111 protein-coding genes, 1 tRNA gene and 5 pseudogenes (1 of these 117 running past the window's edge) are annotated in these 115343 nt (G+C 57.8%); 64 read left to right on the top strand and 53 right to left on the bottom strand.

Features of this window, described 5'->3' with window-relative positions:
* Positions 1–689, bottom strand: a pseudogene (locus BN871_RS27375) (hypothetical protein); the annotation flags it as partial.
* Between the two features lie 141 nt (positions 690–830).
* Between BN871_RS27375 and BN871_RS02480 the strand changes: the two are divergent.
* Positions 831–1595, top strand: a complete 765-nt coding sequence (locus BN871_RS02480) for an SDR family NAD(P)-dependent oxidoreductase (RefSeq protein ID WP_048744442.1) — start codon at positions 831–833, stop codon at positions 1593–1595.
* A 245-nt stretch (positions 1596–1840) separates the two neighbouring features.
* Here BN871_RS02480 and BN871_RS02485 read toward each other — a convergent pair whose 3' ends face one another.
* The 7 genes from BN871_RS02485 to BN871_RS02515 form a co-directional block, all read right to left on the bottom strand.
* Positions 1841–2215, bottom strand: coding sequence for a MerR family transcriptional regulator (locus BN871_RS02485; protein WP_048744264.1), 375 nt, complete (start codon positions 2213–2215; stop codon positions 1841–1843).
* 170 nt (positions 2216–2385) lie between these two features.
* The gene (locus BN871_RS02490) at positions 2386–3837 is read right to left on the bottom strand and encodes a hypothetical protein (RefSeq protein ID WP_048744266.1); all 1452 of its coding nucleotides are present in this window, start codon (positions 3835–3837) and stop codon (positions 2386–2388) included.
* Between the two features lie 2 nt (positions 3838–3839).
* The gene (locus BN871_RS02495; RefSeq protein ID WP_048744268.1) at positions 3840–4877 is read right to left on the bottom strand and encodes a glycosyltransferase family 2 protein; all 1038 of its coding nucleotides are present in this window, start codon (positions 4875–4877) and stop codon (positions 3840–3842) included.
* 226 nt (positions 4878–5103) lie between these two features.
* Positions 5104–5733, bottom strand: a complete 630-nt coding sequence (locus BN871_RS02500) for an HAD family hydrolase (RefSeq protein ID WP_021881378.1) — start codon at positions 5731–5733, stop codon at positions 5104–5106.
* 314 nt (positions 5734–6047) lie between these two features.
* Entirely contained in the window at positions 6048–6842 is a 795-nt protein-coding gene (locus tag BN871_RS02505) for an ABC transporter ATP-binding protein (RefSeq protein WP_048744272.1), read from the bottom strand.
* A complete protein-coding gene (locus BN871_RS02510; protein ID WP_048744443.1) occupies positions 6842–7753 on the bottom strand; it encodes an ABC transporter permease in 912 nt (303 codons plus the stop codon). Before BN871_RS02510 ends, BN871_RS02505 begins: the two co-directional genes overlap by 1 nt.
* Before the next feature lie 55 nt (positions 7754–7808).
* Positions 7809–8855: an ABC transporter substrate-binding protein gene (locus BN871_RS02515; RefSeq protein WP_048744276.1), complete on the bottom strand. Its 1047-nt coding sequence runs from the start codon at positions 8853–8855 to the stop codon at positions 7809–7811.
* A 311-nt stretch (positions 8856–9166) separates the two neighbouring features.
* On the opposite strand from BN871_RS02515, the gene BN871_RS02520 reads away from it, so the two are divergent.
* Positions 9167–9628 carry an NUDIX hydrolase gene (locus tag BN871_RS02520; RefSeq protein WP_269745402.1) on the top strand — a complete coding sequence of 154 codons (462 nt, stop codon included), beginning with the start codon at positions 9167–9169 and terminating at the stop codon, positions 9626–9628.
* Positions 9629–9684: 56 nt separating this feature from the next.
* Positions 9685–10017, top strand: coding sequence for a GNAT family N-acetyltransferase (locus BN871_RS02525; protein ID WP_332310198.1), 333 nt, complete (start codon positions 9685–9687; stop codon positions 10015–10017).
* A gap of 50 nt (positions 10018–10067) precedes the next feature.
* On the opposite strand, the gene BN871_RS02530 is transcribed toward BN871_RS02525, so the two are convergent.
* The 12 genes from BN871_RS02530 to BN871_RS02585 all read right to left on the bottom strand — a co-directional run bounded on the left by BN871_RS02530 (position 10068) and on the right by BN871_RS02585 (position 23927).
* Positions 10068–11078, bottom strand: coding sequence for an NADP-dependent oxidoreductase (locus BN871_RS02530; protein ID WP_048744280.1), 1011 nt, complete (start codon positions 11076–11078; stop codon positions 10068–10070).
* 104 nt (positions 11079–11182) lie between these two features.
* Positions 11183–11506 (bottom strand): helix-turn-helix transcriptional regulator, encoded by a 324-nt coding sequence (locus BN871_RS02535; RefSeq protein WP_021879949.1) that lies wholly within the window; start codon positions 11504–11506, stop codon positions 11183–11185.
* A 265-nt stretch (positions 11507–11771) separates the two neighbouring features.
* Entirely contained in the window at positions 11772–12569 is a 798-nt protein-coding gene (locus tag BN871_RS02540; protein WP_053086927.1) for a VOC family protein, read from the bottom strand.
* A gap of 131 nt (positions 12570–12700) precedes the next feature.
* Entirely contained in the window at positions 12701–14518 is a 1818-nt protein-coding gene (locus BN871_RS02545; protein ID WP_048744283.1) for an APC family permease, read from the bottom strand.
* A gap of 176 nt (positions 14519–14694) precedes the next feature.
* The gene (locus BN871_RS02550) at positions 14695–15264 is read right to left on the bottom strand and encodes a hypothetical protein (RefSeq protein WP_048744286.1); all 570 of its coding nucleotides are present in this window, start codon (positions 15262–15264) and stop codon (positions 14695–14697) included.
* 181 nt (positions 15265–15445) lie between these two features.
* Complete coding sequence (locus BN871_RS02555; RefSeq protein WP_048744288.1) at positions 15446–16732, bottom strand: adenylosuccinate synthase; 1287 nt, start codon at positions 16730–16732, stop codon at positions 15446–15448.
* Positions 16733–17371: 639 nt separating this feature from the next.
* Entirely contained in the window at positions 17372–18727 is a 1356-nt protein-coding gene (dnaB, locus tag BN871_RS02560; protein ID WP_048744290.1) for a replicative DNA helicase, read from the bottom strand.
* A 19-nt stretch (positions 18728–18746) separates the two neighbouring features.
* Complete coding sequence (rplI, locus tag BN871_RS02565) at positions 18747–19193, bottom strand: 50S ribosomal protein L9 (protein WP_048744292.1); 447 nt, start codon at positions 19191–19193, stop codon at positions 18747–18749.
* Complete coding sequence (locus tag BN871_RS02570; protein WP_021878889.1) at positions 19190–21151, bottom strand: DHH family phosphoesterase; 1962 nt, start codon at positions 21149–21151, stop codon at positions 19190–19192. Before BN871_RS02570 ends, rplI begins: the two co-directional genes overlap by 4 nt.
* Before the next feature lie 15 nt (positions 21152–21166).
* A complete protein-coding gene (locus tag BN871_RS02575) occupies positions 21167–22075 on the bottom strand; it encodes a DUF2232 domain-containing protein (RefSeq protein WP_021878890.1) in 909 nt (302 codons plus the stop codon).
* A 294-nt stretch (positions 22076–22369) separates the two neighbouring features.
* The gene (locus BN871_RS02580; RefSeq protein ID WP_021878891.1) at positions 22370–22780 is read right to left on the bottom strand and encodes a CBS domain-containing protein; all 411 of its coding nucleotides are present in this window, start codon (positions 22778–22780) and stop codon (positions 22370–22372) included.
* 28 nt (positions 22781–22808) lie between these two features.
* Positions 22809–23927, bottom strand: coding sequence for an LCP family protein (locus BN871_RS02585; protein ID WP_021878892.1), 1119 nt, complete (start codon positions 23925–23927; stop codon positions 22809–22811).
* Between the two features lie 192 nt (positions 23928–24119).
* Between BN871_RS02585 and BN871_RS02590 the strand changes: the two genes are divergently transcribed.
* Complete coding sequence (locus BN871_RS02590; RefSeq protein WP_021878893.1) at positions 24120–24473, top strand: DUF4870 domain-containing protein; 354 nt, start codon at positions 24120–24122, stop codon at positions 24471–24473.
* A gap of 5 nt (positions 24474–24478) precedes the next feature.
* On the opposite strand, the gene BN871_RS02595 is transcribed toward BN871_RS02590, so the two are convergent.
* Positions 24479–25240 carry a DUF1836 domain-containing protein gene (locus tag BN871_RS02595; protein WP_021878894.1) on the bottom strand — a complete coding sequence of 254 codons (762 nt, stop codon included), beginning with the start codon at positions 25238–25240 and terminating at the stop codon, positions 24479–24481.
* A gap of 239 nt (positions 25241–25479) precedes the next feature.
* Here BN871_RS02595 and BN871_RS02600 point away from each other — a divergent pair.
* Positions 25480–26819: pseudogene (locus tag BN871_RS02600) on the top strand (hemolysin family protein).
* A gap of 117 nt (positions 26820–26936) precedes the next feature.
* Here BN871_RS02600 and rpsR read toward each other — a convergent pair.
* Genes rpsR through rpsF form a run of 3 tightly spaced genes read right to left on the bottom strand, consistent with a single transcriptional unit; the run spans position 26937 to position 28129 of the window.
* Positions 26937–27215, bottom strand: a complete 279-nt coding sequence (rpsR, locus tag BN871_RS02605; protein ID WP_021878897.1) for a 30S ribosomal protein S18 — start codon at positions 27213–27215, stop codon at positions 26937–26939.
* 20 nt (positions 27216–27235) lie between these two features.
* Positions 27236–27811 (bottom strand): single-stranded DNA-binding protein, encoded by a 576-nt coding sequence (gene ssb / locus BN871_RS02610; RefSeq protein ID WP_021878898.1) that lies wholly within the window; start codon positions 27809–27811, stop codon positions 27236–27238.
* Positions 27812–27844: 33 nt separating this feature from the next.
* Positions 27845–28129: a 30S ribosomal protein S6 gene (rpsF, locus tag BN871_RS02615; RefSeq protein ID WP_048744296.1), complete on the bottom strand. Its 285-nt coding sequence runs from the start codon at positions 28127–28129 to the stop codon at positions 27845–27847.
* 432 nt (positions 28130–28561) lie between these two features.
* Here rpsF and BN871_RS02625 point away from each other — a divergent pair, with 432 nt between their 5' ends.
* Entirely contained in the window at positions 28562–28747 is a 186-nt protein-coding gene (locus BN871_RS02625) for a YjzC family protein (protein ID WP_021878901.1), read from the top strand.
* Positions 28748–29143: 396 nt separating this feature from the next.
* Here the strand turns inward: BN871_RS02625 and BN871_RS02630 are convergent.
* The 4 genes from BN871_RS02630 to BN871_RS02645 all read right to left on the bottom strand — a co-directional run bounded on the left by BN871_RS02630 (position 29144) and on the right by BN871_RS02645 (position 31056).
* Positions 29144–29234: transfer RNA gene (locus BN871_RS02630), tRNA-Ser, on the bottom strand.
* Between the two features lie 140 nt (positions 29235–29374).
* The gene (locus BN871_RS02635; protein WP_021878902.1) at positions 29375–29605 is read right to left on the bottom strand and encodes a DUF951 domain-containing protein; all 231 of its coding nucleotides are present in this window, start codon (positions 29603–29605) and stop codon (positions 29375–29377) included.
* Positions 29606–29688: 83 nt separating this feature from the next.
* The gene (locus BN871_RS02640) at positions 29689–30600 is read right to left on the bottom strand and encodes a mechanosensitive ion channel family protein (protein ID WP_021878903.1); all 912 of its coding nucleotides are present in this window, start codon (positions 30598–30600) and stop codon (positions 29689–29691) included.
* 216 nt (positions 30601–30816) lie between these two features.
* Positions 30817–31056 carry a DUF3343 domain-containing protein gene (locus tag BN871_RS02645; protein ID WP_048744299.1) on the bottom strand — a complete coding sequence of 80 codons (240 nt, stop codon included), beginning with the start codon at positions 31054–31056 and terminating at the stop codon, positions 30817–30819.
* Between the two features lie 145 nt (positions 31057–31201).
* On the opposite strand from BN871_RS02645, the gene yyaC reads away from it, so the two are divergent.
* A complete protein-coding gene (gene yyaC, locus BN871_RS02650; RefSeq protein WP_021878904.1) occupies positions 31202–31792 on the top strand; it encodes a spore protease YyaC in 591 nt (196 codons plus the stop codon).
* On the opposite strand, the gene BN871_RS02655 is transcribed toward yyaC, so the two are convergent.
* The 11 genes and pseudogenes from BN871_RS02655 to rpmH form a co-directional block, all read right to left on the bottom strand.
* A complete protein-coding gene (locus BN871_RS02655) occupies positions 31767–32273 on the bottom strand; it encodes a DUF4446 family protein (RefSeq protein WP_069202490.1) in 507 nt (168 codons plus the stop codon). The two genes, yyaC and BN871_RS02655, sit on opposite strands and share 26 nt — an antisense overlap.
* A gap of 16 nt (positions 32274–32289) precedes the next feature.
* On the bottom strand, positions 32290–33471 hold the full coding sequence (locus BN871_RS02660; RefSeq protein ID WP_048744301.1) for an aminotransferase class V-fold PLP-dependent enzyme: 1182 nt from the start codon (positions 33469–33471) through the stop codon (positions 32290–32292).
* Between the two features lie 160 nt (positions 33472–33631).
* A complete protein-coding gene (locus tag BN871_RS02665) occupies positions 33632–34474 on the bottom strand; it encodes a ParB/RepB/Spo0J family partition protein (protein WP_021878907.1) in 843 nt (280 codons plus the stop codon).
* On the bottom strand, positions 34455–35228 hold the full coding sequence (locus BN871_RS02670; protein WP_048744303.1) for a ParA family protein: 774 nt from the start codon (positions 35226–35228) through the stop codon (positions 34455–34457). The genes BN871_RS02665 and BN871_RS02670 overlap by 20 nt, the downstream gene beginning before the upstream one ends.
* A gap of 329 nt (positions 35229–35557) precedes the next feature.
* A pseudogene (noc, locus tag BN871_RS02675) lies at positions 35558–36377 on the bottom strand (nucleoid occlusion protein).
* Positions 36378–36807: 430 nt separating this feature from the next.
* The gene (gene rsmG / locus BN871_RS02680; RefSeq protein WP_048744306.1) at positions 36808–37560 is read right to left on the bottom strand and encodes a 16S rRNA (guanine(527)-N(7))-methyltransferase RsmG; all 753 of its coding nucleotides are present in this window, start codon (positions 37558–37560) and stop codon (positions 36808–36810) included.
* Positions 37560–39449: a tRNA uridine-5-carboxymethylaminomethyl(34) synthesis enzyme MnmG gene (mnmG, locus tag BN871_RS02685; RefSeq protein WP_048744308.1), complete on the bottom strand. Its 1890-nt coding sequence runs from the start codon at positions 39447–39449 to the stop codon at positions 37560–37562. The genes rsmG and mnmG overlap by 1 nt, the downstream gene beginning before the upstream one ends.
* A gap of 180 nt (positions 39450–39629) precedes the next feature.
* Complete coding sequence (gene mnmE, locus BN871_RS02690; protein WP_048744310.1) at positions 39630–41009, bottom strand: tRNA uridine-5-carboxymethylaminomethyl(34) synthesis GTPase MnmE; 1380 nt, start codon at positions 41007–41009, stop codon at positions 39630–39632.
* A 132-nt stretch (positions 41010–41141) separates the two neighbouring features.
* Positions 41142–41981 (bottom strand): YidC/Oxa1 family membrane protein insertase, encoded by an 840-nt coding sequence (locus BN871_RS02695; protein ID WP_048744311.1) that lies wholly within the window; start codon positions 41979–41981, stop codon positions 41142–41144.
* Positions 41982–42461: 480 nt separating this feature from the next.
* Positions 42462–42806: a ribonuclease P protein component gene (rnpA, locus tag BN871_RS02700; protein WP_021880308.1), complete on the bottom strand. Its 345-nt coding sequence runs from the start codon at positions 42804–42806 to the stop codon at positions 42462–42464.
* 249 nt (positions 42807–43055) lie between these two features.
* Entirely contained in the window at positions 43056–43190 is a 135-nt protein-coding gene (gene rpmH, locus BN871_RS02705) for a 50S ribosomal protein L34 (protein ID WP_048744313.1), read from the bottom strand.
* A gap of 715 nt (positions 43191–43905) precedes the next feature.
* On the opposite strand from rpmH, the gene dnaA reads away from it, so the two are divergent.
* The 9 genes and pseudogenes from dnaA (at position 43906) to BN871_RS02750 (ending at position 50966) form a co-directional block, all read left to right on the top strand.
* Complete coding sequence (gene dnaA / locus BN871_RS02710; RefSeq protein ID WP_021880310.1) at positions 43906–45258, top strand: chromosomal replication initiator protein DnaA; 1353 nt, start codon at positions 43906–43908, stop codon at positions 45256–45258.
* A 216-nt stretch (positions 45259–45474) separates the two neighbouring features.
* Positions 45475–46617 (top strand): DNA polymerase III subunit beta, encoded by a 1143-nt coding sequence (gene dnaN / locus BN871_RS02715; RefSeq protein WP_048744315.1) that lies wholly within the window; start codon positions 45475–45477, stop codon positions 46615–46617.
* A gap of 109 nt (positions 46618–46726) precedes the next feature.
* The gene (gene yaaA, locus BN871_RS02720; protein WP_048744316.1) at positions 46727–46942 is read left to right on the top strand and encodes a S4 domain-containing protein YaaA; all 216 of its coding nucleotides are present in this window, start codon (positions 46727–46729) and stop codon (positions 46940–46942) included.
* Positions 46943–47005: 63 nt separating this feature from the next.
* Positions 47006–47614, top strand: a pseudogene (recF, locus tag BN871_RS02725) (DNA replication/repair protein RecF); the annotation flags it as partial.
* An 8-nt stretch (positions 47615–47622) separates the two neighbouring features.
* Positions 47623–48288, top strand: a complete 666-nt coding sequence (locus BN871_RS02730; RefSeq protein ID WP_232312769.1) for a Crp/Fnr family transcriptional regulator — start codon at positions 47623–47625, stop codon at positions 48286–48288.
* 6 nt (positions 48289–48294) lie between these two features.
* On the top strand, positions 48295–48786 hold the full coding sequence (locus BN871_RS02735; RefSeq protein ID WP_021881564.1) for a DMT family transporter: 492 nt from the start codon (positions 48295–48297) through the stop codon (positions 48784–48786).
* Positions 48783–49484 (top strand): YjjG family noncanonical pyrimidine nucleotidase, encoded by a 702-nt coding sequence (locus BN871_RS02740; protein ID WP_021881563.1) that lies wholly within the window; start codon positions 48783–48785, stop codon positions 49482–49484. The genes BN871_RS02735 and BN871_RS02740 overlap by 4 nt, the downstream gene beginning before the upstream one ends.
* A 259-nt stretch (positions 49485–49743) precedes the next feature.
* Positions 49744–50403 (top strand): FusB/FusC family EF-G-binding protein, encoded by a 660-nt coding sequence (locus tag BN871_RS02745; protein WP_048744321.1) that lies wholly within the window; start codon positions 49744–49746, stop codon positions 50401–50403.
* 77 nt (positions 50404–50480) lie between these two features.
* Positions 50481–50966 (top strand): GNAT family N-acetyltransferase, encoded by a 486-nt coding sequence (locus BN871_RS02750; protein WP_048744323.1) that lies wholly within the window; start codon positions 50481–50483, stop codon positions 50964–50966.
* Positions 50967–51080: 114 nt separating this feature from the next.
* On the opposite strand, the gene BN871_RS02755 is transcribed toward BN871_RS02750, so the two are convergent.
* A complete protein-coding gene (locus BN871_RS02755; protein WP_048744325.1) occupies positions 51081–52238 on the bottom strand; it encodes an MFS transporter in 1158 nt (385 codons plus the stop codon).
* Position 52239: 1 nt separating this feature from the next.
* The gene (locus tag BN871_RS02760; protein ID WP_048744327.1) at positions 52240–53091 is read right to left on the bottom strand and encodes an NAD(P)-dependent oxidoreductase; all 852 of its coding nucleotides are present in this window, start codon (positions 53089–53091) and stop codon (positions 52240–52242) included.
* 291 nt (positions 53092–53382) lie between these two features.
* Between BN871_RS02760 and BN871_RS02765 the strand changes: the two genes are divergently transcribed.
* Positions 53383–53877, top strand: coding sequence for a VanZ family protein (locus tag BN871_RS02765; protein WP_198157996.1), 495 nt, complete (start codon positions 53383–53385; stop codon positions 53875–53877).
* Positions 53878–54090: 213 nt separating this feature from the next.
* Entirely contained in the window at positions 54091–55161 is a 1071-nt protein-coding gene (locus tag BN871_RS02770) for an SDR family oxidoreductase (RefSeq protein ID WP_021877957.1), read from the top strand.
* A gap of 50 nt (positions 55162–55211) precedes the next feature.
* Here BN871_RS02770 and BN871_RS02775 read toward each other — a convergent pair whose 3' ends face one another.
* Positions 55212–55595 carry a helix-turn-helix domain-containing protein gene (locus tag BN871_RS02775; protein ID WP_048744330.1) on the bottom strand — a complete coding sequence of 128 codons (384 nt, stop codon included), beginning with the start codon at positions 55593–55595 and terminating at the stop codon, positions 55212–55214.
* Between the two features lie 294 nt (positions 55596–55889).
* Between BN871_RS02775 and BN871_RS02780 the strand changes: the two genes are divergently transcribed.
* The 8 genes from BN871_RS02780 (at position 55890) to BN871_RS02815 (ending at position 68856) form a co-directional block, all read left to right on the top strand.
* On the top strand, positions 55890–57170 hold the full coding sequence (locus BN871_RS02780) for an RICIN domain-containing protein (protein WP_021877959.1): 1281 nt from the start codon (positions 55890–55892) through the stop codon (positions 57168–57170).
* 512 nt (positions 57171–57682) lie between these two features.
* Entirely contained in the window at positions 57683–58747 is a 1065-nt protein-coding gene (locus BN871_RS02785) for a serine hydrolase (RefSeq protein ID WP_232312771.1), read from the top strand.
* Positions 58748–59078: 331 nt separating this feature from the next.
* Positions 59079–62519 carry a discoidin domain-containing protein gene (locus BN871_RS02790; RefSeq protein WP_374725871.1) on the top strand — a complete coding sequence of 1147 codons (3441 nt, stop codon included), beginning with the start codon at positions 59079–59081 and terminating at the stop codon, positions 62517–62519.
* Positions 62520–62638: 119 nt separating this feature from the next.
* Complete coding sequence (locus BN871_RS02795) at positions 62639–63223, top strand: class I SAM-dependent methyltransferase (RefSeq protein WP_048744332.1); 585 nt, start codon at positions 62639–62641, stop codon at positions 63221–63223.
* A 382-nt stretch (positions 63224–63605) separates the two neighbouring features.
* Positions 63606–65357, top strand: coding sequence for a methyl-accepting chemotaxis protein (locus BN871_RS02800; protein ID WP_048744334.1), 1752 nt, complete (start codon positions 63606–63608; stop codon positions 65355–65357).
* Positions 65358–65546: 189 nt separating this feature from the next.
* A complete protein-coding gene (locus tag BN871_RS02805) occupies positions 65547–67028 on the top strand; it encodes a YdiU family protein (RefSeq protein ID WP_048744336.1) in 1482 nt (493 codons plus the stop codon).
* 96 nt (positions 67029–67124) lie between these two features.
* Positions 67125–68111, top strand: coding sequence for a cation diffusion facilitator family transporter (locus BN871_RS02810; protein WP_048744337.1), 987 nt, complete (start codon positions 67125–67127; stop codon positions 68109–68111).
* A gap of 265 nt (positions 68112–68376) precedes the next feature.
* Positions 68377–68856: an NUDIX domain-containing protein gene (locus tag BN871_RS02815; RefSeq protein ID WP_021877969.1), complete on the top strand. Its 480-nt coding sequence runs from the start codon at positions 68377–68379 to the stop codon at positions 68854–68856.
* A 108-nt stretch (positions 68857–68964) separates the two neighbouring features.
* On the opposite strand, the gene thpR is transcribed toward BN871_RS02815, so the two are convergent.
* Positions 68965–69615, bottom strand: coding sequence for an RNA 2',3'-cyclic phosphodiesterase (gene thpR / locus BN871_RS02820; RefSeq protein ID WP_048744340.1), 651 nt, complete (start codon positions 69613–69615; stop codon positions 68965–68967).
* Between the two features lie 395 nt (positions 69616–70010).
* Here thpR and BN871_RS02830 point away from each other — a divergent pair, with 395 nt between their 5' ends.
* The 10 genes from BN871_RS02830 to BN871_RS02875 all read left to right on the top strand — a co-directional run bounded on the left by BN871_RS02830 (position 70011) and on the right by BN871_RS02875 (position 78511).
* Positions 70011–70298, top strand: a complete 288-nt coding sequence (locus BN871_RS02830; RefSeq protein WP_048744344.1) for a DUF5658 family protein — start codon at positions 70011–70013, stop codon at positions 70296–70298.
* Between the two features lie 144 nt (positions 70299–70442).
* Entirely contained in the window at positions 70443–71150 is a 708-nt protein-coding gene (locus BN871_RS02835) for a GntR family transcriptional regulator (RefSeq protein WP_048744346.1), read from the top strand.
* A 158-nt stretch (positions 71151–71308) separates the two neighbouring features.
* Positions 71309–71653, top strand: a complete 345-nt coding sequence (locus tag BN871_RS28165; protein ID WP_048744348.1) for a hypothetical protein — start codon at positions 71309–71311, stop codon at positions 71651–71653.
* Positions 71644–72420, top strand: a complete 777-nt coding sequence (locus BN871_RS02845; RefSeq protein WP_048744351.1) for an extracellular solute-binding protein — start codon at positions 71644–71646, stop codon at positions 72418–72420. Before BN871_RS28165 ends, BN871_RS02845 begins: the two co-directional genes overlap by 10 nt.
* A 102-nt stretch (positions 72421–72522) precedes the next feature.
* Positions 72523–74166: an iron ABC transporter permease gene (locus BN871_RS02850; RefSeq protein WP_021877974.1), complete on the top strand. Its 1644-nt coding sequence runs from the start codon at positions 72523–72525 to the stop codon at positions 74164–74166.
* Entirely contained in the window at positions 74163–75263 is a 1101-nt protein-coding gene (locus BN871_RS02855) for an ABC transporter ATP-binding protein (RefSeq protein WP_021877975.1), read from the top strand. The genes BN871_RS02850 and BN871_RS02855 overlap by 4 nt, the downstream gene beginning before the upstream one ends.
* Positions 75264–75278: 15 nt before the next feature.
* Positions 75279–76238, top strand: coding sequence for a ComEC/Rec2 family competence protein (locus BN871_RS02860; RefSeq protein WP_198157997.1), 960 nt, complete (start codon positions 75279–75281; stop codon positions 76236–76238).
* A 2-nt stretch (positions 76239–76240) separates the two neighbouring features.
* Positions 76241–77065: an inositol monophosphatase family protein gene (locus BN871_RS02865; protein WP_048744356.1), complete on the top strand. Its 825-nt coding sequence runs from the start codon at positions 76241–76243 to the stop codon at positions 77063–77065.
* Positions 77066–77168: 103 nt separating this feature from the next.
* Complete coding sequence (locus BN871_RS02870; protein ID WP_048744358.1) at positions 77169–78056, top strand: hypothetical protein; 888 nt, start codon at positions 77169–77171, stop codon at positions 78054–78056.
* A complete protein-coding gene (locus BN871_RS02875; RefSeq protein WP_157060180.1) occupies positions 78053–78511 on the top strand; it encodes a C2 domain-containing protein in 459 nt (152 codons plus the stop codon). The genes BN871_RS02870 and BN871_RS02875 overlap by 4 nt, the downstream gene beginning before the upstream one ends.
* A 113-nt stretch (positions 78512–78624) precedes the next feature.
* On the opposite strand, the gene BN871_RS02880 is transcribed toward BN871_RS02875, so the two are convergent.
* Entirely contained in the window at positions 78625–79065 is a 441-nt protein-coding gene (locus BN871_RS02880; protein ID WP_048744463.1) for a MarR family transcriptional regulator, read from the bottom strand.
* 265 nt (positions 79066–79330) lie between these two features.
* Here BN871_RS02880 and BN871_RS02885 point away from each other — a divergent pair, with 265 nt between their 5' ends.
* From BN871_RS02885 to BN871_RS02895, 3 genes are all read left to right on the top strand, one after another.
* Entirely contained in the window at positions 79331–80851 is a 1521-nt protein-coding gene (locus BN871_RS02885) for an MDR family MFS transporter (RefSeq protein WP_021877980.1), read from the top strand.
* A gap of 92 nt (positions 80852–80943) precedes the next feature.
* Positions 80944–81477: a DinB family protein gene (locus BN871_RS02890; protein ID WP_048744364.1), complete on the top strand. Its 534-nt coding sequence runs from the start codon at positions 80944–80946 to the stop codon at positions 81475–81477.
* 265 nt (positions 81478–81742) lie between these two features.
* A complete protein-coding gene (locus BN871_RS02895) occupies positions 81743–82651 on the top strand; it encodes a cation diffusion facilitator family transporter (protein ID WP_048744367.1) in 909 nt (302 codons plus the stop codon).
* Positions 82652–82755: 104 nt separating this feature from the next.
* On the opposite strand, the gene BN871_RS02900 is transcribed toward BN871_RS02895, so the two are convergent.
* Positions 82756–83634: a radical SAM/SPASM domain-containing protein gene (locus tag BN871_RS02900; RefSeq protein ID WP_021877983.1), complete on the bottom strand. Its 879-nt coding sequence runs from the start codon at positions 83632–83634 to the stop codon at positions 82756–82758.
* 383 nt (positions 83635–84017) lie between these two features.
* On the opposite strand from BN871_RS02900, the gene BN871_RS02905 reads away from it, so the two are divergent.
* Both BN871_RS02905 and BN871_RS02910 read left to right on the top strand, forming a co-directional pair.
* On the top strand, positions 84018–84422 hold the full coding sequence (locus BN871_RS02905; protein ID WP_048744369.1) for a RidA family protein: 405 nt from the start codon (positions 84018–84020) through the stop codon (positions 84420–84422).
* A gap of 70 nt (positions 84423–84492) precedes the next feature.
* Positions 84493–84849, top strand: coding sequence for a nucleotide excision repair endonuclease (locus tag BN871_RS02910; protein WP_048744370.1), 357 nt, complete (start codon positions 84493–84495; stop codon positions 84847–84849).
* A gap of 212 nt (positions 84850–85061) precedes the next feature.
* Here BN871_RS02910 and BN871_RS02915 read toward each other — a convergent pair whose 3' ends face one another.
* Complete coding sequence (locus tag BN871_RS02915; protein WP_021877322.1) at positions 85062–85826, bottom strand: YheC/YheD family protein; 765 nt, start codon at positions 85824–85826, stop codon at positions 85062–85064.
* A 141-nt stretch (positions 85827–85967) separates the two neighbouring features.
* Positions 85968–86816, bottom strand: a complete 849-nt coding sequence (locus BN871_RS02920) for an AraC family transcriptional regulator (protein ID WP_048744372.1) — start codon at positions 86814–86816, stop codon at positions 85968–85970.
* Between the two features lie 183 nt (positions 86817–86999).
* Here BN871_RS02920 and BN871_RS02925 point away from each other — a divergent pair, with 183 nt between their 5' ends.
* Positions 87000–88256, top strand: coding sequence for a glucuronate isomerase (locus BN871_RS02925; protein WP_164762941.1), 1257 nt, complete (start codon positions 87000–87002; stop codon positions 88254–88256).
* A 25-nt stretch (positions 88257–88281) separates the two neighbouring features.
* Here the strand turns inward: BN871_RS02925 and chrA are convergent, their stop codons facing one another.
* The 4 genes from chrA to BN871_RS02945 all read right to left on the bottom strand — a co-directional run bounded on the left by chrA (position 88282) and on the right by BN871_RS02945 (position 92148).
* The gene (gene chrA / locus BN871_RS02930) at positions 88282–89490 is read right to left on the bottom strand and encodes a chromate efflux transporter (protein ID WP_232312775.1); all 1209 of its coding nucleotides are present in this window, start codon (positions 89488–89490) and stop codon (positions 88282–88284) included.
* 226 nt (positions 89491–89716) lie between these two features.
* Entirely contained in the window at positions 89717–90172 is a 456-nt protein-coding gene (locus BN871_RS02935) for a hypothetical protein (protein ID WP_048744374.1), read from the bottom strand.
* 121 nt (positions 90173–90293) lie between these two features.
* A complete protein-coding gene (locus tag BN871_RS02940; RefSeq protein ID WP_048744376.1) occupies positions 90294–91778 on the bottom strand; it encodes an alpha-N-arabinofuranosidase in 1485 nt (494 codons plus the stop codon).
* Between the two features lie 13 nt (positions 91779–91791).
* Positions 91792–92148 carry a DUF6171 family protein gene (locus tag BN871_RS02945; RefSeq protein WP_174806331.1) on the bottom strand — a complete coding sequence of 119 codons (357 nt, stop codon included), beginning with the start codon at positions 92146–92148 and terminating at the stop codon, positions 91792–91794.
* A gap of 133 nt (positions 92149–92281) precedes the next feature.
* On the opposite strand from BN871_RS02945, the gene BN871_RS02950 reads away from it, so the two are divergent.
* Entirely contained in the window at positions 92282–93076 is a 795-nt protein-coding gene (locus tag BN871_RS02950; RefSeq protein WP_232312776.1) for an AraC family transcriptional regulator, read from the top strand.
* Between the two features lie 56 nt (positions 93077–93132).
* Here BN871_RS02950 and BN871_RS02955 read toward each other — a convergent pair whose 3' ends face one another.
* Entirely contained in the window at positions 93133–94008 is an 876-nt protein-coding gene (locus tag BN871_RS02955) for an AraC family transcriptional regulator (protein ID WP_048744378.1), read from the bottom strand.
* Positions 94009–94180: 172 nt separating this feature from the next.
* Between BN871_RS02955 and BN871_RS02960 the strand changes: the two genes are divergently transcribed.
* Entirely contained in the window at positions 94181–94852 is a 672-nt protein-coding gene (locus BN871_RS02960; protein WP_048744380.1) for a hypothetical protein, read from the top strand.
* A gap of 95 nt (positions 94853–94947) precedes the next feature.
* Here the strand turns inward: BN871_RS02960 and BN871_RS27380 are convergent, their stop codons facing one another.
* Complete coding sequence (locus tag BN871_RS27380) at positions 94948–95367, bottom strand: hypothetical protein (protein WP_198157999.1); 420 nt, start codon at positions 95365–95367, stop codon at positions 94948–94950.
* On the opposite strand from BN871_RS27380, the gene BN871_RS02970 reads away from it, so the two are divergent.
* The 20 genes and pseudogenes from BN871_RS02970 to BN871_RS03065 form a co-directional block, all read left to right on the top strand.
* A complete protein-coding gene (locus BN871_RS02970) occupies positions 95357–96640 on the top strand; it encodes a hypothetical protein (RefSeq protein ID WP_232312778.1) in 1284 nt (427 codons plus the stop codon). The genes BN871_RS27380 and BN871_RS02970 overlap by 11 nt on opposite strands.
* Positions 96641–96960: 320 nt before the next feature.
* Positions 96961–97164: a cold-shock protein gene (locus BN871_RS02975; protein WP_048744382.1), complete on the top strand. Its 204-nt coding sequence runs from the start codon at positions 96961–96963 to the stop codon at positions 97162–97164.
* A gap of 68 nt (positions 97165–97232) precedes the next feature.
* Positions 97233–97478: a cold-shock protein gene (locus BN871_RS02980; RefSeq protein WP_048744384.1), complete on the top strand. Its 246-nt coding sequence runs from the start codon at positions 97233–97235 to the stop codon at positions 97476–97478.
* 89 nt (positions 97479–97567) lie between these two features.
* Positions 97568–98053 (top strand): GNAT family N-acetyltransferase, encoded by a 486-nt coding sequence (locus tag BN871_RS02985; RefSeq protein ID WP_048744386.1) that lies wholly within the window; start codon positions 97568–97570, stop codon positions 98051–98053.
* Positions 98054–98259: 206 nt separating this feature from the next.
* The gene (locus tag BN871_RS02990; protein WP_021881449.1) at positions 98260–99138 is read left to right on the top strand and encodes a LysR family transcriptional regulator; all 879 of its coding nucleotides are present in this window, start codon (positions 98260–98262) and stop codon (positions 99136–99138) included.
* Positions 99139–99524: 386 nt separating this feature from the next.
* Entirely contained in the window at positions 99525–100031 is a 507-nt protein-coding gene (locus BN871_RS02995; RefSeq protein ID WP_048744389.1) for a GNAT family N-acetyltransferase, read from the top strand.
* Between the two features lie 126 nt (positions 100032–100157).
* Entirely contained in the window at positions 100158–101009 is an 852-nt protein-coding gene (locus BN871_RS03000) for a transporter substrate-binding domain-containing protein (protein ID WP_021881451.1), read from the top strand.
* 28 nt (positions 101010–101037) lie between these two features.
* Positions 101038–101817 (top strand): amino acid ABC transporter permease, encoded by a 780-nt coding sequence (locus BN871_RS03005; RefSeq protein WP_048744391.1) that lies wholly within the window; start codon positions 101038–101040, stop codon positions 101815–101817.
* Positions 101814–102524: an amino acid ABC transporter permease gene (locus BN871_RS03010; protein ID WP_021881453.1), complete on the top strand. Its 711-nt coding sequence runs from the start codon at positions 101814–101816 to the stop codon at positions 102522–102524. Before BN871_RS03005 ends, BN871_RS03010 begins: the two co-directional genes overlap by 4 nt.
* Positions 102521–103273: an amino acid ABC transporter ATP-binding protein gene (locus BN871_RS03015; RefSeq protein ID WP_048744393.1), complete on the top strand. Its 753-nt coding sequence runs from the start codon at positions 102521–102523 to the stop codon at positions 103271–103273. Before BN871_RS03010 ends, BN871_RS03015 begins: the two co-directional genes overlap by 4 nt.
* Before the next feature lie 354 nt (positions 103274–103627).
* Complete coding sequence (locus BN871_RS03020; RefSeq protein ID WP_048744395.1) at positions 103628–104692, top strand: LLM class flavin-dependent oxidoreductase; 1065 nt, start codon at positions 103628–103630, stop codon at positions 104690–104692.
* Positions 104693–104754: 62 nt separating this feature from the next.
* Positions 104755–105945, top strand: coding sequence for an amidohydrolase (locus BN871_RS03025; protein ID WP_048744474.1), 1191 nt, complete (start codon positions 104755–104757; stop codon positions 105943–105945).
* 176 nt (positions 105946–106121) lie between these two features.
* A complete protein-coding gene (locus BN871_RS03030; protein WP_083436209.1) occupies positions 106122–106592 on the top strand; it encodes a DinB family protein in 471 nt (156 codons plus the stop codon).
* A gap of 17 nt (positions 106593–106609) precedes the next feature.
* The gene (locus BN871_RS03035; RefSeq protein ID WP_048744400.1) at positions 106610–107962 is read left to right on the top strand and encodes an LLM class flavin-dependent oxidoreductase; all 1353 of its coding nucleotides are present in this window, start codon (positions 106610–106612) and stop codon (positions 107960–107962) included.
* Between the two features lie 370 nt (positions 107963–108332).
* Positions 108333–108896, top strand: a complete 564-nt coding sequence (locus tag BN871_RS03040) for an ECF-type riboflavin transporter substrate-binding protein (protein ID WP_021881213.1) — start codon at positions 108333–108335, stop codon at positions 108894–108896.
* Positions 108897–109041: 145 nt separating this feature from the next.
* On the top strand, positions 109042–110760 hold the full coding sequence (locus tag BN871_RS03045) for an ABC transporter ATP-binding protein (RefSeq protein WP_048744476.1): 1719 nt from the start codon (positions 109042–109044) through the stop codon (positions 110758–110760).
* Positions 110757–111588, top strand: a pseudogene (locus BN871_RS03050) (energy-coupling factor transporter transmembrane component T family protein). Before BN871_RS03045 ends, BN871_RS03050 begins: the two are co-directional and overlap by 4 nt.
* A gap of 193 nt (positions 111589–111781) precedes the next feature.
* The gene (locus BN871_RS03055; protein ID WP_048744404.1) at positions 111782–112108 is read left to right on the top strand and encodes a multidrug efflux SMR transporter; all 327 of its coding nucleotides are present in this window, start codon (positions 111782–111784) and stop codon (positions 112106–112108) included.
* Between the two features lie 1090 nt (positions 112109–113198).
* A complete protein-coding gene (locus BN871_RS03060; protein ID WP_048744405.1) occupies positions 113199–114503 on the top strand; it encodes a sugar ABC transporter substrate-binding protein in 1305 nt (434 codons plus the stop codon).
* On the top strand, positions 114460–115343 hold the 5' portion of the coding sequence (locus tag BN871_RS03065) for a sensor histidine kinase (RefSeq protein ID WP_053086928.1). The gene runs 829 nt beyond the window's last position; the window shows 884 of its 1713 coding nt (coding positions 1–884); it begins with the start codon at positions 114460–114462; its stop codon lies beyond the right edge, outside the window. Before BN871_RS03060 ends, BN871_RS03065 begins: the two co-directional genes overlap by 44 nt.

Here is a 115343-nt window from a genome sequence, read left to right on the forward strand (position 1 = left end):
CGCTTTTTCGGCTTATTCCCGCCTGCGGGCCGTTCACTGGCGGAATAAGCCGATTTTTTCGGCTTAATCTCGCCTGCGGGCCGTTCACTGGCGGAATAAGCCGATTTTTTCGGCTTATTTCCGCTTGCGGGCCGTTCGCTCGCGGAATAAGCCGATTTTTTCGGCTTAATCTCGCCTGCGGGCTGTTCACTCGCGGAATAAGCCGATTTTTTCGGCTTATTTCCGCCTGCGGGCCGTTCACTGGCGGTATAAGCCGATTTTTTCGGCTTATTCTCGCCTGCGGGCCGTTCACTGGCGGAATAAGCCGACTTTTTCGGCTTATTTCCGCCTGCGGGCCGTTCACTGGCGGAATAAGCCGATTTTTTCGGCTTATTTCCGCCTGCGGGCCGTTCACTGGCGGAATAAGCCGATTTTTTCGGCTTAATCTCGCCTGCGGGCCGTTCACTCGCAGAATAAGCCGATTTTTTCGGCTTATTCCCGCCTGCGGGCCGTTCACTCGCAGAATAAGCCGATTTTTTCGGCTTATTCCCGCCTGCGGGCCGTTCACTGGCGGAATAAGCCGATTTTTTCGGCTTAATCTCGCCTGCGGGCCGTTCACTGGCGGAATAAGCCGACTTTTTCGGCTTATTCTTCTTCCTGCCTAGGGCAGCGCCTGGCCGCAAGAGCCGCATGGCGCTGTTTTTTGGCATTCAACGGAGCCGGAGGCCTGTCCGAGGCTGGTGTGTTCCAATATTTTTATAGGGAGGGTTGACTTCGATACAACTCGAAGGACTAGGATGAAGGCAAGCCGGATGAGCATGGCCGGCAACTTGATCAGAGGAGAGATGGATATGACGGAAACAGCGAAGATCGCCCTCATCACGGGAGGCAGCCGGGGACTCGGCAGAAACGCGGCCGAGGCGCTCGCCCGGGCCGGAGTGGATGTCATCCTGACCTATAATAGTCATAAAGAGATTGCGGAGCAGACTGCGGCCGGACTGGAGGCCATGGGACGCAAGGCGGCCGCGCTGAGGCTAGATGCGGGCGACGTGTCCTCGTTCCCGGCTTTCGCGGAACAGCTGAAGGCCGTTCTCGCTGCCAAGTGGGAGCGGACGACGATCGACTTCCTCGTCAACAACGCCGGCTTCGGCTTGAAGGCATCCATTGCCGACACGACCGAGGAACAGTTCGACAGCCTCGTGAACGTCCACTTCAAGGGAGTCTTCTTCCTGACCCAGGCGATGCTCCCCCTTCTCGCGGACAACGGGGGCATCATCAACGTCTCCTCGGGACTGGCCCGCTTCACCTTTGAAGGCAGTGCCGCCTATGCGGCGATGAAAGGCGCCGTCGAAGTGCTGACCCGCTACATGGCCAAGGAATTCGGCAAAAGGGGCATTCGCGTCAACACGCTCGCTCCAGGCGCGATCATGACGGACTTCGGAGGCGGCTCGCTGCGGGAGGACAAGGCTGCGCAGAACCTCATCGGCTCTGTGACAGCGCTTGGCCGCCCCGGCGAAGCCGACGATATCGGCGGAGTCGTCGCGGCTCTGTGCTCCCCGGCATTGGGCTGGGTGAACGGACAGCGGATTGAAGCTTCCGGCGGCATGATGCTCTAAGTCGCTGCAGGATCCATACAGCCAAAAAAACCGCTTCGGCGGTTTTTTTGTTGCCCTTGCCGAGGCTCGGCTGTTCGGGCATCGGTCCGGTATCGTCTATCGTCCACGCCATCCGCTTGAATGGATATTCGGTGCTCAGCCGCTGCTTTTCCCTGCCTTCGCGCTTCGGCATCTTTGGCCGCGGCCGTTCTCAATGGCTGGCCGCTGCCTCTCCCCGCCTCCGGCATCTTTCGCCCCGGCCGCTCTCAATGGCTGGCCGGAGAACCGTCCTTGTTGGAATCGTAGAAGGCGACCTTGAGGTTGATGATGTTCAAGTTCTTTTTCAGCTCCGCGATCTGCCTCTGCACTTCCTTGCCGTGGGCGATCATCATTTCTTTTCTCGTCTCCATCGTGCCGGGGCCCTCCATGAACATGTCCATGTACGACTTGATTTCCTTGATCGGCATGCCGGTGTTTTTCAGGCAGCAGATCAGCTTCACCATTTCGAGATTCTGTTCCGTAAATACCCGGTTTCCCGACTTGTTCCTTCCCACGAACGGAAGCAGCCCTTCTTTATCGTAGAAACGAAGCGTGTGCGCGGACAAATCGCAAATTTCGGCCACTTCATGAATCGTATACATCGTTGCCCTCCTATTGATCGGCTCTCCGCCGCAAAATTGACTTCGACTGGACTCTAACTCCTATCTCTTCACTATAACGTCCGATGCCCTTATCGGCAACGCCGCCTTGCACCTGTGTCCCCCTAAGCAAAAAAGCCCTCCGCCAGGTCATCCCTGCGGAAGGCTTGCGGTTACCGGTACGAACGATAGCTGATCCTCCTGCCGTCCCTGCCGAACCCGAGCAGCACCGCGATGCGGTACGCCAGCCAGGCTGCGGAGGCCAGCAGCATGATGTCGTAAGCGGCATTGAACAGGAACAGATGCTTCTCGATGTCGGCCAGGCCGTCGCCCATGATCGGAATCAGGAAAGCGAAGAAGCCGACGAAGCCGACGAGCATGAGCAGCTCGGAGGTCATTTTGGCCGAGCCCTCGCGCGCGCGAAGCCATTCGATCACGCATACGCCGTAGTACACGATGTAGAACAGGACGATGAACAGCAGCGAATTCGGCATATGCCCGGCCTTGAACCGGCTCCAGCCGCTGTAGGTGTCGTTGAATGCGCCCGGCGGCTTGCCCTCGGCCTTCTCGTAGTTGCCGAGGTATCCCGGCTTCAGGTACACGCTCTGATGAGCGGCACGCTCCATGAGGCCGATCAGCCGCTGCGGATGGGTCGCATAGTAGAGCATGACCTTGCCGTGGGACATCCGGTCGTAGAAGTCGACCCTCATTTCCGGCGCGTCCTGCTTGATGGGGACATCCGTCTGGAAATAGTTCGAGCCGGCGTTGCCCGCCAGCTTCTCCGGCAAGCCGAGAGCCTTGAGATCTCCTTTTACATCGGGGGACTTGTTCAGAATGCCGTAGAAAACGGTCTGATACAGGTTGATATGCTTGAGCCCGTCCGGGGCGAACACATACAGCAGTGCCGACAGCAGGAACAGCGCGGAGCAGCAGATCAGCACGAGCTTGCGCCAGGCGCGGTCCCACCGGAGCGGCAGGAAGCGGAGCCCATAGAGGGCGAACACGACGCCTAGCGGCGTATTCTGCAGCTTGCCGCAGGCGAGCATGAACACGCAGAAGAAAAAGAAAATCAGCGTCCAGCGGCCCGGCTCCTCCTGATGGGCCAGCCGGAGACCCGTTCCCAGCGTAAGCAGCAGGAAGATCAGCGACACCGGCTCGGCGAAAAAGGAATTGAAGTAGGCCAGGTAACGAACGTCCAGGAATACGAACAGCAGCCCGGCCGTGAGGACGACGCCAACAGCCATGGAATATCTTCTGCCTGTATGGACCAGCAGATAGACCGCTGCGACCAGCAGCGCTCCGTACACCGCCGCCAGGATGCGGATGTTGAACAGGGAAGGATCATAGAGCCATCCAAGGCCCCTCGCGATGAACACCGGAATCAGCTGGGAGGTGATGTAGGCCCCTCTCAGGCTCCCGTAGGCGAAGTGCTGGTTGGCGTAGCTGAAGAAACGGTCCTCGTATGTAGTGGCGGCAGGATTGTAGTCCAGTCCAGCCGTCATGAGCACGCGCAAAAAGTCCCCCGAATCGGCCATGCCGATGAAGGGACGGGTGAACAGCAGCCAGATGATGATGCCGGCCGCGCCTGCGGCGGCCAGATATTCGATTCGGAATCGGGTTCTCACGGTCACACCCCCTGGTAGCTCAGAGCGTCAGGGCCGCTCTGAGATCTTGTCTCCGCCGGGACGTCGGCGGACGCGGGACGGACCGCGGGCTCCACCTCGCGCTCCACGATATAGAGCGGCCGCCTTTTGACTTCCCGGTAGATTTTCCCGATGTATTCGCCGATCAAGCCGACCGACAGCAGCTGCACGCCGCCGATGAACCAGAGCGAGACGATCAGGGACGCCCAGCCGGAGACGGTGTTGCCGAACATCTTGGAGATCAGCGCGTACAGACCCATCACGATGCTGACGCCGAACACGATGAAGCCCGCGGCCGTCACCATGCGGATCGGCTTGACGGACAGGGAGGTGATTCCCTCCAGGGCGAAGCTGATCATCTTCTTGAGCGGGTATTTGGACTCGCCGGCTGCGCGCTCCAGCCGCTCGTAATACACGACGCCTGTCTGGAAGCCGAGCATCGGCACGATGCCGCGCAGGAACAGGTTCACCTCCGTGAACTTCTCCAGCTCGTCCAGCGCGCGGCGGCTCATCAGCCGGTAGTCGGCGTGGTTGTTCACGATGCGCAGGCCCAGTCCTTCCATGACCTTGTAAAAGCCTTCGGCTGTCGTGCGCTTGAACCAGGTGTCGCGCTGGCGGCTGCTGCGCACGCCGTAGACGATCTCGCAGCCTTCCAGATAGCGCAGCACCATGTCGCGGATCGCCCGGACGTCGTCCTGCAGGTCGGCATCGATTGAGACGAGGCAGTCCGCATGGCGCTTCGCTGTCATCAGCCCCCCGAGCAGGGCGTTCTGGTGGCCGACGTTGGCCGCCAGGTTGAGTCCCGACACTCTCCGGCAGCGCGAAGCCAGATCCGCAATCAGCGGCCATGTGCCGTCCTTGCTGCCGTCGTTGACGAACATGATGAAGCTCCCCGGCGCGATGATGCCTTCCTTCTCCATGCTCTCCAGCATGGCGTCCAGCTCAGGCGCGGTCAGCTCCAGCACTTCCTCTTCGTTATAACAGGGCACGACGACGCCCAGTACAGGCCTATGTTCTCTCATGGCAAAACTCACTCCTAAGCATCCGGCTGCCGCCCGGGCTGCCGCGAAAATTAGCCTAATTATACCGCATGTCCGAGGAAAAGTCCCTGCTGGAGGGAATAACAGGCAAACAGGCTGCGCCAGCCGCCATGGAAGATGGCGGAGTGCAGCCTCTTTCCTTTCCATATAAACCCATCCCGCAGAGATCTAAACGGTAGGCGAAAACCTATGGCGCCGGCTCAAAACCTCAGGCACGCAGACGCTCTGCCGCCGCATCCACCCACAGCCCGTCCTCGTCCGCAAGCAGCGCATGCCAGCCGAACGCCTCGGCAGCCGCGACATTGCGGGGCGAGTCGTCCGCGAACAGGACCGGCGCACCCGGCTCCAGCTTGCCCGCGCAACGCTCCAGCAGCGCCGGATCGGGCTTGCTCAGCCCTTCCTCGCAGGAGATCGTTATGCTGGAGAGCCATTCCGACGCGGGCTCCAGCACCGGCCGCAGCCAGCCCGAGACATGGTTGCTCAGCAAATGCACGTCGGCCAGCCGAGCCAGCTCAGGCAGCCTCTCCAAAGCGGGCAGCGGCTGCAAATGGGAACGCAGCAGCCTTTCCGCATCCGCCTCCGCCCATCCGGGAACGAATCCGGCGATCCAGCGGTAGAATTCCGCTTCCGGATGCTCTCCCGTCCATAACCGTCCGGCAATATCGCGCTTGTACCTGTCTCTCAGCTCTCCGAAGGCGTGGCCGCTTATCTCCGCCAGCTCCTGCCACATGGAAGGCGTAAGATTGGAGACAAGCACGCCTCCCGCATCGAGCACGAGCTGCGGCCGGAGAACAGAACGAGGCTTATCATCAGGCATGAAAGGCATGGCATCCATCATGGTTTATCTCTCCAATCGCAAATGTCCGGCGTGAAACCGGGAGTCCCCCCAACGACTCCACGACTTGGAGTGGGCAAAGTTTTTCCCTGCGCCGCTTTTTAGACATGCAAAATGCTCCCCTCACGGTAGACAAGTTTATTTTTTCACCTGTCTGCCGTATGGGGAGCATCTCGATTCGGCTTTTGGGACAGCCTCTATTGGCGGGACGGTCTCCCTTTGGCTGCCTCAGGCAAGGCAGCATCACGCTCCCTTAGCCGAGCGCAGCATGGACAAGCTCTCCGCCGGCGGTGAATCGGCCCGGCCTCCGGCTGAGGCTAGCCCAATATGAGCCGGTCGTCCGACAGCTTCTGGCCGCTGATGCCCTCGAACTCCCGCAGCAGCTCCTGGACCGTGAGTCCCTGCTTGCGGCTCTCGGGAATATCGAGAATGATGCGGCCCTTGTCCATCATGATGAGCCGGTTGCCGAGCCGGATGGCCTGCTCCATGTTGTGGGTGACCATCAGCGTCGTAAGGCCCATGTCGCGCACGATGCTTTCCGTCAGCCGGGTGATCAGCTCCGCCCGCGCCGGATCGAGCGCCGCCGTATGCTCGTCCAGCAGCAGGATATCCGGCTTGGTGAAGGTCGCCATCAGGAGGCTGAGCGCCTGGCGCTCGCCGCCGGACAGCAGGCCGACCTTGGCGCGCAGCCGATTCTCCAGCCCGATGCCGAGGCGGCTGAGCTCCTGGCGGAATAGCCCGCGCTTCGCTCCCGACACCGACCAGCCCAGGCCGCGCGGCTTGCCGCGCTTGTAGGCCATCGCCAGATTCTCTTCAATCGTCATGTTCGGCGCGGTGCCGGCCATGGGATCCTGGAAGACGCGGCCGATCCAGCGGCTCCGTCTCGATTCGGACGCTCCCGTCACATCCGCATCGGCGATGGAGATGCGTCCGATGTCGGGCTTCATGACGCCGGAGATCATATTCATGAGCGTCGACTTCCCCGCGCCGTTGCTGCCGATGACGGTGACGAAGTCTCCCGCCTTCAGCTGCAGGTCGATATTCATGAGAGCGACCTTCTCGTCCGGCGTGCCGGGGTTGAACAGCTTGGATACCGATTGCACATGCAGCATCAGGCTTCCCTCCTTCCGGCAGTCCCTGCCGCAAGCTCGGCGGTGCGCCTGCGCGCCTGCCGCTTCTGCTTCATCGACCGGTTGACCGTCGGGATGACGAGCGCGATGATGACGATCGCCGCCGTGATCAGCTTGAGATCGGACGCCTCCAGGTGGAGGAAGTCGGAACGCAGCGCCAGCGCGATGACGACCCGGTAGACGACGGCGCCGACCAGCACGGCGAGCGTCGTCATGAAGACGCCGCGCGCGCCGAGCAGAGCTTCGCCGATGATGACGGAAGCGAGGCCGATGACGATCATGCCGATGCCCATATTGATGTCCGCGAAGCTGGCATCCTGCGCGATGAGCGCGCCGGACAGCGCCACGAGACCGTTGGAGAGGCTGACGCCGAGCACGGTGGAACGGTCGGTATTGCCGCCGAAGCTGCGGATCATCCGCTTGTTGTCGCCTGTCGCCCGCAGCGCCAGGCCTAGATCCGTGTGCAGGAACCCGTCCAGAAGGAGCTTGGCGGCAATCGCCACGACGAGCAGCACGAGCGGATAGAACCAGGAGACGCCGCCGAAGGTCAGCCATCCGGAGCTCGCGATGCTGCCGAGCAGCGTGTTCTCGCCCGAGATGGACACGTTCGGCTTGCCCATGATTCTCATATTGATGGAATACAAGGCGATCATCATGAGGATGCCGGCCAGCAGGCCGTTGACCTTGCCCTTCGTATGCAGCAGCCCTGTGCAGGCGCCGGCTGCCATTCCGCCCCCGAAGGCGGCAAGCGTGGCAATCCACGGCGACCAGCCATGCGTCAGGAGCACGGCCGCGATGCCGGCTCCCGTCGTGAAGCTGCCGTCAACCGTCAAATCGGGAAAATCAAGGATGCGATACGTGATGTAGACCCCGAGCGCCATCAGGGCGTACATGAGCCCAAGCGCAACCGCTCCGTTCAGGGATAGGATCAAGGAAGCCACCTCTTAGCTATTGGATGATGTTCGTTTCCTGGTCTTTCACTTTGGCCTTCATATCGTCGGTAACGTCAATGCCCTGGGCCTCTGCGGCCTTGAGATTGAGGATGAGGTCGAGCTTCTCCTGCATGCCCACCTTCATGTCCCCTACCTTCTTGCCGTCCTTCAGCACCTCGGCCGCCATTTGTCCGACCTGATAGCCGTGGTCGTAGTATTTGAAGCCCACTGTGGCGAAAGCGCCCTTCTCGACCGTATCGCGGTCGCTGGAGAAGAACGGAAGCTTCTTGGAATTCGCCACCTGGATGATCGTGTCGACGCCGCTGATGACCGTGTTGTCGAGCGTCGTGAAGAGCGCGTCCGCGCGTCCTACGAGCGACTCGGCCGCCTGCTTCACCTCGGATGTATTGGATACCGGGGCTTTCACCAGCTTGATGTCATGCTTGGCGAGCGCCTGCTCGGCGTTTTTGGCCATGATGACCGCGTTGGACTCGCCTTCGTTGATGACGAGGCCGACGGATTTCACCTTCGGGAAGTCGGAGGCGATGAAGTCCATCAGCTGCACGATCGCATCCGGGTTCGTGTCGGAAGCGCCGGAGATGTTGCCGCCCGGCTTGTCCAGGCTCGTGACGAGCTTCGCGTCGAGCGGATCCGTGACGGCCGCGAACAGGATCGGCGCGTTCTTGACCTTCTCCGCTACAGCCTGCGCGGATGGAGTGGCGATGGCGAGCACGAGATCGTTTTTGCCGGAGGCGATCTTCTGCGCGATCGACAGGTTGTTGCTCTGATCGCTCTGCGCGTTGTTGAAGTCGACCTTGAGGTTGTCGCCCTCTACGATGCCGGCATCCTTCAAGGCGGCGAGGAAGCCTTCGCGCGTCGCATCCAGGGACGGATGCTCCACGATCTGCGAGATCGCGATGGAATACGTTTTGCCTTCCGCTGCGCCTCCTGCGGAAGGAGCCGGGCTTGCCGAGCCGCCCTCATTCGTGTTTTTTGCCCCGCAGCCTGCCGCCGTCATCAATGCCACCGCGAGGAGCGCGGATGCCCATATTCTTTTTCCCATGAATAGACCCCTTTTCCCATATCATGAATTTGTCCAGACCGTTTTTTCATCCACTCTTTTGAGCATTTTGTAAAGCTTTCTGTACCCAGTTTAAGGGGGAACTGAAATTTCGTCAATTAAAGCGCGACCGCATAAAGGCAGGAAACGGACAGTGCTTGAAAGCGGCTTTCCTTTAAATAAAACCATGCCATGCTCTTCCTTTTCGTTTCCAACCGGTTGAAAACCCGCAGCGGCTGAAATTTCCTCCCCGGAACGGGCAGACAATGCGGAAAGGCCGCATCTTTTTTTATTCATACGTGTCTATATAGATAGTGGAAAATCGTAAAGGAGGGGTCCGTTTGCCGAAGTCGATCGGAGCGGCTGCCGTTATTTTAGATTCGGAAGGCAGAGTCTTGTTAGTGAAACATAGCTACGGCAACAACAATTGGGAGCTGCCGGGCGGAAAAGCCGAAGACGAGGAGTCCGCCGAAGATACGGCGGCCAGAGAAGTGCTTGAAGAAGTCGGACTGAAGGTCGGAATCCGGCAGTTGACGGGCATTTATTACGATCCGAACCATGATATGCATCATTTTGTGTTCATGGCGGATACCGGCCCTTCCCATCCGGCTCCTCAGCCAAGCTCGCCTGAAATTCTGGAATGCCGATACTGGGCAAGAGACGAGCTTCCCAGACCGATCAGCGATTTTACCTGCAAGCGCATTGACGATGCCTTGAATCCGAATAGACCGCAGCTTTTCCATACGGTGGGACCGAGGCAGTGGCTGGAAGGATAGAATGAGGATGCCAGACAGAGCACGCATGGGAGCTTCATCGAATCGGAGATCCACTCATCGGATGGGCTGCGGCCAGAACGAACGATGTCGTCTTTGTGTACGAACAAGGCGGCCAGGTGGTCGGGTATATCCACGGCAGTCCGTATGAACTGCTTTTTTCCGGCTCTCTGGTCAACGTCCTGGGCTTCGTCGTCAAAAAAAGCCGACGAAACCAAGGAATAGGCGGCAAGCTGATCGGGCATCTGGAGCAATGGGGACAGGAGCATGGATTTTCGGGCATCAAGCTGCTGTCCCATCCAAGCCGGACAGCAGCTCATCGATTCTATGAGAGACGCGGCTACAGATTCACGAAGGACCAAAAGAATTTCATCAAAAATTGGCAGGAGTGATCGAGACTAAGAAAAGTCGGCAGGCGCTGACGGAGGATCGGCGAAAACAATCATTCCGATGGTCTTATCGTGATGACCACCTTTCCCTTGGCGCTTCCGCCTTCCAAGTACCGAAGAGCTTGCCCGGCATCCTCTAGCCGAAACACTTTGTCCACAACCGGCTTGATGCGGCCGCTCTCGATCCTTTCTTTTAAAAGGCTCAATTGCGCTCCGCTCGGCTTCATGAACAGGTAGCGATAGCTCGTCCGGCTTTTTTTCGCAAGCGCGGTGATTCGGCGGCTGACGAGGGCCAATAGGGCCGTTTTTATCCAGCCTAGCTGCTGTTCTTTTCCGAAGGCGGCGTTCGGCACTCCCGATATGGAGACAACCTGCCCGCCTTCCTTCAAGATCCGGAACGACTTTTCCAGGGCGTCTCCTCCTAAAGTGTCGAACACCGCGTCATACCCGGCAAGCAGATCTTCAACCTTTTCTTTCCTGTAATTGACGATCCGATCGGCGCCAAGCGATTTGACCAGCTCGTAGCCTTTATCGCTTGCCGTCGTGGCGACAAATGCGCCCATTTCCTTGGCCAGCTGGATCGCGAAGGTTCCGACGCCTCCTGCGCCTGCGTGGATCAAGATTTTTTGACCTTTCCGAAGCTTGAGAATATCGGTGAACGCTTGATAAGCCGTAAGTCCGACGAGCGGAATGGAGGCCGCTTCATCAAAGCTTAGATTTTGCGGCATCAGGGACAGATCATCCTCATGAACGGCGATATATTCAGCCAGCGTCCCGATCCTGTTCTTGCGGGGCCTCCCGTAGACCTGGTCTCCGGGTTTGAATGCGCTCACCGACCCGCCTGTCTGGACGACGACTCCGGAGAAATCATTTCCCAAAACAAGTGGAAACTTGTACTTCAGCAGGAACTTCACTTTCCCTTCCTTAATCTTAAAATCGATCGGATTCAAGCTGGCTGCATGAATTTCCACCAGCACGTCATGCTCGCCAATCGAAGGCATGGGCCGTTCCGCCATCACTAACGGACTGTTCTTTCCATACTTTTCAATGATCATAGCCTTCATTTCCATCCTCCTCAAATGTTTATACGTTTAAACAAATCAACCAATTGGTCGGAGCAGCAGCAAGAGCATCGTCTCTGCTGCTGTATTTCCTATGCCGGCGCTCGTTACCGAGACCCGCTGCACTCGGCTTCAACGGCCGCAATCAACGACTTGAGCCGTTCAAGCGGCTTCCGCACCGTCAGCACATAAACATTTTCAACGCCTTTCTTTTCGGCTTCAATATAGCCGGACTGCTTCAACACCTTCAGATGATGGGAGACAGCCGGTCTGGACAGATTCATATGGCTGGATATCGTATTCACGTTAAGTCCCGATTTGTGCTGCGCCAGCAGCAAGATAATGGCTTGGCGGCCGGCATCGGTCAACACATCCAGCAAAGGAATGCATTCTTGGAACTGCTGCAGGACATGCCCGGTTTGCTCGCTCATCGTTCTCCCTCAATCCGTTCATTGGTTTAATCGTTTAAACTGAATTATAACCGTCCGGCAAATAAAATCAAGACCGGGCTCGAAGCTTCACTCTATGCTTGCGGTTCCATTCACGGCGACCGCCGGTCCGCCCGTTCAAATCATGTGATTATTTGCCTATACCTATCCTATCCCTCGAACGCGCAGATCGAACCGTCTATAGTAAAGCTGAAAGGCGGATCTGTCTTGAGCCAAAACGCAGCGGGAGAGTGCGAACCATGACGGCTTATAACACGCCGTCGCGGAGCCTGTCCATGGCGGCCGCAAGCGATTCGGCATCCGGATAGAGAATCGTGGCGTAGGCAAGCCCGACTCCCCGCTCGGGCGCAGGCGGCGCTCCTTTGCCCGCCCAGATGTTCAGCCCGATATGATGATGATAACCGCCCGCCGAGACGAAAAGCGCCCCCATCGACTGCCAGCCGTCCGCGATCAGGTCGAAGCCGAGCAGGCCGCAATAGAAGTCGTAGGCGGCTTGCAGGTCGGATACATGGAAGTGGACGTGGCCGATGACCGTGCCGGCCGGCAGTCCTTGCCACTCCTGTCCTTCCGCCAGCTGCAGCAGGCCCTCGACGTCGACAGGATCGGTGCCCATAAGGACATGGCCTTCGGCGTCATGCTTCCACTCGCTGCGCGGCCGGTCGCGGTAGATCTCGATGCCGTTGCCGTCGGGATCGTCAAGGTACAACGCTTCGCTCACCCAGTGGTCGCCTTGTCCGACAGGCAGCCTGGCTTCCGCCAGACGGCGCAGGACAAGGCCGAGCGACAAGCGGTCCGGAACGAGAATAGCGAAATGGTACAGGCCGGCGGTGCGTCCCGCCGCCGGGACGGCATCCGGGCGTTCCTCGAGCAGCAGCAAAGGCTCCGGGCCGCCGGCTGTCAGCCAGACGCCCTCCTCGTCCCTGCGCAAAACTTGAAAGCCGATGATATCGGTATAAAACCGGACGGAACGATCGATTTCTTTGACTTTCAGCTTCACAAGACCGATCGACACGCCGGGATGGATGGACAGATGCGGTTGAGTCATCCTGTATTCCCCCTTGAATAAGTAACTTATTAAAAGTAAGTATAATGCCGGGAACAAAAAAATTCAAGCGGGCGGTCCAAGTAGGATCCGCCCGCTTTCGTCTTGCTATTCATGCAGCCTGTTCACCCATCCTAATGCCGCAGATGGTATGGCACCGTGGCGATGACGATATCCTTGTTGCTGAACAGGTAGGCCCGCAGCAGAAGCCCCGTCTGGTTGTGCAGGATATGCTGCCACCAGTGCTTCGTGATGAACTGCGGAATGAGAATCGTAATATGATCCTGCTCGCCCGTTTTCCATTCCACCGTGTCGATGAACTTCAGGATCGGCCTCGTGATGCTCCGGTAGCTCGAGCGCAGCGTGATGAGACGGACGCCGGGGTTCCAGTCCTCCCATTTCTTCTCCATGCGCGCGATGTCTTCTTCGTTGAAGCCGACATAAACGGCGACGACGTTGTCGGTGAGCGACTTGGCGTAACCGAGCGAGTTGGCGACGACTCGCGTAATGCCCGCCACCGGCACGACGACCGTGCTGCCCTTGATGACCGGCTTGTCGACTTCCGGGTTGATCCGCAGCTCGGCGGCCACCTTGGTGTAGTGCCTATGGATGCGATGGAAGAGGAACATGACGATCGGGAGGAACACGAATACCATCCAGACATGCGCGAACTTCGTGAAGATGAAGATCAGCGTAATGCCGAGCGTCGTCAGCATGCCGATCGTATTGATGGTCAATTTGCCGATCCAGCCTTTCGGCTTCAGCTTGATCCAGCGGATCATCATCCCGAGCTGCGACAGCGTGAACGGGATGAACACGCCGACCGCATAGAGCGGAATCAGATTCTCGGTGTCGCCCCCGAACACCACGACGAGGATGATGGAGAATACGGCCAGGAAGATGATGCCGTTGGAGAAGCCGAGCCGGTCGCCGCGCACCATGAAGGCATGCGGCATGTATTTGTCCTTGGCCAGCATGAACGCGAGCAGCGGGAAGGCCGAGTAGGCTGTGTTGGCGGCCAGGAACAGGATCAGCGCCGTAACGCCCTGGATGAAGTAATACAGGATGCCCCGCCCGAACGTGCCGGCGGCAATCTGCGATACGACCGTCTCGCTCGCTTTCGGCGTGATTCCGTACCAATAGGCCAGCAGGCTGATGCCGAGAAACATCGAGCCGAGAATGACGCCCATCATGACCAGGGTGGACGCGGCATTTTTTTCGGCCGGCTGCTTGAAATTCGGGATCGCGTTGGATACGGCTTCCACGCCCGTCAGCGCGGAGCAGCCCGAGCTGAACGCCTTCAGCAGCAGGAACAGGCTGATGTTGCTGACCGTCGCGCCGATTTCCGGAATATCCGGGTGGGCGCCGCCGAAAGCGTATTTGACAACGCCTGAAAGGATGAGCACGAAGATGGAGACGACGAACAGGTAGATCGGCACGGCAAGCACCGAAGCGGATTCCGTCACGCCCCTCAGGTTCATGATCGTCAGCAGGACGATGACGATGATGGAGATCAGGATCCGGCTGTCATGCAGGGAAGGAAAGGCCGACGTGATGGCGTCGGTTCCCGCGGAAGCGCTGACCGCTACTGTCAGGATATAGTCGATGAGAAGCGAGCCGCCGGCCAGCAGGCCGGTCGTCGTGCCGATATTGTCCTTGGCGACGACATAAGCCCCGCCCCCCATAGGGTAGGAATAGATCGTTTGGCGGTAAGACAGGATGAGGATGAGAAGAAGTCCGAGCACGGCAAGGGAAATGGGAATGGAGTACCATACGGCGGCGAAGCCGGCCGCCATAAGGGCGATGAGAATCTGTTCCGTCCCGTAGGCGACGGAAGACAAGGCGTCCGAGGAAAGGACGGCCAGCGCCTTCAATTTGGTTAGCTTCTCGCCCTCAAGCTCTCTGCTCTTCATAGGGCGCCCGATCAGAAGGCGTTTCATGCGGTTGACCATGATTCTTTTTGCTCCTTTGCGCATCGTGCGCAGCGTGAATAATTACTTTGCCCCAGCTGGAGAAACATGATGTATCGTACACCCGAAGCCAACTTCTGTAAACGGGATTCTTCCCGGAGCGTATGCTGCTTGAAGGACGAAAAATCTTGCCTCCGCCCTCGGCTTCCAAAGCAAATTTACCCCGGCTGCTTTAATGCCGAACCATTTAGACCAAARMCGTCGTTCGCGGCATCGCTTCCGCCCGAAGCCGGGGCCGTTCCGCCCCCGGCTTCGCCTCCCATGCTGCCGTTGCCGGCCCCGGCTGCCGGTATCCAGTCGCCGGAACCGCCGGCCTCGTCCGCGCTCCCGCTGCCTGCTGCCGGCCCGTTCCCGCTGCCATCCGCTCCAGAGCCGATACCGGACGAATCACGATCGGCATGTCCGCTGTCCGGCCTATCTCCGCCGCCTTCATTCGATGTTCCGGACGGAACGGCCCCCTGGTCTTCGCCGGAGTTGTCCGCAGGCGGCGAATCCAGCGGCGCTGTCACAGGAGCCGATGCCCCTGCGGGCTTGTCCGCTCCCCAGAGCATGCCCCAGACGCCGGACATGGACAGAGGCTGCACCTGGACGGGGACATGGAATTGCTTGAGCAGCGTCTCGACATAGCTCGTCACGATGTATCCCGTCGTCCACAGCGTCAAAAAGCTGGCCAGCAGCGCGGTCGCTGCCGTCTTGCCCAGCCAGACCGCAATCTTTTTATAGTTCATTTATGATTCCTCCCTCGACAGAACGGCTATGTTCTACCAGTATGGGCATATTCGGGAGAGGGCATTCACTAGAGTGGAAGAGAACCGACCCGGTTTCACAACGGTCGGAGGTCCTTCCGTTGAGCAGTCAACAAAAAAACACGCAGCTCCGGCTTAGCCGGACAGCTGCGTGCTCGTCTTCCTATTCGTAAATCGGACGAACCGGATTCGTCTGCTCGCGGTTGCGGCCGACGGAGAAGATCGCGATCGGGATGCCGGTCAGCTCGGATACCCGCTCCACATAGCGGCGGGTGTTCTCCGGCAGGTCGGCCAGCGTCTTGGCCCCGCTGATATCCTCGGACCATCCCGGCAGCTCCTCGTAGACGGCTTCGCATTCCGCCAGCATCTTCAGGCTGGCCGGATAGTGCTCGATGACCTCGCCGCGGAACTTGTAGCCCGTGCAGATTTTCACCGTTTCCAGGCCCGTCATGACGTCGAGGGAGTTGAGGGACAGGCCCGTGATGCCGCTGACGCGGCGGGCATGGCGCACGACGACCGTATCGAACCAGCCGACACGGCGAGGGCGGCCCGTTACCGTGCCGTATTCATGGCCGGTCTCGCGGATCTGGTCGCCGATGGCGTCATGCAGCTCCGTCGGGAACGGACCGTCGCCGACGCGGGTCGTGTAGGCTTTGGCTACGCCGATGACCTGCTGGATTTTGGAAGGGCCGACGCCGGAGCCGATGCAGACGCCGCCGGCGGTCGGATTGGACGACGTGACGTACGGGTAGGTTCCTTGGTCGATATCGAGCATGACGCCTTGAGCGCCTTCGAACAGCACGCGCTTGCCGGAATCGATGGCATCGTTCAGAACGACCGACGTGTCCGTCACGTAAGGGCGAAGACGCTCCGCATGAGCGAGGTATTCCGGCAGGATGGCGTCTGCGTCGAGCGGCTCGCCGCCATACACCTGCTGGATGACCTGGTTCTTCTCTTCTACCATCCGGCGCAGCTTGCCTTCGAACTCCTCCGCATCCATCAGATCGGCGATGCGGATGCCGGCGCGGGCCGCCTTGTCCATGTAGCAGGGGCCGATGCCCTTGCGAGTCGTGCCGATTTTATTGTCGCCTTTGCGCTCTTCCTCAAGACCGTCCAGCACGAGATGGTACGGCATGATGACATGGGCGCGGTCGCTTATTTTCAGGTTGTCCGTCGAGAACCCGTTTTCATGGATATAGTCGATTTCGTCAAGCAGCGCGGCTGGATTGATGACCATCCCGTTGCCGATGACGCAGGTCTTATTATGATTGAAGATGCCGGATGGAATCATCGTCAGCTTATACTTCTTGTTGTCGATCAGAATCGTGTGGCCGGCATTGTTTCCGCCTTGGTAACGGGCGACCACTTCCGCTCCGTCCGCCAGATAATCGGTAATTTTGCCTTTCCCTTCGTCTCCCCACTGCGTGCCGACAACAACAACTGTAGACATGATCATACCTCCGCTTTACTGCCTGAATTTACTGTCTTATGCTTCGCCGCGGAACATGCTCTCATGCAGGCGCTTTCGCACGTTACTACGTGCAAGCAGCTGGGCGGCGAAAAAAGCAGCAAACCCAGTGTACCAGCCCTGCCATGGGATGTCAACAAATAAGGCGAACGATACCATTGCAGTTTCGTTTAATGTTCGGATTTAGAGGGCATTCCTGCTTTGCCTCAAAGCATTTTGCATCACAGAGATGCCGGGGTCGGATCGACCCCGGCACAATTCCGAAGATCAGGTCAGATGCAGGCAGCGGGCTGAGCCATTTTCCGTATTGGACCATCTAGAATCTTTAATACGGCACAAAAACTCTACGGCTTCTTGCCCGATATGAAAAAAAATCCGGACCCCCATGCGTCCTGTGCAAGCAACGCCGGTTATCCGGAAGGTTTAATCGCCTGATCGAACCCGCAAGCCTATGACGCCGGCTCGTGGGTTCGCCTGATCGAACCCGCAAGCCTATGACGCCGGCTCGTGGGTTCGCCTGATCGAACCCGCAAGCCTATGACGCTGGCTCGTGGGTTCGCCTGATCGAACCCGTAAGCCTATGACGCCGGCTCGTGGGTTCGCCTGATCGAACCCGCAAGCCTATGACGCTGGCTCGTGGGTTCGATCCAAGCTGACAAATTTATTAAAATTTTTCAAGAAAGCGAGCTCCACCGTTCCGACCGGACCGTTACGCTGCTTGGCGATGATGATCTCGATGATGTTCTTTTTCTCGGTTTCCTTATCGTAGTAATCATCCCGGTACAGGAACGCGACGATGTCGGCATCCTGCTCGATCGATCCGGATTCCCGCAAGTCGCTCATCATCGGACGCTTGTCCTGCCGCTGCTCGACGCCCCGGCTGAGCTGGGACAGGGCGATGACGGGAACCTCGAGCTCCCTCGCGATCTGCTTGAGCGTACGCGAGATTTCGGAGACCTCCTGCTGGCGGTTCTCGCCCGACTTCCCGCGTCCCTGGATCAGCTGCAGGTAGTCGATCAGAATCATCCCGAGGTTGCGCTCCTTCTTCAGGCGGCGGCATTTGGCCCGGATATCGCTGACGGTGATGCCCGGCGTATCGTCGATATAGATCTCCGCTTCGGACAGCGCGCCGATCGCCATCGTGAGCTTCTCCCAGTCGTCGCCTTCGAGGAAGCCCGTCCGCATGCGGCCGGCGTCGACGTTGGATTCTGCGCATACCATACGCTGGACGAGCTGGGCCGCGCTCATCTCGAGACTGAAGATGGCGACCGTCTCGCGCGAGCGCACGCCTACGTTCTGGGCAATGTTCAGAGCGAATGCCGTCTTGCCGACCGAAGGGCGCGCCGCAACGATAATAAGGTCGTTGCGCTGGAAGCCGCTCGTCATCTTGTCGAGATCGACAAAGCCCGATGGAATGCCGGTGGAACCGCCTTTGTTCGTATACAGAAACTCTACGCGTTCAAAAACTTCCATCAATACGTCGCGGATGGAGACGAAGCCGCTGCTGGAGCGCCGGTTGGCGATCTCCATGATGCGCGATTCCGCCTCGCTCAGCATGAGCCCGATATCGTCGGAAGCTCCATAGCCGTCGGAGACGATCGTCGTCGCCGTGCGGATCAGACGCCGCAGCATCGATTTCTCTTCGACGATCTGGGCGTAGTACTCCACGTTGGCTGCAGTCGGAACGACCGTGGCCAGCTTGGCCAAATAGCTGACGCCTCCGACCTCGTCGAGCTGCTGCCGGTCGCTGAGATACGCCGTCAGCGTGACGAGGTCGATTGGCTGGTTGTTCTCGCCCAGCTCGATCATCGCTTCGAACACGATCTGATGCTGGTTCAAGTAGAAGTCTTCGGGACGGATTTTCTCCATCGCCGTGATCAGAGCTTCCGCCTGCAGCAGGACGGCGCCAAGCACCGCCTGCTCGGCTTCCGTATTCTGCGGGGGAACCCGGTCAAACATCAATCCTTCCTGGCTCATCCCCGTAGTCCCTCCGTTCTCATTCTTCCGCCGCCTGCACCTTCAGCTTGCCCTTCACCTGAGGGTGCAGCTTGACGTCCAGATTGCTGAATCCGAGCGCCCGAATTGGCTCCTGGAGCTCGATTTTGCGCTTGTCGATCTTGATGCCTTCCTGCTTCTCCAGCGCTTCGGCAATCTGCTTCGTCGTGATGGCTCCGAACAGGCGGCCGCCTTCCCCGGCTTTGGTCCGCACGACGATCGTCAGCGTTTCCAGCTTCGCGGCCAGCGCCTCGGCATCCGCTTTCTCCTGAGCCTTGCGCTTGTCTTCCGACGCCTTCTGCATTTCCAGATTCTTGATGTTGCCTGCTTCAGCCGGCTTTACGAGCCCTTTCGGGAGCAGGAAATTGCGTACGTAGCCTTCCGACACTTCCTTGATTTCGCCGCGCTTGCCCTGGCCTTTTACGTCCTGCAGGAATATGACTTTCATTCGAACAACTCCTCTTCCTCATTCATTTGGCTCAGCACAGCCCTGAGCTTGGCTTCCACCTCGCGCACGGAACCGTCCATCTGGCAGGCGGCATTCGTGAGATGCCCGCCGCCGCCCATCCGCTCCATGACGACCTGTACGTTCATCTGGCCGAGCGACCTCGCGCTGATGCCGACAAGTCCGTCCTGGCGCTCCGCAATGACGAAGGACGCATAAACGCCCGTCATGTTCAGCAGCGTATCGGCCGACTGCGCGATCAGCAGCTGGGAGTAGCGCTGGCCCGGCTCCGTTACCGCGAGGGCGATGTGTTCATGCACGATCTCGGCATGCTTGATGATATCGGCTTTCTTCAAATACTCTTCCAAATCTTCCTTCAGCATCCGCTGCACCATCGAGGTATCGGCGCCGTTGCGGCGCAGGAACGAGGCCGCCTCGAACGTGCGGGCTCCCGTGCGCAGCGCGAAGCTCTTCGTATCGACCGTGATGCCGGCGAGCAGAGACGTCGCTTCGCGGATGTCGAGCACGAGCCGGTCGTGAATATACTGAAGCAGCTCCGTCACGAGCTCGCAAGCCGATGAAGCATACGGCTCCATGTAGATCAGCACCGCGTTCGGGATGAACTCCTCTCCGCGGCGGTGATGGTCGACGACGACGATCCGGCCGGTCTGGCTGAGGATGCGCGGCTCCTTGATCATCGACGCCTTGTGCGTGTCCACGACGACGACCAGCGTCCGGGCATCGACGAGCCCGAGGCTCTGCTCCGGCGAGATGAAGCGGCGGTACAGACGCTCGTCTTCCTTGAGCAGCTCCATCATCTTCTGGATGGACGGGTTGATGCCCTCCAGGACGATGAACGCTTCCTTGCCGAGATGCTGCGCTGCCTTGGCAACGCCGATCGCAGCGCCGATGGCATCCATATCCGGCATCTTGTGGCCGACAATGACGACCTTCTCGCTCTCGCGGATCATATCGCGCAGCGCATGGGCGATGACCCTTGCCCGCACGCGGGTCCGCTTCTCGACCGCGTTGGATTTGCCGCCGTAGAAGCTCTGCCGCTCTCCCACCTTCACGGCCGCCTGGTCGCCTCCGCGTCCTAGCGCCATGTCCAGGCTGATCTGAGCCCATTGGCCAAGCTCCGATATGCTCGAAGCCCCCGCCGCGAAGCCGATGCTGAGCGTCATCGGAATCTTGAGATCTCCGGTCATCTCCCGAACTTCGTCCAGGATGATGAATTTGGACAGCTCCAGCTGCCGCAGCGCCTTCTGGTCGGTAATGAGCAGGAACCGGTCGGAGTTGAGCCGCTTGATATACAGGTTCTCCTGCTGCGACCATTCCGTGATTTCCGTCGTGACACGGGACAGCAGCGTCGTCCGCTGCTGATCGTCCATCGACTGCGACACCTCGTCGAGGTTGTCGATGAACACGATTCCGAGCGCGAGCTTCTCTTCTTCATAAGCCTTGGACAGCTGCCACATCTCTGTGATTTCGCGGATGTACAGAAGCTTGTCGCCCGGCTTGAACAGCAGCTCGTAAATATCGGCGCCGACGGCGACCTCCATCTTGCCCGGCCTATCCTTCGCCTGGGCGAGCGCGGGGAACAGATCGAGCAGCGGAACGCCGACAACCGAATCCCGGTCCATCATGTCCGCGACAAAAGGATTATGCCACTCTACGATACGATCGTCATTGAATAGAATGATGCCGAAAGGCAGCTCGTTGATGACTTCGCTGCCGACTTTTTTGACACGGTAGGACAAGGTGCCCAAATATTTCTTGAGATCCTTGCGGAAAGCCTTCTCCGCCAGGAAGATATAGACGCCGCAGAGGATCGTGAGGACGAACGCGGCCGCGCCAAGCGGCCACTCGAACCAGAACAAGGCCGCCGACAACGCAATCATGAGGACGAGAGCCAGCACCATATGGGTCCCGTGCCAGCGCTTAAGAAGCAACTTCGGCATAGTACACGCCCCTGTTCAATGTTTCTGGAACGACTTGCGGATCGGGAACGCCGCATCCAGCACTCCGATCAGGCTGAGCGGAGGGAAGATAAGCAGGATAATGCTGATGAGGACCGGAACGGGCTTCGCCCAGCCCTTCTGATGCGCCAGGAAGAAGAAAAAGCCCATCGCCTGGACCGTGAAGGCCATGCGAAGCAGCGGAACCAGATTCAGCAGCGCCACCGATAGGAACGAGTTGTCTCCCGCGGGGATGAACATCTGCACGACCAGCGCAATCAAATAATACGTGACGAGCACGCGCGGCAGACGCCATTCATGGGCGGGCGGCATTCCGGGAACAGCCATGCCGAAGCCGGCCAGCGCCCTCCGGGACAAATACTGCGCGACAGCCGTTGCCGCGAATGCCATCAAGAGCAGCGCCTGAGGAATCGCCTGTACGGTCATCTTCACGACCATATCGGTATTCTCCGCCGTCCAAATATCCGACATCACGCCCTGGCTCGCCACGTTGCCGAGCATATCCTGCATCCGATCCTGCATCTCGCGGATCAGGGAGACGCCGAATACCGACTCGAACACGAGCAGCTCGACCAGCGCCAGCCCGAGGATCGTAAGCAGCACCGCCGTCATGGTCCTGCGGACGGGCTTGCCTTGCCGGTAATGATGGCCCATCACGATAGCGGGCACGAGAAAGAAGAGTCCGATAATGACAGAGGCCGGTCCGCTACCCGGCACGAAAAAGGCGATCAGAAATACCGGCACGATATGAGCGGCGAACATTCCTCTGGACAAAGTGGCGTATAGAACCACGAACGGCACCATGATCAAGGCGACGGTCAGCCAGTTCAGCAGCGGCACTCCCATAGAGAGCAGCAGCAAGAGAGCAATAGCGCTCCACAGGATGGATTTCCCACCGAATTTCAAACCCGTTCACCTCTTGGATTAATAAAGGTCTATCTAAGCGCCTCCCGGCAGAAAACGCAGGAAGCTGTACCTCTCATTATAACACAAATCCCGGCGGTGCAAGCTACGCCCGTACCGCCGGGATTGCCTGCCTCTCCCCTCCCGCGGGACGCGCCGCCTCACCAGCCGTCGTCCGATAGGCTCTCTGGGCGGCTGGCAGGACAGTTTGCGGCCCGCTCGCGCTGCTGCGGCAGCTTGGATCCGCGGCAAAAAATGCCCTGCCGCAAATGCGGCAGGGCATGCAGGAAGCTCGCTTCAGGATTTCTCCTGGAAGATGGACTTGGCGCAATAGTCGATGATGTCGCTGCGCCGGACGATGCCGATATAACGCTGCATGTCGTCGACGACAGGCACAAAATTCTGCGCCTTGGCAAGCGAGATGAGATCCTCCATGTTGGCATCGATCCGGACCGGCTTGTTCCTCACCCGCATCGGCACCTCCGACAAGGTGACGCGGCTGGTCTGCTCGAAGCTGAGATTCTCGTTCTTCATGAACCAGAGAAGGTCGCCCTCCGTGACCGTGGCCGCGTACGCGCCGTTTTTATCCAAAATCGGCACCGCCGTATAGCGATGGTATTCCATCTTCTCCAGCGTCTGCCGCAGCGTCGCTTCAAGCGTCAGTGTAATCGTCTCTGCCTTGGGCAGAAGAAAAAAAGCAATATTCATTTCTCAGCTTCTCCTATCTTGGAGAAGGTCACTGGTTCTCATCGGAAGAAGCCGTCGTGACCTCCGGTCCTTTGCCGGATTCGCTCCTGGCATCGTTGGTCGACCCCGAGGCGGCATCCAGCGTTTCGCTGTCCTTCGATGCGGCGCCCGTCAGCTGCTCCATCGTCAAGGATTTGTTCATCCAGTCGGCGATCAGCTTCCTGCTCGCCTCAACGTCTTTCTCGTCGGCAAAGTAATACCAGGCCCCATTTTCGCTGAGCTTATGTCCTTCGCCTTTGAGCGTGTGGGTGTAGATGGCCCGGTTGCCGCTTTGCAGCATCGCCTTGGCTTTGTCGATCATCTCGGATGGCGGAATGTCGGTCGCGAAGTTTTTGCCCATGATGCCGACGAATTCCGGAATGCGCGTCCAGGAGGATACGCTGGAGGCCTCGTCCATGATGGATTCCACGAACGCCTGCTGGCGCTCGGTGCGGCTGATGTCGCCGCCGGCATCCTCGCGGTAGCGGACGAAGTTGAGCGCGTCGGTGCCGTTGTACTTGCTCTGCCCGGCCTTGACGACGAACTTCTCATGATCGGCTTCCTTGTTGACGAGATCCTTTTCGACCGGCAGCGGAATGCCGCCCATCGCGTCGATCAGGTTGCGGAAGCCCTCGAAGTTGACCGCGGCATAATAATCGACCTGGTTGCCGAGCAGATTCTCCACCGTGTCGACAGCCATTTTGGCTCCGCCGAACGCATAGGCATGCGTGATTTTGTCTTTCTTGTCCTTGCCGACGATCTCCGTATAGGTGTCTCGAGGCATCGATACCATCAGAATCGCTCCATCCGATGGACGGACGACCGTAAACATCATCGTATCCGAGCGTCCCTGCTCGGCGCCGCGCGCATCCACTCCAAGGAGGAGGACGGAGTACGGGTCGGCTTTTTGATATTTCACGGGATTGGCTGCAGGCGGCTTGCTGTCGACGGTCGGCTGGTACGAGCCCTCCAGCTGCTTCTCCACTTTTTTGGAAAGAAACATATCAAAGCCCCATAGGGCGAGAGTAGTCCGGTTGAAATAGCCTACGGTTCCCAGGACGAGAAGGACGGCCAGGACGGAAGCCGTCCATGTCCACGCCTTGCGGGCGCGAGATTTTTTGGGTTTCATGGGTGAATTCCTTTCTGCTGAGGGTGCACGGCTCCATTCATTTTAGCCTAACTGTAGACGAGTAACCTTAAAGAATAGTTACAAATTGCTTAAAACTTGCCTGCAATACCCCTGTATCCATCGCATACCCGCGCTCCAATGCACATAAACATGGCCTAATGACTGTATTTTATGGAAAAGGAGCCTGGACACATGCACCCTTCTCCAAGAAGAGCCGATCCGTCTTCCACCGGCCTCGATCCGCGGCTGGCCGCTTTCCTCGGTTATCTCGGCAGCTTCGTCGGGGCCTTCCTGCTCCTTCTATTGGAAAAGAAGAGCCGGTATGTCCGCTTCCATGCCGTGCAATCCATTCTTTTCTCCGCAGCTTACCTGTGCCTGAGCATGGTTTTCGCCCTCGTCCCCGTCATCGGCTGGCTGCTGGGAGGATTGCTCGCTCCGCTCGCCCTGCTGGTCTGGATCGGCCTTATGATCGTTTCCTTGCAGGGCAAGCAGGCCCGGCTGCCCGTGCTCGGGGACTGGGCCGAGATGATCAGCGGCGAGTTCTAGCCGGGTCAGTTCAGGAACAGCGTGGCGTTGCTGTACCTTCTCGACAAGGAATGGAAATAAGCGGCCTGGACGGAGAACACGGCGATCAGCAGCAGATTGCCGAGCGCTTCGGCTTCCGTTTCATCCAGGCCGGACAAGCCGCTTATATAACGGCTTGCCCCTTCTCTGGCCTTGGTTTCCAGGCTGCTCTCCATGCCGTTGCCGGACACGCTCTCCGAGGGAGCCGCGTCAAGAATTTGATCTCCGTCAGCATCCAATTCTTCAAATAGAGCAGAATAAGCCTGGTAAAAGTCCACGGGGCTGAGGAGGCTTTTCTCTCCTCCGCAGCCGAACAGCCGGCCGAGAAGCTTGCGGATGGATTCAAAGTCCAGACTGGCCTTAAGATCATCGATAATAAATAGAAGCGCCGCCTGTTCGAGCGAGTACTTCTTGCCGGCTTTGGGCGATTCAAAGTACCTCTTGAAGTCCCGCTTGACCCAGTTCTGCATGGCCGTGATGGAGAGGCCCGCGTACGGAATCAGCTGGCCCAGAGCAGCAGCCTCCTGGAGGGACATTCCCTTCAGCCCCTGCCCCTTCATCAGCTTTTCCAGAACCGCCGGCCAATCCGTGGACAGGAACGCCGGCAGTGCCCTGCCCGAGCTTACTTGCTTGCGATGGCCTTTTTTCCAGGCCTGCTGGACGATCTGAATCGGGGTATGGTCGCCCTTCCCGTCCAGAGACATGAGCAGCGCCGCCATCTCGCTGCGCTTAAGCAGAAATGATTCCACTGCCGCTTTCCTCCCTTCGGATTCCTTATCCGATCATATGAACCTATCATAAAGCCCGCAAATAGGCCTGTAAAGGCAAGTGCGGGCATGAAAAGGGCTTATTTCGGCGTGACAAAGACCGCTAATGAGCTTATACCGTCCGGCAAGGCCTTTTCAAACAGTTGAAGTGAGATCCTCAAGTTCGTTATACTGGTTCATAAGAACTTATTCTAAGATGAAAAGGATGTCGATGTACACGAATGGACAGTATAGGCTTAAATTTGGCTTTGGTGGCTTTGCTTATCTTTTTGACCGCCTTCTTTGTAGCAACGGAATTCGCCATTATCCGAATCCGCCCCAGCCGCGTCAACCAGCTGGTGCTTGAAGGCCGCAAAGGCGCCTTAGCCGTGCAGCGCGTTACCAGCAACTTGGACGGTTACCTGTCCGCCTGTCAGCTCGGTATCACCATTACCGCCCTCGGTCTTGGCTGGCTCGGCGAACCTACTGTAGAGAAGCTGCTGCATCCGCTATTCACTCAGTTCGATTTGAATGAGAGAGTGAGTAGTCTACTGTCCTTCCTGATCGCTTTTGTCATCGTGACCTACCTTCACGTAGTCGTCGGCGAGCTGGCCCCTAAATCCTGGGCGATCCAAAAAGCGGAATTCATCAGCTTTCTCGTTGCCAAGCCGATCATCCTGTTCCATAAAGTACTCTACCCGTTCATCTGGGTGCTGAACGCTCCGCCAACGGCCTGATCCGCCTGTTCGGCCTGCATCCCGCCAAGGAGCATGAGGACGCCCACTCGGAGGAGGAAATTCAGATCATCCTGAGTGAAAGCCTCCAGAGCGGCAAGATCAATACGACCGAATACGGCTATGTCAGCCGGATCTTCGCTTTCGATGAGATGGTCGCCAGAGAGATTATGGTGCCCCGCACCGATATGGTCTGCCTGTTCACGAACCATACCCGCGAAGAGAACCTGGCTGTCATCCAGCGTGAACAATATACTCGTTTCCCTGTAGCTACTGAAAGCAAGGACAACATCGTCGGCATGATCAATACGAAGCAGCTCTTCCTGACCTATCAGGAAGACAAGGAATTCAAGATGAAGGATCTCATTCATCCCGTCCTGTCGGTGCCGGAGAGCATCCCGGTCAAGCAGCTTCTGCAGCGCATGCAGCGCGACCGCGTCCATATCGCCATCCTTGTCGATGAGTACGGCGGCACATCCGGCCTGATTACGATCGAGGATATTCTGGAGGAGATCGTCGGCGAGATCCGCGACGAGTTCGATGAAGACGAGCGCCGCGAGATCGAGAAGCTCGAGGAGAACTGCTACCTGCTGGACGGCAAAGTTTCCCTTGATGAGCTTGGACACATGGTCGGACATGACTTTCACGACGAAGACACCGATACGATCGGAGGCTGGCTCTACGCCCGCATCCCGTCGCCGAAGCCCGGATTCCGGTACGAGTTTGACAACATGACCTTCATCATTCGCGAAGCAACCAAGAACCGGATCCGCAAGGTCGAGATGATCATCCGCGATTCGGCCGATGAATTCGAAGATACTCCTGAGCTTCATGATCAAGAAGACTGATCGGACTGCAGCCCTGCGCTCTTATGCGCGGGGCTTTTTTTGCATGCGGATGCGGTTATCCTGGCAAACTAAAAAACAGCCCCTCCGGAAATCCGGAAGAGCTGTTGTCGCAACGGCTTAGTTGTCCGTCGTATATGGCAGCAGTGCAACTTGACGCGAACGCTTGATAGCGGTCGTCAGGGCGCGCTGGTATTTCGCGCTGGTGCCCGTTACACGGCGTGGCAGAATTTTGCCGCGCTCGCTGATGAATTTCCGGAGCAGATCCGTGTCCTTGTAATCAATATGCTTGATTTTGTTCACGGTGAAGTAGCAGACTTTACGGCGCTTGTTACGGCCGCCTTTGCGGAATTTGCGTTCTGGACGCTCGCCGCCGTCTTCTCTTTGCTTGAATCCCATGGTTTATCCGTCCTTTCTAGTTAGAATGGCAAATCATCTTCGGAGATGTCGATGGGGCGTCCGTCATCCGAGAATGGATCCCGGTTTCCCTGAGAACCTCCGCCGCCGCCGCGATTGCCCCCGTAGGAACCTCCGCCTTGGTTGCCGCCGCTCGACTGGCCGCCGCCGTATCCGCCACCGCTGCTGCCGCTTCCGCCGCCATTGCCGCTTCCGCCGCTGTAGCCGCCGCTTCCTCCTGCATTGTACGAGCCTTCTTCACGCGAACCGCCATCGCGGTTACCGGATTCGAGGAAACGGACATTGTCGGCAATAATCTCCGTCACGTAGACGCGCTTGCCTTCATTGTTCTCGTAGTTCCTTACCTGCATCCGGCCTTCAACCGCCGTCAGACGGCCTTTGCGCAGATAGTTGGCGCACGTCTCGGCAAGCTGCCTCCACGTGACAATCGGAATGAAATCGGCTTCGCGTTCCCCGGACTGGCTGTTGAAGGGCCGGTCCACCGCCAGCGTGAATTGCGTTACCGCAACTCCGGACGGGGTATAGCGAAGTTCTGGATCTTTGGTCAATCTGCCAATCAGAATGACACGGTTCAACATCGTACCCGCCTCCCAAGTTCAAACAATCTTGGCTTACGCTACGTCTTTGACGATCAGGTAACGGATAACATCATCCGTGATTTTGATGACGCGATCCAGCTCGTTGATCACTTCGTTGGTTCCGTTGAAGTGGACGAGAACGTAGATGCCGTCACGAATCTTGTTGATCTCATACGCAAGACGGCGCTTGCCGAGAACATCGGACTTGGTAACTTCTCCGCCATTGTTGATGATGCCATTGAACTTTTCGACGAGAGCTTGAACGGTTTCTTGCTCCGTCTCTGGACGAATGATGTACATCACTTCGTATTTGCGCACTTTGATTCACCTCCTCTTGGACTAAGCGGCCCTTTCTGCCTGAGCATAAGAGCAAGGAGCGAGAGACTTAACTCTAACTCGCATACCCACCTACTATATCAGAACAGCTTGTACGATGCAAGCTGAGCGGAGGCCGCTTCCAGATTTTGAACGGCGCTTGAGCAGTCTCCCTCCTGCACCCTCCGAATGACGGTTTCAGTTATGTTCTCGGCTCCGAGGCAGCCGCAGCCGCCGGCTCGGACGGACCGGACCCCGACTTCGAGCCCCCTTGCCGCAGTCAAGAAAAGCGACGGAACAAGCCTTCCTCTCCCCCTATCCATGCGAATAATTGCCGCTGATGATTCGCTCCCGGGAAGCCGAAACTATAGGTCCGGCGCGTCATGTCCGCAGCGGGCACGGCGGTCGGAAAATCCGCGGACGAGGTGAATCGTAATGGGCGAACGCACCAAGTTTGAACAAGGCTTCAAGGCTCCTAACGACGGATGGTACATGGAGGCCGGCGAGGACTCCTTCCACATGGGGATCTCACATCCCAAGAAGATCTCGCTCAAGAAGGGTCAGCATTTCCCGAAAACCTCGAACCACAACCGGGTCTGGGTGAAAATGCCGAAGGTCTGATTTTATTTCTTTCCGGGCGAATAAGGCGGCCATCCTCCGCTCATACTATCCTTGACGGCGCGACAAGATGAGGGTGTGGTTCCGTTGGCCGTAAAAAGCGCAAGGACACTGCAGGGAAAGCACGTACATGAACGCAGAGAAGCGAGGGGTTGTGCCAAAGACATTAGTCTGCAGGGACATCGCCGCAGCAGGCAGGGAAGTCGCTAGACATCCACAGCCGGGCGGCATACCGGATTTCGATGAGGGAAGTGCAGCTTGAATTGCGAACTCCATTAAGCGCCGTCGGAAGAGGACCCGCAAGGGTCCTCTTTTCCGTATGTATAGATGCAGTCCGGCAAGTAAACATTGACGCAAAAAAGCGGCTCTTGGAAAGAGCCGCGTTAGATGCAAATGTTATGGCGGAGAGGGTGGGATTCGAACCCACGCACGCCTTGCGACGCCTAACTGATTTCGAGTCAGCCCCCTTGGGCCACTTGGGTACCTCTCCGCAAGCAAAAATTATCATACCATAGCTGGACTAGTGTACGCAAGAGCATATGAAAAGTCTGACAATTCGCATGGCTGAGCCCATGCTGCCTCTACGGGCGGTCAATACCGCTCCCCGCTCCCGTTCCCTTCGCCCAGCGTTCAGGAAGCCGATCCGCTCTCCCCTTGCCTGTCCTCCGGCGCAGCGGAACGAAGCACCTTCTTCATGTTCTTCTCGAACTTCGCCCGGGGGATCAGGACGCTGTGCTTGCATCCGGTGCACTTGATGCGGATATCCATTCCCATCCGAATGATTTCCATTTCATTCGTTCCGCATGGATGCGGCTTCTTCATCAGCACGACATCGCCAAGCTCGAATTGCTTGCGTTCCATCGCTTCATTCCCCCTTCAGCGCTTGATCACAGCCGGGTTGGCCCCTGCGGTAAGTTCCCTTCATCTTACCATGGGCTGTGAGATCAGGCCAGCGCATCTTGCTGCCCGTCCTCACGCTCCCGCAGCAAGCGCTGCAAGTCCATATTGATCTGCCTGGTGACGGAAGCCTCCGTATTCGGCATGCATTCCGCCACGATGCGCAGCTTGTACTCCGCAGTCGTCATGGAGGATATGCCGAGCAGCTCCGGCGGCTTGACGAGGTTGGCGTTCTCCATGGCGGCAAGCATGTCCTTGACCAAGGCTGCCGTCTCATCCAGCCTGTCGCCGTTGGGCATGTCCACATCGATGACCGCGAGCGAGTTGTTCCGCGAATAGTTGGTCACCTGCGCGATCGTTCCATTCGGGATGATATGGACTTCGCCGGTCCAGCTCTTCAGCCTCGTCGTACGCAGACCGATCAGCTCCACGGTGCCTTTATAGGTTCCCGTCTGGATGATGTCTCCGACAGCGAACTGGTCCTCCAGGATGATGAAGAATCCGGTGATGACGTCCTTCACCAGACTCTGGGCGCCGAAGCCGATGGCCAGGCCAAGCACGCCTGCGCCGGCGAGCAGCGGGCCGATCTGGATGCCCACCAAGGGCAGCACAAGCATCGCCGTAATGAAATACACCACATACGAAGCGACATTCTTCATCAGCCGGCCGACCGTGACGACACGGCGCGTCTGCAGCGGCACTTTGGACTCCCGCTCCAGGATCCGATCGATCGACTTGTTGACAATCAGGATGATAAGCCGGCCGATCAGCAGGATCAAGGCGATCTTGATCAGGATAATCCCCGAATTGACCCAGAATGTCGAGGAGAACTGCTCCTTCATCGCCGAGAGGAACTCATTCGTTTTTTCTGCCGCTTGATCGGCCGCAGAGGCGAGAGTTCCTTCATTATCGGGGCTTGCCGCATTTTCCACCGCAGCGTTCGTCAAATAGGGGTTCATCTATACCTCTCCTTTCATCCGGCGGAGCGGCGGCAACCGCCATTGCCGGGCATGTCTGTGCAAAGGGATAAGGCGCCCCTGGAAGGGCGCCTCGCCAAGATTCCATCGATCCTTGCATCGCATCCCATCCACGCCTGCCGCCCTGTGCAGGCCATACCGCCGCCAGGATCAGGCATAGCCTGGTCCGCTGAGATCGCCGGGCTGATGACAGCCCGCTTACTCCCGCACCTCGTCGTAGCCGTCCTCCGTCTCGCGGAAGATGCCCCGGATGTCGACGGACTCCTCGGAGATGATCTTTCGCACCTGCGCCAGCTCCCCATCGGGAAAGTCGATGGACAGCGCGCAGCCGGCGGTAATCTGCTTGGGCGTCGGGCGAATATCGATTTCGATGTCTGCGTACTCCAGCAGCATTTCAGTCCGCAGCGCCTGCTGCGTGGAATCGAAGGCGATCAGCATGATTTTGCTAGGCTCCTTACCTATCCTCTCCGGTGGCAGGCCCCGCTCGCGGAGCTTGTCCAAATTGGATGGATGGTACAAGTATAATTCCGTTCTCTCTACCATATACTAGCTAGTACCAACTCATTATTGCGGAGGGGATTCTATGAAACGACCTGTGTTGAGAGAGCTGCAACTGAAAGTGCCCCACACCGAGTCCGATGCTGCCGAGCAGCTTGCCAGCCGTCTTCATCTGCATCTCCAGCCTGTTCCGCTTGACCGCCGCATCGTCGTCGTATGCATCGGGACAGACCGTTCCACTGGAGATGCCCTCGGACCGCTCATCGGCACCCAGCTGGCCAAGAGCAGCAGTCCTCATTTCGAGCTGTTCGGCACGTTGGACGAGCCCGTTCACGCGATGAATCTCGAGGAGACGATGCTTGAAATCAACCGCAAGGTGTCCAAGCCCTTCATCATCGGCATTGATGCCTGTCTGGGCCAGCTATCCAGCGTAGGCTGCATCCAGCTCGGACCCGGCCCTGTCCGTCCCGGCGCCGGGGTGAACAAGGATCTGCCGCCTGTAGGCGATATTCATATGACCGGAATCGTCAACGTAGGCGGATTCATGGAATATTTCGTCCTGCAAAATACGCGCCTGAATCTCGTCATGAGGATGGCCGACATGATGTCACACGTCCTTCATCATACGATCGGCAGCGTCCGAGCCTATTCTATTCACGCTGCAACGCAAGACTGATCGCCTTTTGCTCCTCTTCTGTAAGCGCATAGGCCGAGCTGCCCTGCTGCAGGGGCTTGGCGTACATATACGTCTCGTCCCGGCCATGCAGTCCGGTCAGCACGACACCGCTGCTGTCCTCGTTGACAATAGCCACCGAGAAGCTCATGTCGCTTCCCTGGTTGGAGAACGCGTTGTAGCGGAACACGCCGATCTTTCCCTTCGTATCCTTGAGCAGATGCCCGAATTCCGCCAGCTGCCGGCCGTAGCCCTGCAGCATATCCTGCTGCTCGTCGAGCGACAGCCGGAGGCCGACGATGACATCTTCCAGACTCGTGACGCCCGTTTGGCCCATGACTTGAACATACTGACGCCTCAGCTTCGACAGCCGTCTGCCCACAACCGCGATCCAGATGAAAAGCAGCACGACGACAACAGCAAGCAGTCCGATAGCAACTCCGTAATACGGCGCCTCCATCCATGCATCCATCCATTCATTCATCTTTCCCTTAGCTCTCCTAACCCTGTCCCTGCATGGGGTAATGTGACCTGATTTCCCGTATCGCTGTTAGGAACGATTCAGCGTCCTCTTTGGTTGTAGAATAACCGACGCTTGCCCTGACGGCTCCCGTCTCGGCCGTTCCCGCGCTGTAATGCGCGAGCGGCGTGCAATGATAGCCGGACCTTACGGCGATGCCGTAATGCTGGTCCAGGATGAACGACAGCTCCGACGCCTCGACGCCGGCCATCGTAAGAGAGACGATTCCTGTCCTCGGCTTGCCTGCAGCCGGCCCCAGCAGCCTCAGTCCCGGAACGGATGCAAGCTCCTCCATCAGGTAGGAGACCAGCTCCGTTTCTTTTGCATGGATTGCGGCCGTCGTCTGATCCATGACATATTGGACGCCCGCAGCAAGCCCGGCGATTCCCGGCGTATTCGGAGTGCCCGCCTCATAACGATCGGGCCTCACCGTCGGCTGCTCAGCCGATTCGGACTGGCTTCCGGTCCCTCCGTGCAGCAGCGGGACGGGGTCAAGCCTGGGGTGGATATACAGGCCGCCGGTCCCCTGAGGACCGAGGAGCGCTTTATGGCCCGGAAACGCAAGGAGGTCGATTCCCATCGCCTCGACATCGATGTCCAGCACGCCGGCAGACTGGGCAGCGTCGACCAGCAGCGGAATCCCTCTTTTGCGGGTTATCGAGCCGATCTCTCCGACCGGCAGTATGCTCCCGAGCAGATTGGAGCTGTGGGCAGCGGCTACGAGGGCGGTACGAGAAGTGAGCGCCTGCTCCACCTGCTCCGGCCTGACCTCCCCTTCCGGCGTAGCCTCTATGTATGTAACCCCGATTCCAATGCTTGCCTTCAAATACTCCAGCGGCCTGCGGATGGAATTATGCTCGACTGCCGTCGCAATGACATGATCTCCCGGCTTCAGCATGCCTTTGATCGCAAGGTTCAAGGCTGCCGTCGTATTGGCGGCAAAGGAGATATCATTGGGATTCGCAATCCGGAACAGCTTCGCCAGCCTCTTGCGCGCCCCGAATAGAACCCGCCCGGATTGAACGGCCATCTGGTGGCTGCCCCTGCCGGGATTCGCCGTTCCATGCAGCAGGATTTCCATCATCGCCTCGGCAACAGCCGGCGGCTTCGGCCAGGATGTGGCCGCATGATCCAAATAAATGACCGGCTTATTCGATGTCATGGCTATCCTCCGAATTCAGGTAGTCTTCAATAAGGACAGAGGTCAGAAAAAAACAACAGCATACCTAAGTTTAATCTCTGGAACCAGAGAATACAACTTGGGCATGCCGCATATGGATCCTTTTTCCCTTCACCAGCCCCCATGATTTGGAGCGCAATCGTTAGGATTGGAGAAGGTCCAGCAATCTTTCCAGATCCTGCTTATTGTAGTAGGACAGCTCTATCTTTCCCTTGTCCTTCGACGCCTTGATCTTTACGGTTGTTTTGAACCGCTCGCGCAGCGTCTCCTCCAGCGATTCGACGTAAGGATCGCGCTTTTTCAGCTTGGCGACGGCTTTCTCAGGCTTTTTATGCTCCAGATCCTGAATCGCCTTCTCCAGCTCGCGAACGCTCCACTCATTGCTGACGATCTGTTTGGCCAGCTCTTTGCGGACCTTGTCTTCCTTGACGCCTACGAGAGCTCTGGCATGTCCCATGGAAATTGTTCCACGTGAAACACTGTCCTTGATATCGCCCGGCAGACTGAGAAGGCGCAGGAAATTGGCGATATGCGACCGGGATTTGCCGACCTTGAGAGAGAGCTCTTCCTGCGTCAGGTCGAACTTGTCCATGATCGCCTGATAAGCGACAGCGAGCTCGATGGCATTGAGATCTTCCCGCTGCAAATTCTCGATCAGCGCGATCTCCATGACCTGCTGATCCGTGAAATTCCGCACCACAGCCGGAATAGTCGTATTGCCGCATAATTGGGAAGCCCGGCAACGCCGCTCTCCTGCAATGATCTCATAGCCCTTCAGCACCGTTCTGACGATGATCGGCTGAATGACGCCGTGCTGGCGGATGGATTCCGCAAGCTCGCGAATGGATTCATCCTGGAACGTCGTCCGCGGCTGATAAGGGTTGGCTCGCAGCTGCTTCAGATCGATTTCGATGACCTTGTCATCGTCGTTTACCGAAAGAGACGGAATGAGGGCATCCAGTCCTCTACCTAGCCGCTTGCTCATACTGGATCACTTCCTTCGCCAATTCAAGATAAACTTCGGCTCCTTTGGACTTCGGATCGTAGGTGATGATGGCTTGTCCGTGCGAAGGAGCCTCGCTGAGACGCACATTGCGCGGAATAATCGTCTGGTACACCTTCTGCTGGAAGTACTTCTTCACTTCTTCGATAACTTGGATGCCGAGGTTCGTACGGGCATCGAACATCGTCAGCAGCACGCCTTCGATCGCGAGCGATGTATTGAGATGTTTTTGGACCAGGCGGACGGTATTCAGCAGCTGGCTAAGGCCTTCAAGCGCGTAATATTCACATTGTATCGGAATGATGACGGAATCGGCAGCCGTCAGCGAATTGATGGTCAAAATGCCGAGCGACGGCGGACAGTCGATCAGAACGTAATCGTATTCATTTTTCAGCTGCGATAGTGACTTCTTCAGCCTTACTTCCCGGGATATTGTCGGAACCAGCTCGATCTCCGCCCCCGCAAGCTGAATCGTCGCGGGAATAATGGAGAGATTAGGGACCGCGGTCGGCGTCACCGCTTCATGCGGATCGACCTCATTGATAAGAACATCATAAATGCTGTTTTCCACGTCGGCCTTGTTGATTCCGACGCCGCTGGTCGTATTGCCCTGCGGATCGATATCGACAAGCAGCACCTTTTTGCCGAGGGAAGCCAGGCAAGCGCCCAGATTCACGGATGTCGTCGTTTTGCCGACGCCGCCCTTCTGGTTCGTAATGGCAATGATTTTGGACAACCTTGTCACCTCAATGTTCCATTCTAGTCAAACGTGAACTTCCCTGCGGCTAAGAACAGCCCTGCCTTCATTCCAAGCTGGAGAAGGAATTCATTCCTCGTCGGCGCGAGACCGCCATCCTCTGAGCACGCTGCGCACCGAGCAGGACCAGCACAATGTCATTCCTTCCGACAGGACGAAAAAAAGCGGCTGCTGCCGCTTTCCGTGGATAAGTCTGCGGGCTATATCATGCTGTTCGCTCATGCTGATCATTCGGTATGAATGCCCTTATGTTAATCATTCCTGATTGCTGTAATTAAGTATAACGGAATCGGCGCCGGAATACGACATTATCGTTTTGGAATCCGGATGACAATCTCATAATGATCGTCATGGTCTTTCTCATCGGTTTTGATTTGCAAGCCCGAGCCTGAAACCATATCGATGGATTGCCGGATCGTGTTGAGGGCAAGCCGGACATCTTTCGTGAAGCTGATCCGCTTCGCTTTTTTTCGTTTTGGATGCTTCCTTGTAGAAGGCGACTCTCGCCTCGGTCTGCTTGACGTTGAGCTCTTTCGACAGCACGTCTTCCAGCACCTTCTGCTGCAGCTCATCGGTGTCGAGGGCCAGCAAGGAGCGGGCATGGCGTTCCGTGATTTTCCGTTCGACTAGGGCGCTTTTGACCGGCTCGCTGAGCCCGAGCAACCGGATCTTGTTGGCGATTGTCGATTGGCTTTTGCCGAGCCGCTGCGCGAGGCTTTCCTGGGTGAGGCTATGCAGGTCGATCAGCTTCTGGTAAGCGACCGCTTCCTCGATGGCGGACAGTCCTTCGCGCTGCAGGTTCTCAATCAAGGCAATCGAAGCCGCTTGAGAATCGTTGAAGTCGCGAACAATGGCCGGCACCGTATCCAGACCCAGCTTGCTGACGGCACGCCAACGGCGCTCGCCCGCTATGATCTCGTAGCGGTCGCCGCGAGCCCGGACGACGATCGGCTGAATGACGCCATGGGTTCGGATCGTCTGGCTGAGCTCCTCGATCCTGTCATCGTCAAAGACGGTTCTGGGCTGATAGGGGCTCGTATCAATGCTTCCAACCGGAATCTGCTTGACTTCATCAAGAGCGGCCTTCTGGTCATTCAACCCGAACAGCCGTGAAAATTGTTCCTTCATCATTCTTCAACCACCCGAAATTCAATGTGCCCATGACCTCGATGTTTCTTCCGTGTTGCAGCCGCGGCGGGTCGTGCTTGGCCCCCAAGTCATGGTTGCGGCACCAGGCAGTTCGCTCAGCTCCAAGCTGAGGAGGCCGGTCGGCATTGATCATGCAGCACGGGCAGATCGGAGTGTGTCTCTTGCGGAGAACGGCCGATATAGGCGGACAGCCTTCGCAGGTCTGTCTAGCAACGGGGACATCCTGGTGCGGATGCCGTCAACAAGCGGCATCCCCAGTGCTATCTTTACTCCACCAATTCGCTTTTGGAAGCAGGTTTTCCTGCTTGATTTTGGATTTCCAAGAAGTTTTCATGCCTTCCCATTCCCTCGTTCAGGTGAGGATGGCATCCGAAACCTCTTCTCGATCTCATTGTTCCACGTGAAACAATCAGCGAGGCTTCTTCACCAAGGAGATGCCGCGCACCAGAGGCTGCTTCAAAGGAATTCCGGCTTTGCGCGGATATGCCGCCGGCGTCCGATCCGTCTTGCGGATAAATACGATGGCGCGCTCGGATTGCTCAAACGGCAGCTTCAACGTTTCGACCCGCTCTGCCTTGGCGCGGAGCTCTTTCAAGGCATACGCAGCCTCATCAAGCTCCTCTTGCGGATTGGCGCCTTTCATGGCTGCGAATACGCCGTCCTTTGCGGCGAACGGCAGACACAGCTCGCCTAGACCCGCTAGCCTCGCTACCGCTCTCGCCGTCACAACCTCATATTGATCCCGATGCGCGGGGATGCGGCCGACATCTTCGGCTCTGCCATGCACGCATTGCACGTTCTCCAATCCCAACGCGTCGCATACATGCTGCAGGAAGGAAATCCGCTTGTTCAAACTGTCGACAATCGTAATCTGAAGATGAGGAAAGGCGATTTTCAAGGGAATACTTGGAAAACCCGCCCCCGATCCTATATCGGCCAGATTCCTCGCCTTCGACAGATCCATATAGAAAGCAAGCGAGAGGGAGTCGTAGAAATGCTTTTCGAAAACCGCATCCCTCTCCGTGATTCCGGTCAGATTCATCCGCTCGTTCCATTCCACTAGCAGCTCGAAATAACGCTCGAACTGGTTCAGCTGATGAGGCGCAAGCTCGATTCCTTGGGCGGCGAGAAGCTCGTGAAATGACTTCTGAACCGCATCCATCAGGACTTCCCCGCTGCCGTTACTCGATTGTAGTGCTCCAGATGAACGAGCAGGATGGAAATATCCGCCGGGGTCACGCCGGAAATGCGGCTCGCTTGTCCGATATTGAGCGGACGAATGGACGAGAGCTTCTGCTTCGCTTCCATGGCAAGTCCATGGACGATGCTGTAGTCGATTCCTTCCGGAATCTTCTTCTTCTCCATTTTCCCGAGGCGTTCGACCTGAAGCAGCTGTTTTTCGATATAACCCGCGTATTTGATCTGGATTTCGACCTGTTCCTTCATATCCGCCGTCAGCTCGTACGGCGCCGCAGCCAGCGGTTCGAGGATGGCATAGGACAGTTCTGGACGCCTGAGCAGGGTGAGGGCATCGGTCGTCGCCTGCAGCGGAGCCGATCCGGCCTGCTTCAGCAGCTCTTGAGCTTCTTCGGGACGGATCTTCACCGTCTTCAAGCGGGCCAGCTCCTCCTCGACACGTCCTTTCTTCACCTGGAATTTGGCATGCCGCTCTTCCGTAATCAATCCGATTTCATAACCGGTCGGAGTCAGACGCAGGTCGGCATTGTCATGCCGAAGCAGCAGGCGGTACTCCGCACGTGATGTAAGCAGGCGGTAAGGCTCGTTCGTACCCTTCGTCACGAGATCGTCGATCAGAACGCCGATATAGCCTTGGGAACGGTCAATGACGACCGGATCCTTGCCCTGCACCTTGCGGGCCGCATTGATGCCGGCCATGATGCCTTGGCCCGCCGCTTCCTCGTAGCCCGATGTTCCGTTGATCTGGCCGGCAGTGAACAGGCCCGGCAGCACTTTCGTCTCCAGGGAAGGCCACAGCTGGGTCGGCACGACGGCATCGTATTCAATGGCATAGCCGGTCCGCATCATCTCGACGTTCTCCAGGCCGGGAATCGAGCGCAGGATGCTCAGCTGCACATCCTCCGGCATGCTCGTGGACAGCCCTTGAACGTAGTACTCCGATGTGTCCTTTCCTTCAGGCTCAAGGAAAATCTGATGCTTCGGCTTGTCCGCGAAGCGAACGATCTTATCCTCGATGGAAGGACAGTAGCGCGGTCCCGTGCCCTCGATGACTCCGGAGAACATTGGCGCTCTGTGCAGGTTGTCGTTGATGATCTTATGGGTATCCTCGGAGGTGTAAGTCAGCCAGCAAGGCAGCTGCTCGTTGTCCGCATATTCGGTTTCAAAGGAAAAGAACTGAGGGATATCATCCCCGGGCTGAATCTCCATCTTGGAAAAGTCGATGCTGTCCTTGTGGACGCGCGGGGGCGTACCCGTCTTGAAGCGAACGAGCTCGAAGCCGTTCTCCTTGAGCGATTGGGACAGCTTGATCGACGGCTGCTGGTTGTTCGGGCCGCTTTCATAGATCAGCTCGCCCATGATCACCTTGCCGCGCAAATATGTCCCGGTCGTAACAACGACCGACTTGGCGCGGTACTCGGCTCCGGTCTTCGTCACGACGCCGACGCAGGCTCCATCCTCGACGATCAGCTCCTCCGCCATCCCCTGGCGAAGCGTCAGATGCGGCGTTTCCTCGATCGTCTTCTTCATCATATGCTGGTACGAGAACTTGTCCGCCTGAGCGCGCAGCGCATGCACGGCCGGACCTTTCCCCGTGTTCAGCATCCTCATTTGAATATAGGTCTTGTCGATATTGCGGCCCATCTCGCCGCCGAGAGCATCGATTTCGCGCACGACATGACCTTTGGCCGGTCCGCCGATGGACGGGTTGCACGGCATGAATGCGACCATATCCAGATTGATCGTAAGCAGCAGCGTCTCGCAGCCCATTCTCGCCGCAGCCAGAGCCGCTTCGCAACCCGCATGTCCCGCTCCGATTACAAGAACATCATATTGTCCTGCAGGGTAAGTCATGATTTTTTCCTCCCGAGCCGGAAAGGCGTTATTTACCGCCTGCCTCTCCCTCTTTTATGAAAAGTGGTTTTCATTTACCAAGTTTCGACTTGCTTCCGCCGTATCCGACCTCTTCCGCCGCCATCTGCTGTCGCCTGCCGCATTCTCGAGTCGGTTATCCACATGTGGATTGCTCGCCGATCATTTCCCCAGACAAAACTGCGAGAAAATCTGATCGATCAACGACTCTCCCGCCGTATCTCCGATAATCTCGCCGAGCAGCTCCCAGGCGGAGCGCACATCCAGCTGGACCATATCGATCGGAATGCCGTCCTCGGTCGCCGCAACAGCTTCGCTAAGCGCTTGGCTGGCTTTGTTGAGCAGCGAGATGTGCCGGACATTGCTCACATAAGTCAGGTCCGCGCTCTCAAGCTGCCCTTCAAAGAACAGCTCCCGGATCGCTTCTTCGAGCGCTTCCAGTCCTTCTTCCTGAAGCACCGACATCATGACGATCCGGCTCTCAGGCAGCGCAGCCGATACCTCATCCAGCTTCAGCTGCGCCGGCAGATCGCTTTTATTCACGATGACAACAACCTGGCGCCCGGTCAGCTTTGCGAGCAGCTCCCGTTCATCCTCATGAAGCGCCTCATTATGGTTCAATACAAGCAGCAGAAGATCGGCATCCGCAGCAGCAGAACGGGAACGCTCCACGCCGATCCGCTCGACGACATCGGTCGTCTCGCGAATGCCCGCCGTATCGAGCAGCCGCAAAGGAATACCGGATAATGTAATGTATTCCTCAATAACATCCCGCGTCGTGCCGGGTATATCCGTCACGATCGCCTTGCTTTCCTGGACAAGCGCGTTCAGAAGAGAAGACTTGCCCACATTGGGACGGCCGACGATGGCTGTCGTAATGCCTTCACGAAGAATCTTCCCTTCGGCAGCCGTCTTCAGCAGCCGGCGGATTTCTTCCATGGCGGAACCGCAGCTGTCCTTTATATAAGAAGAAGTCATTTCCGTTACGTCATGCTCCGGGTAATCAATGTTGACCTCGATATGAGCGAGGAGCTCGATCAACGTATGCCGAAGCGCCTTGATCTTCCGAGACAAAGTTCCTTCGGCCTGCTTAAGGGCAACGGAATAAGAACGATCGGACTTTGAGCGGATCAGGTCGATGACCGCCTCCGCTTGAGCCAAGTCGATCCGGCCGTTGAGGAATGCCCGCTTGGTGAATTCGCCGGGCTCCGCCACTCGGACTCCAGGCTGCTCCAGAACGAGCTCGAGAACTTTGCGTACCGCCACAAGCCCTCCATGCGCCCCAATCTCGACGACATCCTCCGCCGTAAAGGAACGGGGTCCCTTCATGACGGTCACCAGGACTTCCTCGATGATTTCGCCGCTCGCGGGAGCCGCGATATGGCCGTAAGTCACCGTATGGGTCGGGGCGTCCGCAAGAGGAGTCCGCGACTTCAATATATTCGAAACGCTCTCTACCGCTGCAGGTCCGCTGACGCGGATGACGGCAATGCCGCCTTCTCCCAGCGCGGTCGAGATCGCGGCAATTGTATCCTGTATCATGCTTTTCGATTCCTTCCGAGAGCCCCCAGATCTGATTTTTGAGCAAGGGTGCCCGTAATTATGGCAAAAAAGCAATGACTATAGAAGCCATTGCTGCCTGAAAATGGATTTGTGGTAAGCCTGAACCGCGTACTATTTGTTTTTTCCTTTGGCCGTTTTGACCGTTTTGGCCGGTGGCGCGGCAGCGGTTGCGACTTCCGCCTTCTTGTCGGCATTGCGCACGTAAAGGAAGTAGTTCTGGATGATCGTGTAGATGTTCGTGTAGATCCAGTACAGCGGAAGCGCCGAAGGGAAGCTCCAAGCCATGACCAGAATGAGAATCGGGAAGATCATCATAATGGAATTCATCATCGCCATCTGCGGGTTGTTCGGCTGCGTTTTCTGCATCATTTTGGTCTGGACGTAAGTCGTCAGAGCCGCAATGAACGGCAGGATATGCAGATGGTCGGGCTCGCCGAGCTTGAGCCACAGGAATTCATGGACACGGATGTCGGCGTTATAGTAGATGGAGTTGTACAGAGCAATGAAAATAGGCATCTGGACGATCAGCGGCAAACAGCCCGCCATCGGATTGACCTTGTTTTCCTGGAAGAGCTTCATCGTCTCTTCTTGCTGCTTCTGCGGGTTGTCCTTGTGTTTCTTTTTGATGTTGGCAAGCTCAGGCTGCAGGGCCTGCATCGCCTTGGAGCTGCGGTACTGCTTAATGGTAAGCGGCAGGATCAGCGTACGGACGATGATAACCATCACGAGAATGGCGAGGCCGTATTGACCGTTGAACCAGGTCGCGAAATGGTCGAGCAAATACGAGAAATAGTAAACGACGTATCTTTCCCACCAGTTGCCCTTCAGCAAATCTTCGGTCGTGGTGGTGTGGCTGTTATTCGGCATGCATCCCGAGAGGACGGCCACCATCAGCACCAGGCTGAGCGTGACAAGCCACTTGCGTTTTGAAGCCAAACGGGAAAACAACATGTAAATCTCCTCTCTGAGAGCCTGTCGCAATTCAACCTAAACTATACCATATAATAGGGTCCAAGCAAAACGGCTTCATCATCAAATTATGGTGAAGACGCTTGCGCCGAGAAGAATAGATAAGCCCTGTGATAGCGGGCTTTCTATTCTGACAAGCAAAACGGCTTCATCATCAAATTATGGTGAAGACGTTTGCGCCGAGAAGAATGGATAAGCCCTGTGGTAGCGGGCTTTCTATTCTGACAAGCAAAACGGCTTCATCATCAAATTATGGTGAAGACGCTTGCGCCGAGAAGAATGGATAAGCCCTGTGGTAGCGGGCTTTCTATTCTGACAAGCAAAACGGCTTCATCATCAAATTATGGTGAAGACGCCTGCGCCGAGAAGAATGGATAAGCCCTGTGGTAGCGCACGTTCTTCTTCACCCATTTGTAATTTAGAAACGGCTGCTTGTCCGGCGCTTGCCGAGCAGCCTCGCCGTCAGCGAGGCTTCAACAGACCCGCCTTGCGCAAAACATGCAGCACGCTGCGCTCCAGCTCCTTCGACGACTTGCCGACGGCTCCCGCCCGGACGATCAGAATCAGATCGGTCTTCTCTTTGATCTCATCCGCATGAGCGCGGACAATTTCTTTCAGCAACCGTCTCATGCGGTTGCGCACGACGGCATTGCCGATCTTTTTGCTGGCGGAGATGCCGAGACGGAACGGTTCCGCCTTCGGCTGCCTGGACCAGTATACGACCAGCTGCCCATTGGCGAACGATTTGCCTCCCCGATAGGTGCGGGAGAAATCCTCGCGTTTTCTGAGCCGTAGTTTTCTCTGCATTTCTCACCGACTCCGTGCGTTGTTAGTTTCAGTATATCCAACTTAGGGCGTGCGCAGGCATGCCGGACGCACCCTCCGCAAGAAGAACAGCATGACAATCTATCCGCCGGATCCGCCCCGCTTCAAGCTGCGGATATCCGGGCAGAAAAAAAGACCACTTGCGTGGTCTCCTCTCTCCAGCCATTGCCCCAGAAGGCGGTCGGCGTGGCAGGCGAAAATCCCCGGAAAGAAGGGGAATGCCCTTTTGTATTATGCGCTCAGAACGCTGCGGCCCTTCTTGCGACGGGCTGCCAGCACTTTGCGGCCGTTTTTCGAGCTCATGCGCTTGCGGAATCCGTGTACCTTTTTGCGCTTGCTTACGTTCGGTCTGAAAGTCGGTCTCATAATCTATTGCACCTCCCCGATCGGTATATCTTCGTCCTCACTCGGGCATCTGCCGCAGCGGACCGAGGCAGAACCCGGGGACGACTGTCTATCCGAAGTTGCCCTTACGTCATCCCGAGTTAAAAACGCCTTTTTCCATTTAACCATGCAGACATGCGAAAGTCAACCTGAACATGATCCTCCTACCTCGGAGGCCTGTGCATAACTATCTTCAGATCGCTTCATCTATATAGCGTTTCGATTTTTGCATCATGATTCGACGCTTTTCGTTTTTTTTCGGCTATGGAAAAGCCCTCCGGCCATCATCGGTTGTGGATAACGAAGAATGTCGCAGCTGTCGGCGAAATTTAGTAACATGTGCATAATTAACAGGACTGTTGACGGATGCTGTCGAATTTGCGCACAGACTGTTAACAATATCTAGTGCTGTAGATAACCTTTATACACAAGGACTTGGGATTGTGGATAATATTCTCCAACTCGTTGAAATAGCGCCTTTCTTTTGCTATGATAGATTTGTTTTTGTTGTGGACGGATGCAGTGCCGGCAGTAACTTATCAACAACCTGTGGATAACATTGTGAACAACATTATCCCCTTATGCATAACCTTCATCAACAAGTCCTTCCATCTGTGGATGAGGACTCGCCCCGATAGATCCATTTTATTGACCTTTATCGAATCAATCGTTACGACAGGGATAGGAGTGACCGTCTGTGGACAGCCATACTGTGGATCTGTGGCAGCAAGTGCTGTCAGTCATCCAAACCAAATTGAGCAAACCGAGCTTCGACACCTGGTTCAAGGCGACGAAAGCCAATTTCTCGGATGACGGACTCCTCATCGTGACGGCGCCGACGACGTTTGCGGTCGAATGGCTGGAGAGCCGCTACACGAAGCTGGTCAGATCCACTGTATCGGATTACATCGGACGCTCTGTTGACGTCCGTTTTGTCATTGAGGAAAACCGGCCGCCCGAACCGGCTGCGCCGGCCATCCCCGCGGCCAAAGCGGCTCCATCATCATCCGAAGAGCCCTTTTCCAACATGCTCAATCCGAAATACACGTTCGACACCTTCGTCATCGGCGCCAACAACCGCTTCGCCCATGCCGCATCTCTCGCGGTCGCCGAAGCGCCGGCCAAAGCCTACAATCCGCTATTCCTCTACGGAGGCGTCGGCCTGGGGAAAACCCACTTGATGCACGCAATCGGCCATTACATCATGGAGCACAACCCGAGCACCAAGGTGATGTACATTTCTTCCGAGAAATTCACCAATGAATTCATCAATGCAATCCGGGACAACCGGGGCGAGAGCTTCCGCAACAAATACCGGAATATCGACGTTCTCTTGATTGACGATATCCAGTTCCTGGCCGGCAAGGACGGGACCCAGGAGGAATTTTTCCATACGTTCAACGCCCTGCACGAGGAGCGCAAGCAGATCGTCATCTCCAGCGACCGGACACCGAAGGAAATCCCGACCTTGGAAGAGCGGCTTCGTTCCCGCTTCGAATGGGGGCTCATCACGGATATCCAGCCGCCGGATCTCGAGACGAGGATCGCCATTCTTCGCAAGAAGGCCAAAGCCGAGAATCTGGACATTCCAAATGAAGCCATGATCTACATCGCCAACCAGATCGATACGAACATCCGCGAGCTGGAAGGCGCTCTCATCCGCGTCGTCGCCTATTCTTCCCTCATCAACGAGGATATTTCCTCGCATCTGGCTGCGGAGGCGCTCAAGGACATCATTCCGTCCACGCGGCCGAAAATGATCACCATTCTGGACATCCAGCAGCGCGTAGGAGAGTTTTACGGCCTCAAAATGGATGAATTCAAGGCGCGCAAGCGTACCAAGGCGGTTGCTTATCCAAGGCAGATCGCCATGTATCTGTCCCGTGAGCTGACGGACTACTCGCTGCCCAAGATCGGCGAAGCTTTCGGCGGCCGGGACCATACAACCGTCATCCATGCCCATGAGAAAATCTCCAAGCAGCTCAAGATCGACCAGGAGCTGTTCAAGGTCATTCAGAATTTGACGGAAAAAGTCAAAAACCACATGTAGGCGCCTCTCGATCGGGGATCGCCGTCCGTGGATAAGTCCTATACGAATAGCCAAGCCTATGCACACTCTGTACACATGTGGATAGGCTTCTGCCATCGGCGAAAAAAGGGCTTATCCACATATCCACCGCCCCTACGACTACTACTGCTGTTATTCTTTTAAAAAACATCATCTAAAAAAGACGAATCACGTCGAATGCCGCCCAAGGAGGAACGCATGAAACTCACCATCTCCAAAAACGAACTCAACGACGCTATCCAACAAGTGGCCAAAGCTGCATCGGTACGTCCTGCCATTCCAATACTTGGTGGAATCAAGATCGACGTCACCCACCAAGGAGTCACGCTGACGGCTAGCGACACCGATATCTCCATCCAGAGCTTCATTCCGGCCGAAACGGACGAGCTTGTCGTCGCCAAGGTGGACAAGCCGGGCAGCGTCGTGATGCCGGCCAAGTTTTTTGTGGAGATCATCCGCAAGCTTCCTGCAGAAGAAGTGCAGATCGAGGTGGGCGAGCATTACCAGACGCTGATTCGTTCCGGTTCAACGGATATCCAGATGGTCGGACTTGATCCCGAGGAATTCCCCGTCCTGCCTTCCGTCGAAGAGGACGAAGTGCTCCAGCTGCCGGGCGATCTTCTCAAAGCGATGGTCAGACAGACCGTATTCTGCGCTTCGACCAGCGAACAGACCCCCGTTCTGACCGGAGTGCTCTGGAACCTGATCGAAGGCCAGCTGAAGTTCGTGGCCACCGACCGCCATCGTCTAGCCAGCCGCTTGGCTCAAGTCGAAACTCCGGACAGCTACAAGCTGACCAATATCGTCATCGCCGCGAAGACGATGGTCGAGCTGTCCAAGCTCGTGCCGGACGGATCCGGCCTCGTGGATATCGTCGTCGCCAGCAACCAGGTGCTTTTCCGCTTGGGGCACACCCTCTTTTACAGCCGCATGCTGGACGGAACCTATCCCGATACTTCCAAGATTATTCCGCAATCGTTCAAAACAGAACTCGTCCTCGAAACGCGCAAGCTGATCGACGCGATGGAACGCGCCTACTTGATGTCGAGAGAAGAAAAAACCAATATCGTCCGTCTCGTAACCCTCGACAACGGCAACATCGAAATATCGTCCAGCTCGCAGGAGCTCGGACGCGTAACCGAGCAGCTTGAAGTCATCCGCCAGAACGGCGAGCCGCTCCGCATCGCCTTCAACTCCAAATACATGCTGGATACGCTGAAAGTCATCGACAGCGAGCAGCTCATCATCAGCTTCACCGGCGCCATGAGCCCGATCATCATCCGCCCTGCGGATCATGACAACAGCCAGTACATCATTCTGCCTTACCGCACGACGAACTGACGGGCAGCCGGTGCGGCCAGCAGGCGGACGATCCCGCGCATTCGCGCACGGACCGTCCGCTTCTTTTGTTCCAACCCCTTTTTTCAACATCCCAAGGAGGGCTAACGCCATGAAAACCATCACGATCAAGACCGAATACATCGCTCTCGGCCAATTCCTCAAACTGGCCGACTGCATCGATTCCGGAGGACAGGCCAAGTTCTTCCTCCAGGAATACGCCGTTCTCATCAACGAAGAGCCGGACAATCGGCGAGGACGCAAGCTGTATGACGGGGACAAAGTCGAAGTAGAGGGGTTCGGATCCTTTCAGGTTCAGAGATCATGAACTCGTCTCGCCGAGTAATGTCCGCCCCACGCGGACAAGGCTTCAGCCAGGGGGATTGAACAGGTGTTCCTACACGAAATCAAGTTGAAAAACTACCGGAATTACGAGGAGCTTGAGCTCGGCACCAGCCATAAGGTCAACCTGTTCATCGGGCCGAACGCGCAGGGCAAAACCAATCTGCTGGAGTCCATCTTCGCCTTGGCTCTCACCAAGTCGCATCGGACCTCCAAAGATCGCGAGCTGATCGGCTGGAATGGCAAGGAAGCATCCGTTCATGGAGAAGTGGAGAAGAAATACGGGAACGTGTCGCTGGATCTGGTCTATTCCGCCCAAGGCAAGAAAGCGAAGATCAACGGGCTGGAGCAGCGCAAGCTGAGCGGTTTCGTCGGCACGCTCAACGTGGTCATGTTCGCTCCGGAGGATCTGGAGATCGTCAAAGGGACGCCGGGGATTCGCCGCCGCTTTCTCGATATGGAGATCGGCCAGGTGCAGCCGGGGTACTTGCATACGCTCCAGCAATACTCCAAGATTCTGCTGCAGCGCAACAACTACCTCAAGTCAACGGGGCCGGGCTCCGTCCAGCCTGCGATGATGGAAGTATGGAACATGCAGCTGGCGGAGCATGGTGTTAAAATCATGAGAAAAAGGCAACAATTCATAGAGAAGCTCCGGATAAATACTTGAAGCTTCATGGCCTCGAAGACGTCTTCGGCAAGCCGCTGCTGCCGCATCTCACCTTGCGCCGGTTCGACCAAGGCGAATTGATCTGCAGCCAGGGAGATGCCGCCGACAGCGTGTATGTGCTGGTTAAGGGCAAGGTGAAGATCTTCACGACCTCCGAAGAGGGGAAGTCGCTTATTCTTTCCTTCAAAACGCCGCTGGAAGTAATCGGAGATCTCGAATATGTGCAGAAAGCGGATTTTCTGAATACGGTCGAAGCGGTATCGCCCGTCGCCATGATCGGCGTCCATCACCGCTGGCTTGCCCTGCATGGAGACGATCACCCACCGTTTCTGCGGTTCCTTCTTGATATCCTCACCAAAAAGTTTTATGCGAAGTCGAATTCCTTGAGCTTCAATCTGATGTACCCGGTGGAGATCAGGCTTGCCAGCTATCTGCTCTCGGTATCGTACGACGAGACCGATCCGTTGTTCCAGGGGGAGCTTCGGGCTTCCATGCTGAGAGATGCCGCCAATCTGATTGGAACGAGCTACCGGCATGTGAACCGGGTGTTGAAGCAGTTTGCCGCGGATGGATGCATCCGGCGCTCCAAAGGCGTGATCTCCATCCTGGATCGAGGGAAGCTCGAGGCGCTCGCCAGCCGCAACTTGTATGAAAGGAGCTGACTCAAGATGATGACGGGAATATCATTGTCGATTCTGGCCGGCTGCCTGCTCAGCCTGCAAAATATATTCAACAGCAAAGTCAGCGAAAAAACCGGCACCTGGGTGACAACGGCGCTTGTTCTCGGCCTCGGCTTCGCGGCCTCCTTGACGCTGGGCCTGCTGTTTCAGGGAACCAGGATGTTCCGTCTCGGGAATATGGAAGCCTGGTTCGCCTTCAGCGGACTGCTCGGAGTCGGCGTTGTCGTCTGCATGGTTCAGGGGATCAAGCATCTGGGTCCAACCTATGGCGTTCTCGTCGCTCTCAGCTCCCAGCTGATTCTGGCGCTCATGCTGGATTCGCTCGGATGGCTCGGACTGGAAAAGGTGGATTTCACGATGAAGCAGCTCATCGGAGTGCTTGTCGTCATCGGAGGAGCCGCCGTATTCAAGCTGTCGGGCAACAAGCGGAACGCTCGCGGCGCCGTTCGCGAACATGCTGATATGGAGGGCTTAAAGTGAAAGCATACAAAACGCTGCTTTTCGATGTGGACGACACCTTGCTCGATTTTGGAGCCGCCGAAAGGATGGCTCTGAGCCTCTTGTGCTCCGAGCACGGCCTTGCGCTGGATGAAGAGCTTCATTTCCGCTACAAGGAGATCAACGGCAGCCTGTGGAGGGCATTCGAAGAAGGAAAGCTCTCCCGGGATGAAGTCGTGAACACGAGGTACTCGCTGCTGTTCAAGGAATATGGCCGGGAAGTGGACGGCGTCGCCGTGGAAGCGCAGTACCGCAAGCTTCTGGAGCAAGGCCATGACGAGGTCAAGGGCGCCTTGGCCTTGATCACCGCTCTCGAGCCCCGATACGACCTGTTCATCGTCACGAACGGAGTTTCCGCTACTCAGCACAAGCGGCTGCAGGCATCCGGGCTGTTCCCGATGTTCCGCAACGTATTCGTCTCCGAAGACACCGGGTTCCAGAAGCCGATGAAGGCCTTTTTCGATTATGTGTTCGAGCGCATTCCCGGCTTCGTTCCCGACGAGGCCTTAATCATTGGAGATTCGCTCAGCGCGGACATCAAGGGGGGACAGAATGCCGGCCTGGATACTTGCTGGTTCAATCCGGACGGCAAGCCGGCCGGCTCCGGTATCGTACCGACGTACGACATCCGCGAGCTGGATGAGCTGTACGGCCTGCTCGGCGTGGACAAGCCGTTCTGAAGCTCCGGAGCCGTTTTTTACCGATTGCGGCATTGCCCCGGCCGCCTGCTATCGCCTATACTGGTGGTAAAGGGAGGCTGGTAGCGATGGCAAATCACATTGCCGGGAATAGCTTCACCCATGCAGAGCCTGTTTAAGGGGCGATTCTTTGCATGGGGCTATTGATGAAGGGATAAAACCAATCGCCCGATCGATCGTTTCCATAAATGGGCTTTGCACCTTATTTGCTTGAATCCAAAAAATAAGGGGCTGAAAAGCGATGGGCCAACCATTTATTCGAAACCATGAATTCAATCTTATTCAAAAACAAGTCAAGCTTCTGCAAAATACTTGTACGACCGTCTCCGATCCGAAGGTGGTGGAGTCGGTGCAGATGAGCGTGCATGCCGTGCTGGATGAAGCTTTCCAGGCTGCCGATTCCGATCAGCGCTTGCTGGTGCTGGGACTGGTGGAACTCAGCTCTCCGCAGCAATTCGCAAAAGGCATGGAGGCGCTTGAGCACTACCGCTTGAGTTTCCCAGCCGTTACTGAAGGACAGCTGAAAAAGCTGTTCCCAAAAGCGAAAAAGCTCAAAGTGCCCGATTTGGACAAGATCGATTTCTGGAAAGTCACGTATCTCGGATGGACCGATATCGGCAGCGGCAAGATGTTCCTCGTGCATGAGCTGGACGGCAAGCCGGCCGGAATCGAAGGCAGGTTCTCGCCGGCAGGCACGAAAAAGAATACGTGCTTCCTATGCCGTGGCCACGGCGAGGTCGCGCTGTTCACGGCGGTGACCAAGCATCGGCCGCTGCATGCCTCGCCCGATTATTACAAGGCCATCGGCAACTATATGTGCCTGAGCAGCGACAGCTGCAATGCCCGGCTGACGGATTCGGCAGTGCTGGACCAATTTTTCCGGGAGGTGCTGACCAAATAATTCGCTGCACCCGTAGGGCATGTCCTTGCGGGTTTTCTACTTGCAGCCGATCATCATGGGATAAAGGAAGTGGACTCATGTTCATCCGCGAGCTTGAAGAACGCGACGATGCCGCCATAGCGTCGATCATCCGCCAATGCCTGATCGAATTCGGAGGGAACCGGGAAGGACTAGCCTGGGCGGACAAGAGCTTGGACAATCTGAGCGGTTATTACGATGCCCCGGGGCGCAAGTATTGGGTCATTGAAAACGAAGGGACTATCGAAGGCGGATGCGGCATCGCTCCATTCGCGGATTCCAACGAGGTGTGCGAGCTGCAAAAGATGTATCTACTGCCCGGCGCAAGAGGCTCCGGCATGGCGGCGAAGCTCATGGAGGCCGCGCTGGACTTCGCAAGCGTCCATTATGAACGCTGTTATCTCGAGACGCTGACCTCGATGAAGGCGGCCGCACGCTTTTACGAAAAGCATGGCTTCACCGGGCTGGAAGCGCCTCTAGAAGGCTCGGAGCACTATGCCTGCGATGCCTGGTACATCAAGGAATTGCAGCCGTTGAAGTCGTAATGCCCGTCCTTCCAAAAACAACAACTAGCAAAGCAAGCTGAAGCCGAAAAAGGGGCTTTCCCATCCGTCATGAACATGACTGGGAAAGCCCCTTTGCTTATTTATAGACTCGGGTTACCCGTGCATCTCTGCAGAACCTGCTCGATTCCTCAGCCCGATGCCGGCAAAAACTGCGAGGCTGACGAACGTAACGATCGCGCAATAGAGGAACACCGTCTGCATTCCGGCGGCTTCGCTGGCGAATCCGCCCGCGTAGCTGCCGATAATCCGGGCCGCGCCGAGATTGAGCAGGGCGTTCAGCGTCTGCCCGCTCGCGCGCAGCTCCTGCGGCACTTCCTTGTTGATGAAGACGGACATCGTCACCGAGACGACGATGAAGATCATGCCGTGCAGAGCTTGCACGGACAGGATGGCAAGCGGATTGTCGATCAACCCGAACAGCAGCCAGCGAACGGCTGCGGCTCCTGATGCAACAAGCAGAATGGATGAAATGCTGAACCGGCTGAACAGCCGGGACGACAGAAGCAGGAACGGCACCTCGCTCAGCGCCGAGATGACCATCGACCAGCCCAGCAAGCCGTTGTCTGCGCCCAGCTCCTTGTAGTATAGGGGGAAGAACGCATAATAGTATCCCAGCGTGACGTTGACGGCGAAGCAGATGCCGAGATAAAGGACGAGCTTGCGGTTTTTGAACAGCTCCCAGATCCGCATCCGCCGGCCTGCGAACTGATGGCCTCCGATCGTCGGATAGCGGAGCAGCAAAAGCAGGGAGACCAGCATGACGGCCGCATAGACCGGGAACATGCTGTCGACATGCGACTTGGCATAAGAGCCGAATACAATCGACATCAGCGCGAAGCCAAGCGTTCCTCCGAGCCGGATGATGCCGTAGCTGGATGCCTGGCTGCCGAGCGCTTCGAGCGTAATGGCGTCGCCGATGGCCCCGGTCGACGTCTGGAACAAGGTGAAGACGCCGATCAAAATCATCAGGTAGACGAAGGCATCCGAAAGCGGGTACAGCAGCATTGAGACGCCGCTGCCGATCAGCAGAATCTGCAGCACCCGGTTTTTGGTGCGGGACTTGTCGCTGACCGACCCCCACATCGGCTGCGCCAGGACGGCGATGAACGGCCCGATGCTGAGCAGGGTGCCGATCTGGGAGGCCGAGAAGCCCTTGTCCTGGAAATAGACCGGAATGAAGGTGCTGTAAAGGGCGTTCCCCATGAAAAGAATGAAGTAAAACGAGAAGAACAATGCGACGGAACGGTTCATATCAGGATTCCTTGACGTAAGTTCTCCATGCATGCTTCGGCTGCCAGCCGAGCAGCTTCTTCGCCTTGGCATTGCTGAACAAAGTCTCATGGCCGTCCAGCGGGTGGCGGACATCCTTCACATTCGGGTAGCGGGCGGCGAGAAGCTCCCGGCTCGGAATGGCGCTGCTCGTATCGTCGGCCGCCAGATTGAGCGCGACCGATCCCAATCCGTCTGTCTCGACAGCCAGGCGGCAGGCTTCGGCGATGTCCCGGGCATCGATATAGCTCCACATGATCGTCTCCCGCTGTTCCGGATCATGGATGAAGGAAGGGAAATCGGCGTAGCGCTCCGGAATGATGACGTTGCCGATGCGCATGGATACGACCTGCATCCCGGTGCGCCGGTGGAACATGTCCGCCGTCTGCTCGTTGACGACCTTGGAGAGGCCGTAGCTGTCCTGCGGCAGCTGCGGATGCTCCTCGTCGATCGGCACATAGGCCGGTTCGAGCCTGTTGACGGCAAATACGATGCCGTAGGAGGACTCGCTGGAAGCGATGACCGCCTTGGCGATGCCCAGGCCGGCAGCCGCTTCCAGAACGTTGTATGTCGATACGACGTTGTTCTCGAAGGTGACTTCAGGCGTCCGGATATGGGCGGCCGGGATCGCGGCCAGATGCACGACGGCATCGGCCCCGGCGAGAACGCTGTAAACCTCGCCAAGGTTGGTGAGATCCGCGATCAGGGTAGGGCAGATATGTTCCTTGGGACGGACAGCATCGACGTTGAGCACGTCGTAGCCTTGATCGACAAAATGCCGCAGCACATGCTGACCCAGCATTCCGCTGCCACCGGTAATGACCACTTTCGGCATGATGATACCTCCTGAACGGTAACGATAGAATGAGTTAAAAACGCTTGCAAAGCTTGTCTTCATTATAGGCATTGGTAGCCGATTCCGATAGTAGTGAAGAAGTTTTACGTTAAGTATCACCGGTATACCTACTATACTTTTATGTATCGGATCCATCCTGGCATCGGATTTAAGAAAAACCTTATCTTTTGCCGAGCGTGGCTTAAGCTTTCTCTCTTATGCTTATCGGACAACAGAAGACGAAGGAGAAGCTCATGCCCATGACGATACGAAAAAAAAGCGCCGATGCTTATGCTGCTGGCCGCATATCTGTACCTTTTGGTTAAAATCATTCTGTTCAAGTTTGGTCCTGTAGATCTCCGGTTATTGGGGGAGCAGCTGATGCATATCCCAGAGAGGGCGGAATCGATCCGGGGCCGCTTCGCGGCGACGGCGAACCTGACGCCTTTCCAATCCATCCGTCAAAATCTGCATCATCTTCAAAGCCGCCATCAATTCATCAACTTCACCGGCAATATCGCCCTATTCATCCCGCTGGGCTGGTTTGCCCGGCAGGAGACGAGACTGAACGCTCTCGGAGCGGCCGTCATGTCGGCAGCGGCAAGCTTGCTGCTGGAAAGCTCCCAGGCTCTGTTCATGATGGGAACCTTCGATGTGGACGACATCATCCTGAACGGATTTGGAGGGCTGCTCGGCTACGCGGTCTTGGCGGCGGCTCCTTCGCTCGGACGGAAGCGGCCTGCCGGGAAATCGACGCTGGCCGATCCGGAAGGCAGCGCCGGCTGAATCCCGAGGAGAGGAGGAAGCGCTTGATTGCTGCAGACAGCGTCTAACGGTTGAAGATATGTGCCTGAAGGCGGAGCGAGCATGGAAAGCAGGGACTTGAACAAGACAGGGACAGGTACCTGGAGGTGCTCCAGTGACCTGGAAGTGCGGACTTACAGCCTCGTTCGAAAAGCTCCATAATCGGCTTATGACAAGTCAAGGAGCTGAACGAATTTGAAGAAAAGCCAGGACAGCAAACGCAAAGTCGCTCTGGTAACAGGAGCTTCTGGAGTAATTGGCCGCAACCTGATCGAACATCTGGCATCCCTGCCGGACTGGGAAATCATCGGAGTGTCGCGCAGAGGCGGCGAACCGTCGGCCCGTCTCCGCTATATAGCCGCAGACCTGCTCGACCCCGCCGATTCAAGAGAGAAGCTCGGGGGATTGAGCGGCGTGACGCATATCTTCTATGCCGCCTATCAGGACCGGCCGACATGGGCGGAGCTGGTGGAGCCCAATGTGGCGATGCTGGTCAACACGGTCGATGCCGTCGAAGCGGCCGCTCCCGGCCTCCGCCATGTCAGTCTCATGCAGGGCTACAAAGTCTACGGAGCCCATCTCGGACCGTTCAAGACGCCGGCCAAAGAAACCGATGCCTATCATATGCCGCCTGAATTCAATGTGGATCAGCAGCAGTTCCTGGAGGAGCGCCAGATCGGAAAGTCATGGACATGGTCGGCCATGAGGCCGTCCGTCGTCACAGGCTTCGCCCTCGGCAATCCGATGAATCTGGCCCTGGTCATCGCCGTGTATGCCTCCATATCCAAGGAGCTGGGCATCCCGCTGCGGTTTCCCGGCAAGCCCGGCGCTTACGGCAGCCTGCTCGAGATGACCGACGCCGGACTGCTGGCCCGCGCGACCGTATGGGCGGCGACGGATGAGAGATGCGCCAATCAAGCTTTCAACATCGCCAATGGAGACCTGTTCCGTTGGGACGACATGTGGCCGCGCATCGCTTCCTATTTCGGGATGGAAGCAGCTCCTCCGCTCCCGATGTCTCTGTCGACGGTCATGGCGGACAAGGAGCCGCTATGGAACCGGATGAGGGAGAAATACGGCCTGGAGCCTCATCCCTACAAGGAGGTGTCTTCCTGGGGATTCGGAGATTTCGTGTTTTCCTGGGACTATGACTTTTTTGCGGACAGCTCCAAGGCCAGACGCTTCGGCTTTCATGAATTCGTCGATACCGAGAAGCGGTTCAAGGAGATCTTTGATGATTTGCGCCTTCGCCGCATCATTCCATGATTTTTGTTCTTTCTCACCAAAAACCGTGCCTTGGCACGGTTTTTGGCGAATCATAGGCTGTCGTCGTCCCGGCTGTCTGGAGAATGCAGCACGATCGCCGCTTCTCCGTAAGCCTGTCTGATATAGGATTCTCCCCACAGGCACATCGAGTGCAGGAGCGGCTCCAGCGTCCGGCCGAACCCGGTCAGGTCGTATTCCACCCGCGGAGGGATCTCGTCGTAGGAAATCCGTCTCACGATGCCGGAATGCTGAAGCTCCCGCAGCTGCTGGGTCAGCACCTTCTGGGTGATGTCCGGGATGAGCCGGAGCAGCTGGCCGTTTCGTTTCATACCGAAGGTGAGATGAAACAGGATGACGGGCTTCCACTTTCCGCCGATCGCTTCCAGCGCGGCCTCGACAGCCGTACGGAAGACTTTGGGCTCTTGCGTATTCATAACGGTCACCTGCGATTCGAGAAATGGATATGCCTTCATGCTAACAAAGGTCGCAGGGAAGGACAACAGCCGAAAGACGTCAGGGGGCGGATCCGATGCCGGATCGATGCCGCACCCGAAATCCAGTGACCCTAAATAATGGGAATTTACTTTTATGGAGATAGGTTCATAATAAAATAGCATCCGTTATTAGTTTCCATTTTTCGATAGGGAGGTGCGAAGAGCCTGAAGGGCGAACAACTGAATCCTTTTGAAAGCGCTTCATAATTAAACGAAGGAAGAGGAGGAAATGACATGGAAGCAAAAACGAGAATGAGAACGATTGCGATGCTTGCGATGGCCGTCGTTCTTCTGATCAGCCTGGGAGGTGTCCGCATGCCTTCAGCCCAAGCGGCGCCGACCTGGAACCTGTCCTGGAGCGATGAATTCAACGGAGCGTCCGGCTCCGCGCCGGATGGCAGCAAATGGGGCTATGACATCGGCGGCGGCGGATGGGGCAACAACGAGCTGGAATATTACACGAACAGCCGCAACAACTCCTACCTGGACGGCGGCGGAAATCTGGTCATCAAAGCGATCAAGGAGAACGTCGGCGGCATGTCCTACACTTCCGCCCGCCTGCTGACCAAAGGCAAGTTCAACCAAGCCTACGGCAAATTCGAAGCCCGCATCAAGCTTCCTTACGGCCAAGGCATCTGGCCGGCCTTCTGGATGCTCGGCAACAACATCGACTCTGCCGGCTGGCCGGGCAGCGGCGAGCTCGACATCATGGAGTACCTGGGCCATGACACCAGCACCGTTTACGGAACCGTGCATGGTCCCGGTTACTCCGGCGCCGGAGGCATAAGCAAGGCCTACAAGCTTCCGAGCGGCTCGTTCAAGGACGCCTTCCATGTGTTTGGAGTCGAGTGGGAGCCGACGCAAATCCGCTGGTATGTAGACGGCAATCTGTATCATACGTTCAACAAGAGCCAGCTCGGAGCGGGCCAGACATGGGTGTTCGACCATCCGTTCTTCATGATCATGAACCTCGCTGTCGGCGGCAACTGGCCGGGCAACCCGAACGCTTCGACGGTATTCCCTCAGACGATGACCGTCGATTATGTCCGTGTCTATACGCAAGGAACGTCGACCTCTTCGCCGATCGAAGCCGGAGCCGTCTACAAGCTGATCAACGTCAACAGCAACAAGGCGCTTGATATTTATGCAGCAGGAACCGCAGACGGCACCAATGTCCAGATCTACACGGACAACGGAACCGGAGCCCAGCGCTGGCAAGCAGTCGCAAATGCGGATGGAACGTTCAAGCTGATCAATCCGGCGAGCGGCAAGGCGCTTGACGTCGCTGGGGCGGGGACAGCCGACGGCACGAATGTGCAGATCGCGAATCAGAACGGCAACAACGCTCAGAACTGGAGAATCATCGACAACGGGGACGGCAGCTTCAAGGTCATCGGCGTCGGCAGCAACAAGGCGCTTGATGTCGCCTCGTCGGGAACCGCTGACGGCACCAACGTGCAGATCTGGACCGACAACGGCACGGGTGCGCAGAAGTGGCGCTTCGTGAAGGTATAAGCAGGACAACGAATGCCAGAAAGAACGCTGCGGACTGCGGCGTTCTTTTTTTTGTCTGCATAAGCTGAAATTCCGCGCTTGAAGTACGGCAAGAGTCATCCTCGGGCGACTCCATCAGATTGGCGATGAAGAAGCCGGACGCTCTCCTTGTATGCCCGGTATTGTAGAGAGCCATGGAGAGATACACCTTCAAGGCCCGATTGCCGGGAAATTCCGCTACTCCCTGACGCAGAACACGCACAGCCTCGGAATAACGCCTCCAATATCGGTATGTGCTTCCCGGTCCCAGCAAGCATCGTTCCCGGTCCGGTCCTGAGAGTCCTTGCTCCAGAGCCTTTTCATCCTATGGAATGGCCTTGATCACTACCAGATGTCAATCACGCCGGAAAGGGAACATTCGCCTATAACAGAGTCGGCATTGCCAACCGCTGCGTATTGATGGAAGATAAAAGGAGGAGCATCATTCGCCGCAGCTTGCGGCGGCCGAGATGGCCAAAGGAGGAGGCAGGTTCATGGGAGAGATGGACGAATCCCGCATTGACGCATTCATGGAGCAGGAGGTCAGGGACGGACATTTGCCGGGAGCCGTGCTTGCTGTAGCCGTCCAGGGACAGCCTGTCCTGAGGAGAGCCTACGGCTGCAGAGCCGTCTATCCGCAAAAGGAAGCCATGGAATGGGACACCGTATTCGATATGGCTTCCTTGACGAAGGTGCTGGCCACGCTGCCGGCCATTCTCAAGCTGGCTGGAGATGGCAGGCTTTCTATGGACGACACGATAGGCGGCCATATCCGCGGGTATGCGGATTACGCCGAGCATCCCATCACGATCCGTCATCTGCTGACCCATACATCCGGCCTTCGAGCCGGACTGCCTATGAAGGAAGTGATGGCGATGAACAGGGAAGAGCTGCTGGAGCGCGTGCGGAGCGAACGTCCGTTGAGCACGCCGGGCAAGGAGGTCGTCTACAGCGATCTCGGCTTCATTCTGCTGCAGCTTATCGCGGAGCAGGCGGCCGGGGAACCGTTTACTTCGTTTTTGGAGAGGGAGATCTACGCTCCTCTGGGGATGAAGGATACGGGGTTTCTTCCGTCATTCGAACCTTCCCGATACGCCTCCACGGAATACTCCGAGGTAGCAGGAGCTTACAAGCGCGGCGTCGTCCATGACGAAAAGGCGGAGCGGATGGGAGGAATAAGCGGGCACGCGGGATTGTTCTCCACCGCGGAGGATGTGCTGAAGTTCGCATCCATGATTCATGCCGGAGGAAGGCATGAAGGAAGGGAGATCTTGGCGGAATCATGGCTGGCAGAAGCTCGGCGGAACCAGACTCCCTTCGCCGGCGAATTCCGCGGCTTGGGCTGGCAGCTGGCCAATCCGGACAGCCCGAATTCCGCAGGAAGCCTGCTGTCGGCGGCATCCTATGGCCATACCGGCTTTACGGGGACGAGCATTTGGTTCGATCCGGAGCGGGAGCTGCAGATCGTCCTGCTGACCAACCGGGTCCATTTCGGCCGCACGGACGCTATTCTGCGGATCCGGCCCCAGCTTCATGATCTGATCTCGTCTTGTTTCTAGAGACGCGGATCCAAAAAAGCGATTTGGAGAGGCCCGATGCCATAGGCATCGAGGCCTTTTGTTTTCCTCCGGCGCCATCGTCGGGAAAAACATAGAATCGCACCTCTTTTCCGTAAGATCGCGACTCCATCATGGGGCAAATCAACCTTTATAATGAGGATGCATGTCCGTGAAAGGAGGATCGCCAACCAATCATCCCAGCGAAGAAGGTGATGGCAGCCCAAGAATTGAAAGCGCTTTGAATTTGGAATATACGGATTTGGCCGACCTGCTGATTCAGTCGTATTCAAGCGATTATGCCGCGAACCAATCGAACCCGAGGAGGACTATAATGCGTATCCGCACTAAATATATGAACTGGATGTTGGTGCTCGTCCTGATCGCCGCCGGCTTCTTCCAGGCTGCCGGCCCCATCGCTCCCGCCACCGCTGCAGGAGGCGCGAATCTGACGCTCGGCAAAACCGTCACCGCCAGCGGCCAGTCGCAGACGTACAGCCCCGACAATGTCAAGGACAGCAATCAGGGAACTTACTGGGAAAGCACGAACAACGCCTTCCCGCAGTGGATCCAAGTCGACCTTGGCGCCAGCACGAGCATCGACCAGATCGTGCTCAAGCTTCCGTCCGGATGGGAGACTCGTACGCAAACGCTCTCGATACAGGGCAGCGCGAACGGCTCGACGTTCACGAACATCGTCGGATCGGCCGGGTATACATTCAATCCATCCGTCGCCGGCAACAGCGTCACGATCAACTTCAGCGCTGCCAGCGCCCGCTACGTCCGCCTGAATTTCACGGCCAATACGGGCTGGCCAGCAGGCCAGCTGTCGGAGCTTGAGATCTACGGAGCGACGGCGCCAACGCCTACTCCCACGCCTACTCCAACACCAACGCCAACGCCAACACCAACGCCAACCCCTACAGTAACCCCTACGCCTTCGGCCACGCCGACTCCGACTCCTCCGGCAGGCAGCAACATCGCCGTAGGGAAATCGATTACAGCCTCTTCCAGCACGCAGACCTACGTAGCTGCAAATGCAAATGACAACAATACATCCACCTATTGGGAGGGAGGAAGCAACCCGAGCACGCTGACTCTCGATTTCGGTTCCAACCAGAGCATCACTTCCGTCGTCCTCAAGCTGAATCCGGCTTCGGAATGGGGGACTCGCACGCAAACGATCCAAGTTCTTGGAGCGGATCAGAACGCCGGCTCCTTCAGCAATCTCGTCTCTGCCCAGTCCTATACGTTCAATCCCGCAACCGGCAATACGGTGACGATTCCGGTCTCCGCGACGGTCAAGCGCCTCCAGCTGAACATTACGGCGAACTCCGGCGCCCCTGCCGGCCAGATTGCCGAGTTCCAAGTGTTCGGCACGCCAGCGCCTAATCCGGACTTGACCATTACCGGCATGTCCTGGACTCCGTCTTCTCCGGTCGAGAGCGGCGACATTACGCTGAACGCCGTCGTCAAGAACATCGGAACTGCAGCTGCAGGCGCCACGACGGTCAATTTCTACCTGAACAACGAACTCGCCGGCACCGCTCCGGTAGGCGCTCTTGCGGCAGGAGCTTCTGCAAATGTATCGATCAATGCAGGCGCCAAAGCAGCCGCAACGTATGCGGTAAGCGCCAAAGTCGACGAGAGCAACGCCGTCATCGAGCAGAATGAAGGCAACAACAGCTACTCGAACCCGACTAACCTCGTCGTAGCGCCGGTGTCCAGCTCCGACCTCGTCGCCGTGACGTCATGGTCGCCGGGCACGCCGTCGCAGGGAGCGGCGGTCGCATTTACCGTCGCGCTTAAAAATCAGGGTACGCTGGCTTCCGCCGGCGGAGCCCATCCCGTAACCGTCGTTCTGAAAAACGCTGCCGGAGCGACGCTGCAAACCTTCACGGGCACCTACACAGGTTCCCTGGCAGCAGGCGCATCCGCGAATATCAGCGTGGGCAGCTGGACGGCAGCGAGCGGCACCTATACCGTCTCGACGACGGTAGCCGCTGACGGCAATGAAATTCCGGCCAAGCAAAGCAACAATACGAGCAGCGCGAGCCTCACGGTCTACTCGGCGCGCGGCGCCAGCATGCCGTACAGCCGTTACGACACGGAGGATGCGGTGCTCGGCGGCGGAGCTGTCCTGAGAACGGCGCCGACGTTCGATCAGTCGCTCATCGCTTCCGAAGCATCGGGACAGAAATACGCCGCACTTCCGTCCAACGGCTCCAGCCTGCAGTGGACCGTCCGTCAAGGCCAGGGCGGTGCAGGCGTCACGATGCGCTTCACGATGCCCGACACGAGCGACGGCATGGGCCAGAACGGCTCGCTCGACGTCTATGTCAACGGAACCAAAGCCAAAACGGTGTCGCTGACCTCTTATTACAGCTGGCAGTATTTCTCCGGCGACATGCCGGCTGACGCTCCGGGCGGCGGCAGGCCGCTCTTCCGCTTCGACGAAGTCCACTTCAAGCTGGATACGGCGTTGAAGCCGGGAGACACGATCCGCGTCCAGAAGGGCGGTGACAGCCTGGAGTACGGCGTCGACTTCATCGAGATCGAGCCGATTCCTGCAGCGGTTGCCCGTCCGGCCAACTCGGTGTCCGTCACCGAATACGGCGCTTTCGCCAATGACGGCAAGGATGATCTCGCCGCCTTCAAGGCTGCCGTGACCGCAGCGGTAGCGGCCGGAAAATCCCTCTACATCCCGGAAGGCACCTTCCACCTGAGCAGCATGTGGGAGATCGGCTCGGCCACCAGCATGATCGACAACTTCACGGTCACGGGTGCCGGCATCTGGTATACGAACATCCAGTTCACGAATCCCAATGCATCGGGCGGCGGCATCTCCCTGAGAATCAAAGGAAAGCTTGATTTCAGCAACATCTACATGAACTCCAACCTGCGTTCCCGTTACGGGCAGAACGCCGTCTACAAAGGCTTTATGGACAATTTCGGCACTAATTCGATCATCCATGACGTCTGGGTCGAGCATTTCGAATGCGGCATGTGGGTCGGCGACTACGCCCATACTCCTGCGATCTATGCGAGCGGGCTCGTCGTGGAAAACAGCCGCATCCGCAACAATCTTGCCGACGGCATCAACTTCTCGCAGGGAACGAGCAACTCGACCGTCCGCAACAGCAGCATCCGCAACAACGGCGATGACGGCCTCGCCGTCTGGACGAGCAACACGAACGGCGCTCCGGCCGGCGTGAACAACACCTTCTCCTACAACACGATCGAGAACAACTGGCGCGCGGCGGCCATCGCCTTCTTCGGCGGCAGCGGCCACAAGGCTGACCACAACTACATCATCGACTGTGTCGGCGGCTCCGGCATCCGGATGAATACGGTGTTCCCAGGCTACCACTTCCAGAACAACACCGGCATCACCTTCTCGGATACGACGATCATCAACAGCGGCACCAGCCAGGATCTGTACAACGGCGAGCGCGGGGCGATTGATCTGGAAGCTTCCAACGACGCGATCAAAAACGTCACCTTCACCAACATCGACATCATCAACGCCCAGCGCGACGGCGTTCAGATCGGCTATGGCGGCGGCTTCGAGAACATCGTGTTCAACAACATCACGATCGACGGCACCGGCCGCGACGGGATATCGACATCCCGCTTCTCGGGACCTCATCTTGGCGCAGCCATCTATACGTACACGGGCAACGGCTCGGCGACGTTCAACAACCTGGTGACCCGGAACATCGCCTATGCAGGCGGCAACTACATCCAGAGCGGGTTCAACCTGACGATCAAATAGGCTGCAAAAAAAAAGGAAGCTCCTCGGAGCTTCCTTTTTTTGCTTGTACGCGGCGGGATGAGGGATAATGGCTTCGAGGAGCGTCGTCATCCGCAATCGATGTGAAAAGGAGAAATATGATGAAGGAGAAATTCAGTCCATCTCTGATTGAAAGAATGGAGAGCGAGGAACGGAAGGAGCAGCTGCCTCCCGGCAGGCTGCTTCAGGCTCTGAGGATCGGGAACGGCATGACGGTGCTGGATATCGGGGCAGGAACGGGCTACTTCTCCTTTCCGGCGGCATCTCTCACAAGCGGGCAAGTTGTCGCGGCCGACCCGCAACCGGAGATGATCGCGTATATGCAGGCCAAAGCGAAGGAAGAGAACCTGCCTCAATTGCGGCCGGTGCTGGCATCCGCAGAACGGCTGCCGCTGCAGGACCGATCCGTCGACCGGGCTATCGCCTCGCTGGTGCTTCACGTGACCGACACGGTCGAACAGCCGATCCGGGAGCTGGCCCGCGTTGTGAAGCCAGGCGGCCTGCTGTTCATCCTCGAATGGATGAAGAAGCAGGATGAAGCCCGGATTCCGCCTCCGAGCCGTGTCGAGCCGCAGGAGATGGAGGAGATGCTGCTCCGATACGGCTTCAAGGTCATTAGGCTCGATTATCCGACGGATAGGCATTACCGGATGATCGCCGAAAGGGAAATGGAGAAGGGACGGTGAGAGAAGGTCCGTTGTTTCTCTATGCGCATTCGCATACAGGCTCAAATCGTGCATGGCAAGAGCGCAGCACCACCCCGCAGCGGGCTGCCGGGAGGGCGGCACAGCCGTGTGCGAGCAAGCAAAGGTTCCCGATCAAAGAGCCGTGTCGAAGACGCGGCTTCTTCAGGATGTACCGGTGAAACCCGATCGATGTCGGCTGCCTGGCCGTATCATGCTCGGCGCCGGGGGCTTTTTTTGGGCAGTGTCCGGAACCGGCCGCGGACAGCTTCGGCCAAATCATAGCCACGCTATCAAAAAGTTGTCCGCCTCAGGGAATGGTCTAAAGGATGGCCTCACGAATGTCGATATAATACTATCCCAACATGAGAGGTTGCCTATTAGAATGAAAAAATACCGGTTCTTGCCCAAACGAAGTCTGATTCGAACGAGCGTGCTGCTGCTGGCTGTCCTTTTGATCGGGGTGATGAGCCTGACCGCGGCTTTTGCCTATCAGAGCCAGAAAAATGAGTTCCACAACCAGCTGCGCGAATTGGGCAAGGCCATGCACGGTCAAGTACAGCTCAATGCTGGAAAAATCGCGGAAGCATCGGCCGTGCTGAACCGCAAGGAAGCCGCCACGACAGAAGCCTTCAAAGTGCTCAAGGCGCAGCTCGTCGCCATGTCCGCCGAAGATCTCGTCATCAGCAACGCCTATCTGATGCTGCCCGAAGCTTTGGAAGCCGGCGGCAAGCGAACCCTTGTCAATCTGCAGGGAAATACGGATGGCGACGCAATGCAGCCGGGCTCTGTCTACGAGATGTCCGATGTTTTTGAAAATGCCTTCAAGCAGGCGATGAAGGACGGCTACGCGTTGACGGTTCCTTATACCGATTCCGAAGGCGAGTGGGTATCGTATTTGTCTCCGATCAAGGACGGTCAAGGCAAGACGCTCGCCTTGTTCGGCGTCGATTTCCATTACGATGACGTCAAGACAAGCCTGTCCCGGATGTTGTGGAAGGATATTTTGGCCGGAGGCGGATTCACTATTGCTGCGCTCCTGCTCATCATCTATTTCGTGAACCGCACGCTCAAGCCGCTGAGGCAGCTGGCGGAAGTGTCGATGCTGGCGGCGCAAGGCGACCTGACCCAAGAAATTCCGGTCAAAAGCGAAAATGAAATCGGACAGGCAGCCGCAGCCTTCAACCGAATGATCGCCAGCCTGCGGGAGCTGACCGGCAACATCCAGCTGGCAGCGAGGAGCGTGTCCAGCTCCGCCAACCGGCTGCAGGACAGCTCAAGGCAAGCCGTGGAGGCAACGAATGAGATCGCCGCATCGACAGGCCAGGCGGCTGCCGGCTCCGAGCAGCAATTCCAGAGCACGAGAGAATGCCAGACGGCGATGACGGAAATGGCGATCGGTATTCAGCGCATCGCCGAATCCACCTCCATCGTATCGGAGCTCGCCGCCGAAACGTCGGAAAAAGCGGCAGATGGCGAAGGCGATATGGAGCGCGTCGTCGGGCAGATGAGAAAAATCGAAATCGATTTGAACGACACGGCAGCGATCATACGGGAGCTGGAGGAGCACGGGGGCAGAATCGGAGAGATCATGGCGATGATCTCGGAGATCGCGAGCCAGACCAATCTGCTCGCGCTGAACGCTTCGATCGAATCGGCTCGTGCGGGCGAGCATGGCAAGGGCTTCGCGGTCGTCGCCCAGGAAATCCGCAAGCTGGCCGAGCGTTCGGTGTCCTCTTCCAAGCAGATCACGGAGATTTTGTCGGCAATCGGCAGCGGCACGGGCGCGGCGGCGGATTCGCTGGAACGCTCGGCCCATGAAGCGAGGTATGGGACGGAAATCGCCCAGCAGACCGGTCTGACGTTCAGCTCCATCGTAAAATCGATTCAGGATGTGAACAGCCAGGTGCAGGAGGTATCGGCTTCCTCGGAGCAGATGTCGGCTGGAACCGAGGAGATCGCCGCCTCGCTCGACGAGCTGGAAAGGATCGCGGTTACCGCGGCTAAGCTGTCTGGCAGCATCGCTGCGGCGGCGGAGCAGCAAACCGCGGCCATGGGCGAAGTAGCCGGCTCATCGGAGCAGCTGAAGCAAATGGCGGAAAATATGACCCGAATCGTGAGCAAGTTCAGGATCTGATTTCTTCATCCAGGGAACAGCCTTTTCAGCCGCGCGCCTTGCGCGGCTGTTTTTCTGCTGTCCGCATGGCTAGATTTCGAAGATGCGAGGACTTGAAATCCGCATAAATCTCGATGAAGCGAGGAAAGCGGGCCGTCTCAGGGTATAATAAGGAAATGATGCCAAAATTCGAATTCCAATGGAGATGTTATGAAAGAAACGGATAGCAAGACCAGCTATGGCTGGAACTTCGACAACAGCTACGCCCGCCTGCCGGAGCTCTTTTTTACCCGGCTCGATCCCAAGCCTGTATCTTCCCCGAGCTTGATCGTGCTCAACGAGCGGCTGGCGGCTGCCATGGGACTGGATCCCGAGGCGCTTCGCGGCGGGCGGGGAGCTGAATTCCTCGCCGGCAATGCCGTTCCGGAAGGAGCGGAGCCGCTGGCCCAAGCCTATGCCGGCCATCAGTTCGGGCATTTCAACAGGCTCGGCGACGGCAGAGCGATCCTGCTCGGAGAACAGATCACTCCTGAGGGTCATCGGATCGATATCCAGCTGAAGGGGTCCGGACCGACGCCTTATTCCCGACGCGGCGACGGCAGGGCGGCTCTGGGGCCGATGCTGAGGGAGCATATCATCAGCGAAGCGATGCACGGACTCGGCATTCCGACGACGCGCAGCCTCGCCGTGACCGCAACGGGAGATGACGTTTATCGCGAATCCGTGCTGCCTGGAGCCGTCCTGACGAGGACGGCTGCCAGCCATCTGCGCGTCGGAACGTTCCAGTATGCCGCTCAGTGGGGGACGATGGACGTGCTCGAGCGTCTGTCCGACTATGCCTTGCAGAGGCATTACGCCGGACTCTGCAGATCGGACGACGCCGGCCGCCATCTCGTCCTGCTCCGGGGGGTCGTCGACCGCCAAGCTGCGCTGATCGCGAAGTGGATGCTCGCCGGCTTCATCCATGGAGTGATGAATACCGACAATATGGCGATCAGCGGGGAAACGATCGATTACGGGCCATGCGCCTTCATGGATGCCTTCGATCCGGCCACCGTGTTCAGCTCCATCGATTCGCAAGGGCGGTACGCCTACGGCAGCCAGCCGCACATCGGGGCATGGAACCTTGCCCGCTTGGCCGAGTCGCTGCTGCCGCTGCTGCATGACGACGAGGAAGAAGCGGTCCGGCTGGCCGAGCATGAGCTCAGAAGATTTTCCGATTCCTATGGCTCGCACTGGCTGAACGGAATGCGCGCCAAGCTGGGTCTGTGCAATGAAGAGCCTGAGGATCAAGAGCTCGTGGACGAGCTGCTGCGGCTGATGAAGGAGGAAAAGGCCGACTATACGAACACTTTCCGCTTCCTGACGACCGGCAAGCGGCTGCAGGGCGATACCCTGTTCGATTCGCAGGCATTCTCGGCCTGGATGGCCAAGCGGCAGGCGAGACTGGACAGGCAGCCGCAGTCGTCCGAGCAGTCCGCCGCTCTGATGCGCGCCAGCAATCCGGCGGTGATTCCGCGCAACCATCGGGTGGAAGAAGCGTTGGCGGCGGCGGAACAAGGAGATCTGAGCGTCATGGAAAAGCTGCTGTCGGCGCTGGAAAGCCCTTACGCCCATCGTCCCGGCCAAGACGAGTTCGCTGTTCCATCCGGACAGACCGCAGCCTCCTACCGGACATTTTGCGGAACCTGATTCCGGCTGCAGGACAGAGTCGAATTTTCGAAACATTACGGGCAGCATCAGCGTATAATCGCTTCAGTTTGGAAATTACAGGAGGAAACGCATACGATGAGCACCGATTCGACGAAAACCGGCTTTTGGCAGCTAGTGAAGAAAGGAAACACTTCGTCAGCGACAGCGGCGATCGGGAATACAGGCCTTGCCGTCGTCAAGGGCATCGCCGCAGCAACGACGGGAAGCGGCGCCATGTTCGCATCCACAATGCATTCCATCGCCGATGCGATCAATCAGGGGTTTGTGTTCGCAGGCAGCGTCCTGGCCGAGAAGAAGCCGACCAAGCGCTTTCCGACCGGATTCGGACGAGTCATCAATCTTTTCTGCATGATCGCGGTTCTCGTCGTCACCGTCATGGCGTACGAAACGATCCGCGAAGGCTTTCATCTCCTGGCGCATCCTGTGCATTCGAGCGGCTTCTGGCTCAATCTGATCGTGCTGCTCCTGTCTTTGGCGGTGGACGGATTCGTACTCGTCAAGGCGATGAAGGAGATCATGCATGAAGCCCGGGTTGAAGCCAAGGGAACGGGAATCGTCGCCGCAGCCTTCCGCAACGTAGGCAGGGCCGCGCCTCCGACCCGGCTGGTCTTCTACGAGGATCTCGTCGCCACGACGGGCGCGCTGCTCGCGCTGATCGCGGTCATCGTAACGTCGCTGACGAGCTTAGAGCTGCTGGACGGCATCTCGACCATCCTGATCGGCTTCCTCATGATCGGCGTCGCCTTCCGGGTCGGCTACGACAATATGGTCGGCTTGATCGGCGTGGCCGCGCCTCGGGATGTCGAGGACAAGGTCGCCCGAATCATCCTGGCGCATCCTCAAGTTCTGGACATCTTCCAGATGAGGATTCTTCAGGAAGGCCGTTATTATCATGTCGACGGCACGATCGAGCTGGAGCCCGGCCTTACGCTTGCGAACGCGGACGACATCATCTTCAAGGTCAGGGACAGCCTGCTCAGCGATCCCGATATCGCGGATGTCGCCATCAGCATCATCGAGGATCAAGGCGTCCCCAACTGGAAGTTCGAGACGCAGGAGTAAGCATCGGCAGACTTGGCAGACATGCGGAATTCCCTTCCGCATGTCTTTTTATTTGGCCTGTTGATGCGGTCAAGAACGGTTCCGGCTCCGCCGCCGAATTCATTCCTCCAGCCGAAAATACCGATGGCGGATGAAGCGATAGTTCGATAGTATAGGGATTAAACGTCTTCAGCTCGTTATTTCACGGTTGGAAGGCTAAGTGTCAAACAAATTAAAAGAAGCGGCGGCAGAGCAGCCGTGTCAATGATCTCGGAGGAGTGGGCCTATGGAAGTCAATTTTTGCTCTGCGTGCGGGGATGCCATGGAGACGAGGGATATCGACGGAACGCCTAGAAGGGCCTGCGTTTCGTGCAGCTTCGTTCATTGGGGCCATTACAGCATCGGAGTCGGCGCCTTGGTGGAGCGCGGCGGCAAGCTGCTGCTCGTGCGGCGTGCCCAGGAGCCGGGAAGGGGATACTGGACCAATCCCGGCGGATACGCCGAACAGCTGGAGCAGCTGCATGAGACCGTGCAGCGGGAGGTGCTCGAGGAGGCGGGCATTCATGCCGTCGTCACCGGAATTGCCGCCCTGCGCGATCAGCCGCGGCAAATTCATAATGTGTACGTGGCGTTCTCGATGGACTATGTCGGCGGCGAACCGGTTCCCGATGGCGTGGAGGTCGATGCGGCCGGCTTTTTCAGCCTGGAGGAAATGGCGGAGATGCATGTAGCTCCATTCACGCGCTGGCTCGTCGACGTCGCCTGAACGGCCGGTCGGACGGCTTGATATCGGATCCCGATCCCATCGTGCCTCTGGCCGGCTACGGATTGTTCCGCATCTGACTCCAAGCGGGAACCGCGCCTCGCCAACTTTTTATCCGAATGGAAAGCGGGCGACGGTTTCGTACATAGGAAGCCGATGCATATGCGTCCGGTACAAGACGACTTCGTCGACGGTCCAGGACATTGAGGCTGAGGAGCAGTCCGCAGGCCGGCCTTCGGTTCCTTTGGAATTCCCGGCATCCGACGCTCCCGGACGCAGCTGGAGCCTGGGCATCCGAAACGGCTCCGTTCCCCGGTAGTTTCGGGCAATTGTAAGATGGGGGCTGTAAGCCCGCTCTTCGGCCTTGAATCCAAGGGCGGAAACAGCTTCCGCGACGATGTTCCTTGCTTGATGCAGCCCTTCTCTATCGCCGCCGATTCCTGCCCAGAACACTTTCGGCCGCTCGGGAATGCCGAATGTGCCCGTGCCGCTCAAAGTCAGGACGAACGGCCGAATTGCGCCGGACTGCGCGGCCGAATCCAGTACGGACCGCAGCTCCGACACTCGCTCCGGCAGCGTATCGCCGATGAATTGAAGCGTGATATGCAGATCCGCCGCATCCGTCCATTTTCGGAACGGATAGAGGGTGCGCAGCTCGTCGGACCAAGCTCCGATCCGCTCCTTCAAGGGACCAGGCAGAGGAACGGCGACAAAAACGCGCTGTCCGTCGCGGGCAGGTTTTACTAGATCTCTCTGATGCAAAGATGCAGACCTCCTTTGGATGAATTCTCTTTCTATTGTAACCCAAACCCGGATTTCTCAGGCGAAGCGGGGAAACGAGCGGCCAACGAGGATTGTCCGGGAACAGAATCCGAATGCAGCGATCATGTTCGAGCATCGCTCCGATTACGTCAGCGACAGCGATCTGCTCCGGTGCTACGAATGGGTGCGGCAAGCAATGGCCGGAGATGTCGAGAAGCCTGCCTAGCAATATCCGCAATCCATGCGGTCCTTCACGCTGTCAACCTATGGAGCTGGCTGCCGGAGCTGGAAGCGAAGCCCCCCATCATGATACAATATGTATCATGATGGGGGGCTTCGCTATGCAGGCAAGAACATCGGTATCCGGTTCGGGCTTCAAATCAGGAAACGCCGCTATGAAGTGGCTTCTTCTCGTTCTATCCGTTTTCGACGCCATCGCGACCGATGCGGGCATCCGGCTGGACGCCATACAGGAAGCCAATCCGTTCGCGGCTTTATTGTACGGGACGCATCCCGCGTTGTTTTACGGGTACAAGATTGTGCTGCCGTCGCTCCTTCTGCTCATGGGAGGAAGGACGAGCTCGATCCTGCTCTCCCGATTGATTCTCTTCGCTGCGGCCGTTTACGCCCTGCTTGCCGCTTATCATCTGGCGTGGATCGTTCTGGCTGCCGGCACCGGCTGAGCTGAGCTCCCGCCGTCCGCCCATCGGCGGTCGGCTTGCCGAGGACAGCAGGTAATCGCCGCCATACTGGCAGTTTCCGCTGAATTTTGATAACCTAATTCCAAATAGCCCGGCATTTCCTTATGGCGAGAGGATCGACACTTCATGGAAAAAAAGCTTCTATATATTCGTGTCAAAGAAGAGATTGAACGGAGAATCAAGAGCGGAGAACTGATGCCTGGGGACAAGCTTCCTTCCGAGCCCGCCTTGGCGAAGGAATTCGAAGTAAGCCGCCCGACACTCAGGGAGTCGCTGAAGATGCTCCAGAGAGAAGGCGTGCTGCTAAGCAAAAATGGCGTCGGCACCTACGTGAACGAGCAGGGCTCCCTCATCATGAACCCGCTCAACAAGCTGAGCAGCCTCGGAGAGATGATCAAGCGTGTCGGCTACAAGGACAGCGAAGCTTATGTGAAGATCTATTCGCAGGAGCCGGAGCCCGACTGGTCCGAAAAGCTGCAAAGCGGGGATCCGGTCGTCGTGCTGGAGAGGCTGAGAACGGCCGACGATCAGAAGGTGGCTTTTTACTACAACATCTTCCCGAAGGATATTGCGGCGAGTCATTTCGAAGAAGGCTTTTCCGGCGCGATTTTCGACTTCCTGCAGGAAAAGCTGGGCATCCGCATCTCGTACGCCCTGACCGAGATCTGTCCCGTCGGCGCCGCTCAGGAAAGGGACCGCAAAGCTGCCGAGATGCTCGGAGGGGACCTCATCCTGCTGAAGCAGCTTCATTTCGGAGAGGACGACCGTCCCGTCTTTTACTCGCTCGATTATTTGAAAAGCAGTGCTTTCAAGCTGTATGTCAAACGGGATTGAACGACTTTCCCATAAACCGCTTGCCCTCGACAGGGGCGATGCGGTTTTTTTTTATGTTCGTTCATAAAACCTTAACGACTCGATTATGTTCCGCAAACATTTGTTTTTTAAAGTTATAGATGTCAGACAGCTTGTCAGATGAATGAGGAGGATGGAGCATGCTAAAAAGTTGGGGGAAAAGAAAGAAGCATTCCTTGGGGCTGGTCGTGCTTGCTGCGGCAACCGTTCTGAGCGCTTGCGGACAGAACAACACGGGCGGAGCGGAGGCGAATGCGCTGAAAGGCGCTGCGGAGAGCAATCAAGCCGCGGCAGAGCCGGTCACGCCGAAATCGGACAAGCTTGTCGTTTATTCCGCGTTGAACGAGGACGACATGATCCAGCTGAAGCAGAAGTTCAAGGAGGATACGGGCATCGAGATGGAGTACTTGAATCTCGGCAGCGCAGGCGAAGCAAGCACTCGGGTCCAAGCCGAGAAAACTCGCCGAAGGCGGACGTGCTCGTAGGCGGTTCCGTGGAGTTCTACCAGCCGCTGGCAGAGCAGGGCATTCTGGAGAAATACACGTCCCCGAACGCAGCCGATATCGATGCCAAATTCAACGACCCGAACGGATATTGGCAGGGCTGGTACATGGGCGTTCTCGGCATCGTGCTGAACACCGAGAGATACCAGAAGGAGCTGGCGCCAAAAGGCGTTCAAGAGCCCAAAACCTGGGATGATCTGCTCGATCCGGCCTATAAAGGCCAATTCATCACCTCCAACCCGGCAACTGCGGGCGGCGGCTATATCTTTGTAGCGGACCAGCTGTTCCGTCTCGGCGAGCAGCAAGGTTGGGACTACTTGAAGAAATTGAACGCCAACGTCCACCATTACACGCCCAAAGCAGGCGACGGCATCCAGCTGACCGCTACCGGAGAGTTCATTGCCGGCATGTCCTGGGCACACGATATCGTGAAATCGGCCAAGCAGGGCTATCCGATCCAAGTCATCGTGCCGGAGCAGACCGCCTATGAGATCGGCGGAGCCGGCATCATCCATGGCGGAGCCAACACGGACAACGCCCGGAAATTCATGGATTGGCTGCTGACAAAGGAAACCGGAGAGCTCAATACCAAGATGTCGAACCGTTATTCCGTACGCAGCGACGTAGCGCCGCCGGAAGGAATGATCCCGGTATCCGAAGTGGATCTCGTCGATTACGACCGGGCCAAAGCGGCCGCCATGAAGGCCGATGTCGTGAAGCAGTTCACCGAAATGGCCGGAACGAAATAAAGGGCTGACCGTCGGCCTGGCTCGCGGGAACCTTCCAGCCTTGCGGCGAGCGGAGCGTTCCCGTCTCTTTTTCCGCAATGTCCTGGAACGGAGTGAACCTAAATGTCTGCATCAGCGTTATCGGACGCATGGAAGCAAGTCAAAAAAGTAAAGCAGGAGCCCATTCTGGCGGCGGTCCTCGCAGCCGCCCTGCTCATTACCGGTTTTTTTGTGCTTTGGCCGATTGCCAAGGTGGTCAGCTATCCGCATCCAGCGGACTATGCCCAGCTGTTCACCAACTCCAGATGGCTGCAGGCGGCCCTCAACAGTCTGATGATGACCGTGTTGTCCACGTTCTCCTGCACGGCGATCGCTTTTTTGTTCGCCTTTACGGTTGCCCGGCTGGATGTGCCGCTCAAAGGGCTTTTTCGATTCGTGACGCTGCTTCCTATCGTTTCTCCGCCCTTTATCGTGGCTTTGTCCTATATTCTGCTCTTCGGCAGGCAAGGACTGGTCACCAAGCAGCTGCTTCACTTCAATGTGGATATATACGGGTGGCACGGGCTTTGGCTCGTCCAGACGATTACTTTTTTCCCTTACGCCTATGCCGTCATCTATGGCGTGCTGCAATCGTCCGCCGTCCATCTGGAGTATGCCGCGCATAATCTCGGCGCGACGAGATGGCAGGCGTTCAGGCATGTCTTTCTGCCGCTGTGCAGGCCCGGCATCGCCGGAGGAGCATTGATCACAGCGATGAACGTATTGGCCGACTTCGGAAATCCGATGATCATCGGGGGCAACTTCACGCTGCTTCCTACCGAGGCCTACATGCAGATGTCCGGCTGGTTCGACCTCTCCTCGGCCGCCGTGCTGTCGACGGCTCTGCTGCTGCCTGCTCTCGGCCTGTTCCTGGTCAACCGGCTATGGGTCGGAAGAAGCTCCTACATCACCGTAACCGGCAGAGAATCCAGCCTGCAAGCCTACCCGGCCGCTCCAGGGGTCAAGTGGACCCTGTTCGCATGCTGTCTGTCGATCTCCTTATTCATCCTTGCCGTATATGGGGTGCTGGTTTATGGCGCTTTCACGAAAACCTGGGGCTACGACTGGAGCTTCACCTTGGACAATCTGAACTACGTCACGGCAAAACAGCAGGAGCTGTACAACAGCATCCGCTATGCGCTGCTGTCTTCGATAGGGGCCGCGGTGCTGGGCTTGATTCTTGCTTACATCGTCCACCGCAAGCGGATCGGCATCAACCGGCTGCTCGACTTCCTGGCCATCCTTCCCGGCGCCGTCCCCGGCGTCTTCCTCGGCCTTGGCTTCGCGCTGACCTTCAATCAGCCGCCGATCCAGCTCAGCGGAACATCCGCCATCATGATTCTGGCCTTGATGTTCTGGAATTTGCCGACCTGCTACAGCGCTTGCTCGGCCGGGTTCCAGCAGATCGGCCGTTCGCTGGAGGACGCTTCGCACAACCTCGGAGCGGGGAGCTTCCGCACGCTGCTCGGCATACTGCTTCCGCTGCTCAAGGGACCGTTCCTGTCCGGAATCTCGGTATCGTTTCTCCGGTCCGTCACTTGTCTGAGCGTCATTATCTTCCTCTATTCCGCCCATACTTCGGTCGGCACGGTATCCATACTCGCTCTCGTTCAAAGCGGAGCATGGGGAGGAGCCTCGGCATTCACTGTCGTCCTCATTTCGATAGCCTTCGCCGTGCTTGCCCTATCGCGGCTTATCCCGTTCACCCAGGATCGGAGGAAACGATGAATCCATCTCAAGCCCATATTCAAATTGAACATGTATCCAAATCATTCGGCTCGTTCGCCGCTATCCGCAACGTAAGCCTTGATATTCCGGCAGGCAGCTTCACGACGCTGCTCGGGCCGAGCGGCTGCGGCAAAACGACCCTTATGAGGCTCATAGCCGGATTCAACGAGCCGGACAGCGGCATTATCCGGATCGATGGCCGGCCGGTAAACGGACTTCCTGCTTTCAAGCGCCAAACTCCGCTCGTCTTTCAGGATTACGCGCTCTTTCCCCATATGACCGTGGAAGAGAATATCGCTTACGGCTTGAAGCTTCAAAAGGCATCCCGCAGCGAAAGCCGGCGCAAAGTGGATGATATGCTCGGCATGTTCGGGCTGGATGGCCTGGGAAGCCGCTTGCCCAAAGAGCTGAGCGGCGGCCAGCAGCAGCGGGTCGCCTTTGCGCGCGCGCTCGTAACCGGACAGAAGATTCTAATGATGGACGAGCCGCTCAGCAATCTGGACGCCAAGATGAGGGTCGAAGTCCGGCAAGAGCTGCGCGAGCTTCAGCGCCGGACCGGCATTACGGCCGTATTCGTCACTCATGACCAGGACGAGGCTCTGTCGATGTCGGACCGGATCGCCGTATTCGAGCAAGGAAGCATCCGCCAGGCCGGAACTCCATGGGAAATCTATTTCAAGCCCAACGATGCGTTCGTCGCTTCGTTTGTCGGTACGGCCAATTTCATTCGAGGGCAAATAGCGGAGATAAAAGGCGGCGAGCTGATCGTCCGCTGCGAGCCCTCGGTGATCCGAATCCCTTCCCATGGCCGGCACTATGTCGTCGGCGAAGAGATCGCGATGGTGGTGCGTCCGGAATGCATCTCGATCGGCGCCGACGGGGAAGGCGGTATTGAAGCCGTTCCTTGCTGGAGCGGCGAGATCCAGAGCAGCAGCTTCCTCGGCCGGATGATCCGGTATGAGGTCCGCTGCGGCTCGGCCACCTTCCTGGTCGATGATGCCGATCCGAGTGCGCGCGGCTTTCTGCAGGGCAGCGTCACCTTGCGGCTGGATCCGGAGCGGATCCATGTTCTCCCTGGCAGCGGAAGGAAAGAGTAAAGAGGAGGAATTAGTTTGCCATTGCATGCTGCCGTTCATTTCCTGAACGTCGGGTGGGGAGACGCCCACCTGATCCACGCCCCGTCGGGGAATGTGACCTTGATAGACGGTGGAGACGGCCTTCTCGCCTCCCATCGTGATCATCCGCTCTCCTGGTTGAAAAGGGAGGGCATCGAACGATTGGATTGGATGATCCTGACGCATCTTCACGAAGACCATCTGAACGGCCTGCTGGATGTGGCCCGGAGCCTTACGGTCGTCCATGCCGTCCTTCCTTACGAAATTCCCGTGATGGACATGGAAGCGCCGGAGTCGGAGGCAGCGGGCTTGGAACTGAGCTCGCCACAATCCCGGGTCCTCGTCATCCTGGCCGCTTACAGGGAGCTGATCCGGCTGCTGAGAGAGCAGGGGACGGCGATCCGGTGGAGATCCGAATACGGGTTCGCAGGCGGCTCGACGATATGGGAGGAAGGTCCTTATCGGCTGGATCATTTGTATCCCTGGGCGGCAGATCCGCTTCCAGGCTTGGAAGTTCTCAGAGAAGCCGCTCGCGGTGGGAAGCTTGCATCGGAAGAATGGCTCGCGCAGCTGGAAGGCTTTTTTGACCGCTCCAACGACGACAGCTCCGTCTACCGGCTGGAAGAAGCCGGCGCAGAGGGGAAAGGAATCCTGTTCGGAGGGGATCTGCTGGCAGCCGGCTGGGAACGCCTCTCCGAGCGGACCGATTTGAGCTGCTGCGTGCTTAAAGCTCCTCATCATGGCCTGGACGATGCTTTCGATGGCCAGCTGTTGTCGGCTGCGGCTCCCGCGCATGCCGTCATTCCTATCTCCATCGACCGCTCGCAGCCGATGGAGGAACGCTGGAGCGAGCTGTGCTCCGCGCGCGGAACCGCCTATCACCTTACAGGCGCGTCAGCGCCTATGGAGAAGAAGAGATTGATCTCCGGATCCATCGAAGCGTGGATTGGAGGATGACGATGAACGCAACGAACGATCGGGAGCAAGAGGAGCAGCTGCTGGCATCTGCGATTGCGTATGCGAGAGAAGCCGGAGAGCAGATTGTGCGGCGGATGAAGGAACCGTACAAGCTCGGAGACAAGGTCAACCGGAGCGATCTGGTGACGGAAGTCGACCTGCTGAGCGAGACCCTAATTCGGAAAAGGATCGGCCTCGATTATCCGGACCATTGGATTCTATCCGAGGAGCAGGACGGTTCCGGGGATTGTTTCGGCTTTATCGGCGCTCCGCCTGCGGGTTGCGGGTGGATCGTCGATCCGATCGACGGAACCGTCAATTTTGTGCACGGCATTCCGCATTTCGCTGTCTCCATCGGTATCGTGAAGGACGGAATTCCCCTTCACGGAGTCGTGTACAACCCGGCAACAGGCGAGCTGTTTCAGGCTTCCAAGGGAAGAGGGGCTTTTCTCAACGGAATCCGGCTTCAAGCCGATTCGGAAGGGGATATAGCCTGCTCGCTGCTTGCCACCGGATTCCAGGCTTCGGATTGGAGGCAGGATTCCGTCGCGGCTTCCCAGGTCGCGCGGGTCGCGGGCGTTTCGCGAAGCGTGAGGATATTGGGGGCTGCCAGCCTGGATTTATGCCATATTGCAAGCGGCCGGCTGTCGGGATTTTGGCATGACGGGCTTTACCCTTGGGATGTGGCGGCAGGCCTGCTGATCGTGCAGGAATCAGGGGGTGTCGTAACCAATGACCGGGGCGAGCCCTTTGCTCTGCAGCACAAGAGGCTGGTCGCCTCCAATCCGAATCTGCAGCCTTCGCTGCTTTCTCTGCTGTTTACATAAGCTTGAGAAGCCGATGACGCAAACGTTACAAACGGCCTTTATGATGAATAAGCTGTCTGACATCAAGATGTCAGACAGCAATACAAATCAGGAGGTAGTAGGGATGAAGCAGCTTCGCAAATGGTTGGGATTGGTGTTGGCAAGCGTCATTTCCTTGTCGATGGCGGGACTTGGAAATCCGGGCCACGCTCATGCGGCTTCGGAACGGGAGCTCGCCGCTTACTGGGCGCCGGAGTTCTACCAGGACGTCAACGACACCTATGGGTACCGGGCCGATTATGTGACGAATTTCAATTATGACGGCGATTGGGCCGGCAACAACAACTGGGAAAATATCGATCGCTTTCCTTTGAAATCGTACATCTATTACTCGGTCGTCGAGACGGAGAGCCATTACTTCATCGGGTATTACGACTACCATGCCCGCGACGACGGCCCCTTGAGCCTGGACAAGCACGAAAACGACCTCGAGGGCCTGATGGTTGTCGTGCGCAAGGACGGAAGCGCGTATGGCTCCTTCCAGCTCATGGAGACGGTGGCGCACAACCAGATGTATCAATACAGCAATCTGCCTCTGACAAGCGGATCCGACAATCTGGACGGTGGCGTCCTGTTCAACGGCTCCCATGCGAAGGTATTCATTCAATCCAACGGCCAAAGTCCGATCGGGGGACACGGCAACCACGCTTACGACGGCACCGGAGCACCTGGCGGAGACGGCATCGTCTATTATTACGGAGCCCGTGCCGATGTCGTCACGGACGCTTCGGGAAGCTATACGAAACGATACAGCTACGACTTGCTTTCCTTCGACGACTTCTGGAACCGCCGCTATGACATTGGAGACGGCCGCACCTTCGGCAGCTGGGGCAAGCTCGACGGCGACAATTATCAGCCTGACTCCGCCGCCATGCCTTGGGTTTGGGACGATCTTGACGACGGCCCGACATTTGCCGGCGATTTTCCGCTCATATGGTGGATACGCATTTGAACGGGCTTGGCAACTTCTCGCATGTATATGTACGCCATCCGTATTATTCCCATCGCATTCAAGTCCAAAAAATGACCAGCTTGGCGAACCGGGATCCATTCGGAGGAAGCAGCGACATCTATGTCAAAATCCGCGCCAACGGAAGCGGGGTTTCCGACGACAGGCTATGGAAGAAGAACGATGCGCCGATTGGCCAATCCTTCTCCGTTGCATGGGGAACGCTGGACGCTACCTTCGCGAATCAATACAGCTCGGCCTATAACGACCGCTACGTCAATGTTCCTGCCGGCAGCGCCATTTCCATCGAGATCAATGATTCCGACGGAACGAGCGGCGACGATGCGATGGGCTCGCTGACGGCCTCTCCTCAGCCGGGCCAGGTCGTCACCTGGTCCGATGCTCTAACCAGCAGCGGCGAAGCCAGAGTGACGGCAACCATCTGGGCGGTCAACTAACCGGCCTGAAGGCAGGCTGCACGCTTGACCCCGCATGAACGCAATTCTCTTCATGGGCAACTCCCTAGCGAAGAAACGAAAAAACCGCGGATATCCGCGGTTTTTTCGTTTGGTCACTTCGGCAAGGATTTGCTCTTGGGTGCCGCACTGAGGGAATAGATCTGCTCCTCGATCACGTCGCTCGCCTTGCCCAAAAACTCTGTAATGAGCTTGAGCTCTTCCGCCGTATAGGAAGCAGCCAGCTCGACCATCTTCGCATGCAGCGGATCGTACGTCTCGCTGACTTCTTCCTTATCCTCATATTGGGGAACGATGATCACCTTGCGGCGGTCCTTCGGATCGGTCTGCCTGCGCACGAATCCGTTTTTCTCGAGCCGATCGATCAGCGCGGTGACGCTGCCCGTCGCAAGACCGGTGAGCTTGGACAGCTCGCCTGCGGTGATCGGGCCTTTTTCGTGGAGAATGTCGATGGAAAGATAATCGTTATTGTACAGCCCTAGAGAAGAGGCGACATATTGCTGGTAAAGGACGGTACGGGTGCCAAGGCTCCGCATCCGCAGGGTGAATTGCTCCTGCTCCGCGGTCGGCTGGTCATTTCGTTCGCTTGACAAAAGGGAACCCTCCTTTTACTATACATATATCTCGATTACCAAGATATTAGTCAGACGAGATACTTGATGAATTTAGATTAATTGTACCAAAACGAGATTCAATTGCAAAGAAATCCGGAATGGCCGAGATGGGAAGCGGGGAGCCTGCCGCTAACGATGGAATTGGGGAAGATGGAACTGCAAGAGATCGACGAGAGGAAGAGAAGCCATGGAAAAACCTAACAAAGTCGGCGTAATCATCGCAGCCCTGCTGCTGGCCACGCTTATGGCATCAATGGACAACACCATCGTCGCGACGGCGATCGGAACGATCGTAGGCGATCTGGGCGGCTTCGACAAGCTGATGTGGGTCACATCCGCCTATATGGTCGCAGAGATGGCCGGCATGCCGATCTTCGGCAAGCTGTCGGATATGTACGGCCGCAAACGATTTTTCATTTTCGGCCTCATCGTTTTCATGATCGGCTCGGCCCTATGCGGCACGGCGGAGACGATCGTGCAGCTGAGCATCTACAGGGCGATCCAGGGAATCGGCGGCGGCGCGCTCGTGCCGATCGCCTTCACGATCATGTTCGACGTAGTCGCGCCGGAGAAAAGAGGGAAGATCGGCGGCCTGTTCGGCGCTGCATACGGCATCTCCAGCATATTCGGTCCGCTGATCGGCGCCTACATCACGGACTGCATCAACTGGACCTGGATTTTCTACATCAATTTGCCCGTCGGAATCATCGCTTTCTTCATGATCGTGTTTTTCTACAAGGAGTCCGTCGAGCACGCCAGGCAAAGGATCGACTACTTCGGCGCCTTCACGCTGGTCGCCTCCATTCTCTGCCTGATGTTCGCGCTTGAGCTCGGCGGCAAGGAGTACGCCTGGAATTCCGGCATGATTCTCGGCCTGTTCCTCGCCTTTGCCGTTCTCATCATCGGTTTCGTCTTTATCGAGAAGCGGGCCGAGGAACCGATCATTACGTTCGGCATGTTCAGGAACCGCCTCTATTCCACGAGCACTATCATGGCCGTCTTCAGCGGCGCCGCATTTATCACGGCATCGGTGTACATCCCCGTGTTCATTCAAGGCGTATTCGGCGGCTCGGCCACGAACTCCGGACTGGTGCTGCTGCCGATGATGGTCGGTTCCGTCGTAACCGCGGCTGGAGGAGGCTTCGTGCTGGCCAAGTTCACCTACCGCTCGATTATGATTTCGACACTGACGCTGCTGGCCGCCGGCATTGCGCTGCTCGCTGGGCTCGCATCCGATACTTCCCGAATCGTCGTCACCCTGCTCATGATTCTGGTCGGTCTTGGCATCGGCTCTTCGTTCTCCGTCCTCAGCAATGCGGCGATCCATGGGTTCGCAGCCAAGCAAAGGGGATCGGCCAGCTCGACGCTCAGCTTCAGTAGGGAGCTTGGGATGACGCTTGGAATTACCGTGTTCGGCATCGTCCAGAGCCATTTGTTCCTGAACAAGCTGTCCGCTTCCTTCGGCGGCCCGGGCGGAACGTCGGACAGCGTGGATCTGAGCGATCCCAGCAGCATCCTGACTCCGGATACGAGGGACAAAATCCCATCCGATATTTTGGACAAAATTACGGATGCGCTCTCCTCCTCGCTCTCGCACACATTCGCCTGGGCGATCATTCCGGCCGTCATCGCTCTTGCCGCCGCATTCGCCATGGGCAGGGAACGGTTCGATCCGGCAGCCGAAGAAGAATATACGGCAGCCCACTGAGCAGGCCATGGCGGCCATAACGCCGATGGGGCTGGGCGAACGGGGTTCTTCCGGGTAAACTGGGAAGAGATAGGCGGGAGGTGGGAGTCTTCATGCTGGAATGGATCAAGTACACGCTCGAGGATATGGACAAACAGCTGCAGCGCATCCTGAAAAGCATGAACCATCTCGACGAGGAGCAGATATGGCAGCGGCTGAAGTCTTCGACGAACAGCATCGGCAACCTCTGCCTGCATCTGGCCGGAAACGAATATCAGAGCATCGCCAGCTCCATCGGCGGCAAGCCTTTCATCCGGGAGCGCTCCAAGGAATTCACTGCCGAGGGCGGCAGGACGAAAAAAGAGCTGGGCAGCCTGCTGGTGGAAACGAGAGCCGAGTCGACGAAAATTCTGTCCTCTTTGACCGGGAGCGATCTCGGCAGGGAAGTCCGGATTGTCTACCGGCTGGAAGACTGGAACCGGATGCTGAAGGTTCAAGCGGACGCGGAGACGGCCTTCGAGACGAGAGAGATCGGCCGGTTGCTGATCCAGGTGGCCGCCCATTACGGGTATCATGCAGGCCAGATCGTGCTCCTCTCCAAGCTGCACAAGGATATCCCGGAGCCTATTGCCGGGCAATACCATTAATTCCTTACTATGAACTCCTCCTGCTGCAGAAGATCAAAAAAGTCATCCATTATTATGCCGCTTTCCGAAGCGGCTTTTTTAGTTTCCATTCTTTTGCTGCGAACAATTGAACCTGTCCTAAAGAGTGGCGTGAAAGAAACATTATTTACATGCCTAAATTAATTGAGCGCCAAGAAAAAAACGTTTCTCTAGACCCACTCGCTCCTTTCTTGTTACCATAACCAGGTTGATTGGAAGAGGGAGTCGAGGGGAGTCAGACCTACAGATGGAAGAGCAGCAAAAGAGATACGATAATCTAAAATTGGGAGAGCGCGGGGCGGTCATAAGCATTCTCGCCTATATCTGCCTGTCGGCGCTCAAGCTGATCATAGGGTATGCATCGAATTCGGAAGCGCTGCGCGCGGACGGATTGAACAATGCGACCGACATCGTCGCCTCGATCGCCGTATGGATCGGACTGAGACTCGCTCAAAGGCCTGCCGACGAGGATCATCCGTACGGACACTGGAAGTCGGAGACGATCGCTTCCCTGGTCGCGTCGTTCATCATGATGGCGGTAGGCTTGCAGGTGCTCTACGAAGCCGTCATGTCCATGTTCGAAGGCAAGGAGCAATCTCCGGATCTGATTGCCGCATGGACGGGTCTGGCCAGTGCCGCCGTCATGTACTTCGTGTACCGGCACAACAAAAAATTGGCGGCGAAGATCAACAGCCAAGCCGTCATGGCGGCCGCGAAGGACAATATCTCCGATGCCTTTGTCAGCATCGGCACCGTCATCGGCATTATCGGCTCCCAGTTTCATCTGCCATGGCTCGACCCGCTGACCGCCGTTCTGGTCGGATTCATCATCTGCAAGACGGCCTGGGACATATTCCGCGAAGCGTCGCATCATCTATCCGACGGCTTCGATGAAACCCGTATTCAATCGTTCAAGGAAATCGTGCTGAACGTTGCCGGCGTCCGCGGAGTCAAGAGCATCCGCGCGAGAAATTACGGAAACAACGCGGTTGTCGACATTGTCATTCTTGTAGCCGCCGATTCCGATTTTCAGACGGCGCATGATATCGCGACGGAAGTGGAGGAGGAGCTGATCCGTACCGAGGATGTGTACGAGGTTCATGTTCATTACGAGCCGACCCGGCCCTCCAAGCCGAAACAAATTCGAGAGACCTAAAAAAGCTCGCTCCTGCGTGGACCGCCTGAGGCGGACATTCGGGAGTGAGCTTTTTTCCGGCAGCGCTTTGAGCCGGCTGCCGTACCAGGAAGACGTTATCGCAGTCAGGTGCCGAACCGCTTGCGGTAGCCGCATTTTCGGCATAATTCCTCGACGGCTTCGCGGCGGGAAAACCCGTCGTACAGCTTGTTCGCGCGGTCGCCCTCGATAATCTCGGCGAACGGCTTCTGGTTGATGTTGCCCAGGTTGATGATTCCTTCGCCGTCCAGGCAGCATGGAACGACCGTTCCATTGGCGAGAATGGCGGCTTGGTTGCGGAGGCCATGGCAAAATCCTTTGCCGTCGTCCTCTTCGGCGTCCAGATCCGGCCATTCGAATTCGTGGTCCTGGTTCAGATAGAGCCGTTCGGCGATTTTGAGTCCCGAGCCGCGCTGGAACTTCTCTTCGATCTGATAATCCAGATTGAACTCCCGCTCAATGATCTCGAGCACCTGGCGGTTGCGCTTGATTTCCTGGTTGGTCGCGTTGTCCGTACGCAGATTCCAGAGCCGGAGCGAGAATAGAATGTCCGTCGACTCCAGAGCCTCCTTGATGAACGACAGGATCGTCGATACATACGCTTCTTTGTTGGTAGAGCCGATATGGCCGTCGAAGCTGTGCAGGGAAAAATTCATCTGGCGAAGCGCAGGCTTGTTCAGCAGCTTGGCTTTATTTTTCATGATCAACGTTCCGTTGGTCGTAATATTCACCTTGAAGCCGCGCTCATGGCTGAGATCCAGCAGCTGATCGATTTTGGGATGAAGCAGCGGCTCTCCCTTCACATGAAGATAGATATAGTCGGTATGAGGCTTGATTTCGTCCAGTCTCTTGACAAAGTCATCGACCTTGATGAAGCTGGCCTCCCTCTTGGTCGGAGGGCAGAACGTGCACGCGAGGTTGCATACGCTCGTAATTTCAATATAGAATTTTTTGAATTTCTTCAAGACGGATCCTCAATTCTCTCTATGCGGATGCAAGTTGATGATTTCAGGACAGATATGAATCTATCATAGCATCTTCATTCTCTATAATCATCTTAATCTATAATTCTGGCTGCCGCTGAGCCGGACCGGAGAAAAGAAGGCCGTCAGGAAGGGGGTGTGAAGACCGAAGGAGAATATATTGCTGTTGGACCAACTCCCAAACAGGCCACGCCTAGCCTTGAAAAGGAGAACATGGACTTGCTATGAATAGCCGGACTATACGGCTGTACGAGCCTTCCGATGACCGATGCCGTTGCAGGTCACATCGCGCCGACTACGACAAGGCTCTAGGGCTGTATCGGCAGTCGGGCCGAGCAGCGTCAAAAAAAGAGAGGTGCTTACCGATGAATGAACAACATCCTGCCCGTTTCGTGAATCCGGACAAGCTGGCTCCTACTTTCGGTTATACGCATGTCGTAGAGACGACTTCCCGCAGAACCGTGTACGTCTCGGGGCAAGTGGCATTCGGAGAACAAGGGCAGCTGATTGGCGATGGGGACCTTGCCGCCCAGACGAGACAGGTGTTTGAAAATATCGCCGCTGCGCTTGAGGCCGTCGGCATGGCCTTCCGGGATGTCGTGAAATTGACCTTCTTCATGACCGATATTTCCGGCATGCCGGTCGTCCGAGAGATTCGGGATCAATTCATCGACACGACGCAGCCCCCGGCAAGCTCTGCCGTGGAAGTCCGCCGGCTGATCCGGGAAGAGCTGATGATCGAGATCGAAGCCATTGCCGCCGGCAGCTGACCGTTAAGGAATTCCTTCTTCATCCATGGTATAATTCTTCTGATCGATAGGAAAAAGGACGTGAACAGCCTTGATAAGCATCACCATTCCGACACCGGAAGTCACCATTACCAAACAGAGCAATCCCGACCAGAGCCATATTTTCGGGTTTACGGATTTCCACCTGATTACGAGAGAAAAAGGCGGCATCTTCATGTTCTACAACGCCAAGGACGAGCTGCTGTTCGTCGGCAAGGCGCGGAAGCTGCGGCCTAGAATCAAGAAGCATTTCGAGGACTCTGTATCGCCTATGAAGAAGCATCGCGACGAAGTGGCCAAAATCGCGGTCTGCGTCGTAGAGGACGCGGTCGACCGGGACATTTACGAAACCTATATCGTCAATAAGTTCAAGTCGAAATACAATGTGGACAAGCAGTTCTACAACTGATCCAACCAACGAATCAACACGAAGCCCCCGTGCAAGATACAATCGTATCTTATGCGGGGGCTTTACGTTGTTCCTTATGCCGGCGGCGGAAGCCGAAAAGGCATGCCTGATTGGCTCTTGGTTAGTGCTCTTGGTTAGTGCTCTTGGTTAGTGCTCTTGGTTAGTGCTCTTGGTTAGTGCTCTTGGTTAGTGCTCTTGGTTAGTGCTCTTGGTCATTTCTTCGTCGTGGAACCTTGTTTTCGTGCCGTTCCTGGCAGGCGGCCGTAACGCAGTATTTTTCGGTACATTTGTTTGTCCGGCAGCGCGTTGAAGATGGATTTGTCCGGTTTGGAATTCACTTCAATGATCCAGGGACGCAGCTTCTCGTCGATGCCGACATCGACTCCATAGGCGCGGAAACGCGGGAAGTAGGCGCCCACATGGCTGCTTGCCTGAAGCGCAAGCCGGTTCAGACGCTTCTCGTAACCGGGACGGTCCGCCTTCGGCACATGGGAACCGAGCAGATCCCACAGCGGCATCGGCTTGCCTCCGCTATGATAGTTGGTCACGATTTTGCGGGGGAGGGCAAGCCTTGCGACCGTTCCCGTTACTTCCCATTCATGCCGGGAATTGCGCTGCACCATGATTCGAAGGTCGAAAGGCCTTCCTTTGATGCGCATAAGCGGGATGCTTTTCTGAACCAGATACCGTTTTTTTTGCGACGAGGAAACGAATGCGGCATAAGCTTTTTCGTACTGCCCGAATAGACGGCTTCGAGTGCCGTTCTGAAGCCGGAATTTTCCGTTCTCCAGGGACAGCTTGAAGATGCCGAAGCCTCCTGTGCCGAGAATGGGCTTCAAATAAACCGATCCATGCCGCTCCGCCATTCGCCGGACGGATTCTTTCGTGGCCGTTGCCGTAGGCGGCAAATGTTTGGCTAGCTCTTCCTTCTTCATCATAATCCGATGTTTGCCATACTTGTTGTTCCAAAAAGGCACAGGATCCCTCCGTCGTTGGTTGTCTCCTACCAACTATATTCGCGATAGAGAAGGGTGACCTGGACCATTCAACTAGCTGGGGAAAAAATATAGAATCAGTCCGTAGAGGAGAGGCACTTATCCCGATGAAATCGATTGCAATCAAACCTGCGGGCGGATTCCCTTCCGGTACAGATCGGGCGACATGCCTGTGTATTTCTTGAACGTCTTGCTGAAATGGGATCCATGCTTGAAGCCGACCCGGTAGGCGATATCAGTGACCGGCCTTTGCCGGTCCATAGCGAACAGCACCTTGGCTTCATTTACACGTCGTTGGTACAAATAGTGGAACGGGGTGATGCCCGTCACTTCCTTGAACAGCTTCGCCAGGTAGTGCTTGTTCACATGCAGCTCCGCGGCCATGCCGTCCAGCGTAATGTCTTCCGCGAAGTTCGCCTCGATATACGAGATGACCCGCTGCGCGCTGGCTTGCTTGGCCGAGGCGGGAAAGGAGCCTTCTGCTTGAGGCTTCGAGGAAAGCTCACGAATAAGCAGCAGCAGCTCGGTGAAGGCGAGGAGAAACCGGTCATGCGAGAGCGTGTCGCTGGCGGCATAGAGCAGGCAGAGACGCTGCAGCAGCGGCTCCAGCCTTTCCCGGTCGGATCGCTCCACGGAGAGGCGCATGTTCTTGCTTTCCTCGAACGGCTTCAAAATGTCGGTCTGGATGAATGGTGGCCGCAGCAGCTGGCCGGCAAACGAAGGATTGAAGTGGATGATCGTCCGAATGTAGCCGACCTGCTCATCCACTTTCGGATAATGCAGCGTCGTGCCGTTGAGAAGAATGAGATCGCCGGGCTCCAGATCATAGATTTTGTCTCCGATCAGATAGGTGCATCTGCCGCTGTGGAAATAGTAGATTTCGTAATCCAGATGGGAATGGAAGGTTGCAGGTATCCGCGAAGTATTATGAAGCGCTTCAATGGGAAGCTGGAACTGCTCGCGCAGCGTCATTTTTAGACGGCTCCTTATCGGGAGAGTTTCCTATTACCTTACCATAGCTTCCTTCTCATGACACCAATCAGATATAAATGAAAGGCCGAGCAAGCCAATGAAGAACATGCCGGGCAAGACCTTGCAATGTTACACTGGCCTTAATGCGAGAGATTTCGAAGATGAAGGAGAGCGACCACGATGATGACTTCAATCGGGCAACAAGCTTCCTCCGTGCGCGCCACCGTCATGCGGCTGGCCCGAACGATGCCGGTAACGGATATGCATACGCATCTATACGCACCTCAATTCGGAGACTTGCTTTTATGGGGAATCGACGAGCTCTTGATCTATCATTACCTGATCTCGGAATCATTCCGCTGGTCGGATGAAGATTACGACGCATTCTGGTCCAAGTCCAAGAAGGAGCAGGCCGACTTTATCTGGCAGCACCTGTTCCTCGATCATTCGCCCGTAAGCGAAGCCGCCAGCGGAGTCGTTTCCGTTCTGCATCAGCTTGGCCTGCCGGTCGCTTCCCGCAATCTGGACGACTATCGGCAAGCTTTCGCGGATCGGACGGCGAGAGAGCAGACGGACATCGTCATGAGGATTGCCGGCGTCAGCAGGATCGTCATGACCAACGATCCGTTCGATCCGGTGGAACGGGAGGTGTGGCTTGCCGGAAAGGGCTCTGAGGATGACCGCTTCCTGGCCGCCCTGCGGGTAGACGCTCTGCTCAATGATTGGCCGAATGCGGTGATCCAGCTGCGCGGTCTCGATTATGACGTGCAGGAGGAATGGACGGAGCGGACCATAGAGGAGACCAGACGTTTCCTATCGGAATGGGTGGACCGGATGAGCGCGCTGTATTTGGCCGTATCCATGCCGGGCGATTTCGCCTATCCTGCCGACGATCATCGCAGCCGGATGATCGATGAAGCGATGATCCCGGTCTGCACGGACAAGGGCATTCCGTTTGCGCTCATGATCGGCGTCCGCAGACGGGTGAATCCGCAGCTTCAGTCGGCCGGCGATATGAGCATGCGTTCCGACAGCGGAGCTGTGGAGGCGCTATGCCGCAAATATCCCCGTCAGAAGTTTCTCGTCACGATGCTCGCACGGGAAAACCAGCATGAGCTTGCCGTGCTGGCCCGCAAATTCAGAAACCTGATGATATTCGGTTGCTGGTGGTTCCTGCATATCGACTCCATGGTGGAGGAGATGACCCGGATGCGGATCGAGCTGCTGGGCACTTCCGTCATCCCCCAGCATTCGGATTGCCGGGTGCTTGAGCAGCTGATCTACAAATGGGGATATTCCAGGACGATCATCGGAAATGTTATGGCCGACAAATACGAACGGCTGCAAAACAGCGGCTGGACTCTCACCGAGCAGGAAATCGAAAGGGATCTGAACGACTTGTTCCATAAGAACTTCTGGCGCTTTCTCGGCAAAGCCTGACCTATAAGCGATCTTATTGCCAGGTTCAGATGATTCCGGTCAGCAGGCCTCCTGCCGCTCCGGCGATGACCACGATCCAAGGCGGCAGCTTCCATGACGTCAGCATGAGATAAAGAATGGAAACGAGAGCAAAGTCGGCGGGGCCGGCAATGGCGGCAGTCCACAGCGGATCGTACAATGCGGCCAGCAAAATGCCGACTACGGCAGCGTTGATGCCGGTCATCGCCCCTTGAACCCGTGGGCTTCGGCGAAGGGAATCCCAGAACGGCAAAGCGCCGGCGACGATCAGGAACGCAGGCAGGAAGATCGCGGCGGTAGCGACTGCCGCTCCGGATAGGCCTTTGGCCATCGCTCCCAAGTAAGCGGCGAAAGTAAACAGCGGTCCCGGGACGGCCTGCGCCGCACCGTATCCGGCGAGAAAGTCTGCTTGGCTTACCAAGCCTGCCGGAACCACTTCCCGCTCCAACAGAGGCAGCACGACATGGCCGCCTCCAAATACGAGGGAGCCTGCGCGGTAAAAACGATCGAACAGCGAAATCCATCCGCTCGGATACAGCCGGCTCAGCAAGGGGAGGAGGAGAAGCAATCCGAAGAAGAGCGCCAGACATGCGGCAGAGAATCTGCGGCTGATCGGGACCGCCAGGCTCGGAACATCCGTACCATCGGATTTCCCGTACAGCCCTATTCCGGCCAAACCGGCCGCCGCGATCAGCAGAACCTGACTGAATGCCGCTTGCCACATCAGCGTAATGACCGATACGAGCACGACAATGGTTGCCCTGATCCTGTCAGGCGCCAGCTTCTGTCCCATGCTTGCAATCGCCTGGGCCACAATGGCCACGGCTACGATCTTCAAGCCATGGATCCAGCCCATGCCTCCAATATCGAATCCCTTCAGCAGAAGGGCGAAGCCTGAGAGCGCGATGACGGATGGAAGCGTAAAACCGAGCCAGGCAACGAGGCCGCCTAACAAGCCGGCCCGGACAAGGCCGATTCCGATGCCGACCTGGCTGCTCGCGGGACCGGGGAGCAGCTGGCATAGCGCGACAAGATCGGCATAGCTTCGTTCGTCCATCCACCTGCGCTTGATGATGTATTCGTGATGAAAATAGCCCAAATGGGCGACCGGACCGCCGAAAGCGGTCAAACCCAGCTTCATCGACACTTGAAGGACTTCCATGAGAGCCCGCTGTTTGTTCAGCGGAACCATTTCTGCGTTCGTACCCGGATCCATCCGTTTCATCACTCCGATAGATTCATAGCATTCTCGATCGCGATTGACATGTCGACGAATCGGTTCTTCCATTATGGCATGAACGAGCCGAGGATAGATTCTCGACTTTTCTATAAAGGATTAAGATTTTGTATAGATGTCGATTCGAGAACATGCATGGCCAAACGGAGAGCGGGAGATGGGGGCTGGAAGGAAGCCGTGTCGGCTTCACCGAACGATCAGAGAGCTAGTTCAGCCTCCCGCTGCGGATCAGCTGCCGCATGCGCGCATGTCTGTAGACGAAAAACAAATATACGCCGATATAGGTGGGCCAAGTCAGAAGGCCATTGCTGAAATGAAGCTCATCTTGGAAGACGGCTGTTGTTCCCGACGATCCGGCATGTACCGCCATCGTATGCCTCCATGTTTTGATGATCGTGCCGGATTCATCCGTCGACAGGACCCGGCTGCGATCATCGATGGAGAGAAACGAAATCGTATGGCTGCCGAGCGGAATGAGCTTGAACAGATCCATTCGGAGTGGATATGACCGCGTCGACCATTGTTCAGGCAGCCGGTTCCCGCCGAGCGGCTTGAAGCCCATGAGCGGAGAGGCGACTTTTTGAAAGGTGAGAGGGGATTTCAAATGGTTCCACAGGACGTCAGGGGAAATGGGCAGATTCGATTTCATGGAGATGATCATGGTTAAGGTTCCTCCTGGCTGGTCCGGATCAAGGATGAATGCTGCCGAGCCAAAATAAAGCGGGCCGCTGGAGCGGCTCGCTTTTTTGTCGATTCCATCTTCAAGAGCCGCTGCTCCGAGTTTACATGGCGAACCGGATCGTCGCAACCGACGCGGGCGGCAGCTTCACCGCAAACCCGGACTCAATCGGTTCGATGCTGTCGAGCGGCTTCAGGACGACCCGCCCGGGATCTGAAAACGTATTGGCGGCATGGATGGAGTCGCCGGCCAGAAGCTGTCCGCTGCATTCGTATCGAACGTTCGATCCGCGCAGCTCCAGCGCAATGTCCGCCGGCTTCTCCGGATGGAGGTTGTACAGGCTCACATGGATGACGCCGTCTTTGCGGGAAGCCGTTGCCCCGACCTGCGGCATCGCTGCCGAGTCCTGGCCTGCCGTATACGATCCGAACTCTCCATGCAAGGCGAGCGCTTCGGCATCCTGATGCACGGCGTATATCTGGAACGCATGATAAGTCGGCGTCAGCAGCAGGCGGTCGCCCTCGGTCAGGACGACAGCCTGCAGCACATTGACCATCTGGGCGATATTGGCCATCCGGACCCGGTCGCAATGCTTATGGAAGAGGTGAAAATGAATGGCGGCGACGAGAGCGTCCCTCATCGTATTCTGCTGGAAGAGAAAGCCGGGATTGCTTCCCGGCTCCGCATCGAACCAGTCGCCCCATTCATCGACGATGAGCCCGACCCGCTTTTGCGGATCGTACCGGTCCATGACGGTGCTGTGGCGCGTCAGAAGCTCATCCATATGGAAAGCCCTGACGAGAGTACGGGCGTATTCCTCGGCGCCGAACTCCGTTGCCGAGCCTTTCTCTTGCCACGTTCCCGGAACGGTGTAGTAATGCAGGCTGAGGCCGTCCATTTGTCCGGCGGCCTTCTGCATCAGCACCTCGGTCCAGCGGTAATCGTCGGAATTGGCTCCGCCGGCTATTTTGTACAGCTTGTTGTCCCCGTATTGGCGGCAGTACGTCTGATATTGGCGGTACAGATCGGCATAATGCTCCGGAAGCATATTGCCGCCGCAGCCCCAGTTCTCGTTGCCGACGCCGAAGTAGGCGAGCTTCCATGGCTTATCCCGGCCGTTCTGCCTGCGCAGATTGGCGAGAGGGGACTCGCCGTCGAACGTCATGTACTCCAGCCACTCCGACATTTCCTGTACCGTGCCGCTGCCGACATTGCCGCATATATAAGGCTCGGCTCCGATCAGCTCGCATAGGCGGAAAAACTCGTGCGTTCCGAAATGATTGTTCTCGACGACGCCGCCCCAGTGGGTGTTGATCATCTCCTTGCGCGACTCGCGGGGGCCGATGCCGTCCCGCCAATGGTATTCGTCGGCGAAGCAGCCTCCGGGCCACCTCAGCACCGGAATATGGAGCTTGCGCAGCGCTTCCAGAACATCGTTGCGGATTCCGTCCGTATTCGGGATGGGAGAGTCTTCTCCGACCCAGAGACCTTCATAGATGCAGCGCCCGAGATGCTCGGCAAAATGCCCGTATAGATTGCGGTTGATCGTACCCGTAGTCCAATCGGTATGTACGACGGCTTTCAACATGGTGATTCTCCTCTCAAATTTGAGCGTGCGCTTCTGCTTGAACGGCCAGTACCCAGCTTGCGCGCTTGCCGGCCGAAGGGTGCGGACAATGACTCGTCTTGAGCCTGGCGCGGATGGCAACGAGGCAGCCGCAGTGCATGCAAGTCGTCCCATAAGACAAGCTCTCGCATGAGCCGCACGCGGACAGCCGCTGTTCGTACAGAAATTCGGACACGCTGTCTTCGGGACGAATCTTGGCCAAGATTCTCGCTAGATGCGATTCCGGAACGGCGACGCTCTCGCGGCAGCCTTTGCACAAGCTTTCGCTGCCGGCTGCCCTATCGGCCTCCCGGGCGATGTTTCGGTCTCGGGTCTGCATGCTCTCCGACATGCTTCCAGCCTCCTTTTTGTATACGCTTTCTCTATCGTTCTGGTATGATTATATCGGTCTACAGCGGCTTTAAACCATCCATTATGATCTTCTAAAAACTGACCTATCGTGCTGAGAGAGGAGAATGTCAGCCTTGTTCCATCTGGTCAGCTGCGGATACCATTATGTACATCCAGGCGGGCTTGCCATCGATCGTCCCCGCGGCGCGGGCAACTTCGCGTTCGTCTTCTTCCGCAGCAAGTCGGAAGTCATCGTGGAAGGAGTCCGCACGATCGTCCCGTCCGGCACCCATATTTTGTTCCATCCCGAATCTTCCCATCGTTATGCCGGAATCGAACCGCCTTTCGTCAACGATTGGCTTCACTGCGAGGGCGCGGGAATGGAGGAATGGCTTCGGGATATCCACTACCCGATCAACCAGCCCGTAAAGGCGATCGATTCCCACCTCATCTCCAGATGCATCATCGAGCTGCAGAGGATCAGCAGCCATGGAGGACAGCTTGCAGCCTCCATACTGGATCTTGAACTCCGAAGCCTGTTCATGAAGATCTGCAATTCGAAGGGAGGCTGGACGCTTCCGGAAGGGCAGAACCATTACTACGGAGCATTTGTCGACTTGCGGAGCGAGCTCCATAATTCGCCTCAGATCCGAGTCTCCGTGGAAGAGCTCGCAGCGCGCGTCAATATGAGCAAATCGTACTTCCAGCATGTGTACAAGCAGTTTTTCGGGGTGTCGGTCATGGCCGACATCATCAGAGGTAGACTGGAGTATGCCCAGTATCTGCTCGTGAACAGCCGTCTGTCTGTAGCGGAGATATCGGTAATATGCGGATACGACAATGACACCCACTTCATGCGCCAGTTCAAGAAATTCATCGGCGTCACACCGAGGGGATACAGGGTGTCCAGTCTCGAAAAGAAGCCGTGACCGCTGCGGCGCTCCGCAACTGAATTCCGGCATAGCGGCTTACGCCTGCACTCCGCTCAGCGATCGCCGATCGTCCGATGCTTCCTGCGGAATTCCCGCGGCCGGCAGCCGGTATGCTTGGCGAAGGTGCGCACGAAGAAGGGGAAGGAGGCGAAGCCCGCTTCCTCGGCAATGGAGCCGACGGGCTCGTCGGTATGGATGAGGCGCAGCTTGGCCTGCTCGATCCGATACCGGGTCAGGTAGGACAGCGGGGTGCAGCCGAATACGCTGCGCATGCAGCGGGAGATGTGGTTCGGATGAAAGTGGACCGCCTGCGCCAAATCTCCATAGGAGATCGGCTCGCGGTAATGCTGGCGAAGATAGGAAGCCGCCTGCTCCGCTATCGCAAGACGAGGGTTCGCGGGCGGCTGCATAACGGCGCCTTGAAGCAGCGTCAGCAGCATGTCCTGGAATAAGTTCTGCTGCTTCAGACGGTCGAGCGCGGAAGGCTCGTCCAGCAGCTGGTTCAGCTGGCGCAGCAGGCTGTAGACGGAATCGGGCTGGACGATGCTGCCGAACCGGGGAAGCTGAAAGGCGAATTGATGGATGCGGATGAAAGGATCGTCAGTCGTCACGGCGTGCGGCTCCACACTTTCGGCCGTCTCGCTCCAGGCTCCGAGAGTATGCAGATGAACCCAGAAAAAATGCGTTTCAGTGCTGCAAGGCCTGTAGGAGCGGTGAGCGCGATCCGGCCTCAGCAGCAAGTATTGGCCGGCAGCCACATCGAACGAAGACTGCTCTTCGGCGACATAGAGGCAGCCCTTCGCGACGATGAGAAGGTCGAACACGCCGATGTCCCTCCGCGCGGGATGGCTGCGTCCAGGCATATACGAATCTTCGCCGCTGAAGATGTAATGAGGCAGCGGCGGCGCGACAAAACGTATTTCCGACATAACCGTCTCCTTCATGCAAAATCAATTTGTCCAAGTAAATGCTTATTATATCAGAGCTTGTTGCTTCCGCTAAAGTCCAGATCGGACAAATAGATGTTGTCTTTCGATCTTATCGGCATGCATCGGCCTATGCTATATTCCCCTGGTAATCCTACCGAAAGGGGAATCGGGAATGAGCTGGAACAGTTCGGCATACGAGGCGCTGCCGCTTGGCCGCGTTCTGCCGCTTGGCTGGATGAAGGATCAGCTGCGGCTGCAGGCGGACGGCCTGACGGGTCATTTGGAGGAGCATTGGGACGATGTCGGTCCCGGCAACGGCTGGATCGGAGGCTCGGGGGAAAGCTGGGAGCGCGGGCCCTATTACTTGGACGGGCTCGTACCGCTCGCCTATCTGCTTCAGGATGAGCGCCTGATCGCCAAGGCCCGGCGCTGGATCGAATGGTCGCTGGCCAGCCAGCGGGAGGACGGCTCCTTCGGCCCGGACCGGATACAGTCTGTCAACGAGGATATCGATAAAAGCCAGGATTGGTGGCATTACATGATCATGATGAAGGTCATGATCCAGTACGAGGAAGCGACCGGCGACAACCGCATCGTTCCTTTCCTCATCCGATTTTTCCGGTATATGCATATGAACATGCACCACCATCCGCTCAAGAACTGGGCCGTTCCGCGCGGAGCGGAGCTGACGCGTCCTGTTCGCGGAGCTTGGCGATGCGTCGGCCGTGAGAGGAGCCGCGCACTTGGCCGCAAGCGCCTTTTTGGACCGGGTCAAAGCCGGCAGGACCCAGCTTCTTTCCACCCATTGAGATTCGTGTCCGGCGAACATCGTCGTTCCCGATGATCAAGCCGCTGGTTTCCTGAAATTCCAACAATTTAAAGAGGCTGTTCCCTGCGTCGACGAGATGACGAAGGGAACAGCCTCTTTTTTTAGTGCCTTTACACCGGCTTGACGAACAGCGAGTAGAGCAGCACCACCAGGATGAGGAGAGGAGCGACGTAGCGCAGCGCGACCATCCACGCCCTGTACCAGAAGCCCGCAAGGCCGGCTTCTTCCCCGGCCCGCTTCCAGGCATAACCGGTGAACAAGGTGACGACGAGTCCCCCGATCGGCATGAGCAGATAGGCGGTGGAGAAGTCGAACCAGTCGAACACGGTTTTGCCGAAGATGAGGAAGCCGCTCAGGGAGCCCGTCACGGACAGCGCCGCCGGAATCCCAAGCACAAAGCAGACGGAAGCTACGATCGAGGCGGCCTTCCGGCGAGACCATTTCCACTGGGTCATGGCGAAGGCTACCGGCACTTCAAGGATGGATACGGCCGATGTCAGCGCCGCGATGGCCAGCAGGATGAAGAACAATCCACCGAAGAAGGCGCCGAACGGCATCTGCGAGAAAGCGGCCGGCAGCCCCGAGGCCGGCGGAGACAGCGGCGCACCGGTATCCGGCCTCGTGTTCAAGCTGGAGAAGGATCCCGCCATGGGCCGCATCGCTTACGTGCGCCTCTACGGCGGCACGCTCCGCAACCGGGATTCCGTCTACAACAAGACCCAGGACATCCAGGAGAAGATTACCCAGATTCGGATCGTCGACATGCGGAGGTCCGAAGACGCCGGCATTCTGGAGGCGGGCGACGTGGCGGCGGTGTACGGCCTCAGCCGGGCGCGCATCGGAGATATTCTGGGCACGGACGCGGACGTTCCGGGGAGCCTGCGGATGGCCGTGCCGCTGCTGACGGTGCAGGCGCGATGGAAGAACGAGGCCGACTATCCGAAGGTCGTGGCCGCTTTCCAGGAGCTGGCCGACGAGGACCCGCTGCTCGATCTCCAGTGGATTCCGGAGGATCGGGAGCTGCATCTGAAGGTCATGGGTCCGATTCAGATCGAAGTGCTGGCTTCCGTCGCCAAAAGCCGGTTTGGGCTCGATGTCTCCTTCGACCCGCCATCCGTCATCTACAAGGAGACGCCGGCGGCAGCCGGAGAAGGCTTTGTCGCTTATACGATGCCCAAGCCGTGCTGGGCGATTCTCCGGTTCCGCATCGAGCCGGCCCCGCGCGGCAGCGGCTTGCAGTATCGTTCCCTGGCCAAGCCGGAGCGGCTGCTCGGCAGCTATCAGAACGAGGTGGAGCGGCGCGTTCCCGAGGCGCTCCAGCAAGGGCTGCACGGCTGGGAAGTCACCGACCTCAACGTGACGCTGCTGGAAGGGGAGCATCATGTGTGGCATACGCATCCTCTGGACTTCGTGGTCGCCACACCCATGGGGATCATGGACGGCCTTGCCAATGTCGGGACCAAGCTGCTGGAGCCGCTGCTGAGCTTCCGCTTGTCCGTGCCGGAGGAGTTCGGCGGCAAGCTGATGAACGAGCTCATCGCGATGCGAGGGGAGTTCGAGCCGCCTGTGCTGAGCGGCGAGCGCATGGAGCTGGAAGGCTTGCTGCCGGTCGCCACCTCCCTGGACTTCCCGGCCCGGCTCGGGTCGCTGACCAAAGGCCGCGGCACGCTGTCGGCCTCCTTCTCGGGATACCGGGAGGCGCCGGCCGAGGTTCAGGCGGAGCGCAAGCGCCGCGGCGTGAATCCGCTGGATCAGTCCCGCTACATCCTCGCCGTTCGCAATGCGCTGTCGCAGCAGGGCTGACGGCTGCAGCCCGCTGTCGCGGACCGGAACGGAGAAGGCGGTTTCGGCAGGCGGCAGGGCGAGGCCGCCTGCTTTGCCGAAGCCTGAACGCGCGATAGCCGGAAAGAAGCGCGCAGGAAAGCCGGCCCAAGCCGATTTCTTCATTTTCCGCAAATTTACAAATCAAAGCTTTGCTATCTGCGATTAGGTGTGTTATACTTAACAAATCGTATATGAGACGTTAAGGGTCACGTATTTGAAGGGGCCGCTTTCGCTGCCTTTTCCGATGGGTGATCTTTTTAAGATCATACATGCAAATAAACATTTTGGAGGTAACACAAATGCAAACAGGTACAGTTAAATGGTTCAACGCAGAAAAAGGTTTCGGTTTCATCGAAGTTGAGGGCGGCGAAGACGTATTCGTACACTTCAGCGCTATCACTGGCGAAGGCTTCAAAACTCTTGACGAAGGCCAACGCGTTGAATTCAACGTTGTTCAAGGCCAACGCGGCCTGCAAGCTGCAGACGTAGTAAAAGTATACTAATCATCGCCAGCGCCCTGCTAGATGCAGGGCCTTTTTGTTAGATTCATAGAGGAGGAGGTAGTGTTTCCATGTACTATTCCCGAAAGAAGACGCAAGAAGAACTGCCCACCGAGATGACACCCGTCTGGACTTGTTCCAAAGACGGCTGCAATGGATGGATGCGGAAGGATTACGCTTTCGAGCAAGAGCCGGTCTGCTCCATCTGTTCTTCTCCGATGACCTCGGGCATGCGAGACCTACCCGTCCTTATGGAATCGACCAGCGCCCTGCAGGCGGCCAAGAAAAAAGCGGCTGCCAGCCAGCAGGAAACGTAGGGATTCGGCAGAGATGCCGCAAGGAGGAGACCCGATATCCGTCGGGTCTTTTTTTGCGTGAAGGAGACTGCCGCTTTGGAGGGACGGTCATGGACTTTCGTTTGGCGGAAAAGAAGGATTATGCGGCGGTGGCCGCATTGAACAAGCAAGTATTCGACTTTCATGCGGATGCCAGACCGGACCTGCATCGCAAGGTGGAAGGCCAGTTCACCCGGGCCGTCTACGAAGGATGGCTCAACGACGGGGCGATAGACGTCATGGTGCTGGCAGCCGACGGCGGGAGCCTGCTCGGATATGCCGCCCTCGAGTGGCAGGAGGCGCCGGACAGACCGGTGTTCCAGCCGAGGAAGACGGTGTTCGTCCGGGATCTGGTCGTGAACGAGGAACATCGCGGACTCGGACTCGGCTCCAGGCTGATGGAGCAGGTCATCCTCTATGCCCGCGCCAAGGGCGCCGATGCGGTCGATCTCAACGTCTTCGAGTGCAACCCTTCGGCTATCCGCTTCTATGAACGGCAGGGGTTCCGGACCAAGACCCGGATCATGGAGTTCATTCTGGACGAGCAGGAGAAGTGAATGAAGGTGCGGCAGCTTCCAGGATTTTTTTCGGAGGCTGTCTTTTTTTGCTTTCCTTGCTTCTTGCAATGGGCAACAGGCGGGCGGCGGGCATTGAACAAGCGATCCGAATCCACGATTGACACTGATCCCCATCTGGGATTACGATACCAGATAACTAATTCCAACTAAGCGCAGCGGAATATAAGAAAAAAGGGGCCGGTCAGATGAACATCGAGAACATCGAGGCGTTTGTTTATGTCCATCACTACGGCAGCTTCAACAAGGCTGCCGAAGCCTTGTACTTGTCGCAGCCTTCGGTGACGGCCCGCATCCAGACGCTTGAACGCGAGCTGGACAGCCGTCTCTTCGACCGCCAAGCGAAGCAGATCGCGCTGACCGATAAGGGGAAGCAGTTCCTTCCTTACGCGCAGCAGATTCTCCAGACGTTCCGCAAGGGCAAGCTCCATATCCAGCAGAGACGGGCGATGCCGGGAGAGCTGCGGATCGGGAGCACGGTGTCCGTGTCGAATTATTTGATTCCCGACTTGCTGCCGCTCCTGCAGGAACGGTTCCCCCGGCTGACGTTCAAGCTGACGACGGGCACATCCGACGAGCTGGCGGCCAAGCTGCTGGACAAGGAGCTGGATCTCGCCTTTGTCCGCAGGCTTGCCCATCCCTCCCTCCAATCCATTCCCCTATACGAGGATCCCATCAAGCTGTACGTGCATGAAGACCATCCCTTCGCCGGCAGAGGCATCATTCCGATCGAGGAGATCGGCTCGCAGAAGCTGATCTTCTTTGAATGCGGCTCGCTGGACTGGCAGCGGGTCCATCGCGTCTTCGAGAGCCTGGAGCATCCCCCCGACATCGTTTTCCAAGCCGATAATTCCGAGACGGCCAAAAAACTGGTCATGCACCGTGCCGGCATCTGTTTCCTGCCGGGCATCTGCGTTCGCCGCGAAGTCGGCGAAGGCCGCCTGATTCCCGTTGAAGTCAAGGAAATCGCAGGCATCTCCCTCCATACAAGCCTCATCGCCCCAGCCGGAGAGAACATCGAGATCGTGGAAGCGATCCGAGGGTTCCGTCCGCTGCTGGAGCTGTAGCCCCGCGCGTTAATGGAGCTGGAGCTGTAGCCCCGCCCGTTGCCGGCGCCGGAGCAAAAAGCCGGCTCAGCCGTGCGTTCCACGCCCGCAGCAATAGCCGGCTTCAGCCCTCTCCAGCCGTGAGTTCCTCGCGCCGCAAAATTCATGCGTTCCATCAACCGCACCCATTGGTCCGCAGACGGGGCCACAGCATTCGTCCGCTCCTTGCTCCGGGCGCCGAGGCCTGTCCTTCAGCAAGTCAGCATCGTCTTCGGCACTTTCTATCGACGAATAGATCTTCTCTATTAGCCGTCGCCGGCAGGCGATGGTACAGTGGAACAAACACAATCCTTACTAAATGCATGGGAATTATCAATTATTAATGTGCCGGACAGGAGGAGAAGTCCATGGGGGAAATATTCCGCAAAGCCGTCAAGCGGGACGCCGAGCGTCTCCAGGAGGTCGTTTACGGAGCTTATGCGCAGATTCGCGAGCTCGAGCTCCGCTGGCCTGCCGCGCATGCGGATGTGGAGCTGATCGAGGCCAACATCGAGGCCAATGACTGTTACGTGCTGGAGCTCGACGGAGTGATCGCCGCGACGATCACGCTGAACAGAGAGCCTTTGCCGCAATCGTTCGGGAGGCTTCCGTTCCTGAAATGGTTCGCGGCGGCTCCTGAATTCCAGGGTACGGGGCTGGGAGGCAGACTGCTGGATTGGGTGGAAAATCAGGTCATACGCGATGGGCTGCACGAGCCGGCCGTGACGCTGGCGACCGCCGAGAAGCACCCGTGGCTGCTCTCCATGTACGAGCGCAGAGGCTACAAGCGGTTTCAGGCGTTCGATTCCGGCAACGGCGACGGCACGATGCATCTGCTCCGCAAGGAAGTCGGGTCCGCCTTCGAGCCTGTCTGAGCTGCACGCAGATCGTCGCTGGATGACAGACGTGGAGACCGGCTGTTTCAGCTTGATTCGCCTTCAAGCCGATATGCCCGAAGCCATTTTGATTTTGATTTCGATTGTCGATAAGGGGGATTTTTCATGAAAAAGAAAACGGCCGGCGTATCCGCCGCCATCCTGCTGACGCTGCTGCTGGCGGCATGCGGAGCCAAAGAAAACGGTGAGGAGGGGGTCAAGGCCGCTTCCGCAGGCCAGGAGACTTCCGCGCCGGTGAAGAAGATCATCGTCGGCACGGGAACGCAGTTCCCGAAAGTATGCTTTATCGATGAAAACGGCAAGCTGACCGGCTTCGACGTGGAGCTGGTGCGCGAGATCGACAAGCGGCTGCCCCAGTATGAGTTCGAGTTCCAGACGATGGAGTTCAAGAGCATCCTGCTGAGCCTGGACGCGAAGAAAATCGATTTTGCCGCCCATGAATTCGAGAAGAATCCGGAGCGGGAAGAAAAATATCTGTTCAATAAGGTGCCTTACGCCCACTGGCGCAACAAGATCATCGTCGCCAAGGACAACAACGACCCCATCGAGTCGCTCGACGACCTGAAGGGCAAGAAGTTCATTACCGGCGCGACAAGCGCGGAAGCCCAGATCCTGCTCAACTACAACAAGGAGCATGGCGACGCGCTCAAGATCGTCTACTCCAGCGGAGCGGCCAACGATACCGTGAGCCAGATCACGACGGGCCGCGTGGACGCGGCTGTCGGAGCGGACTTCTCCCTGTCGCTCATCGATCCGCAGCGCAAGCTCAAGACGGTGGGCAAACCGCTCAGCGAAGCCGATATCCTGTTCGTCTTCCGCAAGGGCGAGCCCGAGTCGCAGAAGCTGTCCGACGACATCGACAAGGCGCTGGAGGAAGTGAAGGCCGACGGAACGCTGGCCAAGCTCAGCGAGCAATGGCTCGGAGGCGACTTTACGGAGGACAGCGCGAGCAAGTAAGCCATCGCGCGGAGAGGAGGGGATGGGAATGGGCGGCTTGCCGTTTGAATTCTTCTACGTGCTGAAATTTATTCCGAAGCTGGCATCGACGCTGAACGTGACTCTGCTCATCGTGGGCGGCTCGCTTCTGACGGGCCTGCTGGCGGGCCTGCTCGCCGCGCTGCCCCGCCTGTACCGCATTCCGGTGCTGGAGCAGCTGTCCAAGGCGTATGCCTCGTTCTTCCGGGGGACGCCGATTCTCATCCAGCTGTTCCTCTTCTATTATGGGCTGCCGGAGGTGCTGAAGTGGATCGGCATCGACGTCTCTAAAACGCCTGTGCTCGTCTTCGTCATCCTGACCTACGGCCTCCATACCGGGGCTTACGTCTCGGAGACGATCCGGGCTTCCATCCTGGCGGTGGACCGGGGGCAGGTGGAGGCGGCGTACTCGATCGGCATGCGGGGCCATCAGGCGTTCGCGAGAATCGTGGCGCCGCAGGCGCTAGCGATCGCCGTGCCGGTGTTTTCCAATATGATTCTGGCGCTGCTCAAGGACACGTCGCTCGCCTTCACGCTCGGCGTCATGGAAATGACCGGCAAGGCGCAGACGCTCGCTTCGCTCACGCAGCATTTCTTCGAGGCGTATCTGGCGCTGGCCTTCGTTTATTTCGTCCTTGCTTTCGTGCTGGAAAAGCTGCTGCTGCACGGCGAGAAGAGGCTGCTCCGGCATGAGCGCGGCTCCGAAGCGGCCGCAAGCAAATTCCGCCTGCGGAGGCGGGTCTCGCTCAGGCAGCTGGCGGCGGAGCTGAAGGGAGGCACGCCCTCATGAACCTGGATCCCTCCTTTATCTGGACCGCTTTTCTCGAGCTGCTGCCGGCTGTGCCGACAACGCTCATCCTGACGCTCGTATCCGTCGTCTGCGGACTGTCGGCAGGAACCGCGCTCGCTCTGCTCCGCTATTTTCGCGTTCCCGTTCTGGGCCGGCTGGCGGCCGGCTATGTGACGGTCATTCGCGGCACGCCGATGCTCACGCATCTGCTGCTCATCTACGCGGGGCTGCCGCTTCTGATCGACGGGCTGTCGCAGCAGTACGGCTGGGGATGGAATTCGGCCCAAATTCCGATGATCGGCTTCGCGTTCCTGTCCTTCTCGGTGACCGCTTCCGCTTACGGCTCGGAGGTGATCCGCTCCGGCCTCCTGTCCGTGAACCGCGGCCAGCTGGAAGCGGCGCTGTCGGTAGGCATGACGACGGCGCAGGCGCTGCGGCGGATCGTGTTCCCGCAGGCGCTGGCGGCAAGCGTGCCGAACTTGTCCAACTTCGTCATCGGCATGATGCATGCCTCGACGCTCGCGTTTGTCGTGTCGGTCGTCGACATCAATGCGCAAGCGGAAATCGTCGCCTCGACGAACTGGAAGTTCTTCGAAGCCTTCCTCGCGGCGGCGGCCATCTTCTGGGGGCTGACCATCGTGCTGGAGAGGATATCCGCGCTGGTCGAGCGGCGGATCAATCTGTACAACCGGGGAGGCGTCGCATGATCAAGCTGAAGGGAATCAAGCTGTCGTTCGGCCGGCATGAGGTGCTGAAGGGCATCGACCTGCAGGTGGAAAAGGGCGAGGTGGTCGCGATACTGGGGCCGAGCGGCTCGGGCAAGACGACGCTGCTCCGCTGCCTGAACTATCTCGAGAAACCGGGCGAGGGCAGCATCCATATCGCCGGCTTCTCGACCGACTTCCGATCGATCAGCCGCAAGGATATTCACGAGCTGCGCCGGAAGACAGCGATGGTATTCCAGCAATACAACCTGTTCCGGCATAAGACCGCGCTGGAGAACGTAATGGAAGGGCTGCTGGTCGCCCGCAAGCTTCCGAAGGCGGAAGCCCGCGAGCGCAGCATCCGGCTGCTGGAGAAGGTCGGGCTCGGCGAGAAGCTGGACGCCTACCCGAGCCAGCTGTCCGGAGGCCAGCAGCAGCGGGTCGGCATCGCCAGGGCGCTGGCGCTGGAGCCGGAGGTCATCCTGTTCGACGAGCCGACCTCGGCGCTCGATCCCGAGCTCGTCGGGGAGGTGCTGGCGGTCATCCGGCGCATCGCCAGGGAAGGCATCACGATGATCGTCGTGACGCATGAGATGGGTTTCGCCCAGGACGTGGCGAACCATGTCGTGTTCATGGACGGCGGCGTCATCGTCGAGGAAGGACCTCCGGTGGAGCTGTTCCGCAATCCGAAGGAAGAGCGCACGCGCCAGTTCCTGAAGCGGATCACGCCGGAGGCCAGCTATACGATTTAGCCGTGCAGATCTGAGGCGTGGGCATGCAAGGCGGGGAACTGGAACGAGAGAACAAAATAGAAAGCAAGATAGAGAGCAAGATAGAGAGCAAGAAGAGGGTCTGAGAGCAAGAAAAAGCAAGCAGAAAGCAAGGCAGAGAAAACAAAGAGTTAGAGAAAAGGGCAGAAAGCAAGGAAAAGACCAAGGCAGAGAGCAAAGCAGAGAGCAAGGCAGAAAGCAAGGAAAAGAGCAAAGCAGAGTGCAAGGCAGAGAGCAAAGCAGAGTGCAAGGCAGAGAGCAAAGCAGAGAGCAAGGCAGAGAGCAAAGCAGAGAGCAAGGCAGAGAGCAAGCAAGAGAGAGTAGGGAGGGAGCAGCATGTCCTTTGCGGTAAGCGTTTTGGATCAGAGTCCAATCTATCCCGGCGATACGCCGGAGCAAGCGCTGGCCCGTACAATCCGGCTCGCGCAGAAGGCGGAGCAGCTCGGCTTCCGCCGGTTCTGGGTATCCGAGCACCATGACACCGAGCATTTGGCGGGCTCCTCGCCCGAGGTGCTGATCTCGCATCTGCTGGCCCGGACGGAGTCGATCCGGATCGGATCGGGCGGCATCATGATTCAGCATTACAGCCCGTACAAGGTGGCGGAGAGCTTCCACGTCCTGGCCGCGCTGGCCCCGGGCCGGGTCGATCTTGGAGTAGGCAGGGCGCCCGGCGGCCTGCCGCGCAGCACGCAGGCGCTGCAAAAGCATGCCGCGGCGGAGCAGCCGACGCTGACGGAGAAGATCGAGGAGCTGGCGGCTTATGTCGGGGGAACCCCGCTGCCCGAGGATCATGCCCAGGCGGGGCTGAGGGCGACTCCCATCCCGGCCGTCGCGCCGAAGGTATACGTGCTCGGCGCTACCGTTGCGAGCGCCCGCTCTGCGGCGCTGCTCGGCTTGCCGTACGTCTTCTCGCTCTTCATCGGGGCCGATGAAGAGGCGGCCGTACAGGCTTTGCGGGAGTATAGAGAGAATTTCGACGCTTCCGGCGGCGGCGTCCCGGAGGGCTTGCTCGCTGTAGCCGCCATCGCGGCAGAGACGGATGAGGAGGCGCTGGCGCAGCTGCCGTCGCAGAAGGTGGTCAAGGTGCATCTGGCGAGCGGGAAGACAGTAACTCTGGGTACGCTGGAGCAGGCCGAGGAGTACGGCCGCACTTCCGGCGAGTCCTACCGGATCGAGGAAAAGGAGCCCGTCATTGTTGCGGGATCCAAGGAGACGGTGCGGACCAGGCTGGAGACGCTGCGGGCTGCGGCGGGCATCGAGGAGTTCATCGTGACGACGAACGTGCCGGACTTCGGCAAGCGGATCCGCTCGTACGAGCTGCTGGCCGAGCTCGCTGCGGAAGCTGCCGTCCAGGAGACGGAGGCAGACAGCGAAGCGGCTGTCGGCAGCCTGTCGGAATAGATGGGAATCAAGAGGCCGACAGACCGATCAGGCTCAGTTCCAGGGGAGGAGTGGCAATCGTGATTCAACCTGCTTCCGACAAGTTCAAGGACAGGGCGGCGGAGCTGGAGGAAGAACTGGTGGCAATCCGCAGGGAGCTCCACCGGCACCCCGAGCTGTCGCATGAGGAGGTCGAGACGACCCGCCGCATCCGGGGATGGCTGCAGGCCGCAGGCATCCGGATCGCGGACGAATATCCGCTGCGCACCGGTCTCATCGCGGAGATCGGCGGTCTGCGGGAGGGGCCGGTCGTGGCTGTGCGGGCGGATATCGATGCGCTGCCGATCCAGGAGGAGACGGGATTGCCGTACGCTTCCGAGCATCCGGGCAAAATGCATGCCTGCGGCCATGACTTCCATACGGCGGCAGCGATCGGGGCGGCGCTTCTGCTCAAGGAGCGGGAAGCGGAACTTCCCGGTACGGTCCGCCTGCTGTTCCAGCCGGCGGAGGAGAAGGCGACAGGCGCCGGCAAGGTCATCGCGAGCGGAGCGCTGAGTAATGTATCCGCCGTGGTGGGGCTGCACAACAAGCCCGATCTGCCCGTCGGCACCGTCGGCATCAAGAACGGTCCGCTCATGGCGGCGGCCGACGGCTTCGTCGTCGAGGTAGCGGGCCGCGGCTCCCATGCGGCCGTGCCCGAGGCCGGGATCGATCCCATCGTAGCCGCTGCGCATATCGTGACGGCGCTGCAGACGGTCGCCAGCCGCAATGTAGGAGCGCTGCAGAGCGCCGTCGTCAGCGTGACGAAGCTGCACAGCGGAACGTCGTGGAACCTCATTCCCGACAAAGCGGTGCTCGACGGCACGGTCCGCACCTTCGACGAGGAGGTGCGGAAGCGGGTGCTGCGCCGGTTCCGGGAAGTGGCGGAGGGCGTGGCGTCGGCGCTCGGAGCCGAGGCGTCGGTCCGGTGGGTCGAGGGGCCGCCTCCGGTGAACAACGATGCGGAGCTGGCAAAGCTGGCGGAAGCGTCGGCCCAGGCTTTGGGGCTGGCGGCGATCGAGCCGAGTCCATCTCCGGCCGGCGAGGATTTCGCCTTTTACCAGAAGGAAGTGCCCGGCTTGTTCGCCTTCTTCGGCACCTCCGGACCGCAGGAATGGCATCATCCCGCCTTCGATCTCGATGAGCGCGCGCTGCCTCTGGCGGCGGCCTTCCTCGCAGAGCTGGCGGAGCGGGTGCTGCGGCACAAAGGTCAGGAGCAGAAGGGGCGGGAATAGGGTCATGAGCAGCAGCAGGCGGAGGCAGGAAGCCAGCCGTCGCTTGTCATATAGGCAAGAGCCGAAAGCGCGCACAGACGCCGAGGCGGCAGCCCCGGGGCAGCAGGAGCGCTCGGCTGCGGGCTGCGAGCAGAAGGAACCAACCATGAATGTTCAGAGGAGGAATCGTCTTGAGCGTGAGTCAAATCGATCTGCAGGCATTCCTGCAGACGCATGAGCAGCTGCAGCGAGCTATCGAGGGATTGAGCGAAGAGCAGCTTCAGATCCGTGAAGCTCCGGGCAAATGGAGCATAACCGAGGTGTTGGCGCATTTGGCGGATCACAGCATTGTCGTCTCCTTCCGAATCCGCGACATCCTTGCGGATACCGAAGCAAGGCTGCCGGCCTTCGATCAGGACCGCTGGGTATCGGGGCAGAAGTCCAATCAAGGCCGGGCGGAAGACATCCTGGCTGTCTTCAAATCGCTGCTGCAGTTCAACAGCCTGCTGCTGAGCCGCTTGGACGAAGCGGGCCTCGCCAAGACAGGCGTTAATTTCAAGGGAGAGACGGTTCGGATTCCGGATATCGTCCGGGGATTCGTCCGCCATGTGCAGGGCCATCTGGGCCAGATCGAGCGAATCAAGCAGACGGCTCAGTCCGTTCACTGACAAGGAGGGGTATAGAGATGGCCAAACGAAGGCAATTAAGGCTGGGAGCGATGCTTCACGGCGTCGGCAGCAGCACTTCCCTGTGGCGGCATCCCGACATCAAGCCGGATGCGAGCACCAATTTTCCGCTGTACAAGGAATGGACCCGCAAGGCGGAGGAAGGGAAGTTCGACCTGGTGTTCGTGGCGGACGGCCTTTACATCAATGAAAAGTCGATACCGCATTTCCTCGACCGCTTCGAGCCGATTACGATTCTGAGCGCACTGGCAGCGGTGAGCACCCATATTGGGCTCGTCGGCACTCTGTCCACCTCGTACAGCGAGCCGTTCACGGTAGCGAGGCAGTTCGCCTCCATCGACAAGATCAGCGACGGCCGTGCGGGCTGGAACATTGTCACCTCTCCTTTGGAGGGCTCGGCTTCCAACTTCAGCAAGAAGGAGCATCCCGATCACGACAAGAGATACCGCATCGCGACGGAGTATCTGCAAGTGACGCGCGGCTTGTGGGATTCCTGGGAGGACGACGCCTTCGTGCGCGACAAGGAGTCGGGCGTTTTCTTCGATCCGGACAAAATGCATGCCTTGAATCACGAGGGCGAGTTCTTCTCCGTCAAAGGTCCGCTCAACATCTCGCGCTCCCGTCAAGGGCATCCCGTCATCTTCCAGGCCGGAGCGTCCGAGGTGGGGCGCGATTATGCGGCCAAGGAAGCCGACGCGATCTTCGCCGGACATGAAACGCTGGAGGAGGCAGCGTCCTTCTATGCGGACATCAAGCGCCGTGCGGCCGCCTTCGGCCGCAATCCCGACGACGTGCTCATTTTTCCGGGCATCGGACCGATCATCGGGAAAACGGAGGAGGAGGCCGAGCGCAAATACCGGGAGACGGCGGCGCTTGTCTCGACCGAGAACGCGCTGCTCTATCTGGGCCGCTTCTTCGAGCATCACGACTTCTCGCAGTACGATCCCGATGCGCCGTTCCCCGAGCTGGGGGATCTCGGCAAGAACAGCTTCCAGAGCACGACCGACCGCATCAAGAAGACGGCCCGGGAGCAGGGACTGACGCTGCGCGAGGCCGCTCTGCAGGTGGCGACGCCTCGTCCTCTCTTCATCGGAACGGCCGAGCAGGTGGCGGACCGGGTGCAGGAATGGTTCGAGGGCGGCGGAGCGGACGGCTTCATGATCGGCAGCGGCGTCCCGAACGCGCTGGAGGACTTCATCGACGAGGTCGTGCCGATTTTGCAGGCCCGCGGCTTGTTCCGCATCGAGTACGAAGCGGATACGCTGCGGGGCAATCTGGGCCTGCCGGTGCCTGCGAACCGTTATGCGGCGCGGAGGACAGGGCAGGAGAAGGAGACGGTGCAGAAAGGCTGAGGCGGGGTAGGCTTCTTCAATGGAAAGCGGAGAGATCATGCGAGTCGGTGAAGGAAGACTTTCTTTCCCGATTCGACGGATTGGAGCGGGGGTTTTCCCCGTCTGGAGGCGTCATGCGGCTTGCACAGCGTTTGGCTCCTCTATTTTTTTGCAGGGAAGCGTTGTCCGGCTGGCGGGAAAGATCCCCATGGACATACTGGGCTCATCATGGTAAAAAAAGAGAGCGTGATTGGTTTGGTCGCTGGACGTCCCTGAGGATGAATGAATTTTCGCAGAACGCGGCTAAAATAAGAATTGTAAATTCCGAGTATTCCGATATATAATCTTCCTAACATCGAGCTGACAAGCTCTTAATTAGGGGGAGAAAAGCATGGCTTTTTCCAAACGAAATCCGATCGAGACGGTCGTAGCGATCGGAATCGGCTCCGCGCTGTTCACCATTCTGGGCCGATTCGGATCGATTCCGACCTGGATTCCGGACACCAACGTGGAGACGACCTATGCGCTGCTCGCTCTGTTCGCCGTCCTGTACGGACCGCTGGCGGGGGTGCTGATCGGCTTCATCGGACACACGCTCAAGGATCTTACCTACGGCACGCCATGGTTCAGCTGGATCATCGCATCCGCTGCCGTGGGCCTCATCATCGGCCTGGCTTCAGGCAAGGTTAGAGCGGTAATTGACGACGGGGACTTCAGCTTCAAGACGATCATTCGCTTCAATCTCTATCAGATCGCAGCCAATGCCGTCGCCTGGTTCGTGATTGCACCGTCGCTGGACATCCTCATCTACGCCGAGCCGGCGAACAAGGTATACACGCAAGGACTGGTAGCCGGGGCATCCAATATGGTGACGGTAGCCATCCTCGGCACCCTCCTTCTGGCCGCCTACGGCAGAACCCGCGTCAAGAAAGGCAGCCTGACCCGGGAAGCGTAATTTGCGGCGCTGGACCGCGGTTGTGGAACGCATGCTTTCCATATTTGCTCCATGGGATTTTCCAGCATGCTCCGAAGCCGGCGCCAAGCAGCCGGCTTTTCTTCATATACAGGGCCGAGGCTCTAGCAGAAAGAGGTCGATCAACATGGGAGACAACCGCAGGCCGGCGGCCGAATTCAAAGGATTCTCGTTTCAATACCGCGCCCAGAGCGAGCCGACCTTGCACGATATCGATCTGGTTATCCATGAAGGCGAAAAGGTGCTCATCGTCGGTCCGTCCGGGTCAGGCAAAAGCACGCTCGCACACTGCATCAACGGGCTTGTCCCCCATTTCCACGCCGGAGAAATGGAAGGGGAGGCTCTCATTGGCGGGGAGAATCTGGCCGAGCTGGATATTTTCGCGCTGTCGCGCAAGGTCGGCACGGTGCTGCAGGATCCCGACGGGCAGTTTGTCGGCATGACCGTGGCCGAGGACATCGCGTTCACTCTGGAGAACGACGGCATGCCGCAAGCCGAGATGAAGGCCAAGGTAGCGGCTGCTGCCCGCAGCGTAGGCATGGAAGGACATCTGGAGTCATCTCCGCAGTCGCTGTCCGGCGGACAGAAGCAGCGCACCTCGATGGCCGGCGTTCTCGTCGGGGAGGCGGGCATCCTGCTCTTCGACGAGCCGCTGGCCAGCCTCGATCCCGAAGCGGGAAGGCTCGCGGTGGAAATGATCGACGATATCCACCGGCAGACGGGCTGCACCGTCATCATCGTCGAGCATCGCTTGGAGGAAGTTCTGCATCGCAGCGTGGACCGGATCATCGTCATGGGAGAAGGACGGATTGTCGCGGATCTTAGCCCGGAGGAGCTGCTCAGCTCCTCGACGCTGCGCGAGCTGGGGCTGCGCGAGCCGCTTTACCTGACGGCGCTGAGATACGCTGGATGCCCTATCGGTCCGGAGCTGAAGCCGGCCAGCATCGAGACCGTCTCGCTGGAGAGCGGAGGAGCGGATCAGCTGCGCGCGTGGCACGAGGCGGCGGAGGCCGCGCAGCCTCTCTTGGCGCGGGAGCCGGTGCTGGAGCTGGAAGGCATCTCCTATGCCTACGATGCCGGCAAGGAGGTGCTGTCCGGCCTGTCGCTCTCGATCGGAGAGGGCGAGCTGGTCGGCATCGTCGGCCGCAACGGAGCCGGCAAGTCGACCCTTTCGAGGCTGATCTGCGGTTTCGGACGTCCGACCGCGGGACGGATTCTTTATCGGGGCCGGGATATCGCAGGGGATACGATCAAGGAGCGCTCGGAGCGGATCGGCTACGTGATGCAGAACCCCAACCATATGATCTCCAAGCATCTCATCTATGACGAAGTCGCGCTTGGCCTGCAGCTGCGAGGGGCCGGCGAAGAGGAGATCCGCGAACGCGTGCTGGAGACATTGAAGATCTGCGGCTTGCATCCCTTCCGCAGCTGGCCGATCTCGGCGCTCAGCTACGGGCAGAAGAAGCGGGTCACGATCGCGTCCATCCTCGTCCTGGATCCGGAGGTCATCATCCTGGACGAGCCGACGGCGGGGCAGGACTTCCGCCATTACAACGAGATGATGGAATTCCTGCTGGAGCTGAACCGCCGGGGCAAAAGCATCGTCGTCATCACGCATGACATGCATCTGCTGCTGGAGTATGCGGAGCGGACGCTGGTCATCGGCGAGGGCCGTGTGCTCGCCGACGCGCTGCCGGCGGATGTGCTGACGGATGCCGCTCTCGTGGAGGAGGCGAGTCTCCGGGAGACTTCGCTCCAGCGGCTGGCGGCACGCGCAGGCATCGGGGATCCGAGGGAATTCGTGCGGCGCTTCATCGTCCGCGACAGGGAGGCGAGACGCTCATGAAAGCCAGGATGATCGCTTACCGCCATCAGGATTCGCCGATCCACCGTCTTGGCGGGGCCGCCAAGCTGGCGTTCTTCGCCATCTGGTCGGTGACGGCGATGATGACGTACGACACGAGGGCGCTGGGGTTCATGCTCGCGATTGCGGTCGCCGCCTTTGCCGTGTCCAAGGTCAAGTTCGCCGACTACAGCTTCGTGCTCTATCTGATCCTGTTTTTCTTCCTGCTGAACCATATCGCCATCTTCCTGTTCTCACCGCTGGAGGGCGTCAAGATCTACGGCACCCGCCACGACCTGCTGCATCTGGCCGGACGGTACTGGGTCACGGAGGAGCAGCTGTTCTACCAGTTCAATATCGCCCTCAAATATATGACCGTGATTCCGATGGCGCTGCTGTTCATCCTGACGACCCACCCCGGCGAGTTCGCCTCCAGCCTGAACCGGATCGGCATCAGCTACCGCATCGCCTATTCCGTCAGCATCGCCCTTCGTTACATTCCGGACATCCAGCGGGATTTCCAGAACATCTCGCACTCGGCGCAGGCTCGCGGCATCGATATTTCCCGCAAGGAGAAGCTGCTCAAGAGGCTGAAAAACGTCGTCGGCATCCTCATGCCGCTGATTCTGACGAGCGTGCAGCGGATCGAGACCGTGAGCGCCGCGATGGAGCTGAGGGGCTTCGGGCGGGGGGCGCGGCCGCACCTGGTACAATGCCCGTCCCTTCCGGACGGGCGATTACGCGGCTGTGGCGCTGGTCGTCGCCATCGCTGCCGTAACGGCCTGGCTGACCTTCCGCGACGGCTCACGGTTCTACAACCCGTTTCGCTAACAGGAACCCCGGCCCGGAGGCCGGGGTTTTGGCGTTTGTAGTTGAGCGCGCCTTTTTCGAGGGGACATTGGCCCTGCGGTTTGAGAAGAAAGGACGCGAGGTCGAGGGGCGAGGCTCGGGAGAGGATGATATACTGGAACGGATTGGTCATTCGGCCCGTGTTCACTTGGGCCTTTCGGGGAAGGTGTTCGGCATGAAGGGGTACTTGTTTCTGGCTGCGGCCATCGTCAGCGAAATCTTCGGGACGTCCATGCTCAAGGCATCCAGCGGCTTCAGCAGACTGTGGCCGAGCCTCGGCACGGTGGCCGGATTCGGCATCGCGTTCTACTGCTTGTCGCTCGCTCTGCAGCATATTCCGCTCGGGATCGCATACGCGATCTGGTCCGGCGTCGGGACCGTCATCACGGCCGCCATCGGCATCATCGTGTTCAAGGAAACGGCGAGCATGACGACCGCGATCGGCATCGCGCTCATCGTCGCCGGCGTTGTCGTGCTGAATTTGAAGGGTGCTGCACACTGAGGTTATTGGCGATGCCGAGGTTCCGGATATGAATGCGAGTCATGGTTCCGGTAGATAGAATTGGGAAAGGACGAAGGCTTCGCAGTTGCACATAAAGGATTTGAAACCGACAGGGTCCGCAGTTGCATGCAGAGGATTTGAAACGGACGGGGTCCGCAGTTGCACGCAGGAGTTGAAACCGACAGGGTCCGCAGTTGCACACGGAGGAGTTGAACGGACGGGGTCTGCAGTTGCACACGGAGGATTTGAACGGACGGGGTCTGCAGTTGCACGCAGAGGAGTCGAAAAGGACGAAGGCTCCATAAACTGACCGAGGTTTCGTGTCAGTCATAAGATCGTATCGGACTAGGATCGAGTCGGCCATGAAATCGTATCGGACATACGATCCGTTATTTTTGGCGAAATCGCCAATCCGAGCACTTATCGGACATAGGATCCGTTATTTGAGGTAAAAAGCCTGTTTTCAGGGGGTAATCATCCAAATAAGGAATCCTATGTCCGTTAAATTTTTTTGAATGGGTAAATTCGTGCAAATAGCGGATCGTATGTCCGATAACTGGCAGCAAGGCATCTAGTCCACCTTTTTCTGGCGTGTCTTGTATGCCGAATACCTCATATTACTGCTACAACGCCTTAAAGACCCACAAACCCTCAAAATCCAAAGGTTTAATAACTATTAAAGTTCCCCAAACCCCAAACCCCAAACCCCAAACCCCACAAACCGGCAAACCCAAAGGTTTCATAACCATTAAAGTTCTACAACCCCTGCAACCCCCTCCAACCTCAAAGCAGCCGCACCCGCGCCAAAACATCACCCATAGAGGTGCGACATCCATGAAACAATCGGATAACGGCCTCGCAATGGGAAGGACTATACACCAATGTGCACAGGATGCGAAGGGTGCAGCGTCGACCTATGTCCTGGTGAAAATGCATCTTCGCTATTGAGAGGAGTCTTTCTTTTTCCTGAATCTCCCTTTCCCGCAACAATTGCTTGAGCGGTGGTTATGATATTTAGTATTCGTTATATCCCGGGCTTGCGCGCTGGGGTATCGTTAAGCATGCCGAAGGGCAGCAAGGGGGAAGCAGCATGAAATACGGGCGAAAAGCGGCCCGGACAGGCCTGCTGGCGGCAATGGCGCTGCTCGCCGGCTGCGCGGGACCAGGGTCCGGCGGAGAAGGCGGAGCGGGGCCGGACAAGCCGTTTCAAGGCAAAACCCTCGTGTTCGCGGCGGCAAACCATCCCTGGGCGGATGCGATCAAGCCGCTCCTGCCTGAATTCGAGGCGGAGACGGGCATGAACGTCATCGTCCAAAGTTACTTTGAAGATCAGCTTACTCAGAAGCTTATCCTGCAGCTGACGAGCGGCACGGGCACGCCGGATGTGTTCATGTACCGGCCGCTGCAGGAAGGTCGGATGTTCGACCGCAACGGCTGGCTGGAGCATCTGGACGGCTATGTGAAGCAGGACTCCGCGTACGACTGGAGCGATTTCTCGCCCCAGGCGGTCCGCTCCGCTACGGTGGACGGTCGTCTGGCGGGCATTCCGGTCGTTACGGAGCAGGGCGTGCTTTATTATCGCAAGGATCTGCTCCGGCAGGCCGGAATTCCGGTGCCGAAGACGCTTCAAGAGCTGGCCGAGGCGGCACGGAGGCTCCATGATCCGGCAAGCGGCATCTATGGCTTCGTCTCTCGGGGCCAGCGCTCGCCGCTCGTGACGCAGGTTTCGTCGTTTCTTTATTCCGAAGGAGGAGACTTCACCGAAGGCGGCAAGGCCGCCATCAATTCGCCCGAGGCGATCCGGGCGTTCAAGCTGTACGGAGGGCTGCTCCGGGATTACGGTCCCCCGGATGTCATCAATATGTCCTGGCCGCAGGCGATCGCGTTTTTCGCAGAAGGCAAAGCGGCCTTTTACACGGATGCGACATCCATCTACCACAGCGTGACGGACCCCGGACGCTCCAAGGTGGCGGACAAGGTCGGCTTCGCGCCGTTCCCCGCGGGCTCGGGAGGCTCCCGGACCTACAGCATCACCTCGTGGGGCATGGCGATGAACCCCCGGACCGCCGACAAGGACGCGGCGTGGGCGTTCATCCGCTGGGCGACCAGCAAGGAGAACGTCCTGGCCGCTCAGGCGCTGGGCAATACCGGCGCCCGCAAGTCCGTATGGAGCCTGCCGGAAGGCACGGCGGCGTTTCCGCCGGAGCTGGCGGCTGTGATTCGCGGCTACGGAGATACCGGCATCGACCATGACCGTCCGGTGGCGGTCCATGTAGCCGAAGCGCGGGAGGCGGTAGGGGAAATCGTGCAGCGGGTGATGACGGGCTACCCGGACATCAAGGAGAAGGCGGATGAGCAGAATGCGGTTCTTCAATCGATTCTGGATCGCGAATAACCGCGGCGCCGGCCGGCGCCGGGTGTCCCTGTTCACCAAGGTAGTCGCCGTGCTGGCGCTGCTGCTGCTTCCGGTCCTGCTGCTGTACAGCTATTCCAACCGTCAGGCGGAAAAGGTCGTGGAGGAGCAGCTGCGCTCCTCCAACCTCAGCGAGCTCGGCTTCTTCGCGAACCGGATGGACAACGTCATGGAGAGCCTGTCGCTGTTTCCGGTCATCCTCAGCTACGACCCCCATATCCGCGACTATGTCGCCGGCGAGGGGGAGGCGCAGATCAACCCGCTGAAGGCGCAATCGCGGATTCGGGAGAAGCTCAGCCTGCAAAGCGCTTCCGGCAGCTGGACGAACGACCTGTCGATCGCTCTGCCGCGGCAGAGCTCGGTGCTGAGCTCGAACATCTACGTCAACGGAGCGGACGCCTGGGGCTGGGACAAGCCCATCCGCAAGGAATGGACGTACGAGGAGGATCTGTCGCGGGGCAACCCGGCGGGAACGTTCCTCCGCGAGACGGCCGAGCCTGCGGACGCCGGACTTGCAGGCGAGGCGGACGCGGTGTTCCAGGTGCGCTTCCCCGCGGAGGCGCTGCGGGATCTGCTGGATCTGTACCGCAAGGACAAGCGCAGCGATCCCTTCCTGTACCGTTCCGGTCAGGAGCTTATTCTGGGCAGCAGCTCGGACCGCGCCATGGCGGAGGCGATCCGGGACGGATTGCTGAGCCGAACGGAGGCGCCCAGAGGCCAGCAGACGATCGAGGTCGGCGGCCAGTCCTATCTGGTCAGCTATGTGAAGTCCGCTCAGCTCGGCTGGTATTTGGCCGATTACGTCCCGGTCCAGCGGATTCT

It is taken from the genome of Paenibacillus sp. P22 (genome assembly GCF_000469945.2).
Taxonomy (GTDB): Bacteria; Bacillota; Bacilli; order Paenibacillales; family Paenibacillaceae; genus Paenibacillus_O; species Paenibacillus_O humicus.

What these genes read in the sequence shown, in the direction of transcription:
- BN871_RS02480 (WP_048744442.1), top strand. Translation starts at nt 831, where the DNA reads ATGACGGAAACAGCGAAGATCGCCCTCATCACGGGAGGCAGCCGGGGA.
- BN871_RS02485 (WP_048744264.1), bottom strand. Translation starts at nt 2,215, where the DNA reads ATGTATACGATTCATGAAGTGGCCGAAATTTGCGATTTGTCCGCGCAC.
- BN871_RS02495 (WP_048744268.1), bottom strand. Translation starts at nt 4,877, where the DNA reads ATGAGAGAACATAGGCCTGTACTGGGCGTCGTCGTGCCCTGTTATAAC.
- BN871_RS02500 (WP_021881378.1), bottom strand. Translation starts at nt 5,733, where the DNA reads ATGATGGATGCCATGCCTTTCATGCCTGATGATAAGCCTCGTTCTGTT.
- BN871_RS02505 (WP_048744272.1), bottom strand. Translation starts at nt 6,842, where the DNA reads ATGCTGCATGTGCAATCGGTATCCAAGCTGTTCAACCCCGGCACGCCG.
- BN871_RS02510 (WP_048744443.1), bottom strand. Translation starts at nt 7,753, where the DNA reads ATGTACGCCCTGATGGCGCTCGGGGTCTACATCACGTATCGCATCCTT.
- BN871_RS02515 (WP_048744276.1), bottom strand. Translation starts at nt 8,855, where the DNA reads ATGGGAAAAAGAATATGGGCATCCGCGCTCCTCGCGGTGGCATTGATG.
- BN871_RS02530 (WP_048744280.1), bottom strand. Translation starts at nt 11,078, where the DNA reads ATGAAGGCTATGATCATTGAAAAGTATGGAAAGAACAGTCCGTTAGTG.
- BN871_RS02535 (WP_021879949.1), bottom strand. Translation starts at nt 11,506, where the DNA reads ATGAGCGAGCAAACCGGGCATGTCCTGCAGCAGTTCCAAGAATGCATT.
- BN871_RS02540 (WP_053086927.1), bottom strand. Translation starts at nt 12,569, where the DNA reads ATGACTCAACCGCATCTGTCCATCCATCCCGGCGTGTCGATCGGTCTT.
- BN871_RS02545 (WP_048744283.1), bottom strand. Translation starts at nt 14,518, where the DNA reads ATGGTCAACCGCATGAAACGCCTTCTGATCGGGCGCCCTATGAAGAGC.
- BN871_RS02555 (WP_048744288.1), bottom strand. Translation starts at nt 16,732, where the DNA reads ATGTCTACAGTTGTTGTTGTCGGCACGCAGTGGGGAGACGAAGGGAAA.
- dnaB (WP_048744290.1), bottom strand. Translation starts at nt 18,727, where the DNA reads ATGAGCCAGGAAGGATTGATGTTTGACCGGGTTCCCCCGCAGAATACG.
- rplI (WP_048744292.1), bottom strand. Translation starts at nt 19,193, where the DNA reads ATGAAAGTCATATTCCTGCAGGACGTAAAAGGCCAGGGCAAGCGCGGC.
- BN871_RS02570 (WP_021878889.1), bottom strand. Translation starts at nt 21,151, where the DNA reads ATGCCGAAGTTGCTTCTTAAGCGCTGGCACGGGACCCATATGGTGCTG.
- BN871_RS02580 (WP_021878891.1), bottom strand. Translation starts at nt 22,780, where the DNA reads ATGAATATTGCTTTTTTTCTTCTGCCCAAGGCAGAGACGATTACACTG.
- BN871_RS02585 (WP_021878892.1), bottom strand. Translation starts at nt 23,927, where the DNA reads ATGAAACCCAAAAAATCTCGCGCCCGCAAGGCGTGGACATGGACGGCT.
- BN871_RS02590 (WP_021878893.1), top strand. Translation starts at nt 24,120, where the DNA reads ATGCACCCTTCTCCAAGAAGAGCCGATCCGTCTTCCACCGGCCTCGAT.
- rpsR (WP_021878897.1), bottom strand. Translation starts at nt 27,215, where the DNA reads ATGGGATTCAAGCAAAGAGAAGACGGCGGCGAGCGTCCAGAACGCAAA.
- ssb (WP_021878898.1), bottom strand. Translation starts at nt 27,811, where the DNA reads ATGTTGAACCGTGTCATTCTGATTGGCAGATTGACCAAAGATCCAGAA.
- BN871_RS02625 (WP_021878901.1), top strand. Translation starts at nt 28,562, where the DNA reads ATGGGCGAACGCACCAAGTTTGAACAAGGCTTCAAGGCTCCTAACGAC.
- BN871_RS02635 (WP_021878902.1), bottom strand. Translation starts at nt 29,605, where the DNA reads ATGGAACGCAAGCAATTCGAGCTTGGCGATGTCGTGCTGATGAAGAAG.
- BN871_RS02640 (WP_021878903.1), bottom strand. Translation starts at nt 30,600, where the DNA reads ATGAACCCCTATTTGACGAACGCTGCGGTGGAAAATGCGGCAAGCCCC.
- BN871_RS02645 (WP_048744299.1), bottom strand. Translation starts at nt 31,056, where the DNA reads ATGCTGATCGCCTTCGATTCCACGCAGCAGGCGCTGCGGACTGAAATG.
- yyaC (WP_021878904.1), top strand. Translation starts at nt 31,202, where the DNA reads ATGAAACGACCTGTGTTGAGAGAGCTGCAACTGAAAGTGCCCCACACC.
- BN871_RS02655 (WP_069202490.1), bottom strand. Translation starts at nt 32,273, where the DNA reads ATGAATGAATGGATGGATGCATGGATGGAGGCGCCGTATTACGGAGTT.
- BN871_RS02660 (WP_048744301.1), bottom strand. Translation starts at nt 33,471, where the DNA reads ATGACATCGAATAAGCCGGTCATTTATTTGGATCATGCGGCCACATCC.
- BN871_RS02665 (WP_021878907.1), bottom strand. Translation starts at nt 34,474, where the DNA reads ATGAGCAAGCGGCTAGGTAGAGGACTGGATGCCCTCATTCCGTCTCTT.
- rsmG (WP_048744306.1), bottom strand. Translation starts at nt 37,560, where the DNA reads ATGGATGCGGTTCAGAAGTCATTTCACGAGCTTCTCGCCGCCCAAGGA.
- mnmG (WP_048744308.1), bottom strand. Translation starts at nt 39,449, where the DNA reads ATGACTTACCCTGCAGGACAATATGATGTTCTTGTAATCGGAGCGGGA.
- mnmE (WP_048744310.1), bottom strand. Translation starts at nt 41,009, where the DNA reads ATGATACAGGATACAATTGCCGCGATCTCGACCGCGCTGGGAGAAGGC.
- BN871_RS02695 (WP_048744311.1), bottom strand. Translation starts at nt 41,981, where the DNA reads ATGTTGTTTTCCCGTTTGGCTTCAAAACGCAAGTGGCTTGTCACGCTC.
- rnpA (WP_021880308.1), bottom strand. Translation starts at nt 42,806, where the DNA reads ATGCAGAGAAAACTACGGCTCAGAAAACGCGAGGATTTCTCCCGCACC.
- rpmH (WP_048744313.1), bottom strand. Translation starts at nt 43,190, where the DNA reads ATGAGACCGACTTTCAGACCGAACGTAAGCAAGCGCAAAAAGGTACAC.
- dnaN (WP_048744315.1), top strand. Translation starts at nt 45,475, where the DNA reads ATGAAACTCACCATCTCCAAAAACGAACTCAACGACGCTATCCAACAA.
- yaaA (WP_048744316.1), top strand. Translation starts at nt 46,727, where the DNA reads ATGAAAACCATCACGATCAAGACCGAATACATCGCTCTCGGCCAATTC.
- BN871_RS02735 (WP_021881564.1), top strand. Translation starts at nt 48,295, where the DNA reads ATGATGACGGGAATATCATTGTCGATTCTGGCCGGCTGCCTGCTCAGC.
- BN871_RS02745 (WP_048744321.1), top strand. Translation starts at nt 49,744, where the DNA reads ATGGGCCAACCATTTATTCGAAACCATGAATTCAATCTTATTCAAAAA.
- BN871_RS02750 (WP_048744323.1), top strand. Translation starts at nt 50,481, where the DNA reads ATGTTCATCCGCGAGCTTGAAGAACGCGACGATGCCGCCATAGCGTCG.
- BN871_RS02755 (WP_048744325.1), bottom strand. Translation starts at nt 52,238, where the DNA reads ATGAACCGTTCCGTCGCATTGTTCTTCTCGTTTTACTTCATTCTTTTC.
- BN871_RS02760 (WP_048744327.1), bottom strand. Translation starts at nt 53,091, where the DNA reads ATGCCGAAAGTGGTCATTACCGGTGGCAGCGGAATGCTGGGTCAGCAT.
- BN871_RS02765 (WP_198157996.1), top strand. Translation starts at nt 53,383, where the DNA reads ATGCTGCTGGCCGCATATCTGTACCTTTTGGTTAAAATCATTCTGTTC.
- BN871_RS02775 (WP_048744330.1), bottom strand. Translation starts at nt 55,595, where the DNA reads ATGAATACGCAAGAGCCCAAAGTCTTCCGTACGGCTGTCGAGGCCGCG.
- BN871_RS02780 (WP_021877959.1), top strand. Translation starts at nt 55,890, where the DNA reads ATGGAAGCAAAAACGAGAATGAGAACGATTGCGATGCTTGCGATGGCC.
- BN871_RS02785 (WP_232312771.1), top strand. Translation starts at nt 57,683, where the DNA reads ATGGGAGAGATGGACGAATCCCGCATTGACGCATTCATGGAGCAGGAG.
- BN871_RS02790 (WP_374725871.1), top strand. Translation starts at nt 59,079, where the DNA reads ATGCGTATCCGCACTAAATATATGAACTGGATGTTGGTGCTCGTCCTG.
- BN871_RS02795 (WP_048744332.1), top strand. Translation starts at nt 62,639, where the DNA reads ATGAAGGAGAAATTCAGTCCATCTCTGATTGAAAGAATGGAGAGCGAG.
- BN871_RS02800 (WP_048744334.1), top strand. Translation starts at nt 63,606, where the DNA reads ATGAAAAAATACCGGTTCTTGCCCAAACGAAGTCTGATTCGAACGAGC.
- BN871_RS02805 (WP_048744336.1), top strand. Translation starts at nt 65,547, where the DNA reads ATGAAAGAAACGGATAGCAAGACCAGCTATGGCTGGAACTTCGACAAC.
- BN871_RS02810 (WP_048744337.1), top strand. Translation starts at nt 67,125, where the DNA reads ATGAGCACCGATTCGACGAAAACCGGCTTTTGGCAGCTAGTGAAGAAA.
- BN871_RS02815 (WP_021877969.1), top strand. Translation starts at nt 68,377, where the DNA reads ATGGAAGTCAATTTTTGCTCTGCGTGCGGGGATGCCATGGAGACGAGG.
- BN871_RS02830 (WP_048744344.1), top strand. Translation starts at nt 70,011, where the DNA reads ATGAAGTGGCTTCTTCTCGTTCTATCCGTTTTCGACGCCATCGCGACC.
- BN871_RS02835 (WP_048744346.1), top strand. Translation starts at nt 70,443, where the DNA reads ATGGAAAAAAAGCTTCTATATATTCGTGTCAAAGAAGAGATTGAACGG.
- BN871_RS28165 (WP_048744348.1), top strand. Translation starts at nt 71,309, where the DNA reads ATGCTAAAAAGTTGGGGGAAAAGAAAGAAGCATTCCTTGGGGCTGGTC.
- BN871_RS02850 (WP_021877974.1), top strand. Translation starts at nt 72,523, where the DNA reads ATGTCTGCATCAGCGTTATCGGACGCATGGAAGCAAGTCAAAAAAGTA.
- BN871_RS02855 (WP_021877975.1), top strand. Translation starts at nt 74,163, where the DNA reads ATGAATCCATCTCAAGCCCATATTCAAATTGAACATGTATCCAAATCA.
- BN871_RS02865 (WP_048744356.1), top strand. Translation starts at nt 76,241, where the DNA reads ATGAACGCAACGAACGATCGGGAGCAAGAGGAGCAGCTGCTGGCATCT.
- BN871_RS02870 (WP_048744358.1), top strand. Translation starts at nt 77,169, where the DNA reads ATGAAGCAGCTTCGCAAATGGTTGGGATTGGTGTTGGCAAGCGTCATT.
- BN871_RS02880 (WP_048744463.1), bottom strand. Translation starts at nt 79,065, where the DNA reads ATGCGGAGCCTTGGCACCCGTACCGTCCTTTACCAGCAATATGTCGCC.
- BN871_RS02885 (WP_021877980.1), top strand. Translation starts at nt 79,331, where the DNA reads ATGGAAAAACCTAACAAAGTCGGCGTAATCATCGCAGCCCTGCTGCTG.
- BN871_RS02890 (WP_048744364.1), top strand. Translation starts at nt 80,944, where the DNA reads ATGCTGGAATGGATCAAGTACACGCTCGAGGATATGGACAAACAGCTG.
- BN871_RS02895 (WP_048744367.1), top strand. Translation starts at nt 81,743, where the DNA reads ATGGAAGAGCAGCAAAAGAGATACGATAATCTAAAATTGGGAGAGCGC.
- BN871_RS02905 (WP_048744369.1), top strand. Translation starts at nt 84,018, where the DNA reads ATGAATGAACAACATCCTGCCCGTTTCGTGAATCCGGACAAGCTGGCT.
- BN871_RS02920 (WP_048744372.1), bottom strand. Translation starts at nt 86,816, where the DNA reads ATGACGCTGCGCGAGCAGTTCCAGCTTCCCATTGAAGCGCTTCATAAT.
- BN871_RS02925 (WP_164762941.1), top strand. Translation starts at nt 87,000, where the DNA reads ATGACTTCAATCGGGCAACAAGCTTCCTCCGTGCGCGCCACCGTCATG.
- chrA (WP_232312775.1), bottom strand. Translation starts at nt 89,490, where the DNA reads ATGGATCCGGGTACGAACGCAGAAATGGTTCCGCTGAACAAACAGCGG.
- BN871_RS02935 (WP_048744374.1), bottom strand. Translation starts at nt 90,172, where the DNA reads ATGATCATCTCCATGAAATCGAATCTGCCCATTTCCCCTGACGTCCTG.
- BN871_RS02940 (WP_048744376.1), bottom strand. Translation starts at nt 91,778, where the DNA reads ATGTTGAAAGCCGTCGTACATACCGATTGGACTACGGGTACGATCAAC.
- BN871_RS02945 (WP_174806331.1), bottom strand. Translation starts at nt 92,148, where the DNA reads ATGTCGGAGAGCATGCAGACCCGAGACCGAAACATCGCCCGGGAGGCC.
- BN871_RS02955 (WP_048744378.1), bottom strand. Translation starts at nt 94,008, where the DNA reads ATGTCGGAAATACGTTTTGTCGCGCCGCCGCTGCCTCATTACATCTTC.
- BN871_RS02960 (WP_048744380.1), top strand. Translation starts at nt 94,181, where the DNA reads ATGAGCTGGAACAGTTCGGCATACGAGGCGCTGCCGCTTGGCCGCGTT.
- BN871_RS02970 (WP_232312778.1), top strand. Translation starts at nt 95,357, where the DNA reads ATGAAGAACAATCCACCGAAGAAGGCGCCGAACGGCATCTGCGAGAAA.
- BN871_RS02975 (WP_048744382.1), top strand. Translation starts at nt 96,961, where the DNA reads ATGCAAACAGGTACAGTTAAATGGTTCAACGCAGAAAAAGGTTTCGGT.
- BN871_RS02980 (WP_048744384.1), top strand. Translation starts at nt 97,233, where the DNA reads ATGTACTATTCCCGAAAGAAGACGCAAGAAGAACTGCCCACCGAGATG.
- BN871_RS02985 (WP_048744386.1), top strand. Translation starts at nt 97,568, where the DNA reads ATGGACTTTCGTTTGGCGGAAAAGAAGGATTATGCGGCGGTGGCCGCA.
- BN871_RS02990 (WP_021881449.1), top strand. Translation starts at nt 98,260, where the DNA reads ATGAACATCGAGAACATCGAGGCGTTTGTTTATGTCCATCACTACGGC.
- BN871_RS02995 (WP_048744389.1), top strand. Translation starts at nt 99,525, where the DNA reads ATGGGGGAAATATTCCGCAAAGCCGTCAAGCGGGACGCCGAGCGTCTC.
- BN871_RS03000 (WP_021881451.1), top strand. Translation starts at nt 100,158, where the DNA reads ATGAAAAAGAAAACGGCCGGCGTATCCGCCGCCATCCTGCTGACGCTG.
- BN871_RS03005 (WP_048744391.1), top strand. Translation starts at nt 101,038, where the DNA reads ATGGGCGGCTTGCCGTTTGAATTCTTCTACGTGCTGAAATTTATTCCG.
- BN871_RS03010 (WP_021881453.1), top strand. Translation starts at nt 101,814, where the DNA reads ATGAACCTGGATCCCTCCTTTATCTGGACCGCTTTTCTCGAGCTGCTG.
- BN871_RS03015 (WP_048744393.1), top strand. Translation starts at nt 102,521, where the DNA reads ATGATCAAGCTGAAGGGAATCAAGCTGTCGTTCGGCCGGCATGAGGTG.
- BN871_RS03020 (WP_048744395.1), top strand. Translation starts at nt 103,628, where the DNA reads ATGTCCTTTGCGGTAAGCGTTTTGGATCAGAGTCCAATCTATCCCGGC.
- BN871_RS03035 (WP_048744400.1), top strand. Translation starts at nt 106,610, where the DNA reads ATGGCCAAACGAAGGCAATTAAGGCTGGGAGCGATGCTTCACGGCGTC.
- BN871_RS03040 (WP_021881213.1), top strand. Translation starts at nt 108,333, where the DNA reads ATGGCTTTTTCCAAACGAAATCCGATCGAGACGGTCGTAGCGATCGGA.
- BN871_RS03045 (WP_048744476.1), top strand. Translation starts at nt 109,042, where the DNA reads ATGGGAGACAACCGCAGGCCGGCGGCCGAATTCAAAGGATTCTCGTTT.
- BN871_RS03055 (WP_048744404.1), top strand. Translation starts at nt 111,782, where the DNA reads ATGAAGGGGTACTTGTTTCTGGCTGCGGCCATCGTCAGCGAAATCTTC.
- BN871_RS03060 (WP_048744405.1), top strand. Translation starts at nt 113,199, where the DNA reads ATGAAATACGGGCGAAAAGCGGCCCGGACAGGCCTGCTGGCGGCAATG.